We start from the raw sequence: 115,343 nt of genomic DNA, 5'->3' as shown, positions 1-115,343 counted from the left end.
GTCTTGGCACTTGTATCAGTAAAAAATATAAGGATGAAAAATTTCGGATTGAATAGGTGCTGCAGGCTTTATTGCGGTTCGTCACCTAAGAGCAATTAAGGAGACTGGTAACAACCTTTTGGCAGCATTAGATATGTTTGATAGCGTTGGCATCATGGATCGCTACTTCCCCAATGCCGACTTCTTTGTGGAGTTCGAGCGCTTCGACCGCCACTTCGATAAGCTGAAGCGCAACGGGCAAAAGATCGACTACGTAAGCATCTGTACACCCAATTACCTTCACGATTCGCACATCCGCTTTGCCCTTCGTCAGGGAGCCGATGCCATCTGCGAAAAGCCGCTGGTGCTTAATCCCTGGAACATCGATGCGCTTGGCGTTATCGAAAAGGAGACAGGGCATAAGATCAACAACATCCTTCAGCTGCGCCTTCATCCTACCATTATTGCGCTAAAGGAGGAGATTGAAAACGGTCCAAAGGATAAGATTTACGATATCGACCTTACCTACATCACCAGCCGTGGTAACTGGTACTACACCTCGTGGAAGGGCGATGTAAACAAGTCGGGCGGCATTGCCACCAACATCGGCGTACACTTCTACGATATGCTCACCTAGATTTTTGGTGAGGTGCAGCAGAATACCGTTCACGTGCTGGAGGCTAACAAGGCTGCTGGTTTCTTGCAGCTGAAGAACGCCCGCGTACGCTGGTTCCTCAGCATCGACTACAACGACATTCCTCAGGATGTTCGCGAGCGTGGGGCTCGTACCTTCCGCTCGATTACCGTTGAGGGGCGCGAGATTGAGTTTAGCGATGGCTTTACCGATTTGCACACCGCCAGCTACCGCCATATCCTAGAGGGGAAAGGCTTCGGGTTGGAGTGCGCCCGTCAATCCATCCAAACGGTGTACGACATTCGCAACTCAAAACCCATTGGTAAGGTAGGCGACTACCATCCTTTTGTGAAATAGGGAAGATCTGCGCTAGCGAATAGTGCAGATTTCTTTATTATATAAATCGAGCGGAGAAATAGCTGAGCAAGCTCACTTCTCCCTATTCCCTGCTCCCTACTCACTAACAGATGTACGAAGAACTAATAAATAAGAAGGCAACGCTGGGCGTAATCGGTTTGGGTTACGTGGGGTTGCCTATTGCGCTAGAATTTGCCCGTAAGCTTAAGGTTGTTGGTTTTGACATCAACGAGGCGCGTGTTGAGCTGATGCGTAAAGGCATCGACCCTAGCAAGGAGCTCGAGCACGAGGCTTTCGAGGATGCCGATATTCTTTTCACCTCGGATATTGAGGAGCTGAGAAAGGTCAGCTTCTTTATTGTTGCCGTGCCAACGCCTATCGACGACCACAACCTTCCCGACCTGAAGCCGCTTTTGGGGGCAACTCGTACCATCGGACAGGTATTGAAGAAGGGCGACTACGTGGTGTACGAGTCGACCGTATACCCCGGCTGCACCGAGGAGGATTGTATTCCTTTGCTCGAAGAGCTGTCGGGTCTGAAGTTCAACCAGGACTTTAAGGTGGGCTTCTCGCCCGAGCGTATCAACCCCGGCGACAAGGTGCATACGCTTACCAGCGTGGTGAAGATCACCTCGGGTGGTGATGCCGAGTCGGCCGAGGAGATCGCCAAGACCTACGAGATCGTCATTAAGCCGGGCGTGCACCGCGCGTCGTGCATCAAGGTGGCCGAGGCTGCCAAGATCATCGAGAACACCCAGCGCGACATCAACATCGCCTTTATGAACGAGCTCTCCATCATCTTCAGCCGTATGGGCATCAACACCTACGAGGTGCTGGAGGCCGCCGGTACGAAGTGGAACTTCCTGAAGTTCTTCCCCGGGCTGGTGGGCGGCCACTGCATCGGTGTAGACCCCTACTACCTATCGTACAAGGCCAAGGCGGTGGGCTACCACGCGCAGATCATCAACTCGGGCCGCTTCATCAACGACACGATGGGCGGGTACATCGCCAAGCAGGTGGTGAAGAAGGTGATTGCCGCCGACAAGGAGGTGAAGAAGGCCAAGATCCTGATCATGGGCGTTACCTTTAAGGAGGACGTGGCCGACATCCGCAACTCGAAGGTGGTGGACATCTACAACGAGCTCAAATCGTACGGCATCCACCAGATTGATGTGGTTGACCCCTACGCGTCGTCGGATGAGGTGCACCACGAGTACGGATTCCATCTTGCCGATGGTAAGGTAACGGATAGGTACGACGCCATCATCGTGGCCGTATCGCACCGCGACTACCTGACGTTGGACCGCGACTACTTCCGCTCGATCGCCAACGAGGGCTGCGTCTTTGTTGACGTGAAGGGCATCTTTCGCGAGATGAGGGAGACCTTTACCTACTGGAGCCTATAGCCTATAAGGTCTCATGATACTTCGGGCCAGCGTCTCCAAAGCGCTGGCCTTTTTGTTGAGCGCTACCAGTAGCGCTACGATCGAAATTGCATCGATGCCGACTGAATTTGCATCCCCATCGGCCGAATTTGTATCGACGCCGGCTGAATTTACATCCCCATCGACCAAATTTATATCGACGCCGATTGAATTTGCATCCCCATCGACCAAATTTGTATCGACGCCGATTGAATTTGCATCCCCATCGACCGAAATTGTATCGATGCCGACTGAATTTGCATCCCCATCGGCCGAATTTGTATCGACGCCGGCTGAATTTACATCCCCATCGACCAAATTTATATCGACGCCGGCTGAATTTGCATCCCCATCGACCGAAATTGTATCGATGCCGATTGAATTTACATCCCCATCGACCGAATTTATTCCGACTGAGACCATATGGTTTTATGGAGATTATTCCTTTCATAAGATAGCAGTTGCTTTTTTATGGTAGGGTGATGCATCCCGTAGTTGTACTATATGTGTTTAAATCATAAAAGGGATAGCGATATGCGAAAAAATCTATTTTTTTGTCTGATTGCTGGGGCTGTTGGCTTAGGGGGCCTCTCTTCTTGCTCGAATGAGGATGTCACCTCAACCAGCCGCTTTGAGGTTCGCCTAACCGATGCGCCTGCCGACTACGCCAAGGTGCTGGTCGATATTCAGGGGGTGGAGTACAACGTTAATGGCACGGATGCTGGATGGAAGACTCTTCCTTTAAAAAGAGCGGGTGTTTATAATCTTCTTGACTTTAGGAATGGCGCCGATACCATTCTGGCTGGCGAGGAAATTGCTGCCGGAAAGATCAGCCAGATTAGGCTGAAGCTGGGCGAGAATAACAGCATTGTTCTGAAGGATGGCAAAACCATTAGCATTAAGGTGCCAAGCGGATTCGAGTCGGGGCTTAAGCTAAACCTTCATGCCGAGTTTCAGGCGGGTGTAGCCTACGTGCTAACCGTCGATTTCGATGCGGCCAAGTCGGTTGTAGCGCAGGGTAACGGCAAGTACTCGTTGAAGCCTTGCCTTAGGACATACGAGAAGGCGGTTCGCGGAGCAGTTGCCGGAAAGGTTACTCCTGATACGCTTTCGACCACTGTGTACCTTCTTAAGCTGAACTCGGTTACCCAAAAGAACGATACCATTGCAGCATCCATTGTAAAAGCAGGTCGCTTCCTAATTGGTGGCGTTGCCGAGGGTGGCTACACGGTAAGCGTTGCCCCTGCGTACAAGTTTCAGCCCAAGGATTTGAATGCTAATGTAACAATTGGAAATATCTTCGATCTTGGCGTGGTTGCTTTCCAGTAGCCCATCAAGGATTAGCGAAAAGGAAAAGGGAGCGACTTTTGGTTGCTCCCTTTTTGTTTCAGCGGTTATAGAGGGTCTGAAATTTTGTATTTGTGGCCTTTGTGGTAATCTTTGAGCTACAACCCACCCCTTGCCCCTCCCAAGGAGAGGATTCACAGCGTTGATCGGGCAACCGTTGGAAACGGCGAACTTGGTGCTATCTATCCTTTGTGCTAAAGTATAGAATCTGTGAGGATCTGTTCGATCAGTATTATCAGCGTTCTGATGTCTTCGGCGTCAGCCCCATCTCCTTGCCCTTTTCGAGCATCAGCGCGAAGGCCTCCTCGTAGCTGTTGTGGATTACGCCATCGAGGATGGCATCCTTAAGGATCGTTTTTAGGTCGCCGACAGCCCTGCAGGGGGTAAGCCCGAAGGTCTCCATGATCATCTCGCCCGTAACTGGAGGCTGGAAGTTGCGGACGGCATCCTTCTCCTCGATCTCCTTGAGCTTCTGGCGTACCAGCTGGAAGTTCTTTAGGTGCTTTTCCACGATTTTGTCGTTGGCTGAGGTGATGTCGGCCTCGCAGAGCATCATTAGGTCGTCGATGTCGTCGCTGGCATCGAAGAGGAGGCGGCGCACGGCCGAGTCGGTAACGATCTCCTGCGAGAGCACGATGGGGCGCAGGTGCAGCAGCACCAGCTTCTGCACGTACTTCATCTTCTCGTTGAGCGGCATCTTCATTGCCTTAAAGATGCCGGGGATCATCTTAGCCCCAAGAAACTCGTGCCCGTGGAAGGTCCAACCCTGCTGCGGATTGTACGCCTTGGTGGCGGGTTTGGCGATATCGTGCAGCAGCGCCGCCCAGCGCAGCCACAGGTTGTCGGTGTTGCGGGCGATGTTGTCGAGCACCTTAAGCGTGTGGTAGAAGTTATCCTTGTGGGCGCGGTTGCCTACCGTTTCTACCCCCTTTAGCTTATGCAGCTGCGGGAAGATGAGCTCCAGCAGCCCCGTTTCGTCGAAAAGCAGGAAGCCGATGGATGGAATGGGGGAGAGCAGGATCTTGTTGAGCTCGTCGTTGATGCGCTCCTTCGATACGATGGCGATGCGCTCGCGGTTGCGGGCAATCGATGCGAGCGTTTCGGGTTCGATGGTGAAGCCCAGCTGCGCGGCAAAGCGGATGGCGCGAATCATGCGCAGCGGATCGTCCGAAAATGTTGTATCGGGATCGAGCGGCGTGCGGATGATGTAGTTCTCCAGGTCCTCTACGCCGTTGAACGGATCGACCAGTTCCCCGTAGTTATGCTTGTTAAGCCCCATTGCAAGGGCGTTGATGGTAAAGTCGCGGCGCTTCTGGTCGTCCTCAAGGGTGCCATCCTCAACGATTGGCTTGCGCGAGTCGATGCGGTAACTCTCCTTGCGGGCACCCACAAACTCGAGCTCCAGATCCTTGCACTTCACCATGGCGGTGCCAAAGTTCTTAAAGACGCTCACCTTTGCCCGTGGCCCTAGGCGCTCGGCCACCCGTTCGGCCAGCTCGATGCCGCTGCCAACTACCACAATGTCGATATCCTTCGACTCGCGGTGCAGCAGCTGGTCGCGGACAAAGCCGCCAATTACGTAGGCTTCTACCTGCTGTTCCTCTACAACTTCCGAAATAAGCTTAAAGATGGGGTGCTTGAAATATTTGCGCATTAGTCTGAAATCCTGTTTGTCGTTGCAAAAGTACGCCAATTGCAGCCTGTATCGAACAAAACTTTGGCGTAGATGTTTGATGGAAGAAGAGCCATCAAGGCTGCAAAGGTACTATTCTAAAGCATTTATTTATGGTGGAAGTTTTAACAACACAGTCTTTCAGGGAAAAGATTTTTGACTACGAAGCCGAACAAACCTGGAAATACAAGGGCAATAAGCCTGCCGTCATCGATTTTTACGCTACCTGGTGCGGGCCATGTAAGGCCGTGGCACCGGTGCTCGACGAGCTATCGAAGGATTACGAGGGGAAGATTGATTTCTACAAGGTGGATACCGATGTTGAGCAGGAGGTGTCGGCTGCCTTTGGCATTCGAAGCGTGCCCAGCTTGCTCTTTATACCCGCCGAGGGAGAGCCGCAAATGGCTGCCGGAGCGCTACCCAAGCATGCCTTTATCGATGCGTTTAAGGAGGTGCTGGGGGTGTAGTAGCTTTGTGGTGCATTTTTATAAAGAAGGGATATGCTCAGCCTATCCCTTCTTTATTTATTTTTGCGGGCTGTAACTTATTGCACTATCCGATCGTCATAGCGCACAAAATATGTACTAAAATGATTTCATCAAAGATTAAGGCCTTTACTAGCCGATACTGGATATTGCTGCTGCTGGTTTTGGTAAAGTTTGTTCTGCAATTTACGCTGGTCAACCAGGTTTACGAGCTGCACCGCGATGAGTTTCTGTACCTCGACCAGGCTAAGCACCTCGATTTTGGGTTTATCTGCGTTCCCCCGCTTACGTCGCTATTTTCTTCCATTATCTACCTGCTTGGCGGAGGACTGTTTTGGATTCGCTTTGTTCCAGCGCTCTTTGGTGCGCTAACCATTGTCTTTACCTGGCTCATTGTTGAGGCGATGGGCGGAAGCCTATGGTCGAGGGTGCTTGCGGCATGTGCCATCCTCTTCTCGGTTTTGGTACGGCTGAACATCCTGTTCCAGCCCAATGCCTTCGATATTCTGGCATGGACAATGGCCTTCTATTTTTTGATTAAGTACGTTCAAATCGATAAGGCGAAGTGGATTTATGGGCTGTCGGTGGTTGCTGCAATGGGAATCTATAATAAGTACACGCTGGTGTTTTTGCTCTTTGGGCTAGCCGTTGCCATTCTGCTAACCGAACAGCGAAGGCTGCTGGCTAAAGCTTCGGTGTGGAAGGCGATTGGACTACTGGTGATTCTTTTGCTCCCCAACATCCTTTGGCAGGTTGCCCATCACTTCCCTGCCGTAGAGCACATGAAGGCGCTGAAGGCTTCCCAACTCGACAATAACTCGTCCTTGAACTTCCTGAAGGAGCAGGCGATGTACCTGTCGGGATCGATGGCTTTGGCGGTAGCAGGGTTGATTGCCTTTGCCAACTTTAAGCCATTTAGGCCATATCGATTTGTTGGAATTAGCATTGTTGCGGTTATTACGCTCTACGCCTTTCTAAAAGCCAAAGGGTACTACGCCGTTGGATTGTATCCGGTGCTGTTGGCTTTCGGGAGCGTTTACCTTGAGCGCATCCTATCGCTAAAATGGAATAGGATTGTTACCCCTCTGCTGGCTGGCTGCAACCTTGCTGTCTTTATTTTAACCGCTGACTTTATCTATCCTATATCGACACCGCTAGCGATATCGCAAAATCCGGCAGCCTTCGAGAAGATGGGCATGCTCCGCTGGGAGGATGGCAAGAACCATGAGCTGCCCCAGGACTTTGCCGATATGGTTGGCTGGCACGAGATGGCCGATAAGTCGCTAAAGGCCTACCGGATGATACCGAAAGGGGAGAGGCGGAATACCCTTGTCTTTTGCGACAACTACGGGCAAACTGGCGCGCTAAACTACTACAACAGGGGCGCGATGCCAGCTGCCTACGCATTTAATGCCGACTATATCTACTGGCTTCCACGCCTTAAAGCTATTAAAAATGTTATAAAGGTGGGTAGTAAGCCAAGTAAAGATGCGGCTGCAATGTTCCGGGAGGTTAAACTTGTTGGTGTGGTTGATAGTAGGTTTGCGCGCGAGAAGGGAACCGGCATCTACCTGCTGACAGGTGCCAACGCTAGCTTTACCCCGATGTTTTATGCAATGGCGGATGAGCGTATCAATTCGTTGGATATTTTCTAGAAGGGGCGCAACATATTGTGCCCTTTTGGGTGGATAGTTTCCGTAGGGGCGCATCATTATGCGCCCTTTGGAATAGATGGTTAGTAGGGGCGCAACATTTTGCGCCCCTACGTTTAATATCTTAAATAGTAGGTAAACGAAGCCTCTACGCTGCGGTAGTGCGTTAACGGCTGGTTGTCCACCAGCCGCTTAAGGCCGTAGCAGCTGCTCAGGGCTAGCTGGTACTTCATGACGATGAAGCCCAGCTTTATGCTCAAGCCGTAGTCGTCGCGCTCGCGGTTGCTCAGCTTTAGCCTATCGCCGCCAACGTACCTGTCGAAGGAGTGGCTGTAGTAGGGGCCTACTCCCGTAAACACGCGGGCGGTTTTGTAGGGCGATATCACCATTAGATGAATGGGAATATGGAGGCTTGGCATGGAGATACGCCCCATCTCCGAGCGGCTGGTCTTGCTCTTGTACAGCACATCTGCCTGAATCGCCGTTTTCGATTGCAGCCGGAAGAGGAAGGATAGCCCGGCGCTGTAGGTGAATGAGGACTTGTTGTCGAGCGGCCCATCGGTTAGCATAAAGCGGTTGCTGCCAGCGCCGGCGGTAACGCCAATCGCCAGGCGAGGAATGGGGTTGGTGTAGCAGATGTTGGGCTGCTGGGCGAGGAAGAGGACGAGCGGCTTAAGGTTGTCCACCGCAAAGGCCATCCCGGGATAGTCGAGCGTGTTGGCATCGTCTGTAGGCTTGTGGTAGTTGGCCTTTAGTCCGGTGTTGACGTAGAAGTCGGCAATGTGTTTTTGGAGGAAGGGGCTGGTGTCGGTGTGGTGTATCATGTACGAGGGGTTTCGGCGAAGCTTTACCCCTAGGCTATCCGAGGAGGTGAATAGGGACTGGGGAATGGCGATCCCCTTAAGGGAGCCTATGCCCGATACCTCCACGCCCCGAATCAGGTTGGCATGGCCAATCATATCCACGCTAAGCATCGCCTTGATGCTCGTGATGGGAACGGGTGGGCTATTTACAAACTTGCTCGACCCGATAAGGCCCGCCTCCTCGGCGTCGAAGGCCACCACCAGGATCGACCGGCTTGGCCTGTTGCCGCCGGCAAGGATGATGCGGGCCAGCTCGATGATGCCCGATACGCCCGAGGCGTTGTCGTCGGCCCCGTTGTAGATCACCGTATCCTTGCCGACGCTGTAGCCGACGTGGTCGTAGTGAGCCCCAACAACAATGTACTCGTCCTTAAGCGCGGGGTCGCCTCCCTCGATCACCCCAACGATGTTGGTCACCTTTTGGTTGCCGTCGTACTGGTCGTGCCACTCCACGCTGTGGAGGTAGCTGCTGCCAATCGGCTTTAGCCCCACCCGCTTGTACTGCTCCACGATGTACCGCTGGGCCACCAGCAGCTCGTCGCTTTTGTAGGATCGGCCCCGTAGCGAGTCGGCGGCCAGGACTTCGACAACGCTCCGCAGGTTGGACACGGAGGCCTTTTGCTGCCCCCACGCAGGGACCGCGAGAAAAAGTAGGATAAGAATACGATAATTCATTGTTCGATTATTTGATGGTTAGCGTTGCAGCAATGCTGCCTATCTGATTTTGCTTGTCGTAGAGCTCATCCCCTAGCAGGGAGAAGATGGAGGATGGCTTATTTGGTGAAAATGGGGTAGCCGGATGATGCTCTTTTTTTACTCAAAGGATATTTAGGCGATGATTTGTTAACTAGGCTGTAAATGTAAGCATGTTGGGCAAACCTGCAACTCCTGCATCCGCTGTTTTTTGGTGGGTTGATCCACCTCCGTCGGTGGATTATGCCAGCGTCGTCGATAGGTTATGCTTGCGTCGTCGATAGGTTATGCTTGCGTCGTCGATAGGTTATGCTTGCGTCGTCGATAGGTTATGCTTGCGTCGTCGATAGGTTATGCTTGCGTCGTCGATAGGTTATGCTTGCGTCGTCGATAGGTTATGCTTGCGTCGTCGATAGGTTATGCTTGCGTCGTCGATAGGTTATGCTTGCGTCGTCGATAGGTTATGCCAGCGTCGTCGATAGGTTATGCTTGCGTCGTCGGTAGGTTAGGCTTGCGTCGTCGATAGGTTGGGCTACCGTCATCGGTAGGTTATGCTACCGTCGTCGATAGGTTATGCTTGCGTCGTCGATAGGTTATGCTACCGTCGTCGGTAGGTTGGGCTACCATCGTCGATAGGTTAGGCTTGCGTCGTCGGTAGGTTTGGCTATCATCGTCGATAGGTTATGCTACCATCATCGGTAGGTTCGCCTACCATCATCTATTGGGAAATCTGCATCATTAGGCATCCTATAAATCGTTCTGCGCCCGCTGAGCCTCAGCGCCTGGGCGTGTGATGCCGAAGAAATTTTCAAAAAAGGCTCACTTTCCCGTATTTTTTGCTCTATCTTTGGCGCGTCTATCGGGGGTGCCCTAATATTACGGGCTGAGATTATACCCTTTAACCTGATCCAGGTAGTGCTGGCGTAGGGAGTAAAGCGATTTCTTGTTAAAACATTTCCCCCTTTTAATTTTTGGTGTTGGCGCCTCACTAGCGCCCAATGTTTAATTATTAAAAGATTTAATCATGCGCAGGCTAAGCGTATTACTGATGATGCTCTTCGTTGTTAGCGCCCTCTTCACGTGGGCTAACGGCAGCGGAGGCAAAGCTATTTCTGGAACCGTACAGGGGGCCGATGGGGCTCCGCTTGTAGGTTCAACCATCACCCTTGTTGGATCGGGTAGGGGTGCTACCACCAACGACAGGGGCTTTTACCGGCTAACGAACGTGCGCGAGGGGGCGTACACCTTACGGGCAAGCTACATCGGGTACAAGACCAAGGAGGTGAAGGTTGACGTTAAGGGCAGCGTTACCCTAAACATCACCCTCGAAGCGCAAAGCGTGCTGGGCAGCGAGGTGGTGGTATCGGCCACCCGCGCCTCGAAGCGCACCCCCATGGCCTTTACCGATCTTAAGGCCTACGAGATCAAGCAGCATAATACCGGCGGCGATGTGGCGCAGATCTTCGAGTTAACGCCGTCGTTTGTGGCCACCACCGAGAGCGGTATCGGCATTGGCAACACCTCGTTCAGCATCCGCGGTACCGATGCCTCGCGCATCAACATCACCGTTGATGGCTTTCCGATTAACGACCCGGAATCGCAGCAGGTGTTCTTCGTGAACATGCCCGACATCACCTCGTCGGCCAGCAGCGTGCAGATCCAGCGCGGTGTGGGAACCTCTACCAACGGATCAGGCGCGTTTGGGGCTACCGTAAACTTCCAAACCGGGGCGCTGAGCAGCGAGCCCTACGCCGAAATTAGCAACTACCTAGGCTCGTACAACTCGTATAGGGGTAATGCTTTAGTCGGAACGGGTATTATCAACAACCGCTTCAGCTTCGACGCGCGCATCTCGCGCGCCAAGAGCGATGGCTACATGGATAGGGCAACCTCCGACCACAAGTCGGCGCAGGTGTCGGGTACCTACTACGGCGATAGAAGCACCCTGAAGGCAAGCGTAATTTACGGTGAGGAGCATACCGGCATCAGCTGGACTGGCGTGCCCAGCAGCGTTATCGACACCAACCGCACCTACAACCCCGAGGGCATCTACTACGACAGCAAGGGCGTTCGCCACATCTACGACAACCAAACCGACAACTACAAGCAGACGCACTACCTGGTAAGCTACGCCAATAAACTTACCGACAAGGCAACGCTGAACCTTGGCTTCTTCTTTACTCACGGCGAGGGCTACTACGACAACTATAAGGACGATGCCAAGTTCAAGAAGTACGGTCTGCCCAACGTTACCGTCGATAACGTTCTCTACAAGAAGAGCGACTTTATCGTTCAGAAGTGGCTGGATAACGACAACCTCGGATCGACCATCTCCCTGAACCTTGCGCCAACCGAGAACCTCGACATTACGGTTGGGGGGGCGGCAAGCCGCTTCACCAACGATCACTTTGGAAAGATTATGTGGGCGGAGCTAAACCACGGCATTCCGGCCGAGTACGAGTGGTACCGAAACAAGGCAACAAAGGATGATGCCAACCTATACGCCAAGGCCAGCTGGAAGCTAACCGATGCGCTAAGCGTATTTGGCGATCTCCAGTTCCGCTACGTTGGCTACCGCCTCAAGGGGCCTGATGACGACCTTGTTGATGTCACCCAGAACCACTACTTCAAGTTCTGGAACCCTAAGGCGGGGGCGTTCTACACCATCAACAAGGAGAATAGCGTGTTCGCTTCGGTTTCCATCGCCAACCGCGAGCCAACGCGAACCGACTACACCGATGGGCTGAAGCTGAACGGCAACCAAACCTCCGAGCGTATGGTAGACTACGAGGTAGGCTACAAGTATGCTGGCGATGTTGCCAGCCTAGGGGCAAACCTTTACTATATGGACTACAAGGATCAGCTGGTGCTTACCGGAAGGGTAAACAACGTGGGCGATGCTATCCGCGAAAACGTGAAGAGCAGCTATCGCGCAGGTATCGAGCTGATGGCTGGGGTGAAGATTGCGAATGCCCTAAAGTGGGAGGGGAATCTTACCCTTAGCCGCAACAAGATTAAGAACTTCGTCTACTCGGTGGAACTCTCCGATCTTGCTCCCAGTGGCGATTGGGATAACTACGAGATAAAGAGCACCAACTTGGGAACTACCAATATCTCCTTCTCACCAGATGTAATTGGGTCGAGCATGTTTACCTTCGAGCCTGCACGAAACTTCAAGCTAGGCTTAACCACCAAGTATGTGGGCAAGCAGTACTACGACAATACGTCGAGCAACCTTCGCAAGCTCGATGCGTATTGTGTGACTAACCTTTTGGGGGAGTATAGTTTTTCGATGCTGGGGCTTAAGAACATTACCCTTCAGCTTGGGGTAAACAACCTCTTCAGCAAAAAGTATATTGCAAAAGCATGGATATACCGTGCCGAGTTTAGAAATGCTCCAGACTATATTGAAGACGGCCTGTTCCCACAGGCAACCCGCAACTACTGGTGCCGTTTGGCGTTGAGGTTCTAAAAGTAGGGAATAGGGAGAAGGGAGCAGGAAATAGTCGCTGTTCCCAACTCTTTCTTGCAAAGCCTTTATTCGTCTTGAATCGTGTGTCGTGTGTCTAATATCTATTGTCTAATGTCTAATATCTAAAGGATATGCTTGCTTGGATAACCGCCAACTATGTAGAGATTATAGGAGCCACCTTAGGGCTGCTCTTTCTGTTTCTCGAAATAAAGGGAAACATGTGGCTGTGGCCTGTAGGGTTGCTCTCGTCGGCATTTTATGTGGCGATATTTTTCTCCGCCAAGTTCTATGCCGACATGGGCTTGCAGGTGTACTACGTGCTTATCAGCATCTACGGCTGGTATAGGTGGTGGTGCGGATCGGATGGCCGCGAGGAGAACGATCTGCCGATTATTTCCCTGAATGTACGTTTGGCCTTAGGGCTATCCTTGGTAACAACCATAATTTTCTTTGGCATAGCAGAAATCCTCAAGCGCTATACCGATTCGCCCGTGCCCTACTGGGATTCGTTTATCTCCTCGTTGAGCATTGTGGCTACCTGGATGCTGGCAAAAAAGATCATCGAGATGTGGTGGATTTGGGTAATTGCTAACTTTGTGTCGCTTTGCCTCTACTTTTGGAAGGGGCTTTACCCATCGGTGGTGCTCTTCTTTTTCTACACGGTGATGTCGTTTGCTGGCTACTATGCGTGGAGGAAGAAGCTCGCCGAGCAACAAGTTAAGTATGATAGAGCCTGATGTTACCGTTATCCTTGCCGATGGGCAGTTCCCTGCTCATCCCATTCCTTTGGCGATTCTGCGCGATGCCCCAATGGTTATCTGCTGCGATGGTGCTGCCCAAAAGCTCATCGGAAGCGGCATCCGCATGCCCGACTACGTGGTTGGCGATCTCGACTCGCTTAATGGGGAACTGCTCGATAGGCTAGGCGATAAGGTAATCCGAATAGAATCGCAGGACTCGAACGACCTGACCAAGGCTTTTGAGCTGGCGTTGTCGCTACGATCAGAAAAGGTGGTGATTCTTGGGGCAACGGGGCTGCGCGAGGATCATACCCTCGGGAATATCTCGCTGCTGGCTCGGTATGCCGAGCAGGCTGACGTACTCATGTACACCGATTATGGTCGGTTTATCGCCATCTCCGAAACAACAACCTTCCCAAGCCACCGGGGGCAGCAGGTCTCCATCTTTTCGCTTACCCCCAGCGCTCCGATAACCTACCAAGGGCTGAAGTGGGATATTGCGGATCGCCCATTACTGTCGTGGTGGGAGGGAACGCTAAACGAGGCGTTGGGAGACCAGTTCACCGTAAGGTTTGACGCGGGGAGGGTGCTTGTCTACCAGGTGTACGGGAATTCAACCAAGTAAGATTATCATAAACTAAAAAGGAGCGCTACCGGGGTAGTGCTCCTTTTTCTATAGAATAGCTTCTGCTTACCTTACGAGGCAGGCTTGTTGTAGCATAGTATCAGCTTCGAATGGCGGGCGTACTCAACGTAAACCTTATCGCCGGGGTTGAAGTGATTCCACAGATCAGCCTTTAGCAGGCGAAAGCTCATGGTGTTGAAAACTTTGGTGCCGTTGATTTCCACCACCAAATTCCGTTTCTTCCTAAGCGAAATCTTCTCCTTGATTATGGCGGTTCCAACAACCTTAACCCGTTCCTTAATATCCCTAAGAATTGCTACGAATTTGTAGGTGAAAAGAATCCCCCAGCCGATAAAGTTTAGCGGTAATCCTACCACAATTCCCCCAATCCCAAGTCCTAAAACAGAAAAAACGATAATCAGCAACGCAGTTGAGCCAGCATAAAACCAGTATCGCTTAGTCAAACCTTTAATGTAGCCACGGAGAATCTGTACCTCGCGCCCCGTTAGGCTGTCAAAGTTGTAGATAAGCATTTTGTACGTGTTTGTGATTGATATTCTAATTCCCTAAATCCAACGGTCGTAAATGTAGGTATTGCATTGTAATAATAAAAGGTAGCGGCGCTATTTTAACGGATGGGACATGCTTGCTTGTGCTGCACTTTTTTCGCTGAAACAGGGGCTTGCACCGGCTGAATCAGGAGAATGCCCGGCAGGGCTGCTTTTGGAATGTTGCCAAACGTTATAATTGTGGTAGAATTGTGGTAGGCTTCCGTAAATGTTAAACGAACTTAGTAGATTTGCCGGATAAATCATTACGAATAGGTTTCACAAAAAACCAAAGTCATGTCTGTAGAAAGCAACGTAAGGGTGGTTACCACCCATCGTCTCATGGAGATGAAGGCTAAAGGGGAGAAGATTGCAATGCTTACCGCATACGATTACTCGATGGCCCAGATCCTAGATGCCGCTGGCATCGATGTTATACTAGTTGGCGATTCCGCATCAAACGTAATGGCAGGGCACAAGTCTACCCTTCCCATCACGCTCGATCAAATGATATACCACGCACAGTCGGTAGTACGTGCCGTAAAGCGTGCCCTTGTTGTTGTCGACCTGCCCTTCGGAACCTACCAGGGTAACTCGAAGGAGGCGCTTGCCTCAGCTATCCGCATCATGAAGGAGAGCGAGGCGGATGCCGTTAAGATGGAGGGTGGCGTTGAGGTTATTGAGTCGGTGCAGCGCATCCTCTCGGCCGGCATTCCCGTAATGGGGCACCTGGGGCTTACCCCGCAGTCCATCCACAAGTTTGGCACCTACACCGTTCGCGCCAAGGAGAAGGAGGAGGCGGATAAGCTGATTCAGGATGCGCACCTGCTAGAGGTAGCCGGCTGCTTCTCCATCGTTTTAGAGAAGATTCCAGCAACCTTGGCTAAGCAGGTTGCCAGCGAGGTGAAGATTCCGATCATCGGCATTGGCGCTGGCAACGGCGTCGACGGGCAGGTGCTGGTTATCCACGACATGATGGGCATCACCCACGAGTTCTCGCCCCGCTTCCTGCGCCGCTACCTGAACCTCTTTGACGAGATGAAGGGCGCTACCCAGTCCTACATTAAGGATGTGAAGAGCCGCGATTTCCCCAACGATAATGAGCAGTACTAGCAGATGGCTTTCAAACCGGAGAATATTATTTACGAGGATAACCATATCCTTGTCTACAACAAGCAGGCGGGCGATATCGTTCAGGGCGATAAAACTGGCGACAAGCCGCTCTCGGAGGTGGTAAAGGACTACATTAAGGAGCGCGATGCCAAGCCCGGCAACGTATTCCTTGGCGTAACGCACCGCATCGACAGGCCTACCACAGGCGTTATCATATTTGCGAAGACCAGCAAGGCGCTGGAGCGCATGAACGAGCTCTTCCGCGATGGCGGGGTGGATAAAACCTACTGGGCCATCGTTAAGCAGGCGCCAAAAAAGGACGAGGACCTGCTTGTTCATCACCTCTCGCGCAACGAGAAGCAGAACAAGAGCTACGTTTTCGATGCGCCAAAGTCTACCACCAAGGAGGCCAAGCTGAGGTATAAGGTTATCAGCAAAAGCGACAACTACTCGCTGGTTGAGGTGGAGCTCCTCACGGGGCGGCACCACCAGATTCGCGCCCAGCTGGCCAGCATCGGCTCGCCCATAAAGGGCGATCTGAAGTACGGCTTCGCGCGCTCGAACCCCGATGGTGGAATTTGCCTGCATGCCCGCAAGGTGGAGTTCATCCATCCGGTAAAGAAGGAAAAGGTGACCATCGTAGCGCCTGTCCCCGACGACGCGCTGTGGCAGTACTTCGCAAAAGCAGCAGAAAAGGGCATCTAACCCAATAAAATCCCGGCAATAGCGATCTGTTGCCGGGATTTCCTTTTTGATATGGGAGAGATTGTTGGGCTGAAGCTCCGCTTCTTCTCCGCATTTTTCATTTGGGATCGCCAAGTGCAAATTTCCTCCAGGAGTTTTTCGTTTGGGAGCGCCAAATGCAATTTTCTTCCAAGAGTTTTTCATTTCGGAGTACCAAGTGCAAATTTCTTCTAGGCGTTTTTCATTTGGGAGTGTCAAATGCAAATTTCCTCTAGGAGTTTTTCACGCCAGAGCGCCGGGACACATTTTCCTCTCGGAATTTTTCACTCCAGCGTGGCGGGATGCAAAATTCTTCTCGGAATTTTCTACGCCGGCGTAGCGGAATGCAAAATTCCTGTCGGAATTTAACGCGCGGGCGTAGCTGGATGCAAAATTCCGACAGGAATTTAACACGCGGGCGTAGCGGCGTACGTTTTTCCGAACGGAAATTCCGGCTCGTCTTCGTCGCTCGAAGGGGGGCGCTGCTTCATGGCGGCTCCTTTTATAAATATCCAATAATTGCTCGTTCGGTTTTGTTTTTTTATAATTTTGGCCTGTTGAAGTTTCTGTTTGAAGCTTTGTAAACGTTGAAATCTATGAAACTGTTAGTAAAGAACATAAAAAAGCTGGTTCAGGTAGAGGACTTACCCAAAACGTGGGTGGCCGGTAGCGACATGAAGGAGCTACCCTCAATCGATGGCGCATACCTTTACATCTACGATGGCCTTTTTGCCGATTTCGGCCCGATGAGCAGCTGCCCCGACTATCCCGATGCCGAGGTGGTGGATGCCACCGGCTGCATGGTGTTCCCCTCGTTCTGCGACTCGCACACCCACCTGGTGTACGCCGGCAGCCGCGAGATAGAGTACATCGATAAGATTCGAGGCCTTTCCTACGAGGAGATTGCCAAGCGGGGAGGGGGAATCCTGAACTCGGCCGAGCGCCTCCGCGCTGCCACGGAGGACGAGCTCTTCGAGTCGGCCATGGAGCGCATCAACGAGATCATTGCCCTTGGTACGGGGGCCGTGGAGATAAAGAGCGGCTACGGGCTATCAACCGAGTCGGAGCTCAAGATGCTTCGCGTCGCCCGCCGCATTCGCTGCGAATCGCCCATCACCGTTAAGGCCACCTTCCTGGGGGCGCATGCCGTGCCTATGGAGTACCGTGGCCGCCAGTCGGAGTACGTCGAGCTGATCGTTAAGGAGATGATCCCGCAGGTTGCCGCCGAGAATCTGGCCGAGTACATCGATGTCTTTTGCGATAAGGGCTTCTTTACCATCGAGGAAACCGAGCGCATGCTCGAAGCCGCAGCCAAGTACGGCCTTCGCCCCAAAATACACGCCAACGAGCTGGCGCTATCGGGCGGCATCCAGCTCGGCGTTAAGCATTCGGCGCTATCGGTGGATCACCTCGAGTTTACCGGCGATGAGGAGATTGCCGCGCTGCTCGACTCAACCACCATGGCTACGCTGCTGCCTGGTGCCGCATTCTTCCTAGGCATGGATTACCCACCTGCCCGTAAGATGATCGACGCCGGATTGCCCGTTGCCCTAGCTTCCGACTACAATCCTGGCTCATCGCCATCGGGGGATATGAAATTTATCTTAAGTTTGGCTTGTGTAAAGATGAGGATGGTTCCCGAGGAGGCTATCAATGCGGCCACCATCAACTCGGCCTACGCCATGGGGCTGAGCGGCACGCATGGGTCGATTTCTAGAGGAAAGATTGCCAACTTCTTTATCACAAAACCAATTCCATCGTACGAGTATATGCCCTACGCGTATACCCAAAAGCTGGTCGACAAGGTATTTTTAAACGGTAAAAAGATATGATCATGAAGAGAGTTCTAGCGATTATTGCTGTAGCGGCATTGCTGATGCCCGCTTTAAACGTTGATGCGCAAGCTTCGAGCAAGAAGAAGAAGGCTACGTCGAAAACGACCAAAACCTCTACAAAGGCGACCTCTACAAAAAAATCCTCATTAGCGTCTGGCGTATCGTCGATTCTTTCGCTAACGAATACCGACTATTCGAACGGGCTAAAGGATGCGCTAAAGATTGCCGCCACAAAGTCGGCCGAGTCCGCCTCCATGCTCGACGGCTTCAACAAGAATATGGACATTCGCATCCCATTCCCCAAAGAAGCGATTGCGGTTAAGGACTATGCCGTTAAGCTAGGCCTTCAGTCTCAGGTTGATATTTTCGAGGAAAAACTCAACCGTGCTGCCGAAGAGGCTGCTAAGAAGGCTGCTCCAATTTTCTTGGCTGCGATAGTAAAAATGTCGTTTGCCGATGCCGCAAAGATTGCAACAGGCGATAAGAATGCGGCCACCGTATACCTGCGTAGCACCGCAGGCGTAGAGCTGGCCAACCAGTTTAAACCGGTTGTTGTAGATGCCTTGTCGCAGGTTGCCATCACCAAGTACTGGAAGCCGCTTGTCGACAAGTACAACAAGGTAGCCCCATTCCTAGCAAAGGAGCAGGTGCAAGCCGACTTGAATCAGTACGTAACCGATAAGGCTGTAGACGGACTCTTCGTTTTGGTAGAAAAGGAAGAAGCCAAGATCCGTCAGGAGCCCGCTAAGTATGGCTCCGATTTGGTGAAAAAGATCTTTGGAACAAAATAAACCTAATAGTACGTTGCTATGAACCTAAAGCTGATTGAATGTGTTCCCAACTTCTCTGAGGGGAACGATATGGGCATAATTAAGCAGATTACCGACGAAATTGAATCTGTTGACGGCGTTAAGCTGCTCGATGTTGACCCCGGAAAGGCAACCAACCGTACGGTGGTAACCTTCGTAGGTACGCCCGATGAGGTTTGCGAAGCAGCCTTCCGCGCTGCTAAAAAGGCAAAAGAGCTTATAGATATGAGCAAGCATCAAGGGGCTCACCCTCGTTTTGGTGCAACCGATGTGCTTCCGCTAATTCCAGTGGCCAACATCACCATGGACGAAACGGTAGAGTATGCCCGTAAGCTTGCCAAGCGCATGGGCGATGAACTTCAGTATCCAATCTATTGCTACGAAAGTGCCGCATTCGAGCCAAAGCGTAAAAACCTTGCCTTCTGCCGCAGCGGCGAGTACGAGGCACTTCCCGAAAAGATGACCAAGCCAGAGTGGAAGCCCGATTTTGGTCCAGCCACATTTGTTCCTCAAACAGGAGCAACTGCTGTTGGTGCGCGTAACTTCCTTATAGCTGTAAACTTCAATTTAAATACCACCTCTACGCGTCGTGCTAACGCCATTGCGTTCGATGTTCGCGAAAAAGGACGACCAGTTCGCGAGGGCAACCCTGTTACAGGAAAGAAGAAACTCGACGAAAACGGAAAGGAAATCTGGACCCCAGGAACCCTCATGGGAACTAAGGCCATTGGTTGGTTTATCGACGAGTACGGAATTGCTCAGGTATCGATGAACATTACAGATATTAACCAAACTCCGCTTCATGTCGCTTTCGAAGAGGTAAAGAAGAAAGCCGATGAAAGAGGTTTGCGTGTAACAGGTACCGAAATCGTTGGTCTTGTTCCTGCAAGCGTGATAATGGATGCTGGTAAGTACTTCCTTGCAAAGCAGCAGCGCTCTGCCGGTATTGCCGATGAGGAAATCATTAAGATTGCGGTAAAGTCGATGGGGCTAGATGAACTCTATCCTTTCGATCCTCAAAAGAAGATCATCGAGTTGATGATAAAGGATCAAAAAAAGCAGCTTGTTGATATGACCGTTACAGGTTTTGCCAACGAAACCGCATCAGAATCTCCAGCTCCTGGTGGTGGTTCAATTGCTGCCTATATGGGAGCCTTGGGTGCAGCGCTTGGCACCATGGTTGCCAACCTATCGGCTCACAAACCAGGTTGGGACGATCGCTGGAAAGAGTTTTCTGATGTTGCCGAAAAGGGCAAGATGTACATGGATCAGCTCCTGAAAATGGTTGACGAGGACACCAACGCCTTTAATCGCATTATGGATGCCCTTTCCCTTCCCAAAAAGACCGATGAGGAAAAGGCTGCTCGTAAAAAGGCAATCCAAGATGCAACTATATACGCAACGGAGGTTCCCTTAAAAACCATGGAGTTGTGTTGTAACTCAATGGAGGTAATGCTCGAGATGGCAGAAAAGGGCAATCCAAATTCGGTATCCGACGCAGGAGTTGGAGCAATTGCTGCTCGTGGAGGAGTTTATGGTGCTTACCTGAATGTTCGAATCAATGCAAAAGGCATAGAAGACGAAAAATATGCTAGTGACATAGTAAGCAATTCTAATTCTTTGTTAAAAAAAGCATTGGAGTTAGAGTCTAGAATACTAGATAAGGTGATGTTGATAATCGCAAAATAATCGATTTATTAAAGAATAACCCCTTTAAAAAGGAAGTGTCCAGTTGAGGATGCTTCCTTTTTTTATGGTTTGTGGCAATTGTTTCCTCTCGCTATCAAAAAAATGATGAATTAATAAAGAGGTGTAAGTTGAGATTGATAAAAAAAATTTCGATTAGTTGTAAAACTATAATTAAAAGTTTATATTGCGACTGTATAACCAATATTCTAATGTATGAAACGAATAAAGCTGCTACTATTGTCGGCTTTTGTTTGCTTTGGTATATCCAATGCATTTGCGCAAACAAAGGTATCAGGACAAGTAACAAGTTCTGAAGATGGTCAACCGATTCCTGGTGTGACTGTAATCGTTAAAGGTTTATCTGGAGTAGGTACTTCCACCAATATTGATGGAAAGTACACTCTTAACGTTCCTGCTACAGGCAAAGTTCTTGTGTTTAGTTACATTGGTTTCAAATCACAAGAAATAGCGCTTGAAGGTAAAACAACTGTCAATGTTGTCTTAATTTCTGAAACAAAGAAGATTGATGAGGTTGTTGTTACAGCACTTGGTATAACCCGATCTAAACAGGCATTAGGGTATGCTGTTTCTGATGTTAAGGGTGATGAATTAGCAAAAGCAAGAAGCCAGAATGTCCTAAGTTCTTTGTCTGGTCGTGTTTCAGGGGTGCAGATTACTGGAGCTTCAGGCCAGATGGGGGGAGGCTCGAGAATTCAAGTTCGTGGTGTAACATCGCTTACTCAAAACAACCAACCATTATTTGTTGTTGATGGAATTCCTCTTGACAACTCAGACTTTTCTTATGGAGCAACTGGTGGTGGTGGTTACGATTATGGTAACATGGGATCTGACCTTAATTCAGATGATATTGAATCTGTTTCTATTCTAAAAGGGGCATCTGCAACAGCTCTTTATGGCTCTCGTGCTGCTAATGGTGTAGTTATGGTTACTACTAAAAAGGCAAAAGCAGGGGCTCAAAATTGGGGTGTTGCTGTTAACTCTAGTATAACTTGGGATAAGGCTAGCATTCTTCCTGTTTACCAAAAAGAATATGGTGGTGGTGCTACTTTCTCTGATGCTCAGGGAGGAAAACAAGGTTTTTTAACCCAAGTTATTGATGGTAAAGAGTATAAGTTGGTTGCATATGCGACAGATGAAAGTTGGGGGCCAAAGTATGATCCAAATATTAAGGTTCTTAACTGGAATGCTTTTGATAAGTGGGATACTAAAAACTATCTTGTAGAAAAGTCTTGGGTTTATCCAAAGAACGATTACAAGTATTTTTTTAGAACAGGGGTGACATATACTAATAATGTCCAACTTACTGGTGCTACGGATAAAGGATCAACCAGAATATCATACACTAATATGAATGTTACTGGTATCTATCCTAATAGTGAGTTAAAGCGTAATACAATTAACTTTAATGGGAATTACAATTTCTCTAAATATTTAGAGGGATGGGCTACTGCTACATATGTTGTTAATACAGCAACAGGTCGTCCTGAAACCGGTTATGGAGAACGAAATCCAGTTCAGAAAATGTGGCAATGGATTCATACGTCGTTGGATTATAATGACTTAAGTGCATGGCGAAATCCTGATGGAACGCAAAGATCTTGGAATAGAAGTTCTTGGGATAATCCAGGTCCAGAATTTACCGATAACCCTTACTGGTCAAGGTATATGAACTATCAGAATGACCGTAGAGATCGTCTATTTGGAAATACTGGTTTAACACTTACTTTTACATCATGGCTAAAACTAACAGGTCGTCTAGGTGTCGATTTTTATACACTTAAGCAAGAAGAGCGTACAGCAATAGGATCACAATCTTTATCTTCTTACGATCTTTATGTCCGTTCTAACTATGATGTAAATGGAGAAGCATTCTTTAGCATTAACAAACGGTTTCTTGAGGATAAAATTGGTTTAAGTTCAATTTTAGGTTCATCTGTGAATGATCGTCAATTTGATATTACAGGTGGAACAACCGTTGGAGGGCTAGTTATTCCAGAAGTTTATAACTTAACCAATTCTGTTTCAAAGGCAACTTCGAGAGATACTAAGAGCCATAAGAGAATAAATAGTCTTTACTGTAATTTAACACTAGACTATAATCGGCTTGTTTATCTTGATTTAACTGCTAGAAACGACTGGTCTTCTACACTTCCAAGCGGGAATAACAGTTACTCCTATCCATCTGCAAACCTTAGTTTTGTGCTTAGCGAACTAGAGGCTGTTAAGTCTTTTGGTTTTATTGATTACGCAAAGTTGCGTGGGGGGTATGCTCAGGTTGGTAACGATACTGATCCTTACAACTTGTCAAACTATTTTACTGCAGAAACGCCGTTTGGTTCTGATGCTCGATATTCGTTGCCAACTCAACTTGCAAATGCAAAGTTGAAGCCTGAAGAAACAAAGTCTTGGGAAGTTGGCTTCGAGGCTAAATTTTTCAAGAGTAGAATAGGTGTAGATATTTCGTATTTTACAAAAGATACGAAAAATCAAATTGTTCCTATTCAAGTTTCCGGATCAACGGGTTGGGCTAGTTTATGGATCAACGCAGGTAAAATGGAGAATAAAGGTTGGGAATTTCAAGTAAATGGAACTCCGTTAAAGACTAGAAATTTCTCTTGGGATATTACTGTAAATCTATCAACTCTTGATAATAAGGTTGTTGATATTGCAGAAGGTCTAGATTATTTAAATCTAGGTAACGCTCCTTTTAAAGTTCAGGTTGGTGCTTTCAAAGGAATGTCTTATCCTGTAATATATGGTACCGATTTTGTATATGACAAGGATGGAAACAAGGTGTTAAGTACAAGTGGAAGATATTTGCCTTCTGCAGTTAAACCTTTGGCAAATGTTAATCCTGATTTTACAGGTGGTATTACTAATTCTTTCAACTACAAATTTAACAATGGAATTCAAATTGATGCAAATGTCCTTCTTGATATGCAGAAGGGAGGGCATATGTATTACACATCATATATGTGGGGAATGTATTCTGGTATTTTAGCAGAATCTGCCGCTATAAATGAAAATGGCTTTAATATCCGTGATGCTATTAATTACAAATATAGTGACGGTACAGAAGGTTCAACTTGGAAAACTGGAGCTAAAAGTATAGGTGGAGGTGTTGTTCTTGATGGTGTGTATGGTAAGTACAATGCACTTGATGGTACTGTTACTTATCTAAATGCAGATGGAACGACTTCTCAAGTTGCAATAGACAATACTAAAGCAATTGCAGGTTCTCGTTATAGTCGTGACCACTACTCGGGTCCTGATACTCAGAATATATTTAAAACGGATTACTTGAAGCTTCGCGAAATTCGTTTTGGTATAACAATTCCTAAGAAGTGGACTGGCCCAATTTCTGGATTGAGAGTCTCTTTCTTTGGACGAAATCTAAAAACTTGGTTTGCTGATCAACAACACTTCGATCCCGAATACCTTCAAATGGCTGGATCAAATGCGCAAGGTGTAGAAGGAGGTTATCTTCCATCTGTTGCAACATATGGTGTTGGTGTAAACTTTAACTTCTAATTTAAATTGAGAGAATATGAAACAGTTCATAAAATATAGTTTGATTCTAAGTTTTGGAGCACTTCTCTTAGGTGGATGTGATACAAACTTTGAAGGAATAAACACAAGCCCCAATAGGTCAGACGCATCCCCAACTCCATACATCTTTACCTATGCTACTCGTCAATTTGCATATAACTACTATAATGTTTGGTATACTGGACGTCAATCTGGAGTCGCATGTCAGCAATGGTGCCAGATTAACTATACTTCGGAGGATAGGTATCAGTTTCGAGATAATGTAATGAACGAATTTTTTCGTAACTCATACATTTGGATGTTAAACTTTGAGAAAATTAAAGAGTTAAATACCGATCCTGCTACTAAGGGTAACATGTCTGCTTATGGGGATAATAAAATGCAGATTGCAACATGCGATATTATGGAGACATGGATTTTCCAACTCCTTACGGATTCGTTTGGTGATATTCCTTATAGCCAAGCTTTTGATCCTGTAAAATATCCCAAACCAAAGTATGATAAGCAATCTGATATTTATAAGGGAATGGTTGCTAAATTAAAGCAAGCTGTTGCGGATCTTAAAACTTGCTCTAATGGTTGGACATCAGGGGATATAATCTATGGTGGCGATATTGACAAGTGGATTAAGTTTGCAAACTCTCTTCGTCTTCGTATTGCTCTTCGTGCTTCAAAAGTTGATAGAACCTATTTAACAGAAGCTAAAAGCGCAATTACTGATGGCGTATTTAAATCTAATGATGATAATGCCATATTTAATTTTATCGGTACTGGAGAGCCTAATGAGGCTCCAATCTATTTCGGGTTCTTTACCGATAATAGGAATGACTTTACTCTAACAAAGCAGTTTGTAAACTTGCTTAAAGGGATGGATGATAATGATAAAGGTTTTGTGAATCCATTCAACGGAATTATAGATCCTCGTTTGGCTATTTATAGAGGACCTACTATGGATAATAATACCATTGGGGTTCCTTATGGTATGGATGATACCGAAACAGCAGCATTCGTTTCTGCAAATGGCAATGTTATTAATTTAAAACCTGATGGTAAGAAACCGGCATTGTCTCCAGTTAACCTACAGCCAGAATTTGGTTCTGTCTTGCTAGATTATCCAACAGTTTGCTTTATGATTAGTGAAGTAGAAGATAATGATGCAGTTTGGTTCTTGGAGGGGGTTAAGGCATCCTTAGATAAGTGGGGAGTTAGTACTACAGATAAAAATGCATATGTTGCGGCAGTAACAGCAAAGTGGAATGTGGCAACAGTAGATAAGAAGAAGGAAATGCTTATTACATCTAAGTACATCCATTTATACACTCAAGCATACGAAGCGTGGGCAGAGTATCGTAGAACAGGATACCCTAAATCTCTTGTTAAACCTGGCGAAAAAACATATGGGGATATTACTTTCGAGCCTATTCCTGGTTTTGAGTCAGGTAATGACATTGTTGCTCGTTTTTCATATGCAATTTCTGAATATACCTTAAATAAGGAAAATGTCAAAGCGGCAGCTGCTTCTATGGGTAGTGATGCACTATCTGTAAGAGTTTGGTGGGCTGGCGGTGGTAAGCAGTAATGCTTAGTTTTATATAGCAGTTTGTTAAAAGAGGGGCTGGCCGTGAGGTTAGCCTCTCTAATTATTATAATAAAAAGCAAAGGCGATCAAATTGATCGCCTTTGCTTTTTTAGACTTGTAAAAACTAGAGAGCGGACCTTTTTTTTGCTTTTTAATTTACCTATCTAGATCTTCAAAGTCTAAAACAGGAACAAACAATTCGGTCATTTCTTTTAATTCGGTAAACGTGTCGTCTGGAAGAGTAGTGCTTATGTCTTTTTGATTTTGCTTGACATATTCTACTACAGAATTTAATGAGTTGGCAAATTTCTCAAGATCTTCTTTGAAAAGGTAGATGTGATGTTTTTCGTAGTTAAACTTTCCGTTTTTTTGAAGACTTCTTTTACTTTCTGTTATTGTTATGTATAGTTCTGATTGCCTTGTGGCTTTTACATCAAAGAAATAGGTGCGTTTACCAGCTCTAAAGGAATCGGTGTAAATTTCTTCTTGATTCCTTGGGAATTGTTTATTTTCTTGTAGGTCGTATTCAATCATAACTTTCTTTATTTTTTGTTTAATACACTGTAAAATTAACAAAATAATACATATTTAAGATAACTCGAAAGCTTTTTCGTGGCGCTATTTTGATCTTTGAGTTGATATTTTTGTGTTAATTCTTGTTTGCTTATTTTTTATAAAGAGGTTTGTTAAACCGTTGCCAAAACCATACCTTTGCGCGAGTTCAAATACAACGTTCTTTATTATTATGGTAAGCAGAAGACTACTTCGAATTAAGGTTCTAAAGGCTCTTTACGGTCATTTTAAGAGTGGTGACAAAACGATTAGCGGGTCGGAGAAAGAATTGTTCCTAAGCATTGAGAAAACCTACGACCTTTACCACTTCTTAATGCAGCTTTTGGTAGAGGTAGCTGATTTTGCACAAAACCGAATTGATACTGGCAAACAGAAATTTCGTCCAACGGCAGAAGAACGTAATCCTAATACTAAATTTGTAGATAACAAGGTTGTTGCAATTCTGCGTAACAACGAGCAGCTTAGTAAGCGACTCTATCAAAATAAGCTTTCCTGGGAGTGTTATCCAGAAATGATAAAGAAGATGTACAATAGCCTCGTTGCTAGTCCGTACTATGCTAACTATATGAAGGATGGGAATCGTTCCTTCGAACAGGATCGAGCGTTTGCTATAGATTTTTTTACAAGCGAGATTGAAGATTTTGAGGATCTGTACCAACTTCTGGAGGATCAGAGCATTTATTGGGTTGATGAGATTGAGTTTGTACTCGGAATGATCATTAAAACGCTTACTAAGTTTAAGGAGGATCAGGCTTCGTACAAAGGGTTGATGCCTTTATATAAGGATGAGTCTGATGTCGACTTTACTAAGCGGTTATTCCGAAAGGCTACGGTTAATCACGTTCAGTATCGCGAAATTGTTGATGAGTACACCAAGAACTGGGATGTAGATCGAATAGCTTACATGGATATCCTCATTCTAATTGAGGCAATTGCAGAGTTAGTTGAGTTTAAGGATATTCCTGTAAATATTACGATGAATGAATATATTGATTTAGCTAAGTATTACAGCACTTCTAATAGTAGCGTTTTTATTAATGGCGTGCTCGATAAACTCGTAAAAGACCTCATCGAGAAGAAGGTGATCGTGAAAGAGGGATTAGGGCTAATTGATCCATTAAGCATTATATCTGAAGAGTAGCATGCGAGCGTTGTGGCTTATTGTTCTTGGGATTGCTCTATTGAGCGGTTGTGGTGCAAATAACAAGGGCTCAAACAATCAGCAAGGCGGAAGGAAAACACCCCCAATAATGAAGTTTGTTGATGAAACTGCTGATTTTGGTACGGTGAAACAAGGTGAAAAGGTCGTCCTTTTTTATACCTTTGAAAACGCTGGAGGATCGGATTTGGTTATTTATGAGGCGCTGCCATCCTGCGGATGTACAACGCCAAAATATGACACAGCTCCAATCAAGCCAGGTGAAAAGCGAACGGTTGAGGTAACCTTTGACTCCGAGGGATGGAGTGGTACTCAGCAGAAATCGATCACATTTAAAACAAATGGGGTGCCTGACTATGCAACCGTAACGCTTACAGGAATTGTAGAATAACTTTAAATAAATAAGACTCAGAAATGACAAACTTTTCAGCTGTTCTTCTACAAGCTGCTAACCCCAATGGTGGTGGTGGTATAAGCATGCTTATTATGATGGTGCTTATCATTGTTGTGATGTACTTCTTTATGATTCGTCCACAACAGAAAAAGCAAAAGGAACTCGCAAAATTCCGCAGCAGCCTTCAAAAGGGTGATAAAATTGTTACTATTGGTGGCATCTACGGAAAGATTGTTGAAATTACCGATCAGTATGTTACTGTAGATGTAGGTGGAGATGTTCGCATGAAGATGGATAAATCCGCTATTCTTAAGGATATGAGCGACGCTCAGACTCGTTAATTGTAAACATATATAGAAAGGCTTTCGAAATTTCATTGTTTTGATGAAAAGGGAAAGCCTTTTTTATTGGTATACCCGCGTAGCTTGCAGAGGTGCTATAGGCATGAATAATACGTTGCCATACGGGTAGCATCCGACCGATAAATAACAGCTATATTCGGATGAAATCTAACTTATTTGATAGCTTTTCTGAGATAGTCCGACGAAAGCGCAAAATTCGAATTAACGGAAAGTTTGTGCTCTTCTGCTTTTTCCTTTTATTCTCGAGCATTATTTGGTATCTCAATAAGCTTGGTGGAGACTATCTGGTCGACCTTAAGGTGCCTGCTAAAATAATCTATACAGAAACGGATAAAATGCTTGTCGATGAAGGGGCTCCAGTTCTTAAAATCCAAGTAAAGACAAAGGGGTATACCATTCTACGATATAAGCTAGGGTCAATCCTTGCTTCTTTTAATGTTGATATATCATCTTATAGGCTACATCGCTATTATGGGCCTAAGGGGAACTTCTACATTCTGACCAGCTCCCTAAAATCGAATCTCTCGACCCAGTTGCCCAGCAATATGAAGATTGAGAATATCATTCCGGACACCCTCTTTTTTACCTTTTCAGCAGCCTATACTAAAAAAGTTCCTGTTGTTGCAAACACTAAGTTTACCTTCGATGAACAGTATATGCAAATCGGCAATGTTGGCGTTAAACCAGATAGCGTTCTGATTAGTGGTCCTGAAAGTGTTATAAGGAATAAGCGGTATGTTCGTACGGCGGTTATTCGGGGCGATGCGCTGAATGAACCGATGAATGGAGTTGCTGCGTTGCTGGAGGAGAAGAATGTTGTAACCGAGGTAAAGGAGGTGGCCTATACCGTTGATGTGGCAAAATTTACCGAACGCACCCTGAAGCTTCCAATTACCATCAGCAATTCAGATTCGGCTTCTGTCCTGTTAATCCCATCGCATGCGGAGGTGTCATTTAGAGTTGCTTTAAGGGATTACAGAAAGGTAAGGCCCTCTCTTTTTAGGTTAAGCTCCCGTTTCGATGAGAAATCGTCGTTCTCGAATCATATAAAGGTAAAGCTGGATACTTTCCCCTCGTTTGTGAGCCATATCAGAATTGAACCGGAATTTATTGAGGTATACAAGCAAAAACAATGATTACAGTAGGTTTAACAGGTGGAATAGGTTCTGGCAAATCGACAGCTTCTAAGCTTTTTGAGGTGCTTGGTGTACCCGTGTTTGAATCGGACAAGGAAGGGCGCTTGTTGCTGGAAACCCCTGAGGTTGTGAGGCAGGTAGCGCAACAGTTCGGAGAAGGTGTGCTAAGCGGTGAGGGACGAGTTGATCGAAGTAAGCTTGCAGCTATTGTTTTCGAAAGGCCCGATGAGCTAGCAAAGCTGAATCAGATTATCCATCCTGCTATTCGAGCCCGATTTGAGGATTGGAAGAGGCAGAAATCGGGCTATCACTATGTGATAAATGAGGCTGCAATTCTTTTTGAGAGCGGCTTAAGCCAGCAGGTAGACTATGCTATCAACATAAGTGCACCGGAGGACGTGCGAATTCAGCGCGTTGTTGGCCGAGATGGCGTTGGCGAAAAGGAGGTGAGAAATCGGATTAACAACCAAATGAGCGATGACGAGCGCGAGGCTCTCGCTGATTGGACTATCTATAACGATGGAGTTATGGCTATAATTCCACAGGTACTCAAAATTAATTACGAACTAACGAGATTGTAGGAGGTTGATATGCGTTACGGAAGATGGATTGCTGGAGGTTTAGGCTTCTGGCTGGGAGGCCCAATTGGTGCTATTGTTGGCTATGCCGTTGGAACTCTCATAGAAAAGGGTGATGTTATTGCGACGTCAAGAACTCAGAATCCGCAGGAAGGATTTAGGGTGTCGCTCATTGTGCTGGTTGCTGCGGTCATGAAGGCCGATGGAACCGTCAAGAAGTCGGAGCTCGATTACGTAAAGGACTTTTTTGTGAAAAATTTCGGCGTTGACGCCACGAAGGATGCGATGCTGCTCTTGCGCGATATCCTTCAAAAAGATATTCCGATTAACGATGTTGGCCGGCAGATCGGCGATAATCTCGACTACAATTCGCGCTTGCAGCTGCTTCATTTCCTTTATGGAATAGGCAAGGCGGATGGCGTTTTAGACGAGACCGAACTCATCGTTATTGAGCAGATTGCCTATGCGATGGGCATTTCTGGCGTGGATATGGCCTCGACGAAGGGCATGTACTACGAGGATATCAACTCTGCCTATGCGGTGCTGGAGATTCTGCCAACCGTGTCGGACGATGAGGTAAAGCGTGCGTATAGAGCTGCTGCAGTCAAGTACCATCCCGATAAGGTGGCACACCTAGGTGGCGATGTTCAGAAGTCGGCTACGGAGCGATTTAAGCAGGTGAATGAAGCATACGACAAGATAAAGAAAGCCAGAGGTATGGCATAATTTCTTATATTTGCACGAGTTCAGAAAACTAACAATAAGCAATATGGATTTAAGGAAGATTTTGGCTATAGCCGGATATCCAGGACTTTACCAGTATGTCGCTCAAGGTCGCAATGGAATCATCGTAGAGTCGCTCGAAGATAAAAAGCGTGCAAATATCCCTGCATCAGCAAAGGTGAGCGCTTTAGGCGAGATTGCTATTTATACCGATGATGAGGAGGTTGCTCTTCGTCAGGTTCTTCTTAACCTTAAGGAGAAGATGAGCGGCGGTCCTGCACTTGATACCAAGAAGGCCACCAACGATCAGCTTAAAAAGGCAATGGAGGAGGTTCTTCCAGCCTACGATCGCGAGCGTGTTTACGCATCTGACATGAAGAAGCTCTTTTCGTGGTACAACATTCTTCAGAAGAATGATATGTTGGAGTTTGATCCAGAAGAGGCTGAAGAATCAGCCGAAGAGGAAAAGTAGAACGGTACATACCGGAGTACGATAGAAAGAGGGCGCCAGGATTTTGGCGCCCTCTTTTTGTTGGGTGAGCGTTGCCCATCCTGCCTGCTCGATTGTAGCGGTCGCAATAAGTACAGGAGTACAAATGGGGGCATGGAAGTACTATTGTAAATGTACAAGAGCACTTTGGGGGCTATTGTAAGTGTACAACGGTACTTTTGGGGTGATGGAAGTACTATTGTAAGTGTACAAGAGTACTTTTGGGTAGGGGGAAGTACTATTGTAAGTGTACAAGAGTACTTTTGGGTAGGGGGAAGTACTATTGTAAGTGTACAAGAGTACTTTTGGGTGGGCGGAAGTACTATTGTAAATGTACAACGGTACTTTCGGGTCGACGGAAGTACTATTGTAATTGTACAACGGTGCAAATATTTTGCTTGGCGAGGTAATGCAAAAGGAGAGGGTGCCAGTAAGCTTACTGGCACCCTCTCCTTTTTATTTGAACCGCTACGGGGCGGCTGGTAATTCTTTTTGTAGGCGCAGGTTCTGCGTGAGAGTTAGCCTAGTGGATGCCTCTAAATATACGGCTCCACCTGATTCCTCCCAATAGGCCTTTTTGATTATCGACGGAGAACCAAATGAACGAGGCTTTCCCAACAACATGGTCTTCGGGAACAAATCCCCAGAAGCGCGAATCGGCAGAGTTGTGCCGGTTATCGCCCATCATAAAGTAGTAGTTCATCTTAAAGGTGTAGCTGTTGGCCAGCTTCCCGTTGATGTAGATGCCAGAGCCAGCCTTAACCTCCACCTTATTCTGCTCGTAAACGCCAATTACGCGCTCGTAAAGCGGCCAGTTCTGAGGGGTAAGCTTGATGGTTGCTCCCTTTTTAGGAACCCAAAGTGGGCCAAAGTTATCCTCCGTCCACCTAAAGCCTTTGTTGTGGGGAAATATGTCAATTTGAGCCTGATCGTAATCCGTGTTTAGATTCTCGCTTACAAATACTACATTCTCTACGCTCTTTATCTTGCTGATGTTCTCGTGCGTTGTGTTGATGTAGTAGGCCGATTGCTCCGGAATGATTTGGTAGTTTTCCTGGCTAATGCCGAGGTTCTCAAATACCGATGGATTTATAGGCGTGCCATTGGTTCGAACAATAAACGTGCTTTGCTGCCCTTTGAAAAGTTCGGAAGGCTTTCCGTTGATAAAGAGCTGGCCGTTCTTAACCTGGAGGTAGTCGCCGCCAACGGCTACACATCTCTTTATGTAGTTCTCCTTTTTGTCAACAGGGCGCACAATGATGTCGTTGTTGTTCCATACAAAGTCGCGGCCTTGCTCGCGGACAAGCCGGTAGTAGCTAACCTCCTGGTTTTGGAGCACCACCGTGTCACCTTCAGGGAAGTTGAATACGACAACATCGTTTCTCTTTACCTCTCCAAAACCCGCCAGGCGCTTGTAGGGCCACTGAATCCAGGTTAGGAAAGACTTGGTTTGGTTATTCGTAAATGGTAGCGAATGGTGAACAAACGGGAATGATATCGGAGTATTGGGAACTCTTGGCCCGTAGGCGGTTTTGCTCACAAAAAGGTAGTCGCCTACGAGCAATGTTTTCTCCATCGATGGCGATGGAATAACGTATGCTTCGATGAAGAAAATGCGGATTATTGATGCTGCAATCACCGCAAACACGATGGCGTCAACCCATTCTACAACTGCGCTTCTCTTGCCGCTTTGCTTGTAGTTTCTTGGCTTCCAAAAAGTCCAGTTCACCTTTTTAGTGATGTACATGTCGTAGATAACGGCAACGCCAATGATCAGCCAAGGGTTTCTTAGCCAAAGGATAAATAGGAGGTAGGCTATGGTGATATAGCCGAACTTAAACCATTTGTTCGAAAGAATTTCTTTTATCTTCTTCATATGGTAGGTGGTTTGTTTTTTCTAGTTATAGGGCCAGAAGATCGTTCATGGTAAATATACCGGTTTTCCCAGCAACAAATTCGGCGGCAAGTACGGCTCCAAGGGCTAACCCCTGGCGGCTCTTGGCCTCGTGGGTAATCGAAATCGAATCGACTGGATTGGTGTACGAAACGGTATGCGTTCCTGGTATTTCACCCTTGCGAATGGAGATGATGCCCAGCTTGCTCTTGTCGGTTATCGATTGGTTTACCCATTCCGTTTTGTCGGGGTAGCTTTTAAGGATATCCTCGGCAATGGTGATGGCTGTTCCGCTAGGCGAATCCAACTTTTGGTTGTGGTGCCATTCTTCAACTTCAACCGAGTAGTCGGTAAACTTTGCCATTACGGAGGCAAGGTACTGGTTAACCTTGAAAAAGATGTTCACCCCTAGGCTAAAGTTCGACGCGTAAAAAAGCGCACCGTTACGGCCCTTTACGTACTCTGTTACTTCCGCAAGGTGGTCGTGCCATCCTGTCGATCCGCAAACAACGGGTACGTTTGAATCTACACAGGCGCGGATGTTGGTAAGCGCCGAGTAGGGGGTGGTGAATTCAATTGCAACATCGGCCTGTTTAAACGAAGGAGAGGTAATATCTTCAGAATTATTTTGATCGATGATGATTGTGATGTTGTGTCCTCTCTCTATGGCAATTCTTTCGATTTCCTTGCCCATCTTTCCATACCCGACAAGTGCAATTTTCATGGCTTTATGGTTGATATGATGTTAACGCAAAGCGATTGTTTATTATTGCTCAAATATACTAAAGTAGTACTTAGCTTTTGGTATAAACGGCCTCGTGTTGATTCGTTTATTACGATAATTTTCATGGCATAAAAAGAAAAAGGAGGCTTGATGGCCTCCTTCCCCTATTTAGTTTTAACTCTACTTCAATGTTGCAACGATAGCATCGAAAGCAGTTGGGTGATTTAGAGCTAGGTCTGCTAAAACCTTACGGTTTAGAGCAACACCGCTCTTCTTAATCTTGCCCATGAATTCAGAGTAGCTGAATCCGTGCATGCGAGCTGCTGCGTTAATTCTCACGATCCAAAGTGCGCGGAAGCTGCGTTTTTTAGCCTTACGGTCGCGGTAAGCATAGGTTTGACCCTTTTCCCACGAGTTTTTCGCAACGGTCCAAACATTTTTTCTTGCACCAAATTGACCTTTGGTACGCTTTAAGATTTTCTTTCTTCTAGCTCTTGAAGCTACGGAATTGACTGATCTTGGCATAGTAGTAAATGTTTACGAATTGATAGCGGTCGACTCAACGACACTTTCGGTGCTAATTCATTCGATTTGTTAATAAAAAATCTTACAATTAAAGTACAAGCAGAAGCTTGATGTTGTTCATATCAGCTGGGTGAACCAAACCGATGTGTGTAAGATTGCGCTTACGCTTAGTGTCCTTCTTGGTAAGAATGTGACGTTTGAAAGCGTGCTTTCTTTTGATTTTTCCGGTGCCGGTGAGCTGAAATCTCTTCTTAGCACCAGCGTTTGTTTTCATCTTTGGCATGAGAACTAACTATTTAAGGGTTAAAACTAATTTACTTCTTCTTAGCAGCCTTAGGAGCGAGAAACATAATCATACGCTTACCTTCGAGTTTTGGCAGCTGCTCAACCTTGCCAATTTCTTCCAACTCTTGCGCAAAACGAAGGAGTAAGATTTCCCCCTGTTCCTTAAACAGGATGGAGCGTCCTTTGAAGAATACAAAAGCCTTAACCTTCGAACCTTCTTTTAGAAAGTTCTCGGCGTGCTTAAGCTTAAAGTTAAAGTCATGATCGTCGGTGTTTGGACCAAATCTTATTTCTTTAACAATAACCTTGGATGCTTTTGCCTTGATCTCCTTCTGCTTCTTCCTTTGTTGATACAAAAATTTTTGGTAGTCGATAATACGACAAACCGGTGGATCTGCATTAGGCGTAATCTCAACCAAATCTAGTTCTTGATCGTAAGCCAACTTGCGGGCATCGGCTATCGAGAAGATGCCTGGATTTTCAATGTTGTCGCCAACGAGACGAACCTGCCTTGCAGAAATTGCTTCGTTGATCTTGAAGCCCTCATCTTTATCTTTATTCTGTGGCTTATAAGGGCCTTTCCCGGATTTCTGTAGTGCGCTAATAGTTTAATCTCCTATTATTGGTTTTTATTTACTGGCAATTTGATTCTCAACCTCTGTTTTAATCAGCGATGCGAATTGTTCGATTGTCATAGAACCCTTATCGCCTTCGCCTTGCTTGCGGACAGCAACGCTTTGGGTTTCTGCTTCTTTTTCCCCAACTACCAAAAGATAAGGTATTTTCTTCAACTCGTTGTCGCGAATCTTCTTGCCAATCTTTTCGTTACGGTCGTCTAAAACGGCACGAATATCGGAATTATTCAGCAAATTTAAAACATTTTCTGCGTATTCGTTATACTTTTCGCTGATTGGAAGGACAACAACCTGCTCTGGGGTAAGCCACAGTGGGAATTTTCCGCTGGTATGCTCAAGCAATACTGCCACAAAACGTTCCATCGAACCAAATGGTGCTCGGTGAATCATAATTGGGCGGTGGCGCTTATCGTCGCTGCCGATATACTCAAGGTCAAAACGTTCAGGAAGGTTGTAGTCTACCTGAATGGTTCCTAGCTGCCACTTACGACCAATCGCATCCTTAACCATGAAGTCGAGTTTTGGACCGTAGAATGCAGCTTCACCATATTCGACTACGGTGTTAAGCCCTTTCTCAGCGGCTGCTTCGATAATGGCTTGCTCTGCCTTTTCCCAGTTCTCTTCCGTTCCGATATACTTCTCGCGGTTTACCTTGTCGCGAAGCGAGATCTGTGCGGTGTAATCTTTAAAGTCAAGAGTCTTGAAGATGTAAAGTACGATGTCGATAACCTTCATGAATTCATCCTTCAGCTGGTCGGGACGGCAGAAAAGGTGGGCGTCATCTTGGGTAAAGCCTCTCACTCTTGTCAACCCGTGAAGTTCGCCGCTTTGCTCGTAGCGGTAAACAGTTCCAAACTCAGCGAGGCGGAGAGGAAGATCCTTGTACGAACGTGGCTTAGCCTTATAAATTTCACAGTGGTGAGGGCAGTTCATTGGCTTAAGCAGGAATTCCTCAGTTTCGTCGGGAGTATGAATAGGTTGGAACGAGTCCTTGCCGTACTTAGCGTAGTGTCCCGAAGTTACATATAGATCCTTTTGTCCGATATGTGGGGTGATTACCTGCTGGTAGCCGTACTTCTTTTGTATTTTTTTAAGGAAGTCTTCAAGACGAGCGCGAAGTTCTGCTCCCTTAGGAAGCCATAAGGGTAGTCCTTGACCTACTCGTTGCGAGAAGGTGAATAACTCCAACTCTTTTCCGAGCTTACGGTGGTCGCGCTTCTTAGCTTCTTCGAGCATTACCAAATACTCATCAAGAAGTTTCTTTTGAGGGAAGGTGATGCCGTAGATACGGGTAAGCATCTTGTTCTTTTCATTCCCACGCCAGTAAGCACCTGCAATGCTGGTTAATTTTACTGCTTTAATAGATCCAGTGTCTGGAAGGTGTGGACCACGGCAAAGGTCTGTGAAGTTGCCTTGAGTGTAGAACGTGATTGTTCCATCGGTGAGATCCTGAATAAGCTCAACCTTGTAAGGGTCTCCCTTTTCTGTATATGTCTTTAGTGCCTCGTCTTTCGAAACTTCGGTGCGCACGAATGGCGATTTGGTTCTTGCCAACTCGAGCATTTTCTCCTCGATCTTCGCTAGTTCTGCCTCAACGATTTGATGCCCTTCTAGGTCGACATCGTAGTAGAAACCATTTTCGATGCTGGGCCCGATGGCTAACTTGATGCCTGGGTAAATGGCTTCGAGTGCTTCGGCCATAAGGTGTGCCGAAGAATGCCAAAAGGCATGCTTACCCTCTGCATCTTCCCACTTGTGAAGCTTCAATGTAGAGTCGGTCGTTATTGGGCGCGTCAAATCCCAAACTTGTCCATTAACGGTTGCCGCTAGTACATCTTGAGCCAAGCGTGGGCTGATTGATTTTGCTATATCCATGCTGGTACTTCCTGCCGGATACTCCTTGACACTATTGTCAGGAAAGGTAATTTTTATCATACACTTTTAACATTTACACTTTGAACTCGCAAATATATTGGAATTTTACCTTGTAGAAAGGAGAATGTGCGATTAATTGCGACATCGCCCTGTAATGGCATTCATAAATAGCCTTAAACAAGGCGGGCGTGAGTAGATCGTGATTTTATTCCCTGAAAGAGTATTGGTGCGCTAGCTTATTGCTTCCTGTTCGTTGTCTTTGGTTTCCTTTGCCGTCTTCTGCGATGTAGATATCCAGATGAAGTAGATGAGCATGGTGTAGAATAGAATGTTGGCAAGTTGCCCTACTATTACGGCCGTGCTATATAGCGCTACCACAAGAAATGATGCGGCGATTTTTGATGAAACCCATATCAGTTTCAGGTAGTCGAGAACCTCTTTGGTTGGCTTGTCGAGAAATGTTTTGGCGTAAAGAATGAGGATTAGAAGTAGTCCTAGCAGTTGTAACGAGATGCCATGTGGTCTGCTGTACCATTGGACGAAGTAGCCGATTATTGGCAGCAAAGCAAAAACTCCCATTATTCGTATCATCTTGCGATTGGTGACGAAGCTTCCGTTAATAACAATGAGGATTAGCCCTACGACTTGAGCGCACGACATTCCTATGTTGAATAGGGTATCTCCTATAGGGAGTAAAAGGAGGAGTTTTAGGATGGCTCCGCAAATGGCAAGGCTGAGAAAGCCTACTGCTGTATATAGTAGAAATTTTAGTCGCATTGTCGATCAGTAGTTTAATTCGGAACAGAATTCCCGTTTCTTTTGCTCCGTAAAGGATAGCTAAAAATGCGAATTAAAATTATTTTTACCAATTACTTTTGCTGTTGCGTTTGAGCAATGCATACAATTAGCACAATTAATATCGCGTGTAACTACTTATGAAGACAATTATCGACCTTTTTGAAGAAAGCGTAAAGAAATATCCAGATCTTCCATACCTGTGGGAAAAGACAAATGGAGCGTTTAAGCCTACCTCGTACTCGCAGACTAAGGAGCAGGTTCGAAGTTTTGCTGCTGGGCTTATGGCTATTGGAGTTGAAAAAGAGGATAAGGTTGCAATCCTTGCCGAAGGGTGCAATGCTTGGATGATATCGGAGCTCGGCATCTTTTATGCTGGAGCGGTAGATGTTCCTCTTTCAATTAAACTAGAGGAGTCTAGCGATTTGATGTTCCGGTTGGAGCATTCCGAGTCGAGGTTTATTGTAGTTTCAGGCAATCAACTTCCAAAAATCAGGAAGATTGTTGGAAGTCTTCCCAGCATTCGTAAGGTTATTGTTATTGACAAGGCTAGCAACCTCGCCGAAAACGAAATTCTTTGGGATGATGTAAAAAGAATGGGAGATGAGTTTCTGGGTGATGCCGCTAATCAGGAACACCTCAATGAGCGCATTGCATCGGTAAAGCCCGAGAGCTTCGCCAATATCACCTATACATCGGGAACTACGGCAGATCCTAAGGGGATTATCCTTACTCATGGCAACTACACCTCAAACGTAGAGCAGGCACTTTCGCTTATGGATATTCCTGTTGGCTACAAAACGCTGCTCATCCTTCCGCTTGATCATTGCTTTGCGCATGTGGCCGGAATGTACAGCTTTATGGCTTGCGGTGCCAGCATAGGCACCGTTCAGGTGGGGCGTACGCCAATGGAAACGCTCAAAAACATCCCAATAAACATAAAGGAATTTAAGCCAAACCTGCTGCTGAGCGTACCTGCGTTGGCCAAGAACTTCAAGAAAAATATTGAAAACGGTATAAGGGCAAAGGGAAAAGTAACAGAGACGCTCTTTAAGGTGGGGCTTATGGTGGCCTACGCCTACAATAAGGAGGGTTTTAATAAGGGGGCTGGTTTACGCTTCTTGCTTAAGCCGCTGGTTTCGCTCTTTGATAAGATCATCTTCTCGAAGCTACGCGAGGTTTTTGGCGGCGAACTCGACTTCTTTATTGGTGGTGGGGCGCTGCTTGATATTGAGTTGCAACGTTTCTACTACGCCATTGGCATTCCGATGTATCAGGGGTACGGGCTGTCGGAGGCAACGCCTATCATATCGTCGAATGCTGCAAAGAAGCATAAGCTGGGTTCTTCGGGATTTCTTGTAAAGCCAATGGAACTAAAAATTATGGACGACGGTGGAAACTCATTACCGGTTGGCGAAAAGGGAGAGATCGTTATAAGAGGTGGTAATGTGATGCATGGCTACTGGCGAAACGAGAAGGCTACTGCCGAAACCGTTATTGATGGTTGGCTGCATACTGGCGATATGGGCTACATGGATAAGGATGGATTCCTCTACGTTATGGGCCGCTTTAAGAGCTTGCTGATTGGGTCGGATGGCGAGAAGTACAGCCCCGAAGGAATAGAGGAGGCTTTGGTTGCCCACTGTAAGCTTGTCGATCAGGTGATCCTCTATAATTCTCAAAATGCCTATACCATTGCGCTGATTGTTTCAAACAAGGAGGCGATGAAGCGCTACGTGAACAGCCACCAGCATCATCATAAAGGATGGGATTCGGTAGATGGGAAGAAGCACGCCATTGAGGAACTGAACAAGGAGATTGCCCAATTCCGTAAGGGAGGGCACTTTGCCGGTATGTTCCCCGAGCGCTGGATTCCGGCTAGCTTCGCCATTCTTCCCGAAGCCTTTACCGAGCAAAATGGCATGATGAACAGCACCATGAAGATTGTTCGCGGAAAGGTGGAGGCTGCCTACAAGGATACCATCGAGAGCATGTACAAATCGAACGGAAAGTACATCTATAGCGATTACAACATAAAATCGTTGTCGTAAAACTGGATAAACAATGTCGTGCCGCGCTTCAACCGTGGTACGATATTGTCGATTTTAAATAACAAGAGCCGCGTTTTAAACGCGGCTCTACGTGTTCTATGGGGTTATTCCTCCTCTTCTTTCTCAATCAGCTTCTCCACCCTTTTGAGCACGGGCATGATGGCTTCGCGGGTGGTGTCGTTGGTGGAGAGCATGCGCTCCCTAAAGCGTTCCAGCTTACCTGCGAGCACCTCGTTGTCGGTGCTTTGCATTATCATCTCTAGCGCTTCGGCGAGGCTGGCGTGGATGGCGGCAATGTCTCCCTCATCGCTCATTGTTGCCTTAAGGTAGGCTATCTCGTGTGGGGCTTCGCTCGCTTCTATTCCAGCCTCGGTAAGAATAAGGCCGTACTTAAGCGCATAGGTCATGTCCTCTACCCATCGTTCGATGGAGGTTTGGCGCTCGATGTAGTGGTCGTACAGCTCGGCTTGGACCGTTACGTCAACGGAAAGATCGTCGAGGCGGGCAAAGAAGAAGGTTTGCGTGCGCAGCTGGAAGAAGAAGGGCTCGAGCTGCTCCTCGGTTAGCCCTCTTTCGAGGAATTGCTGCTCCAGCGTATCAACCTGCATATCGTACCTATCAACCAGTTCGGAATGTTTCATCATAAAGACAGAGTTATGCCACAAAGGTAGCGCTTTGAGACGGGTTTGCAATTGTTGGTTGCTTCTGATTCTTTGCTACGCTTTGTCGATCTTCGCTCTTCTTCGTTCGGGCAGTATAGCTTCGAGGAAGCCCCATCTTCTTCTTTCGGGTTTGAGCTCGGGTTCATCAGCCTCTAGCTCGCTCAGAAGTAGCTGCTCCTCGCGGCGCTTGAAGTAGGAGGCAATGGCTTCGGAGCTGTTGGTGTGGCGCTTCGAGGGCATAAGGGTGGCAAGGAAGCTGAGTACATCCTTTTGCATGGTGAGCAGGTGTCCTAGGTTGGCCGATTCGAAGGTGGCGGCTAGCTCCTTTGTGTTGTTGGTCTCTAGCGCCATAAAAGTGCTAAGCTTATCGATGCCTAGGTACTGCTTGTCGAGCTTCTGTAGGCCGGTTAGCTTGTCGAGCATGTCGCCTTCGGGCGTGGTGGAGTTGGTTATGAACAGGAAGGTTTTTATCAGGATGATGTTCTCTACCGGTTTGGCCACGAAGTACCCCAGCTTGATGTCGCTTACCACCACCTCGATAAGGAACTTGTGGGCGTTTACGGCATGGATTGTTGGGGTTTCGCGTAGTCCTTCGAAGCACATGCCCAGCGTTATGCCTACGGGGAGGATGTCGATGCGCTCGGCCAACCGCTTGATGGCGTGGCTTTGCAGGTATACGCCTATCGCGCGGGTGCCGGGAAGCCCGAACTTCTCGCGCGGAATGGTTAGCGCCGTTAGCTTACCCTCCTCGTTGGTTACCTCGAAGCGGAAGCAGGGGCGGCGGGTGCCCTCGATAAGCACCGGACGGCGCTTGATGGGGATCACCTCGTACGATATCTTAAACTTTCGGGTCAGCGAGTCGTTCAACGATTTTACCTTATCCCCCTTTTTTAGGTTTATGTCAATTTCTGTTCGGAATACGATGTTCTCCTTGTCGGGGATCGAAACCGTCCACCCGATGAGCTTGAGCCAAGTTTCAATTGTCTCCTCCACGTCGGACTGGCATCGATCTAAAAATTCTTTTACGGGTAGCAGCTTGGCCTCGATCTGCTCGTGGTTGGGCTCTTTCGTTTGTATTTTAAACCTGATGATGTTCCGAAACGACTCGAGCGTGAAGAGCACATCATCGGCCGTAATGGTTACCCCGTTGGTGTAGGTGTACTGCTGGCCGAGCATGTACGATCGGAGCAGCGCCTTGGATACCTCCTCGACCTCGATGGTGGGCTTTTGCCGGCCCTCCTGCTCGAAGATCAGTGCGGCGGTACGGGTCTTAAAGAACAGTATGTTGTCGATATCGTCGAAAAGGTGCATGTAGGGTTTGGCACCCAGCCGTTCGGTGAGGTCGTAGAATTTGCGGTAAAAGTTGGTTTTTATTGTTTGGTGCTCCTTCTTCTGGAGCAGCGCATTCTGCTTCTTCTGCCGCTCTCGCTTGGCCTTGGCTTTTCTATCTTTTGGCATATGCTTTTTGCTTATCGATTTCTGATTTCGTTGTTCCTACCGCAGCGCTATCTCGCCCTCTTCCACCTCCACCTGGCTTAGGCTAAGCTCGGTTGCTCTCCGCTCGATGTAGGAGGCTATGAGCGCCGAATTCTCGGTAAGGTTGATTTCGGGGATTAGCTTCGAGAGGGTAGAGAACACATCCTTGTCGATCAGCAGCAGCTCCTGGAGCCCAGCTTCCTGGAAGCTGGCGACCAGCTCGGGCGACTTGTTGACGTCGAGCGCCAGGTAGGTGCTGAGCTTATCGATCCCCAAAAACTGCTTGTCCATCTTTTTGAGCCCGGTAAGGGTGTCGAGCTTGTTCCCCTCGGGGGTCGACGAGCTGGTGACGAACAGGAAGGTTTTTATGAGCACCACGCCATCTATAATGCAGGCCACAAAGTAGCCCAGCTTAAGGTTGCAGACAACCACATCGATTAGGAAGCTGTTGCTACCCACCTTTCGCACGTTGGGTTTGGCCTTTAGCTCAAGGGTGCAAATGGCGAAGGCCATGCCGAAGAGGATTGTGTCGATCCGTTCGACGATCCGGTTTAACGCGTGGGTTTGGATGTACACCTCGAGCATCTCCTGCTCCGTGATGCCGAAGAGCCGGGCGGGCAGGGTGAGCCACAGGTTCTCCCTGTCATCGTTAAGGGGGAATCCGTACCGGAAGCCGATCCTTCGGCTGCCCTCCACCGTAAACGTTCGGCTAGGAACCGGGACAGCCTCGTAGCTGACGCAGTACTTGCTGGTCCACGATTCGTTTATGGTCTTATTCTTGTTCGAATTGCTCGACTCGACGTTAAGGCTGAAGACGTAGAGCACCTTGTCGGGTGTTGAGCTGATCCACCCGATCATCTGCTTGTGGTAGCTCAGGTCCGACTCGATCTCCTGAAGGCTGCTTTCCATGAACGCTACGAACGTATCGACCTTTTCGCGAAGCCGGGCGTAGAGTTCGGGGGCCTCCTCCATCTTCGTTAGCGAGGCCACGGCAATTTTTTCGAGGAGGTGCAGCACCTCGTGACCCGAAACTTTAGCTCCCGAGGGGTAGGTGAACTGCTTGTTGCGGATGGTGCTGGAGAAAATTCTTCGGGCAAATGATTCGAGGTCTTGGGGGAGTTTGCTTGCGCCCACGGGGCGGTATACGAACGAGGTTATGCGCATCTTGTAGCAGGTGAGCATCTCGTAAGGGTCGAAGCTGCTAATCCACTCCTCGAGGTCGAGCCGTTTCGCCAGCTCGGTGATATTGCTGTTGTACTCGTCGCGCCGCCGGTGGTACTCCTTCTGCTGGAGCAGCGCCTTCTGCTTCTTTTGCTGCTCCTTCTTGGCCTTGGCTTTTCGGTCTTTGGGCATAGGTCGGTTGGTTTTAGGTTTAGGTTGTGGGGTAGAAAAAGGCCGCCGAACGGGCGGCCTGATCCTTTGCGAGGTGTTACTTCTTGGGTTCCTCCTTCTTCTTCTCGTGGCGGATGCCGATGTCCACAATCTTGCGGGCCGAGCGGTAGGCGTTGTAGAACTCGGGTTCGCGGCGGCGGATGAGCTCCATCTGCAGGTCGATCTGGTCGATGAGCAGCTCCTTGGCCGCGCGGATCACCTCGTTCATCGACACTTTGGCCGCCGTGCGGGTCGACACCTCGCTGCGGGTGGTGGCCTGCACCCCCGAGAACTGCCCGATTAGGGACTCCATCTTGGCGATATCCGTGGCCGTAATCCCGTACTCCTCGAGCTTCTTGGCGTTGGCCTTGGCCATGTTCAGCACCGTCTTGCTGGTGGTAATCAAGTCGTCGTCCTTCATCTTGTCCAGCTGCGACTCCGACAGCTTTGCTGGCTGCGCCAGCGCCGCATCCTTCTCGTAGTTGGCCACCGAGAGCAGCGCTGCGCTGCAGAGGAAGGTCTCCTCTTCGAGGCAATCCCTGATCTCGTTTTTGGCGATGGCGGCGGCCGAGATGTTCTTATCCGCGCTCACGGCCGAATCGTCAATTTGGTTGACCAGCGCCATGTAGGCGGGTACCGACTTGGAGAGAACCACCGAGGTGGCCCACTTCGCCTTGTTCTGCTCGAGGATCAACCCCGTGGCCTTGAGCATTCGAACTGAGTTTGCTGTTTCCTTCTGCATTTTCTGATTGGATTTTAGTTAATGAAATAGCAGGTGCCCGAAGAAAGGAGGCTGCCTGCCGGTTAGCTGTTCGGTGTTGGAAATGCCTGCTGGTGCTGGCCTTGCTCCCGTTGCAATCGGGCTTGGCGGCTCCGCAATCGGCTTCGCCAGCCTCGCAATTGGTCTTGGCGCTGACGCAATGACATCTCCGGCTGACGCAATGGCATGTGGTGCACTCGCAATCGAGCTTGGTTGCTCCGCAATTGGCCTTGGTGCTGACGCAATGGCATTTCCGGCTGACGCAATGGCATGTGGCGCACTCGCAATCGGGTTCGCCCGCCTCGTAATCGACCTTGGCTGTTCCGCAATCGAGTTTGGCTGCTCCGCAATTGGCTTCGCCTGCTTCGCAATTGAGCTTGGCTGCTTCGCAATCGAGCTTATCGCAGACGCAATCGGTTCTGGCAGTATTGCAGCTGGGGATGGCGCTACCACAATCGGCCCTGCTGCTGGTGCATTGCGTGGGGTAGGGGCAGCGAGCGCCAATATAGGTGTTGTATTTGTGGCTTGTGCTGAAACGGACATGTTGGCTATACGTATATGGTAATGTGCCTCCTAAAGTAGGAAAAGATTTTTATCTGCCAATCGATAGGGGTAAAAAATATTAATGAACATGTACGTGTGCTAATGAATTGCTGATCGTAGGATCACCTCGCTTAAAAAAAACTTGCTAGCTTTGCGGGCAGCCCTAGCGCTGTAGGCCTTTGGAGAGGCTGGTTGGCACCTTGTCGCTTTGGGCTTTCTCCCTAGTTGGGTGGTGAAAGGGGGGGGCGGCAGAGGTATAGGCGAGTTAGGCAGCAATTAATATAAGAGAGGCAACCATGGAATCAAAGTACGCTCCTAGACAGATAACCGCTTGCGGGCACACCGTTCGGATTAACAACATTGAGATGTACTACGAGGAGTACGGTGTCGGAAATCCGTTAGTGCTCTTGCATGGTTTCGGTGGTTGTTCGCAAAACTGGCATCCTTTTACCTCCACGCTCTCCGAGCGCCATCGCCTGATTGTTGTAGATCTGCGTGGACATGGATACTCCACCAATCCCGAGAATAGGTTCACGCATCGGGACGCGGCTAGTGATGTGTTCCTGTTGCTCGAAAAGCTGGGGATAGATCGTTTCTCGGCGATGGGGATGAGCACTGGCGGTATGGCACTACTGCATATGGCAACGAGCCAACCCCAGCGCATCGAGTCAATGGTGCTAATCAGCGCAGCTTCCTATTTCCCCGATCAGGCAAGGGCCATTATGCGACGAGCTTCGTTTGGCACGATGCCCCAACAAGTGCAGGAAATGTATCGGGAATGCGCAAAACGTGGCGACGAACAGATTCGTCAGCTTATTGCGCAGTTCAATGCGCTACACGACAACTACGACGATATGAATTTCACGGCACAATGCTTGTCAACCATTACTGCACGTACCCTCGTTGTGCATGGCGATCGAGATAACTTTTTCCCCGTTGAGATTCCTGTAAGTATTTGCCGTTCTATACCAAATGCCGAGCTATGGATAATCCCTGGTGGCGACCACGTTCCCATTTATGATTCCACAGTTCCATTTACCTCTACAGCCCTGCGATTCCTTGATGAGCAGGGCCGCAAGTAGCGGTAAATGCTCGTTTCTGTAGGAATTATTGTTTAGGCTGTCTTCTTCCCCTCCGCCTTTCCCTTATAGCTAAACTTCATTGCTGGCAAAGCCCCTAGGCGCTAACTCGGGCATAAGTGGGTATCTTTAGCGCCGCCAAGAAAAGGGCTTGGCGCAACAATCAGCATCATGAGGAAACAATCGAAAGGAGCAACTTGTTTAGGAGCTGTAGCGCTTCTTCTAGGCGTACTTGCAGCCGGTAGCTCGCATGCATCGCGCCATGCGTTGGCGGGTCAGAGCGCCACTGAGCCCGTTAAGGGGCTGTACCTCTCGGGGTGGAGCGCCGGCAACCCCAGCGTGCTGCGCCACTTTGTAGAGCTGGCCAACCGCACCGAGATCAACGCCTACGTTATCGACGTAAAGGAGGACGACGGCCGCCTCAGCTACCCCTCGCAGGTGAAGGAGGTGAACAAAATCGGGAGCTGGGTGAAGAAGTACGACCCGGCCACCATCATCGCCGAGCTGCACCGGAACCACATACGGGCAATTGGCCGAATCGTCTGCTTCAAGGACCCCATCCTCCCCGTAAAAAGGCCCGACCTGGCCCTGAAGGATAGGAGCGGAAAGGTGTGGAAGGATAACGACGGCATGCCGTGGCTTAACCCCTACAACAAGGGGTGCTGGCGGTACCTGGTAAGCATCGCCAAGGAGGCGGTGGCGCTGGGCTTCGACGAGATTCAGTTCGACTACGTCCGCTTCACCCAAAACGGCGACCTCTCCACCGTCGACTTCGGCCGCTCGAAGCAGCCCCGCTACGCGGCGATCAATGGCTTTTTGGCCTACGCGCGCCAGCAGCTGCCCCATGTCGTTCTTTCGGCCGATGTGTTTGGCATCATCTGCGAGAGCGCCGGCGATACCGAGGGGATTGGCCAGTACCTGGAACTTGTCGGAAAGGATATGGACTTCCTATCGCCGATGATCTACCCCTCGCACTACGCCTGCGGGCAGGAGGTAAACGAGGTGGCCTTCCCCATACCCGACCTAGATCCCTATGGGGTGGTGTACAATGCGCTCTGCAAAACAAGGTCGAGGGTTGCCCCTGTGAAGGGCTACCGCGCCACCATCCGCCCCTACCTGCAGGATTTTACCGCCAGCTACCTGAAGCCGGGAACCTTCCAAACCTACGGTGCCGAGCAGGTACGGCAGCAGATAAAGGCCGTTTACGATGCCGGCTACCAGAGTTGGCTATTTTGGAATATCAACGGCGAGTACTCGGAGGCGGCATTCCTGCCCAAAGCTGCCGCAACGTTGAAATAAAATCAGGACACAAGTCTCAAGTATCAAGACGCAAGAAAGGCAACCACTGCTTACTGCAACGTGATTGCCTTTCTTGTGTCTTATATCTTGCGTCTTGATACTTTTTCAGGCCGCCTCACTTGTTCTTCACCATCTCACCTCTCTCAGGTTCTGCCGGCAGATGTTAGTTTGGGAGCTGGTATAAAATCTCGTCGAGTTTCTTTTGCTCGCTGGAGAAGGGGTACATGTCGTAGAGCAGGCGCACATTTTCGGGATCGATGGCCCTAGGAAGCAGGATATCCCGCACCTTATCGCGCTCGCTGCTAAAGTTGAACAGCTTTAGGATATCGTGAATCTGATCCATGTAGAAGCGGGTGCTGCGAGCCCTCCTGCTAATCTGCATAAGCTGGGTGTCAAACGGACTGGTTTGCTTAATGACTAGAAGGAAGCCGTCGAATTCTTGGTTGATCATAGTTCCCTCCTGAGGGTGGCGGCCGGTGTTTCTCGGATCGGGGGCGTTAGATCCGAGCATCTGCTTAATGTTGATGATGCTGGCCGAGATGGCGCTACGCTTGTAGGCAGGGAGGCTGTTGGCCTCTATCAATATCTTATCGAGCTCGCTCTGGATGCGCTCAATGTTGGTTTGGATCGATTGGGCATCGGCGATGTATGCCCCGCAAATTACAATAGCAACAAGTAGAAGTTTTTTCATGATAGTATGAATTTGGTTTCTTATGGCGGCGAAGTTAGCGATATTCTGGGCAGTTGTCGAATAGCAGGGGTGTACTTTTATTATCCTGAAAGGGGAGTAAAGCCTGTTTGGGGGCTGTTGCTCGATTCAACGATGCCGAGTAGGTGCAAATCATTCTAAAAAAAAATATTGGAGCTTGTACGTCTTTTTACCTCCCTTTGTCGTCTTTACATCGAATGCTTAAAAATGCAATAATGGATAAATCTCACGGCCGTGATCGATTGAAGGAACTTGAGCATGTAATAGCAGAGTATCAGGATCAGATATTCCGGTTTGCCTTTTTTCGAACAGGCTGCTTTGCCGATGCGCAGGATATAGTTCAGGATGTCTTTATCAAGTTATACCGCGATGTAGGTTGCCTACATGCCGTAAGCAACCTTAAGGGGTATCTGTTTCGGAGTATATCCAACGCCTGTGCCGACTACCAGCGTAGCTGGAGCCGGAAAAGGATCGAGCCGCTCGATCAGGCCGTAATTCCGCTAGAGATGCAGGAGGGGGCTGTTGCCAGCCACCTGCTGCTCGTCGAGGAGTACAACCGCATCGAGGGGCTCCTCGAAAGCCTACCTGCCGAGCAGGCCGAGGTAATCCGCCTAAAGGTGCTCGACAACCTCAGCTTTGTGGAGATTGCAGCGCTGTTCGAGATCCCTGTTACTACTGTGAAATCGAGGTTTAAGTACGGTATTGATAAACTTAAAACGAAAATCGAAAAAGCAAAGGAGGTACATCATGGATTGTAACGAGTTTAAACGCGAAATGACCAGTCTTTTTGATGCTGATGTAGATAAAGCGCTAGCTGCCGAGCTGAAAGAGCATCTGCTAACCTGTTCTGCTTGTTCTGCCGATTTTTACGAAATGGAAGAGGTTGTCGAATGCCTGAACCCGCGCTATCTGCCAAGTGCTCCTGTATTGCTTAAGCAGAATATCATTAATCACTTAAGTAAGGAGAAACAACCAATGAAAAACAAAACAACCAGAACCTTCCGGTTAAATTCCACCATTAAAAAGGTAGCGGCTATTGCAGCCGTCTTGGTGGCCGTAATAATTGCTATACCGCTGCTCCATAAAGGTAACGAAAGCCTAGTTGGCGAAGCCAAGGCTGGAAACTCCCTTCTCGAAAGCTCAATTAAGGCAACAGGGCTTATCAAAAATATGGTTATGAAGCTTAGGGTTCGCACGCTGCCCAACGATAACTTTGCCCTCGTTGGTACCGAGTACGACATGGTAGAGCACACCATCAGCAAGTCGTTCGAAAAGCCGGAAAAGTGGCGGATTGACAAGGGGGGGCGTGTAGTTGTATGCGATGGCAAGCAGCAGCTGATGTGGATACCTATGGCAAACGGTGTTTACAAGGGCAGCCTAGATGCTGGTTTCGTGGAGTGGTTTAGGATACTGCTCGATCCCGAATCGGTGCTGCGAAAGGAGCAAACCGGAATTACCGACAAGACCTCGGAGGTTCGCATGGCCGAAAAGGATGGCGAAATACACATGACCGTTACCTCGAAGGCGCAGGGCAACTTCATTAACGACTATAGTAAAAACCGATCGATTAACGAATCGGACAACCGCCGCGAGTACGTGTTCAGCAGCCAAACCAAGCTGATTAAAAGCCTGAAGATTTACGTTCTCGAAGGCAGTAAGGAGACGCTTATCCTCGAAACCGAAAGCATCGACTACAACGTACCTATAAGCCCATCAACATTTGCGTTGGCATTGCCCAAGGGGGCAGAGGTTACCGATCTTGCCGCAGTGCAGAACATCAAAAGCGAAACCTTTAGCACCATCAGCAGCAAGCGTGCCGCCGAAATCATCTTCGATTCAATGGCAAAGAATCGCTGGGATGCCGTTAAGGTACCATTTGCACAGTATAATTTTTTGCTAATGAAGCTGATTAAAAGAAAGTGTAGTGGCTTAAAGGTGGTAAAGATTGGAGAACCGTTTAAGTCGGGTTTATATCCTGGCGAGTATGTTCCCTGTGAGGTAGTTTTAAGAGATGGTTACACTAGAAAAATATGCCTCGCCCTACGAAACGACAACGAGAATAAGGTTTGGTTGGTGGATGGTGGGCTGTAGCCTTCGCTCAATGTAAACCTTCACTAAGATGAAAATACCGCCGAAGCTGCAGCTTCGGCGGTATTTTATTTGAATGTATGCTATATGTTCTCGTAGCGTATAGCCCCAGCGAGGCCGAGGCTATAGCGTAGCAGCTACTTCTCCACCTTCATAAACATTCCATGCTGAATGTTGCGACCTCGCTACGCTCAAGTAACCAAGGTTTCTAGCCTTCAACGGGGAGTTTTGGGTTCTGCACCATGCTCTTGCCTCCGCTCATATTCTGGCAATAGTGTGGAGGTGCAAGGGGTAGGTGAGAGGTTTTTAGGGAAAAATCAATTTTTGTTTTTACTAATTGAAAATTTTCCTAATTAATGCTTACTTTAGCTCTCCTCAAAAAGAGCAGCGTTGTGTGTGTAGCTGCGGAGAAATAAATGGGCTGAATTCTTTAGATTTTTTTCTTAATTATCAAATACTGCTTATGAAAAAATCGTTTTTCGTTTTTGCCATGCTCCTTGCAGGGCAGGCATTCTCACAAGGTGATATCAACTGGAAAACGCCAGTTGAAGGGAAATCAAAGTCAATCTACTTTCACCAGTTCACACAAACTCCAATTGTCGAAACTTCTTCGAGCTACTATGGAGTAAATCCGACTAGCAAGTCAGTAGTTTGGACTATCAAGAAATCGGAGAAGATGGCAGCTCTTCAGGCTGCAGGTACCGCAAGTGCGCTAACCGGCTCTTCCGATATGACCAAGGGATTGGACATGCAGGAGTACTTCGACATCCCCTACACCCAATTTGCTTCAATTAGCAACAACCTTATCGACGTATCGACCGGTAAGATTGTACTTGGTGAGGGCAACAACCCCTACAAGTCGTACCTCGCAGGCGATCTTATCCCCGAGCTAAACCTCCTACTGGTGAAGGTTAAGGATGAGGATGGCTCGCAGAAGGTTCATGCAATCGACATCGCCACCAGCCAGGTGGTATGGACCACAAAGCTGGCCGAGGCCAGCGCTGCCAAGGATGCCATGAAGTACCTGGCTAAGGCTCAAGGCTTGGACGCCTTCTCGGTTGACCTGTTTAAGCCTGCCGCAACCGCTTCTGGCGACATTATCTACAACAACAACGGCAAGCTCGCGTTGCTCAACGGAAAAACAGGCGCCATCGCTTGGGAAAACGACTGCAACCCAGGAACCTTCTTCCTAAACCAAAACCAAACGGTAATCCTTGTTGTCGACAAGCGCTCTACGGCATCCAACATGCTGTCGCTAAGTGGTACAAAACCATTTGGGAAAAAGGTAATTGCCGTTGATGCCGCTACCGGAAAGAACCTCTGGAGCCAACCCGTAATCCTCGATGGAACATATAAAATGTACAAGCTGTTCGACCAAAACCAGGTGATCCTTGCAAATAACGATGGGCTGAATATCTACGATATCGCCACCGGAGAAAAGGTTTGGAAGAAAGATTTCGACGCGCCTAGGCTTAAATCAATGGCATTCCTCCCCGAAGGGCTTGAAGTTCAGTTTGCCAACAAAATGATGGCTGTTGATCTAAAGACCGGCAAGAAGGCATGGAAGAAGTTCGTAGAGCTAGAGGATGTAGACGAGAAAGACGCTTGGGGTGCCTACGCTAAGCTGTTCAAAAATACTCGTGTCATGATCAGCAAAAGAGCCCTTAACGTTTACGATAAGGAATCTGGCGATAGAAAGTGGGGCATGCTCTTGGGCGAAGGCGACCGTCTAACCTTCGACGATGCTAACGGTAAGATCATTGTTATTGGCGAAAAACGCGTTCACATCCTCGATCCCGACAATCAGAAGAAGAGACCAAAGGCTGTTGACTTCAAAATCGAAAACCCCGAGGAGATTGCTGGCTGCGATTTTAGACACGATGGCTACTTTATATACGGACAAAAGGAGTATGCGCTTATCACAAAAGATGGGCAGCTGGTAGAGCATAAGGTTTACAAGCAGCTGGTAGGCGATAGATTGAAGAAGGCTGGACTTCTTACCGCAAGTATCGCTTCTGGATTGCTTAGCGCACGAGTTTCTAGCGTTAATAGCAAGGGCGAGACTACTAGCACATCAGGAGTATTTATGGATGCAGAGTCCGCACAACAAATGGGGGCTGCATCAGAAGCTCAGGAGCAAATGCGCCAAAGCGTTAAGGCAAACGACAAAAAACGCCGTGCTGTTCGTACCGATAACAACTACGCTTACTTCATGAAGGGCGATAGCTCTAATGGTACGGTAACCATTACCTTGGTAATCGTAGAGAAGAATACCGGAAAAGAGATCAAGAATGTTGACTTCAGCTCTAATAGAGATGTTGTTTACGAGATCGATTCTAGCAATGGCATGCTTTACTTCCTCGATAACGGAGAGTTCAATACCATGAATATCTAGTTGTAGAGCTACAAAATAGTAAAGGGGGAGGCTGATTTCAGCCCCCCTCTTTTTTTATCCCGATTGCAGGTGGACGATTAACTGTATGATAAAATCCCCACCATCAGCCGAAGCCTCCAGTGGGGATTGAAATTATAGTGTAGCAGTTTGTGTACTCTATCTCTTCTTCAGGCGATCGTTCAGCAGCGGAATAATCTTGCGGGCATCGCCAACGATACCCAAGTCGGCCACCTGGAAGATGGGCGCCCCCTTGTCCTTGTTCACCGCAACGATGAAGTCCGACTCCTCCATACCTGCTAGGTGCTGAATGGCACCCGAAATACCGAAGGCGAAGTACAGGTCGGGGCGAACGGTCTTCCCCGTCTGTCCAACCTGGCGCTCGTGACCAACGAATCCGGCATCAACCACCGCACGCGAGGCCGATACCTGAGCATGCATGGTGCTGGCAAGCCCCTTGAGCATCTCTATCCCTTCGGCATTGCTGGCAATACCGCGACCTCCCGATATCAGGATCTTTGCATCCGAGATATCCACCATATTCTTATCCTCCTTCACCGTCTTCACCAGTTTTACCCTAAACTTCTGTTTGTCGAAGCTCACCGTAACCTGTTCCACCACGCCTTGGCGGGTAGCATCCGCATCCATCGCCCTCATCACGCCGGGGCGCACGGTGCTCATCTGTGGGCGGTGCTCCTTGCACACGATGGTCGCCATCAGGTTGCCGCCAAAGGCAGGGCGGGTCATCATCAGCTCCTTCTCCTCCGAGATCTCCAAGCGGGTGCAGTCGGCGGTAAGACCTGTCGATAGGCGGGCCGATAGGCGAGGGCCAAGGTCGCGGCCAATGGTGGTGGCGCCAATCATAACGATGTCGGGCTTGCGCTCGTTTACTATTTGGCAGATGGCCTGGGCGTATGGCTCGGTGGTGTACTCGGCCAGTTCGGGCGCATCCATGCAGAGCACTACGTCGGCTCCGTAGGCAATCAGGCCTTTAGCCTTTTCGGCGATGTTGCTGCCCGGGAAGATGGCGTAAACCTTTTCGTTAAGCGCATCGGCAAGGTCGCGAGCTTTGCCCAGCAGCTCCAGCGATACGTGCTGCACCTTACCCTCTCTCTGTTCTACGAAGACGTAAACGCCCCTATACTGTGCTTTGTCCATTGCTAGCGGTTTAGATGATAAACTTTTCTTTTAATTTTCTGATGATGATGCCAACAGCCTCTTCAGCATCCACCTCGTACTGCTCGCCTGGAGCCTTAACGCCACGGGTAAACGCCTTGTGAACGCGGGTAGGAGAGCCCTTAAGGCCAAGCACACCCTCTTCCACGTCGATGTTGTCGGCGCCCCAAATCTCCACCTCGCGGTTGTAGGCTTCTACCACACCTCGTACGCTCATGTAGCGGGGCTGGTTGGCCGACGATAGTACGGTAACCACGCAAGGGCTCTCAACCTCGAGGATTTGGTAGCCCTCTTCGGTTGCCCTACGCATGGTAAAGGTCTTGTTCTCGTCAAAGCTAATCTGCTCGAGGTAGGTTACCTGAGGTAGGTCTAGGTGCTCGGCAATCTGTGGGCCAACCTGTGCGGTATCGCCATCGATAGCCTGGCGTCCGGTGATTAGCAGGTCGAACTCCAGCTTACGAAGTGCCCCTGCAAGCGCATGAGAGGTAGCAAGGGTATCGGCACCTGCAAACTTACGGTCGGTAAGCAGGATGGCACGGTCAGCTCCCATGGCAAATGCCTCACGCAGCACGGCATCGGCTTGTGGTGGTCCCATGGTGATAACCGTTACGTGTGCGCCATGCTTTTCCTTTAGCTCCAGCGCCATCTCCAGCCCGCTCTTATCGTCAGGGTTCATGATGCTGGCAACCCCATCGCGGATAAGCGTTCCCGTGGTTGGGTTTATCTTGATTTCGGTAGTATTGGGTACCTGCTTTATGCAAACTACAATTTTCATTGTCTTTCTTTTATTTTGTTTGATAATGTCAGCTCTGATGTTATGAGCAAATGATGTTTTGAAACTATTCCCCTCCTTTTTAAGGAGGGGTGCCCGAAGGGCGGGGTGGTTTTTCAAAAATAAGTGACAACCACCCTCGACTACGTCGCTTCTTCCTCTAGGACGGGAGAAGTTGCGCTGATTTTACTTTCTGCAAATCATTCGGGATTCGATTTTCAATGTTCAATGCTAATCGAGCTGACTCCATCACTAATTGTATTCTACTTAAATAGCGATGCTGCAATAACCATACGCTGTACCTCCGAGGTTCCCTCGTAGATCTCGGTAATCTTGGCATCGCGCATCATGCGCTCTACTGGATATTCGCGGGTGTAGCCGTATCCACCGTGGAACTGAACTGCCTTGTTGGTAACCTCCATTGCCGTTTCGGCAGCAAAAAGTTTAGCCATGGCTGCATCAACAGAGTAGGGCATGCCTGCATCCTTTTTGTAGGCTGCTTGACGTACCAGCAGGCGTGCGGCCTGAGTCTTTGTTTCAAGATCGGCCATTTGGAACTGGGTGTTCTGGAAGGCGGCAATCGACTTGCCAAACTGCTTGCGCTCCTTGGCGTACTTCACGGTTTCGTTGATGGCACCCTGAGCGATGCCTAGCGCTTGCGATGCGATACCGATACGGCCGCCGTCGAGGGTCTTCATGGCGATGCCAAAGCCTCCATGAAGCTTACCCAGCATGTTCTCCTTTGGAACAATGCAGTTCTCCATAATCAGCTCGCAGGTTGCCGAACCGCGGATACCCATTTTCTTCTCCTTCTTTCCAACCGAGAAACCAGGGAAACTCTTCTCTACAATAAATGCCGAAATCCCTTTTACCCCTTTCGTCTTATCGGTCATGGCAAAGATGATGTACACGTGGGCGTACTCGGCGTTGGTAATAAATATCTTGCTTCCGTTAAGAATGTAGCTGTCGCCATCTTCAACGGCGGTAGTTTGCTGCGACGAGGCGTCTGTTCCGGCATTAGGTTCGGTAAGGCCAAAGGCGCCGATCCACTCTCCCGAAGCAAGTTTTGGAAGATACTTGCGCTTTTGCTCTTCGGTGCCATGCTCCATAATTGGCGCAGCGCAAAGCGATGTGTGCGCCGATACAATTACCCCTGTGGTTGCACAGGCGGCCGAAAGTTCCTCAACCGCCATGCTGTAAAGCTGGTTGGTTCCACCGGCTCCGCCGTATTCAATAGGAACAGGAATTCCCATTATCCCAAGCTTCGCCATCTTTTTCACCGTTTCCAAGGGGAAAAACTCCTGCTCGTCAACTTCGGAGGCAAGGGGCTTCACCTCCTTTTCGGCAAATTCCCTAATCATCTGAAGAAAGAGGGATTCCGTTTTTGTTAAGCTAAAATCCATGCTGTTATTTCGTTTAAATCCAATCCATATCTATGTAAAAAATCCAAACCCTCTACTTAGAATATCGGATTTGGATTTATGGTACGTCCTTGATAAGATCTCTTTATTTCGATCTCAAAAGTATAAAAATGTTATTGAAATAACAGTGAATCGTGTAAAATTAAAGTTGAAAATTGAATAAATGCTTACAATGTGTTATATGGTCATGCCGCCATCTACGCTAAGTGTAGCTCCGTTGATATAGGCTGCTTCATCCGAAGCAAGGAATAGGTATGCTGCGGCAATCTCCTCTGGTTGTCCAAGCCTGCCAATAGGTACTTTGCTCTTCATGCCGTCGATTACATTTTCGGGCATTTTGGCTACCATTTCGGTGGCAATGAATCCTGGTGCAATTGCATTTACGGTGATGCCTTTTCTTCCAAGCTCGCGAGCCCAGGTCTTGGTCATGCCAATAAGTCCAGCCTTGGTTGCCACGTAGTTGGTTTGACCGAAGTTGCCGTATAGCGCTACCACCGACGACGCGTTAACGATACGTCCGTAGTTCTTTTCCACCATGTACTCCGATATAATTTTTGTACAGTAGAAAACGCCAGTAAGGTTAACGTCGATTACCTGTTGCCACAGTTCTGGAGTCATCTTTTTAAGTGTGCTGTCGCGGGTAATTCCTGCGTTGTTGATAAGGATATCAATCCTGCCGAACTTCTCGATTACCGCTTTGGTTGCAGCCTCTATCTCTTCGTACTTTGCGGTGTTAACCTTGGCGAAGGTTGCTTTTTTCCCTTCGCTGCAAAGCTGCTCGGCAAGAGCGGTGCCTCTAGCTTCGTCCAAGTCCCAAATAATGGCTGTAGCACCTTCGCCAGCAAAACGGGTTGCCGTTGCTGCGCCAATTCCTGCTGCGCCACCCGTGATGATGGCAACTTTATTCTCAAGTCTTTTCATCGCTTTTCTATTAGGTTAAACGAATTGCTTATCATGCTTTAGCTTGGCATTGCCGATGATGCAGGCCACACCCTGGCTGTTTTGCAGGGTGCAGCTTATAATTCCGACATGCTTTTCGGTGTTTACCTCTAGAACTTCGAAGCGGGCTTCGTAGGGTTCGTCCACAAAAATTGGCGCAAGAAACTTCATCTCCTGCGATAGGTAAATGGTGCCTTCGCCGGGGAAAAGGGTTCCAAAAACTTTGGAGAAAACGGCCCCAGAAAGAAAACCGTGCACAATTGGTCGCTTAAAAATAGTATTAGCAGCATAGGTTGCATCAAGGTGGATAGGGTTGCAGTCGCCGGTTATTTTGGCAAACTTAACAACATCCACCTGCTTAAATTCGACGCTATGCGTGTAAACATCTCCTTGCTTAATCATGGGTGTTTCCGATTTATGATGGGGATGTTATTCTACCTTCTTAAGGATTACAGCAGTTCCCATACCTCCACCGATGCAAAGCGATGCCAAGCCGTACTGCTTGTTGCTCTTCATCATTTCGTGAACAAGGCTAACGGTAATGCGGTTGCCCGATGCACCAATAGGGTGACCTAGCGCAATGGCTCCTCCGTTTACGTTGGTGTGCTGCTTAATCCAATCCTCGGTTACGGCATGGTCTGTAGAAAGCTGACGGATTACGCCAAGCGATTGTGCTGCGAATGCCTCGTTAAGCTCAAGGATGTCCATATCCTTAAGGTTCATGTTGGCCTTCTTAAGCGCCTTTGCAATGGCAGGCACAGGCCCCATTCCCATTATCGATGGCTCAACGCCGCCTTGTCCGGTGGCAACAATTTCTACAAGAGGGGTAAGGTTGTACTTGGCAACAGCCTCTTCCGATGCTAGAAGAACAAACGAAGCGCCATCGTTAATGCCTGATGCATTCCCTGCGGTAACGGTTCCATCCTTCTTGAAGGCTGGTTTAAGGTTGGCCAGCTTTTCGGGGCTAGTTGTGCGGTTTACGAACTCATCGGTATCGAAGGAGACCATCTCCTTACCAATTTTTACGGTGATAGGAACAATTTCATTCTTGAATCGTCCTTCGTCGATGGCAGTTGCTGCCTTTACCTGCGAGTTGTAGGAGAATTCGTCCTGTTCCTTACGTGTGATACCATACTTTTCGGCAACATTCTCAGCGGTGATGCCCATGTGGTAGCCTTCGAAGGCATCTGTGAGGCCATCGGTAACCATGTGGTCAATTGCCTTGAAATCGCCCATCTTATTTCCATTACGGAGGTTTCCGGGCAGCACGTATCCGGCGTTAGACATCGACTCAGTGCCTCCTGCCAATACTATTTCTGCTTCACCTGCTTTTATGTGGGTAGCACCATCTAGGACGGCCTTCATTCCGCTACCACAAATCATGTTTATTCCGTATGCGGGTACTTCAACAGGTATTCCGGCCTTAACGGCAGCCTGACGGGCAATGCCTTGCTTGTATCCAGCCATCAGAATGTTTCCAACGATTACCTCGTCGATGGTGGCGGGGTTTATCTTAGATTCGGTGATGATGTTCTTAATAACTTCTGCGGCCATATCAGCAGGCGATACGCTGCTGAGGCTTCCCAAAAACTTGCCGACAGCGGTGCGCTTGGCGGCAATAATGTAAACTTTACTCATAGGGTTAGCTTTGTATTGGTTTGATGTCTTTTGGAATAATCAGCGTTGCCTCGGTGGCTGCCTGTACCTCTTCAACCGTAAACTCGGGGTTGATCTCCTTGAGGACGATGCCTTCTGGGGTAATCTCCATAACGCCCATTTCGGTGATGATGATGTTTACCTGGCCAGCAGCGGTAAGTGGAAGGTTGCACTGCTTCATAATCTTATGCGCACCTTTAGCGGTGTGCTCCATGGTAAGGATCACCTTTTTTGCACCAATAAGCAGGTCCATGGCGCCACCCATTCCTGGGGTTTTCTTTCCGGGGATCATCCAGTTCGCAAGGTTTCCCTTCTCGTCAACCTGAAGGGCACCGAGGATGGTAACGTCAACGTGCCCACCACGGATAATGGCAAAGGAGGTGGCGCTGTCGAAGCTCGATGCTCCAGGTATTGCCGAGATGTAGCCTCCTCCGGCGTTAACCATTTCAAGGTTTTCTTCGCCGGGAGCAGGCTCGGGACCAATCCCTAGCAATCCGTTTTCTGACTGTAGAATCACCTTTACGTTGGCAGGTACGTAGTTGGGTACAAGCGTGGGAAGCCCAATTCCTAGGTTCACCACATCGCCATCATTAAGTTCGAGGGCTGCTCTACGAGCAATTACCTCTCTGATTTGGTCTTTATCCATTTAGGGTAGGTTTTTATTTCTTTGAATACAGACATTAGACGCTAGATTTTAGATGTTAGATAGAGTGGTGTTCTCGAAGTTGGTTGTGTAGGGACGGGTTGGCCGTTTCTACTTCCTATAACTTTGTCTAACTTCTGAAATAACTTCGTCTAGCTCCTATTTGTTTAATCTTCTATCTAACTCTTGAGCGGCAAACGAGGCCACATCGTCGGCGTAGGAGTTCATGCCGAAGCCGGCGTCGTAGCCCAGCTCTTTGGCCAGCTCGTGGGTGATGCGTGGTCCTCCGCAAGCGAGGATAACCTTGTCGCGAAGCCCTTCCGCCTCGAGCATCTCTACCAGCTCCACCATGTTCTTGATGTGGACGTCCTTTTGGGTGACGGTTTGCGATACCAGTAGCACGTCGGCCTTCATCTCGATAGCCTTGGCGATAAACTCGTCGTTGGGAACTTGGCTGCCCATGTTCAGCGCCTCGAACATCTCGTAGCGCTCCAATCCGTAGTGACCGGCATAGCCTTTCATGTTCATGATGGCGTCGATACCTACGGTGTGGGCGTCGGTGCCGGTGCTGGCGCCTACAATGACGATCTTGCGCCCGATGTGCTCCTTGATGAACTGGTCGGTTTCGTGCATGTCCATGGTGGTCGATTCCACCTTTGGAACGTATATGTTGGTGTAGTCTACGGTGTGGGTGCAGCTGGCGTAGCAGTTGAAGAAGGTGAAGCCTTCGGTTAGCTCCTTAAAGAAGACCACCTGGGGGTTCTCCAATCCCATCTTTTTCATCAGCTGCTTGGCGGCCTCAACGGCTTCGTCGCCTGCCGGAACGGGTAGGGTGAAGCTGAGCTGCATCTTACCGTCGTTCATCGTATCGCCGTAGGGCTTTATATTTTTTAGGTCGAGCGTTTTGTCAAATTCGCTTGCCTCCATCGAGTATAATCCTCCGCTCATGCTAGCTCCTGTTTTTCATTAGTTCAATAAATGGGTTGATGTAGTTGGTGCCCTTTTCGGCAACGCCGTTCAAGCCCTTTCCTCCGTTCTTTGGGCGCTTTACGTTGGCAAAGATTCCCTTCTCCAGCGCGGTAAACAGCCCTTCCTTATCCAACTTTTCGAGCAGCTCAACCGCTTCGGCGAGCACCTGCTGGGCACGCTTGCGGATGATGCCATCCTGCTTAAACTCCATCTCGTCGCCAATGCTCTTCATGTTGCTGAAGATGTACTTGGCGTTCTCGATGGCTAGGTAGCGGTCGGACATGAAGGGGGTGTGGATGGCCTCGGTAATCATCCCTAGCAGCTGAATGCCCTGGCCGGTCCAAATGGAGATCTGGTTGAAGAGCGCATCCTGAATCTGTCCCTTGAACACGTTTCCGGTCATGAACTTGGTAGGTGGCATGTACTTCAGCGGTGCCTTGGGGAATATCTCGCGGGTCATTTGGGCCTGTGCCAGCTCGTAGAGGAAGCCGTTCTCGAGGTCGGGGGTCATTTCGAAGGCGTGGCCTAGGCCCATCTGCTCCTCGGGTAGCCCGGCCAGTAGGGCCAGCTGCTCGTTAACGAGGTCGGAGGCTAGGACGGTGTGCGCCTCGTCGAAGGCGTCGGCGGTGGTGAGGTAGTTGTCCTCGCCGGTGTTGATGATCACCCCGGCAAAGCCGTTGATCACCCTGGAGAAGTACTGGTCGACCAGCGTGCGCTGCATGTTGATGTCGCGGAAGAGGATGCCGTAGAGGGCGTCGTTGAGCATCACATCGAGCCCTTCGATGGCGCCCATGGCGGCAATCTCGGGCATGCATAGGCCGGAGCAATAGTTGCACAGGCGGATGTAGCGGCCAACCTCCTCGCCAACCTTATCGAGCGCGGTACGCATGATGCGGAAGTTCTCCTGGGTGGCGAATGTGCCGCCAAAGCCCTCGGTGGTTGCCCCGTAGGGTACGTAGTCGAGCAGGCTTTGGCCCGTGGTACGGATTACGGCAATGATGTCGGCACCTTGACGGGCGGCGGCTTCGGCCTGCACCACATCCTCGTAGATGTTACCTGTGGCAACAATCACGTAGATGTAGGGCTTGCTACCCTCACCAATGGTGTTGAGGTAGTTTTCGCGGCGGGTACGGCGCGCTTTAATTCGGTTGATGGCAGCGTTGATATGGGGTTCAAGTGCCTTGTTGATTTCCGCTTTGGAGTGGATGGGCAGCGTGGTGATGTCGAGTTTGCTGGTGGCAATCTGCTCGGCAAGCTGCTGTGGGGTTAGCCCCGTTTCGGCGATGGCGTTGCCGATGAAGAACATTACGCCTTCGCTTAGCACGCCCTTCTCCTTTAGCTCGTCTACCACCACGTTGGGTAGCGGTACCTCGTTTTCGTCGACGTTGTCGATGCCGAGTAGGCGGCAAAGGGTTCGTTCAACGGCAACCGTGGTATAGTTTTCCACGAAAAGCTGCACGTCGTCGGCAATCTTCTTTGCCACACCCTTCGCGTAGCTAACGGTGTTGTAGTCGAGTCCTAGCTTACTATTTTGTATCATGTTGCTTTGTTTTCTTTTTCATCTCTAAATTTTCATTCGGCTTCGCCGATTGCCAACTTTCATGTTAAGATCGCCATCCTTCGCTTCAAGTTTGCCGATCTTCGCTTCAGGTTTGCCGTCCTTCACTTCAAGATCGCCGTCCTTCACTTCAAGTTTGGCAATCTTCACTTCAAGTTTGATGATCTTCACTTGAAGTTTGTCGATCTTCATTTCAAGTTTACCGATCTTCATTTGAAGTTTGGCGTTCTTTACCTCAAGTTTGGCGTTCTTCACTTGAAGTTTGCCGTCCTTCGCTTGAAGTTTGCCGATCTTCACTTGAAGTTTGCCGATCTTCACTTGAAGTTTGCCGTCCCTCACTTCAAGTTTGGCGATCTTCGCTTCAGGTTTACCGATCTTCACTTGAAGTTTGTCGATCTTCATGTTCAGATCGTCGTTCTTTACCTTCTAGCGATTGTCTGGCTCTATCTGGCTGCTCTCGTCCATCGCCTTTTGGGCCAATTCCAGCAGCTCGTCGTCGACGCCCAAAAGCGAGGCTATGCGCAGCGCCTCCTGCGGGACGTGGCCGCTGTCGTCGTCGACCAGCGAGTAGTCGATGAAGCTGCTGAGGTTATCGATGGTAACTGCCTCGGCGATGCCATCGATGAAGCCCCTCACGCGGAGCCTGTGGCAGCTGGTTTTTACCCCGCTGTAGTGGGTGGTGATGATTCCGCGGATGCCCATGCCGTTAAGCAGGTTGGCCGTAGCGCTCACTATCGCCTTCCCCTCGGTGGGGTTGGTGGTTCGGGCCAGCTCGTCGATGAGGACGAGCTGCTTCTTGTCCGATTTTGCTGCGGCCACAATGTGACCGATATTAAGGATCTCGGCGGCAAATGCCGAAAGCCCCTTCAGTTCCGACTGCTCGTCGCCGATGCAGGTCATGATGCGGTTTACCAGGCACACCGAAGCCGTTGCTGCGGGAACAAAGAAGCCGAGTTGGCACAGGTACTGGCACAGGGCAACGGTTTTCAGCATCACGGTTTTGCCGGCCATGTTGGCGCCGGTTATCAGGCAGATGCTGCGGTCGAGCGATATGTCAACGGGCTGGTAGCGCCTGCCCTGCTGCTCGAGCCGCTCCTTTAGCTGCGGGTTGAAGATGCCCTGGTAGGCGGTAACCCTATCCGATAGGGTAGGGCGTACCAGCATCATATCCTTTGCCTGGCGGGCTTTGGCGATGAGGATGTCGAGCTTTCCGGTGTGCTCCAGCGACTGCCTTAGCAGCGCCGCCATTGCACCTAGCTCGTTGGATAGCCGCTCGCGGATGGTGTCCTCTATGGCGTTGGCCTTTTCGAGCAGGTGGCTGATGTCGCCATCGTCGGGTTGCCTTTTTATTTCCTTACGGATTGCCGATAGCTCGGCAGAGTAGGCGTCGTAGATGTAGAACGATGGGATGCGGTTGCCGTCGGGGTCGAGCAGGGCGATGACGCCCTCAAGGTTGGAAAGATCGATGGGGGAGATGCCGCTGCTGATGGCTATCTGGCGGATCTCGGTGGCGACGATGGCGTAGTGCTTAACCTCGAATAGCTCGATGTCGTCGAGCACCTGTCCGCGCTCCATATTCTTTAGGGTTCCCTTGATATCCCTGATTTGGGCGAGCTTTACCCGTATCCGATCCGTAGCCGCAAGAGCAGCGCCGTTGCCCAGCAGGTCGAACACGTGCTGGAGGTTCGATTGCTCGCGCTCCACCTCCTCCTTTACGGTCATCAGCTCAGTGGCAAGCAGCATCCGCCGTCCAACGCTCGATTGGATATCGAGCCTGTCGACCATGTAGCGTAGCCCGCCAACTTCTTCTATGAAACTCTTTAGCTGCATCTCAAATCTGTCTTACATCGTATACAGGCACCTGTAGCGCCTGCTGCATCTCTTTCCTCAGCACCTCCGAGTCGAGCACGTAGCCCTCGGGCGAGGTGGGGTTAACGCAAACGGCAATTAGCCTGGTTTTCTGCAGCACCTTAATGGTTCCACCTTTTTTGACGAAGGCGTTGTAAACCTCGGGCGTTGCAAATATCCGGGTGAAATCGCGCGCTACCAGCGTTATATCTTTTGCGTTCTTCTGGCTTTTCAGATGGCTTAGCAGCTTATCGGTGATGGCGCCGTTAACCACTATCGTGGTGCCAAATCGGAGCAGCTCCTCTCTGGCCTTTTCGAGCATGTACACCGATGCAACCCCTAAGTCGTGGATGTCTCCACCGTTATCAATAGCCCAAATGCCTTTTTCGATTCCAACGAATTGCTCCTTTACCGCTGCATCCACCTCGTCAATGCCGATTAGGTCGAACAAGAACTTGGTTTTGCGCACCAGCTGCGGGATGTTGGCCGATACGGCTGCACCTGTGGCCAGTATCATGGCGTCGGTAACAGCAGGCGAGGCTAGGCTTATTCGCGAAAGCGCCCCATCGACAATGGTAAGGTCGATGCCGCTTTCCCTCATCTTACCGATCATCTGCTTTAGCCCAGCAGTTTCGGGTGCTCCCGATATCAGCACTTTGCCAGCGGTTACCGCTCTGGCCGTAACCAGCCGCCCTAGCGATGTTGCGCGCTGGCTCACATCGAGGATTTCCGATACCAGCTGCTTCTGCTTGTAGTGCTTCTCGGTGGTGACAAATACCATCCCCTCGTAAACGGTTACTTCGGGTTTTGGCGTTTGGCATACCTGGTCGCGGGTTTCCCCATCTATACCGATGGAGGTTAGCGCCACCTTTACGTTGCAATCTTTTAGCCTACTGAGGACATAGTTAAGGCACTCGGTTTTCCCCGTATTCTTCTCCAAACCTACAATGGAGAGGCTTCTGTGCTTAAGTATGTCCTCAATAAAAGGCATTTAGTTCAAGGCTTATTACTTGTTCTGATCTCTTAGCTTGTGGCGCTCCTTGCGGGCAAGGAAGCTGGGTTCGATGGAAAGCCTGTCGCCGCGTAGCAGCGAAGCAACGCCTTCTACCTCCTCGTGGGTAGCCTTCTTGCACTCGTCGCAGTGGCAAACATCCTCGTAGTTGGTTGGCTCAGAGTAGGTGGTAATCACCCCTTCGAAGTTGCGAAGAACCACCTTCGATGGTGCCTGCGATATTACGTACTGAGGCATAACTGGGGTTTTTCCGCCGCCGCCGGGTGCATCAACTACAAACGTAGGTACTGCAAATCCGGTGGTATGACCACGAAGACCTTCTATTATCTGAATGCCCTTTGATACGGGGGTGCGGAAGTGTTCCAATCCCATCGAAAGGTCGCATTGGTAGATGTAGTAGGGGCGAACGCGCATGCGAACAAGGTCGTGCACGAGCTTCTTCATCACGTGAACGCAGTCGTTTACGCCACGAAGCAGCACCGATTGGTTGCCGAGAGGGAATCCGTTATCTGCCAGCTTGCGGCAAGCCTCCTTCGACTCCTCGGTAATTTCGTTGGAGTGGTTGAAGTGGGTGTTCACCCAAATTGGGTGATATTTCTTGAGCATATTCACCAAGTTGTCGGTTATGCGCTGTGGAAGAACCACTGGGGTACGGGTTCCAATGCGGATAATTTCAACGTGAGGAATAGCGCGTAAACGCTTAACAATAGATTCGAGTTTCTCGTCACTTACCAGAAGGGCATCGCCACCTGATAGCACAACGTCGCGAACCTGTGGTGTCTTAGCAATGTACTCGATGGCTCTGTCGATGTTTTGCTCTGGTGTTGAGCTGTCGTTCTGACCTGCAAAGCGGCGGCGGGTACAGTGGCGGCAGTACATCGAGCACATGTCGGTGATAAGGAATAGCACACGGTCTGGGTAACGGTGGGTTAACCCAGGTACTGGCGAGTCCTCATCCTCGTGTAGAGGGTCGAGAAGGTCGGCGCTGGAGATATGCGTTTCCTCGATTCCTGGCACTGCCTGACGGCGGATAGGATCGTAAGGGTTGCTCCAATCGATGAGCGAGAGGTAGTAGGGCGTAATTGCCATTCTAAACTTCTCGAGCGATTTCTTAATTCCCTCTTCCTCTTCAGCCGAGAGTTTTACGTATTTCTTAAGTTCGTCTAGGGTTTCAATTCTGTTCCGAACCTGCCATTTCCAGTCGTTCCACTGCTCGTCGGTAACTCCAGGGAATAGCTCTATTCTTTTGTTGGTAGGCATTGTCTTAAACATATAGTTTGCTAAACAGTTCCTTTACAGTTTCAGATTCTCTGATGATATTGAGCGATAGCTCGGCGTGTCCCTTGGCATATCCATTCCCTACTATGAGGTTGATATCCTTTCCAACGCCTTCGGCACCAAGTGCAGCTTTCGAGAACGAGGTAGCCATCGAGAAGAAGTATACTAGCCCGTCATCTTTGGTAACTAGGATGGAGGTCATTTCGGTTGATGGCACATTCACGTTGTTAATGGTAACGTCGCAGCCTTCGCCGTTGGTTATCTCCATAACCTTATTGTATACCTCCATAACGTTGGTAGCGTCGGCAACAACTACGTGGGTGGCTAGATTTAAATCGCGAATGCGTTGCGCGTTCTCCTTCGAGTATTCCACAACGATTACCTTTCCGGTAGGACCTGCGTTCTTCATAGCTTGGTAGCTACAAAGCACTCCAGATTTACCGCCACCGCCGATGATGCAAACCGTGTCGCCAGCTTTAACAAGGCGTTCGGTTTGGGCAGGTGCTCCTGCTACGTCGAGTACGGCAAGTGCCAACTTTTCTGGTATGTCATTGGGAAGTACAGCGTATATTCCGCTTTCGAATAGTATGGCTTGAGCCTCTACATCAACCTGATCGTTGTCGAAGTTGATGTTCTTTATTCGGCTAATTTTTAGTGGGGTTAACGATAGCGATACCAATGTTGCTATCTTATCGCCAATCTTCAAGGATTTGTCCGGAAAGTTCGGGCCAATTTCTCTAACCTTACCAATGAGCATACCGCCAGAACCCGTTACCGGATTCTGCATCTTACCCCGCTCCTCAACGATGGAGAAAATCATCTCTTCCATCTTCTCAATATCGCCCTTGCAGGCCTTCTTTATTTGTGTAAAACTGGCAGAATCGATGTTTAATGTTGTTACATCAATCAGCAGCTCATTGTCATAGATGCTCATCGTGTTGTCAACCTTTAAGGCAGGTTGAGGTAGTGTGCCTTGGGGCTCAATTACCCGATGAGTTCCATATTTGCATCCCGTCTTCATTCCGTACAAATCCTCTACAAATTGGTTATATATAGTCGCAGTTTGTTTTCTTGCTATTAAGCGTACAAATCGGTAAATACCTTGCGTAGTTTTTCGCTTTCGCGTAGCAGCTGCAGGGTTATCTCTGCATGGCCGCGGGTATACCCGTTTCCAACAATCATCGTTACATCGCTTCCAACACCTTCAGCTCCAAGGGCTGCTTTGGTAAAGCTGGTAGCCATAGAGAAGAAGTAAACAACCCCTGTATCCTTAGTGCAAAGGATGCTGGTCATTTCGGTATCGGTGATGTTTACGTTGTTGATGGTTACGTCGCACATTTGGCCGTTGGTTAGCTCTTCAATCTTTTCGAGCACAGGCACAGGCTGTGTTGCATCTGCTGCAAAAACGTAATCGCAGAAGCCAAGCTCTTGAAGGCGCTTGGTGCTCTTTTCGCTGTGGCATAATCCAATTACCTTACCGGTAACGCCAGCACGCTTTTTAGCCTCGTAGCAGCAAAGCATTCCCGACTTTCCGCCTGCTCCAATGATAAGAACAGTGTCGCCAGGTTTTACCAGCTTAGCAGTTTGGGCAGGTGCTCCTGCAACATCTAGTGCTGATAGTGCAAGATTTTCAGGCATATCGGCAGGAATCTTTGCGTAAATTCCACTTTCGAAAAGGATAGCCTTTCCGTCGATATCCACCTGGTCGATGTCTTTGCGGATGTCCTTAATTTTGTCGATGCGGAGAGGTGTAAGCGATAGCGATACCAAGGTGGCAATCTTGTCGCCAACCTTAAGGTCGGTTTTGCCAGCAAGAGCATCGCCTATTTTTTCGACAACGCCTAAAAGCATACCGCCCGAACCAGTTACTGGGTTGCGGTGCTTGCCTTGCTTGGCAACGATGTCGAGCATAATTTCGGCAATCTTCTTTTCGTCGCCACCAGCCTGCTCCTCAATTTGGGTGAAGCTGGCAGAGTCGATATTCAGCGTTTTGACATCAATAAGGATTTCGTTGTCGTAAATCTCATCCATATTGTTGTCGATCTTGTTGGCAGGTTGAGGAAGAACACCTATGGGTTCAATCACTCTGTGTGTGCCGTACTTATTACCTTTTTTCATAGTGTACTCCGTTAAATTTACAGGTTAATGCTAGCTGCTATCAGCTTTTGGTTCTCAGGTCTACGTTTTAATATGTGGTTCAAAAAGGTCAGCAAAAAGTCTATATGTCTCAAAAAGTGTGGTCTTACATTTCTTTACTTGGTTAGTCCTAAGATTCGACGAGTTTCTGCGGGTGTAGCAATCTCGCGTCCTAACTCTTTGGCTAGGCGAACAACCTTCTCAACGAGCTCTCCGTTCGATTTTGTCAGTACACCCTTCGATATGTACACGTTATCTTCAAGCCCAACTCTTACATTACCGCCATCGACAATAGCAGCAGCTGCTAGCGAAAACTCGTAGCGTCCAACGCCAGCAACGGTATAGGTAGCATCGGCAGGTAGGCTTCCCCGTAGAAATACAAAGTCGCGCAGCTCGCCCGAGATGCCGCCGTTAACGCCCATCACAAGGTCGAAGTGCATTGGCGATTTGATGTACCCTTTCTTGCCCAGGCGAAGTGCCATGTCGATCATGCTTTTGTCGAACACCTCAAGCTCCGGCTTAATGCCTCTTTCGATCATCTTTTCTCCAAAGTACTTGATGGTGTTTTCTGTATTCATGAATACGTCATCGCCACCGAAGTTTAGGGTTCCGCAGTCGAGCGTTGCCATTTCTGGGTTTAGCTCGGTTGGCTGAAGGCGCTCGTCATCGGTCATGCCTACGGCACCACCCGTTGATGGCTGAATGATGACATCAGGGTACTTTGCCTTGATTGCCTCCATTACTACCCTAAAACGTTCCTTGTCTTGGGTAGGGGTACCGTCGTCGTACCTTACGTGCAGGTGGATAATGCTTGCGCCAGCCTCGTAGGCTAGTCCAGCTTCGCGTACAAACTCCTCGATGGTGTAGGGTACGGCGGGGTTCATCTCCTTGGTAACCTCGGCGCCCGAAATTGCTGCGGTAATAATTAGCTTTTCCATGGGATGCTTATTTTGCAATTCGTTGACAGTCTTTGGGGACAACGCAGGTTCCGCTAGCGCGGCATACTACAATAGGTTCTGCAAGAACATCGGCAGCCGATGCCGAGATGTCGGTGCGTGGGATGATAACCTTGCGCGCCTCGAAGGTCATCTTGCGCGAGGTGTTGCCTATTTGGGTGATCTCGCCTACCGCCTCGATGTAATCGCCAGCATATACTGGGGCAATGAATTCAACCATGTCGTAAGCCTTGAACAGCCCCTCGTCGCCATCGTTACGGATGAGCAGTTCGGTGGCTACATCGCCAAAAAGCTGAAGCATTTTGGCTCCATCAACTAAGTTCCCGCCGTAGTGGGCGTCGTGTGAGCTCATTCGAACTCGTATTATTGCCTTTTCCATTTTTGATAAGTATCAGGTATCACGATACAAGTATCATGATTGGTTTGTATCTTTTTTTTTAGATGTTAGCCTTTAGATTCTAGATGTTAGATGAGGATTTTTTCTAACGTCTTTAACTCCAAAAGCGTCTTATATTGCTATGTAATCAACAAAAATTGACGGAGTTCTTACATCTTCCGGCTTTAGGTCTCCTGTTTCAACCAATTCGGAGGTTTCGGCAATTACCATGTCGGCAGCCATAGCCATCAGCGGGTTGAAGTTTTGCATGGTGCCTCGGTACACTAGGTTGCCATCCCTGTCGCTAATGCTGGCTCCCAGAAGGGCAACGTCGGCTCTTAGCGGCTTTTCAAGAAGGTACTCTTTCCCGTCAACCTGCATAACCTGCTTGCCTTCGGCAACTACGGTTCCAATTCCGGTTGGGGTAAGGATTCCGCCCAGCCCAGCTCCGCCTGCACGAACGCGCTCGGCTAACGTTCCTTGTGGCGAAAACTCGATGTCGAGTTCACCAGCATTCATCTGGTCGATGGTGCAAGGGTTAGTCCCAATATGCGAAGTGATGACTTTCTTAACCTGGTGGTTTACTATTAGCTTGCCCAACCCTTTGTCGGGGAAAGCGGTGTCGTTGCAAATTATCGTAAGATCTTTTACACTCGATTCCAAGAGGGCGTCTATAATTCGGTTAGGTCCTCCTGTAGATAAAAATCCACCAACCATAACAGTCATTCCATCCTTAATTTTCGATGCGGCTTCGGCTATCGTAATGAGTTTCTCCATGTGCTTAGTGCTTGTTGACAAAATACATAAATGTGCAGTGTCGTGTAACGTTTGCATGGTAAATGCTTGCGTAAACATATAGTTTTATTTTGAAACTACATAGTAGGAATGGGGAAAAATATTACAAAAAAACGCCCGATATGGTGTTAATTGTAATTCATATTGCTATGTATGCTTAAAAATTGTAGCTAAATTGTGTATGTTAATTGCTGTTTTAAGCCGATGATGCTGGAAAACATTACAGCTACTAGGGTAGGACGGAGGGGGTGTTGGGTAAAAGTTCTTAAATGTTTATAGCTTTATTTGCTCGATGCGGCATGTGCTTCCACCAGCCATAACCAGGATGTTGCCATCTGGTTTACGGGTAAGTTCGACAACAATCTCCGAAGGCTTTTTCATGGTGTAGCCTTGCTCGAACGTTACCTTCGATGGTACCGCTACCATACCATACTTATATAGGTAGCCGGCAAGCGCCCCCGATGCCGATCCTGTAGCCGCCTCCTCGTCGATGCCGTAGAGCGGGGCTAGGTTGCGGCAGTGGGCAGCGTTCCCGTTTACGGTTTCTGATGTGAAGATATGGTATCCGATCGCGCCGTGCATTTTAGATATTGCGGCAACTTCCGCAAAATCTGGTTTTATGGCATTAATTGCCTCAAGCGATTTTACCGGTACCATGATATCCTTTAGTCCGGTGGATACTATCTGGATTGGCAGGTCTTCCATAAACTCATTGGGGGAGATGTTAAGCGACTTAGCTACTGTTGCCTTGTCAATTGTTTCATAAAAGATAGGGGGCCTTTGCTCCATGGTAACGGTGCGATCGCCGACTTCTACCCGAAGGATTCCTGCGTTAGTTTCCTGCGTGTACCACCCCTTCTTGATGATGTTGAGGTGGTGCATAAGGTAGAAGGTGGCAATGGTGGCATGCCCGCATAGGTCAACCTCTTGTACCGGCGTAAAGAAGCGAACCCTAAAGTTAGCCTTGTCCGATGGCGAAACAAATGCGGTTTCCGAAAGCCCAACCTTGGCAGCAATTTGCTGCATCTCTTCGTCCGAAAGGTTGTCGGCTACGAGAATAACTCCGGCAGGATTGCCTCCTTGGGAACTTTTACTGAAGGCATTTAGCGTGTATGCTTGCATGGAGGGACGAGATATTATATATTAGATTTTAGACACAAGACACAAGATTCAAGATGCAAGAGAAGTGGGCTAGTCAATCATTGTGGAAGCATCGTTTTCGCTTAGCTGTTCGATGCCTTTAAGCTTTTGCTGGATGGCACGGGTGCGAACGCCAACAAGCGAATCTAGCTCGTTTGATGCTTGGTTCAGCTTTACCTTCGTTTTCTCTAAAACATCGCCAAACTTGGTGAACTCAGTCTTTACGGCAGACAGCAGCTTCCAAACCTCGTTCGATCGCTTCTCGATAGCCAATGTCTTAAACCCAAGTTGAAAGCTGTTGAGCAATGCTGTAACGGTAGTCGGACCGGTAATTATCACCTTGTAGTCGCGATATGCTTGCTCTACAAGTGTGCTGTTGCGAACAACCTCGGCAAAAAGCCCCTCTACAGGGAGGAACATAATGGCAAAGTCTGCCGTGTATGGCGGGTTGATGTACTTTTCGGAAATTGTTTTGGCATTTACCATTATGCTTTTTGTTAGCAGGCGGTTGGACTCCTGAATTGCAGCAGCGCTTCCTGTTTCGTAGGCGGTAACAAGGTTGTGGTAAACATCCATGGGGAACTTAGAGTCGATGGGGAGCCAGAGCACCTCATCGTCCGACTTGCCTGGTAGCTTTATGGCAAACTCTACAGCCTCTTTGCTTCCTTCTTTTACCATAACATTTTGTCCAAATTGCGATGGGGTAAGTATCTGGTTGAGTATTACGCTTAGCTGTATCTCTCCAAAAATGCCTCTGGTCTTCACGTTGGTGAGAACCTTCTTTAAGTCGCCAACACCATTAGCAAGTTCATGCATTTCTCCAAGTCCTTTATGCACCAGTTCAAGCCTTTCGCTTACCATTTTAAATGATTGCCCAAGGCGTTCCTCTAGCGTTTTGTTTAGCTTCTCGTCAACGGTTTCGCGCATGCGCTCCAGCATAGTGTTATTGTCGAAGCGCATCTTTTCCATTCGCTCCTCGTTTGATCTTGCAATGTACTGCAGCTGCTGGTTGATGGCTGTTGTTAATGCACTAAACGAATGAGTTTGCTCCTTGCGCCCTTCGCTGGCAAGTCGGCTAAACTCTTCGCGGTTGCGGCGAAACTCTTCCCGCATCGATTCTTCCATTTTGTGAATCTCTTGCACCTGCTGGTTTTGGGAAAGGTGTAACTCTTTTAACCTCGATAGCAGGAAAAGAATAAGCGCAATTAGTGCGAGATTAGAGATTGTCAGTACTGTAAGTATGCTGTTCATATGCTTGGTTTATACTGTAAAGATAGAGTTTGTCGGATTAGGGAGTTGTAGATCCGTCGATTTTTTGGTTTGTTATGTACCGTAAAAAAACTTTCTCATGCAATGTTTTATGCTAGCTATACTAAAATGTGGAAATTGTAGCTGATTCGCCGTAAATTTCTTCAGAATAAAAAACACAAAGCTAATGAAGTTGAAACTATTGTCAGGAATTGGACTTATAGTCTTTTTAGGATGTTCCAAAGAAGATGTTAAAGTAGCACAACAAAAGGGGTTTGTTAAGATTTCGGCGCAGGTGGATGCCCGGGTTCGTCTTAAGGCAGCCCTTGCTGTAGATAATTACGATGTTAGCATCACGAGTAAGGCGGATGCGAAGTTTTCCTATGGCAAAAAGGTATCGGCTATAGGAGCGAATCCTGTTGAACTTGAAGTGGGAGAGTATACCATTAAAGTGAATTCTCCTTCTGTAGCACTCCCTGGTTTTAGTGTGCCGCTTTATGGCGCTTCTCAGGACTTTGCTATTACAGCAGGAACTACAAAGAACTTAAGTCTTGTTTGTAAGCAAACCAATGCAGGCATTAAGGTAGGCTATAGTGATGCTTTTAAGAAGTACTGTACGGATAAATCGCTGTCCTACTCCACATCTATTGAGCAAGCAGGTAGCAGTCTTACCTATGCAACCTCTGAAACACGTGTTGGTTACTTCAATTCAGGGACTGTAAATGTGACAGTAAATGTTGGAGATAAAAGTTCCTCATCAGCATTGACACTCGCGGCACAGGATTTGGTAAATCTTTCAATAGACATGACTTCCGAAGATCCATCTAAGGTTGTTCTGACCATTACAGGTGTAGATGATGTGAATACTCGGGATGAAAAGATTACGATTTCGCTAAAACCTAATGCTAGCACAGAGACGTTAAAGTTGAGCGAAGATTTTGCCTCGATAACTACAGGTGACAACATAAGTTCTAGTGGTTCAGCAGCTGTATGGGCGGGTGATGATATTTTTATATCAGCTACAAAAGCCTATAAAGCTGGTGGTGCCATAAAATTAGGGATTGATGGAACAGAGGGGAGCATTGTCTCTAAAACGTTAGATCTTTCTGCAAATAGTGGTAACGTTACTGTAAAAGTAAAGGTGAAAGGATGGGAAAAGGTTGAATCATCTCTGTTGATAATGGTTGATAAAATAGAAAAGGAGGTCCCTTACAATGCTATAATGTCTGGAGAGTTTGAAGAGGTAACAGCTAGTTTTCCCAAAGCAGGAACTTCCTCGTCTAAAATTACCATAAAATCCTCAAAGAAACGGTTGTTTATAGATGATGTTAAGGTTTATAATTAGGGGGAAGGGAGAGGTATATGGAGTCGTGAAAGCATGAAAAATTGAAAAATTGAAAAATTGTGAATAGGTAATAGAGGTATCTAAGGGCGCCGAAGGGGTGTGTAAGGCATCAGTTCGGCGTCCTTTTAGTGTATGGTAGATTTGTGAAAAATCCCGTGAAAATCTGTTGCATCCGTTAGATCAGTGTTCCGATTCGCTATCTTCGCAAGAATTTTACAAACTAAACTCAAAACAGCATGCGACGTTTTATTCTATCGCTAATCATCTTGGCCTCTGCTAGCGCTTATGGGCAAACCTACATTAAGCTGAATGCTCCTGCAGTATTAGTAAAGGCATTTAATCCATCCATTGAAACTCGACTCTCCAATAAGTGGACTTTCGAGTTTGATATGCTTATGACCTTTAGAAACGAGACAAACGATAAGGGGCCATTTCGTATCCTTATGCTTCAACCCGAAGGTCGATACTACTTTAATGAGATTAACAAGGGCTTTTTCGTAGGTATTAATACCGGCTACGCCATGTTTAGAATGACTAAACCTCATTGGCTTTTTAAGGAGGATTATAATTCTCTTCATGAGTATCAGATGGGCTGGTCGGTACAGGCTGGTGTCACATTAGGCTATGAATGGAAAATTAAGGATAGGTGGCTAATCGACGCATTTGTAGGAGGCGGTCGTCAGTGGTCTAATTATTACGGATTTAATTTTCAGACTGGTGAACAGTATGAAAAATTCAATGGAAGTGCTGAGTATATGCCCTATAAAGGCGGGATAAATATTGGTTATAGGCTAGGGAAGTAGAATCGTCGATTATTAGAACTTAGAATTGACAATTGTTGACCGCTTGCTGGTGAATATATTCAACCACTTTGTGGTTGTTTATATCCTCTTCCTGCTCCCCCGTGTTTCATTTGTGGCTATTCATCTTGAAGCCCTTATGGGCTTCTGGTAGCTGTGATGATGGCTATTGGTTCTATGCTTCGCTTTGATTAATGCCGCATAATGGCTGTTGAGGGGTAATTAGAAAGGTTTGAATTCGAATAGACGCGTATGTAAAGCGGGTGAATAATGCCCCAAAAAATTATAAACGTAAAGCGGTTGAATGGTGATCCAGAAGTAGGACTTACCACCCAAAACTGTAGAGTCATATTGGTTCTATAACGAATAGGGTGGGTAGTAGAACTGGGGGCTTGCTAATGAATACATTCAACCTTTTTGTGGTTATTTATATCCTCTTCTTGCTTCTCTGTATTTCACTCGGGTCTATTCATTTTTAAGTCCTTATGGGTTTCTGTTAGCCGTAATCAAACTATTTGCCATTATAAATTTGGATCATAGAGAATAGGGCCTTAATGTATTCCATGATCTTTTTGGTGTTGTATTTATTTACAATACAAGGTAATATATGCCTATAGTGCCTTGTAAAGACATTTTTCACAATTTTTTTTGGGGGATAGAACAGGACTCAACTAAAAGGTTCTATATTTACAGCCGCAAAAAAAAAACGAGGGATAAGTGGTGTAACTGGCAAAATTGACTCTTCATTTTTATTTGCTAAATGTCTATATGTCATCCATTAATGATTAAAGTTAATGTGGCTGACGAGGCTTTGCTGTACTTATACCTTACTAGCGATATAATACATTGATGATGATAGTACGAAGACTTTCCTCTCTTCTTCTGGCAACAATTGGACTTACGTTGCTCTCTTTATCTGCCAATTCGCAGAATATATCACCCGACATGGTTGAAAAGGCTCGTGCAGTTGGTGTTTCGCAACAGCAAATTGATGCTGCCATGAAGCAACAACAAGGTTCTACAGGTTCGTCGGTTCCTGTAACTAAGGCTGTTGCTCCTAGTTCTGTTGATAGGAATGTGAAGGCTGATAGTATTTATAGAACAAATGAGAAAATGTCATCTTTTGTTGATGATGCCTCCAAAAAGAAAATTGTGTTTGGTCGAGAGATCTTTTCCCAAAAGAATCTTACGTTTGCTCCAAACATGAATCTTGCTACGCCTAAGAATTACCGATTAGGTGCTGGTGATGAACTTATGATTAATATCTATGGTGCATCGGAAGATAATATTGCACAAAAGATAAGTGCCGACGGACGCGTAGTTATTCCTAATATTGGACCAGTATCCTTAGCTGGTTTGACCATCGAAGGAGCCGAGAGTAAGCTGCGCTTAACAATGTCTAGGATTTATTCGGGATTGAACGGTGGTGGTACTCACCTGACACTCTCGCTTCGCAATATTCGCAGTATTAAGGTGAATATGGTTGGCGAAGTGGTAGCACCTGGTACCTATACACTTCCTTCGTTGGCAACTCTGTTTAATGCGTTGTATGCTGCAGGAGGTGTTAACGATATAGGATCGTTGCGTAGCATTAAGGTGTACCGTGGTAGCCACATGGTTGGCGAACTCGATGTGTACGACTACCTGCTTAACGGAAAGTTTGGTTCTAATGTCCGCTTAGAGGACAATGATATGGTGGTTGTTTCGCCATACGATAAGCTGGTTACAATCGAAGGTAACGTTAAGCGTCCTCGTATCTTTGAAATGAAAAAGGGTGAAACGCTTGCCGATGCTATTCGATTTGCTGGTGATTTTAAGTCTTCGGCCTACTCTGAGAATATTACGTTAAAGCGAAGCAATGGCCGTCAATTTGAGGTGCATACTGTTGATAAGGCAGATTTTAAGAATTTTGTCATGCAGGATGGTGATGAGTTAACTGTTGGCGAGGTGGTAAAATCGTTTAGTAATAGGGTGGAGATACAAGGAGCCGTGCAACGCCCTGGTATGTTTGCCCTAACAGATAAACTCTCTACCGTAAAACAGCTTATTGATAAGGCTGAAGGTGTTCGTGGTGATGCATTTCTTACCCGTACTCAAATAACCCGTACGCTTCCTGACTCGTCGAAGCAGATGGTTGCGGTTGATTTATACGCTTTACTTAACAATAAAATAGGTGATGTGGCGCTCGAAAACAAGGATGTGCTCTACATTCCTTCGATATACGATCTGCAAAAGGAGTTTACTGTAACCATAAAGGGTGCTGTTGATAGCGCCGCTACCTATCCTTTCCGTAAGGATATGACGGTTGAAGACCTTATTGTTATGGCAGGTGGATTGAAGTACGAAGCTTCGCTACAGCAAATCGAGATTGCCCGCCGTATTAGAGATCCATATTCGCTAAAGCCTACCGATAAGGCTGCCGAGGTATTCTCCTTTAGCATAGACGATAAGTTATCGATATCGCCAGAGGCAAAACGCTTTGCTTTGGCACCTTACGATGAGGTTTACGTACGGGTTTCGCCAGGATATGAGAAGCAATGTAATGTTACCATAAGGGGTGAAGTTGTATTTAGGGGTGACTACGTGCTGTCGAATAAAAGTCAGCGACTTAGCGAAGTTATTACTAAGGCGGGAGGCTTAACTCCACAGGCGTACATAAAGGGTGCCCGACTACTAAGAAAAATGACCCACGATGATTCGGTAAGGGTGATTTCTCTGGTAAAGCTTGCTTCACGTAACTCTTCAAAGAAGGATACTATAGATATTAAGAAACTAGATATTGGCTCTGAATATTTTGTGGGTATCGATCTCGAAAAGGCCATGAGTAATGCAGGATCGGAATACGATGTGGTGCTTAAGGAGGACGATGTTATTGAGGTGCCTCAGTTTAGCAACACGGTTCGTATAAGTGGAGCGGTGCTATATCCAAATACTGTTACCTACCGAAAGAGTGTGAGCCTACGCGAATACGTTAGCATGGCTGGGGGGTACGACGATGGTGCCAAGAAGAGAAAAGCATTCGTTATATATATGAACGGTACCGCAGCTCGAAAGAAGTTCTGGAGTTCTCCACGAATTGAACCTGGTTGCGAAATTGTAGTACCTACCAAACCCGAACGTAAGGGGGCCACTGCTGGCGAAATATTAGGCTACAGCTCTTCGTTAGCCTCCATTGCGGCAATGATTGCTACGATTATTAGTGTGACTAAGTAGTTAGTAGTTAGTCGGGAATCGTTAGTCGTTAGTCGACTCTCGATTAGCAATCCTCGATTAATATCTGCCAATTCTCGATTCCCGACCACCGATAATATGACACATAAAGATTTAGATGTTTGGAAGTTATCAATGGGTTTGGTCGTAGATGTTTACCAATTAACGGATGGTCTGCCTAAATCCGAAACTTTTGGTTTGACATCGCAAGTACGTAGAGCCGTTGTGTCAGTTCCTTCTAATATAGCAGAAGGTGCTGCGAGGAAGAATTTAAAAGAATATATACAATTTCTTTATGTGGCTTTAGGTTCGATTTCAGAGGTAGATACTCAATTGAAATTAATATTAAGACTTGGTTTTGCAGAAATTTCTCCTGAACTCCTCGATAAAATAGAGCATGTAAAGAAAATGCTATTGAACCTAATTAAAGTGTTGAAAGAAAAAGATGTTAGACGTTAGTAGTTAGTTGGGAATAGTTAGTTGTTAGTCGACTACCGATTAACTATTAACAACTCGCGACTCTCAAATATAGATTAATGAAAATCCGATTCTCGGGCAAAGTAAACTCTGAGACACAAAGATACAGAAAGTCAAATAGAAGTTGTTTTTTCGACTAACGACTAAACTAAAGATATAAAGTCATAGAGGAACGTAGAGTTATTTAAAGTCGCATTTGCCGATTCCCGACTCCCTATTAACGATTAACGATACCAGAATACAAACAACAATGACCAATACTCCAAACAACCAACAACCCCAAATTGAAACCTCGCCGACCAAGAAATCCGGCGAAATAGAAATCGATCTTCTGGAACTTGCTCGTAATCTATGGGATAACCGTAAGTTTATTCTTAAGGTAACTTCAATATTTGCTGCAATAGGGCTTTTTGTGGCTATATTCTCGGCAAAGGAGTACACCAGTAGCGTTACTATGGTTCCTCAGTTAGGCGATGGTAAAAGCAAGGCTGGTGGCTTGGCTGGTTTGGCTGCAATGGCAGGGGTTAACCTTGGTGATATGGGTGGTGGCGATGTCCTATCTCCAACCATCTACCCCAAAATAATGGCCAGCGTGCCATTCCAAAAGGATTTAATGTACACCAAGGTAAAGTTCGACAACATACCACACGAAATTACCCTTTATGACTACTATACCAACGAAGACTACCAACCGTTTAACCTGTTTGTTTCGATAAAGAAGTACACGATTGGGTTGCCGGTGGTAATAATAAAAGCAGTGAAAGGAGAGATTAGTGAGAAGGGAGTAGGGAATAGGGTGTCGAAATATTTGAGACTTTCTCAAAAGGAAGACGCTATAGCAAAACTACTGTCTTCGAAGGTTTCGTTGGCAATAAACGAAAAAGAGGGAACGTTAAATCTTACAGCCAATATGCCAGAGGCATTGGCTTCCACTCAGGTGGTGGAGGCTGCACGTTTGCTGCTGCAAAAGTATATAACAGACTTTAAGGTGGATAAGGTAAAGCAAAACCTCGACTTTATACAGCAGCGCTACAACGAGGCTAAGGCTAGTTTCGAGCAAAAGCAGATGCAGCTGGCAGCATTTAAAGATGGGAACCGTAATGTTATATTGGCCTCTGCTCAAACAACAGGCGATCGTATTAATGCTGAATATACCCTTCTATATAGCGTTTACTCGGAGTTGGCTAAGCAACTGGAGCAGGCTAAAATTAAGGTAAAGGATGCTACCCCGGTGTTAACTGTGGTTGAACCTGCGGTTGTGCCGAACATAAAAAGTAAGCCTAATAGACCAATGATTCTTGTCGTTTATTCCTTTTTAGGATTCTTTTTTGGGGTGGTAGGTGTGTTTATAATTTCATTCTTGTATAAGGTTAACGGAGGGAAATTTGAAAAGTTAATGAGAAAAACTTTAAAACATTAGAGTATGGCAATTGCAATGTGCGACCTTAAGGGTCAGTATGATAAAATCAAAGATCAGATTGAATCTGAAATTAACAAGGTACTTACTTCTACATCCTATATTAATGGGGCTCAAGTTAAGAATTTTGAAACCTCTCTGAAAGAATATAGTGGAGCAAAGCATGTTATTGCATGTGCTAATGGAACTGATGCTCTACAAATAGCCCTTATGGCTCTTGATCTGCAACCTGGTGATGAGGTTATTGTTCCTGCATTCACTTATGTTGCTTCTGCCGAAGTTATTGGACTTTTGAAGTTAACTCCAGTTATGGTTGATATTGATTACTCTTCATTCAACGTGACTGTAAATAATATAGAAAAAGCGATAACTCCTCGAACTAAGGCTATTATTCCAGTACATCTATTTGGTCAATGCTGCGATATGGAGCCAATCATGGAGTTGGCAAAAAAGTATAATATTTATATAGTTGAAGATAATGCACAAGCAATAGGAGCGACCTATACGTTTACGAATGGTGAAAAAAAACAAACAGGTACAATAGGGGATATTGGATGTACTTCTTTCTTCCCTTCAAAAAATTTAGGATGTTATGGTGATGGTGGGGCATTAATGACCAATAACGATGAGTTAGCACAAAAGATTAGGATGATTGCCAACCATGGGCAAAAGATTAAGTATCACCATGAGGTTATTGGTTGTAATTCTCGTTTAGATACTATCCAGGCCGCAATCTTAAATGTGAAACTTAAGTATCTGAATGACTATTCAAATGCTCGATATAATGCTGCTCAGGTATATCATGAACTATTGAATGATGTTGATGGTATTACAATACCTGCTGAAATGCCATTCTCAACCCATGTTTACCATCAATATACCTTGAAGGTTAAAGATGGGAAGCGTGATATGCTTAAAAAGCATTTAGAAGAGTTAGGAATCCCCTCTATGATATATTATCCATTGCCATTACAAAAGCAAAATGCATTTAAGTCTATTACGATTCAAGGTGAAGATTTAGATGTTTCTGCACTATTGGCGGATAGCGTCCTTTCGTTACCAATTCACACAGAAATAATAAAGGAGGAGCAACTTATTGTTTCAAATGCTATAAAAGAATTTTTCAAGAAATAGTTATGGGATATTTTAAGCATGAAACCGCCATTGTTGATGAAGGCTGTGAAATTTGTGAAGGGACAAAAATTTGGCATTTTTCGCATATAATGTCTAACTGTTCAATTGGCAAAAACTGCAATATTGGGCAGAATGTTGTTGTGTCTCCTGATGTTATTTTAGGTGATAATTGCAAAGTTCAAAATAATGTATCAATCTATACGGGTGTGACTTGTGGTAACGATGTGTTCTTAGGACCATCGATGGTTTTTACCAATGTTACCAATCCAAGAAGCGCTGTAAATCGCAAAAGCGAATATAAAAGAACGCATGTTGGAAATGGTGCTACTATTGGTGCAAATGCTACCATTGTATGTGGGCACGATATAGGTGAGTATGCCTTTATAGGGGCAGGCTCAGTGGTAACTAAAACGGTTAAGCCTTATGCTTTAATGGTTGGTAACCCTGCTAAACAAATTGGTTGGATGAGTGAGTTCGGACAGCCGCTGCATTTTAATGATGAAGGTTTTGCTACCTGTTCTGAAAGCGGAGATAAGTATCAGCTAATAAATGAGAGTGTTTCTAAATTGTAAAAACAAATACGATGTATAAAAAACTTGTTGAAAAGAAAGCAAAGCTTTCACTTGTAGGTTTAGGTTACGTTGGTTTACCTATAGCCCTTGAGTTTGCAAAAAAGATTTCAGTAGTAGGATTTGATATCAAAGAGGATAGACTAGAAAAAATGCGTCAGGGGATTGATCCTTGTTCTGAGTTAGATTCTTCTGCTTTCGATAATACCGATATTGTTTTTACCTCTTCGATTGATACGCTTAGAGAAGCTTCTTTCCATATCGTTGCTGTTCCAACTCCAATTGATGAATTCAACCAACCCGATTTAAAACCTTTACTAAGTGCTTCGCGTACTGTTGGACAGGCTCTAAAGAAAGGTGATTATGTTGTATACGAATCTACTGTATATCCTGGGTGTACAGAGGAGGATTGTATTCCAATTCTTGAAGAGGTTTCTGGACTTAAGGCAGGGGTTGATTTTAAGGTGGGATATTCACCAGAGCGAATTAATCCGGGAGATAAAAATCATACCCTAACCAATACAACAAAAATAGTATCAGGTTGCGATTCTGAGGCTTTAGATACTATTGCAAAGGTTTATGAGTTGGTTATTCAACCGGGTGTGCATCGTGCTCCAAATATTAAGGTTGCCGAGGCTGCTAAGATTATAGAGAATACTCAGCGTGATGTAAACATTGCATTAATGAATGAGCTATCTATCATTTTTAGCCGTATTGGCATAAATACTTTTGACGTACTTGAGGCTGCTGGAACTAAATGGAATTTCTTAAAGTTCTATCCAGGATTAGTTGGTGGACACTGCATTGGGGTTGACCCATATTACCTAGTACATAAGGCAAAAGAGTTAAAGTATCACCCCCAGGTTATTAATGCTGGTCGTTTTATTAACGATTCCATGGGCGGTTATATTGCCAAGAAGTTGGTTAAGAAAATGATCTCACTTGGTAAAAATATATTAGGATCAAGAGTACTTGTAATGGGAGTTACCTTTAAGGAGGATGTTGCCGATATTCGTAACTCTAAGGTTGCTGACATCATTAATGAGCTTAAGGATTACGGTATCGATGTTGATGTAGTTGATCCACATGCCGATGCCGAAGAGGTGCGCCACGAGTATGGTTTTAATCTCATTGAAAAACCTATTGGTAATTACGATTCTGTTATTGTTGCCGTTTCGCATAAGGAGTACTATAACCTTGATGAAAAATTCTTTAAAACACTAACTCACGATAACGCAGTTTTAGTTGATGTAAAAGGAATTTATAGAGGTAAAATTCATAGTTTGAAGTATTGGAGTTTATAACTATTGTTTGATGAGGTTATCTGCGATTAGTCTGAAAAATTCATTTATATCGGATACATTAATAGTTGCATTTGGAACAACTGTTGCTCAGTTTATTCCAATGGTTTTTTATCCAGTTCTTTCAAGAATTTATAATCCTAGCGATTTTGGATTGTTGGCAACTATAATTTCATTATCAGTAGTTATAGGGGTTTTTGCAACTGGAAAATATGAAACAGTAATAATTATTGCAACTACCAATAAGAATGCAATTAACCTCATATCATTATCGATACTTTTTTCTAGTATAAGTTTGATTATATTTAGTCTTTTGATATTTATTTTTTCTAAAGAAATATCAAATGTATTTAACGAACCAAGATTAGAGCAATGGCTTTATTTAAGTCCTTTAATTGCATTGTTTATTTCGATTTATCAGTGTTATAATGAATGGAGTGTTCGTAATAAATATTATTTGAATCTTTCAAAAAATAAAATATCAAACACATTTGTTATTACGTTTAGTAAGCTGTTCATGGGCTGGTTGAAAAAAAATTCGATAGGATTAATTGTCGGAGAAGTCATAGGACGTTTTATTTCAGCTATATATTCGGTTTTTTTGTTTTTAAAGAAAGATAGAGCAATGCTAAAGCAACTTTCATTTTTACGAATGAAAGTTTTAGCAAAGAAATACTCACAATGTCCAAAATTTATCATACCTGCACAATTATTAAATACAATAGGAGGTGAATTGCCTGTGTTTATATTTGCCTATTATTTTAGTACAACTGAAATTGGCTATTATGGTATGGCATTACTTATTCTTTCGGTGCCTTCTTCAATTATTAGTTTAGCAATTAGGGATGTATTTAGGAAAAAAGCAAATGATGAATATGTTCAGAATGGCAATTGTAGATCAACATATGTTAAGGTTTTAGGGATTTTATTTCTTATTTCTTTATTTGGGTATTCACTTTTTTATATACTTGCGCCAAGTATCTTTGTGTTCGTATTGGGTGCAGGGTGGTCAACTGCTGGGATTTATGCGCGGTTATTAATTCCTATGGTCGCAATTAGTTTTGTCACAGAAGTTGGATCAAGCATGTTTATAATTGCAGAAAAAATGAAGGCTTTATTAATTTGGCAAATTCTTTATTTTTCAGTGACTGTAATTTCTCTTTTATGTGGAGTGTTGGTTTTTAAAAATATTCGTGCAACTTTGGTATGTTTTTCCATTGGTCGATCAATAGTTTATTTAGTAAGTTTTTTAATGTCTTATTATTTTGCAAAGGGAACAAGATATTGTGCATAAATTGATACTTCGTTTTAATATTGTAAATGTATTAGGTTTAATAGTTTTTAGAATATTATTAGATATTTGCTATATTATTGTGATAAATCCTTTTTATCAGTCTGTTAGAATGGTTAATCATGCAACTATTTCAACATATCTTATTTCTTGGTTTGTTTTCATTTTATTTATTCCTCTTATATTAGAGAATTATTCAAGAAAAACGCTTTCAGCTAATGTAGTTGTAATTTTTGCTTGTTTTTCTTTTATTCCGACAACGAGTTTAATGGCTTTTATACCCGTTGGCATAGAATTCAATATAATGATGATATTATATTGGTTGATAATATTTGGTGGAAATATAATAATTAAGCCATTTAAATTAGTAGATGTGAATTCTTATAAAACATCTAATCTGTTCTATTTGTTTCTGGTAATTTTAACAACAACAGTCTTATATGTGTCAGGTCGTTATACAGGTTTTCGCTTTCATTTTGGTCTATTTGATATATATGATTTACGTTTCGAAGAAAGAGGATTTAGTTTACCTTCGATAATTAGTTATTTGCATTCAGCAGCAAATGTTTTATTGCCAGTTATGCTTGTTTACTTCCTTTCTCAATTAAGGTATTTTATGGTTGGAATTTTATCAGTCGTAATACTTCTTAATTTTGGTATTGGTGGGCATAAATCTGTCTTATTTATGTTGTTTTTGTCGTTTTTAGGATATTGGTTTTATCGTTTTCAAAGAATATCATATTTTAGTTGGACTTTAGTTCTGATTTGTGTTTTTGCTTTAAGTGAATATTATTTATTTGATACATTTTTTGTATCTGCAATAATGGTGTTACGAGTCTTATTTATACCTGCGGAGTTGCACTTGTGTTATTACGATTTTTTTTCTAAAAATGAATTATTGTATTTTAAACAAGGTTTTTTTAAATGGCTAAATTTACCAACTCCCTATTCTGATAATATAGACTTTATTATTGGAGGTGTATATGGAGGCGATTATCAAATAAGAGCTAATAGTGGTTTGTTTTCTGATGCTTATCAGAACTTGGGAATGTTAGGTGTGGTTATTTTTCCATTTGTTGTGTTATTTATTTTAAGACTCTTGGATGCTAGTACTAAAGGTTTGGATGAGAAGTTATTGATAATTCCTATACTAACGACTAGTATGGCATTAATGTCAACTACCTTTTCAACGGCATTGTTGACTAATGGACTTTTTTTTATGATGATCATTTTGTTCTTTCTTCCAAGAAATCAGAAGAACGCAATTTAATTTTTTGTTTAATATGAAGACTATGAATAATATAAAGGTATGCCATTTTACTTGTGCACATGATGATAATGATGTAAGAATTTTTTCTAAGGAATGCAAATCATTGCACGAGGCAGGTTATGATGTTTATTTAGTTGCGCCAGGAAATAGAGAGATTAGGGTTGAAAATGGAATAAAAATTATTAATGTTAAAGTTAGCAGAAATCCATTAATGCGAGTTTTAAGTTCTTCTAGAAAAGTATATAAAAAAGCGTTAGAACTTAATGCGAATATTTATCATTTTCATGATATAGAACTATTTTGGTATGGGATTAAGCTGAAAAGAAAAGGTTATAAAGTGATTTTCGATAGCCATGAAGATTGGATAGGGTATATCAATGATATAAAATGGTTGCCATCAGTAGTCAAATATTTATTTGTAAAATACATTAAATATAAATATAAAATAAAACTTAATAAATTTGATGCGGTAATTACTGTATCACCTCACATTGTAGATAGTTTAAAGATAAATACACCAAATGTTTTTTTAGTAACAAATTATCCAACTATAAATAATGGAGACATGAATCAAGTGAATTATGCCAAATATTTAGATAGGGAAAAGATAATTTGTTATGCCGGCACTGTATATGAAAATAGTAATCAAGATAAAATACTTTATGCTATACAAAATATAGAAGAGATTAAATATTGGGTTGTTGGAGATATAAGCCAAGCTTATAAAGAACGAATAGTTGGACTAGATTTTAAAAATAAGATATTATTTATTGATCGTGTAAGTAAGCCTGAGTTAATAAATATTTATAACAAAGTAATTGTTGGTGTTGTACTTTTTGATTATTCAAAAAATTGTGGAGGGACAAAAGGTACAATGGGCAATAATAAGATATTTGAATACATGATGTCAGGATTACCCATTATTTGTACGGATTTTGAAGACTGGAAAGAACTGATTGTAGATAAGTATAATTGTGGTATATGTGTTGCTCCTGATAATATTATTGAATTAGAAAATGCTATTAATAAATTGATTCAGGATAAATCATTAGCTTACGAAATGGGACAAAATGGTCAACGTGCAGTATTGGAAGAGTTTAACTGGTCGACCCAAGAAAGAGTGCTGCTTAATATTTATGAGAAAATTTTAATAAACTAAGCAACTATGTTACGAAGAATATATGACGATTATTTTAAAAGTTCAAAAATTTTTGAGTACGATACTATTTTGCATTTTGCTAAAATTAATGACTATGAATTTCATACTGTAAATTCTTTTGCTAATTTGACACAAAATAGACGCATAGTTTTTAAAAAAAATATTCTTATACTTCGATGTGATGTTGATACAAAAGATATTTTTTGTTTAAAACAATTCTTAAATATCGAGAAAAAGTATGATGCACGATGTTCTTATTACTTTCGGTTAAATACATGTGACTATGATATTATGCAAGAAATTGAGCAAATGGGTGGAGAAGCTTCCTACCATTATGAAGAAATTGCCACGTTTGCATTTAAAAATCGAATCAAAGAAAAGGAGATAGTCCTTGCTGATTTAGAGCATATACGAGAAAACTTTAAAATTAACTATCTCAATATGAAAGCCAAATCTGGATTGCTGATGCGAACTGTTGCCTCTCATGGCGATTACGTAAATCGTAAGTTAAAGTTAACAAATATTCCAATTGTAAGTGAAACAGTGAGAACTGAACTAGGCATCATTCGGGAAGCATATGATGAAGAGCATATGAACTATCTAACATATCGACTTGCTGATCACAATTCAAGAAATTTTACCCAAGAGGCGATAGATGCATTAAGTAGAAGAGAATCTGTTGTTGAGTTACTTATACACCCGAGACAGTGGAAATCAGATTTTATTGCTAATACAAGGGAAAATATTAATAGGATATATAGAGGTTTACTTTACTAATATGGGACACTCTAAAATCATTGATTTGCCAAAAATAATAGATATCCGGGGGAATCTATCATTTATAGAACAGACAAGGCATATACCATTTGAAATAAAAAGAGCTTATTGGATATATGATGTTCCTGGAGGAGAAGTTAGAGGGAGTCATGCTTACAAGTTTAATGAAGAGTTTATAGTAGCGTTATCGGGAAGTTTTGACGTTGTTTTACATGATGGGGAAAATGAATATCGATATCATTTAAATAGATCCTATTATGGTTTATATATACCAAAAATGATGTGGAGACGAATTGAAAATTTTTCAACCAATTCTTTCTCTTTAATCCTTTCATCTACATCTTATAATAAAAGTGATTATATACGAGATTTTAATGCATTTAAAATGAATTTAAATGAGTAAAACATCTGCATTTGATTGTTCTATACTAGAATTCAGCAAGCATCATAGCGATAGTAAGGGTAATATTACTGTAGTAGAAAATTCGTATAGCATACCATTTGATATAAAGAGAGTTTACTATTTATACGATATTCCAGGTGGTGAATCTCGAGGAGCACATGCACATAAAGAGTTACAGCAGTTAATCGTTGCTGCAAGTGGTAGTTTTGATGTTATTCTTGATGACGGAAATATTCGACGTTCCTTTACATTAAATCGGCCCTATCAGGGTTTATTAATGGTTCCGGGAATATGGAGAGAACTTGTAAATTTTTCTTCGGGTTCTGTGTGTTTAGTAATGGCTTCGATGGAATATTTAGAAAGTGACTATATTAGAGATTACGATGAGTTCATCAAATTCAAAGCACTATGAAAAACAATAAAATACATCCTACGGCAATAGTCGGTTCTGATGTAATGTTAGGTAGTAATAATGAAATTGGTCCCTATACAATTATATCAGGGAAAACTATTATTGGAAATAATAATGTAATAGGATCTCATGTCATACTTGGATGTGATCCTACTGACACAAAATTTATTGCAAGAGATGAGTCAGCGCGATTGTTAATTGGTAATAATAATATAATTCGAGAGTTTTCTCTTGTCGAGTTACCTTGTTACGAAGAAAGTACAATTATCGGAAATGATGCATTTTTGATGCAAGGTGTTCATGTCTCTCATGATGTTCATGTAAAAGATAAGGCGGTTATTACTAATACATCTGTTATTGCCGGATTAGTTAAAATTCTTGATGGAGCTAATATTGCAATGGCATGTACAATCAATCAGTATACTGTAATTGGGCATTACTCTATTGCTGCAACGAATGCAGCTGTTATGAAAAATATTAAGCCATTTTCAAAATATATTCCAAATAAGCCTTTAAGTGTAAATAAATATGCTTTAAGTAAATTTGGTTTCAATCATTTGGAAGAAGAGATTAGTGATTATGTTTTACATGATATTCCAGTGAAAAATTGTGATTTAAAGAGAATCACTGATGAATTTGATTACTGGGTATTAAAATATGGACATGAAACATACAAATAACATGAAAGTGAAATTTTTAGATTTGCAAAAAATCAACCAGTTATATGCTGATAGTTTGAAAAAGGAAGTGAATGATGTTATCGATTCTGGTTGGTTTCTCAATGGAGGTTGTAATAAGAAATTTGAAGAAAATCTTTCTAATTATATAGGTGTTAAACATGTTATTCCTGTAGCAAATGGATTAGATGCTCTTCGTCTTATAATTAGATCGTATAAAGAACTTGGTTTTTTCAAAGAAGGGGACGAGTTAATTGTACCTGCTAATACATATATTGCATCTATTTTGGCCATTACAGATAATGGGCTAATACCAAAATTTGTAGATCCAGATCCCCAAACGTTTAATATTGATATTTCAAAGATTGAAAGTAGCATAACTGAAAGAACTAAAGGTATCTTAGTTGTCCACTTATATGGTAGAGTTTGTTGGAGTAAAACGTTAGAAAGTTTAGCTGAAAAATACAATCTGAAGATTATTGAAGATAACGCACAAGCTATAGGTGCAGAATGGAATTCTATTAAAAGTGGAAATCTAGGAGATGCGGCAGGTTTTAGTTTTTATCCAGGGAAAAATCTTGGTGCATTAGGAGATAGTGGCGCGGTAGTGACAAATGACGATAGCTTAGCGAAAGTTGTAAGGGCGATTGCCAATTACGGATCTTACGAAAAATACATAAATGAATTTCAAGGGTTGAACAGCCGAATGGATGAAGTGCAAGCTGCTTTTTTAAGTATTAAGTTGTTTGGTCTTGAAAATGATAATAGAAAAAGAAATGTAATTGCTAAAAAATATATTGAAAGCATTCATAACTCAAAAATAGTCTTGCCCGAATATCCAAATGAATTGGAGCATGTTTGGCATTTGTTTGTAATTAGAAGCAAAAATAGGGAAGATTTAGTTCAATATTTAAAAGAAAAAAGTATCGAAACTTTAATTCACTATCCTATACCACCTCATAAGCAACAATGTTATAACCAATATAGTAATTTAAATTTACCCATTACTATTGAATTATCTAATGAAGTATTGAGTATACCAATAAGTCCAGTATTGACAGATGAGGAGGTTGATTTTGTTATTGATACTTTAAATGCTTGGTAGTTATATGGGACGTAAGATTTGGCTTGTAAATCAATATGCAATGCCTCCTGAATTGGAGTCTAGATTAAGAACAATAAAATTTGCTCAATATTTAATGGAGGCAGGATACGATGTAACAATATTCGGTTCTAGTATTATGCATAATATGAATAAAAATTTAATTGAAGATAATAAACTTTATATTGAAAAAAAGTATGGTAATATAAATTTTATTCATATTAATACAACTTTGTACAAAAAAAATGGATTAAATCGAATATTAGGGTTATTTCAATTCCCTTTTCGTTTTATTAAGATCGCGAAAAAATTTGATAAACCAGATGTTATTATACAAACTGCAACAGTCCCTTTTGGAAATATTTTATATTTTTATACAAAAAAAAACAAGATAAAGTATATTGTAGAAGTACTAGATTTGTGGCCTCAAACATTTGTAGATTTAAAAATGTTTAGTAAATGGAATCCAATTGTACTAATCTCTTATTACTTAGAAAAATGGCTTTATAAAAGAGCTGATTGCTTAGTCTTTTCTATGGAAGGAGGAAAGCAATATATTAAGGATAAAAAATGGAGTATAGAATTAGGTGGTAAAATCGATTTAAGTAAAGTTCATTACATAAATAATGGTGTTGATCTCGACGATTTCAATCGATATAAGAATGAATTTGTTATAAAGGATGATGAACTTGAAGATGATAGCATTACGAAAGTCGTATATTTAGGTTCTATTAGGTTGGCTAATAATTTAAAAAGATTGATTGATGCTGCAGCATTGCTAAAAGGATATGATAACGTTAAATTTTTAATTTATGGAGATGGTGATGATCGTGATTTTTTAATAGAATATTGTGTTGAAAACGATATAACAAATGTTTCCTTTAAGGAAAAGTGGATTAAACCTCAATATGTTCCATATGTATTAACAAAGGCTTCCATAAATGTTTTAAATTATATGCCAGGCGATTTTGGTAAGTATGGAGGGAGTCAGAGTAAATTATTTCAATATTTAGCTGCAGGAAAACCAATTTGTTCTAATATTAATATGTCTTTTGACATTATAAATAAATATAATGTTGGTATTTCTAAAGAATTTAAATCTGATAAAGAATATGCAGATGCAATTCTTAGTCTTATAAAAATGGATAAGGTAGAATATAATTATATGTGTGATAGGGCTTTGATTGCTGCTAATGATTTTGATTATAAGTGTTTGACAAATAAAATGAAGACTTTAATTTAAATAGTTGATTATGAAGTTTGCAGAAAATATTTATCGCTCACCTTTTGGTAAGATTATGTCTTTGTTAGGACAATGTATAGCAAAGTTACAAAAACCATTTATGGTTTATGGATTTACTGATTTAGGAACTAATAAATTCAGAAAATTTACAAGGATAAGTAGCAATGTTACTATTATGAGCCCTGATAAACTTAGAATTGCAGATAATGTTTGGGTTTGGCATTATACTATTCTTGATGCGACAGAAGGGATAACTATTGATGAAGGAGCTCAAATTGGTGCTTGGGTAGGTATTTTTACTCATGGTAGTGAAAATTCAATACGATTATTGGGGAATGAATTTGTTAATATTCCAAATAAAGAAAGAAAAGGTTATACACGAGGATCAGTGTATATTGGCGCTTATAGTTTTATCGGAGCTAGGTCAATTGTATTACCTGGAGTAAAAATTGGGAAAGGATGTATTATCGCTGCAGGTTCTATTGTAAGTAAGGATGTTCCTGATTATTCGATTTATGTAGGACAAAATATTCTATCGCAAACAACAATTGATAAGGATGTCAAACATTTTAGATCGAATGATTATTCGGATACATATTATTGCAAAGAAGTTCTAGAACTAATACACGATAAACTAAAAGAAACAGGGGAGTTATAGTGTTTGGAAACGAAAATTGTTAAATGCAGAGAGTGCGATTGTGAAAAAATCGTAAATGTTCACTTAAAAGTTTTTAATGGTTTTTTTTTAACACTTTTAGGTAAACAGTTTCTTAGATCTTATTACAAAGCTGTTATTGCTCATTCTCTTGGAATAGTTTATTGTGCTGTAGATGAAGACAACAATTTTGTTGGTTTTGCTGTTGGGACGAAGAGTGCTAATGGGTTTCATAAGAAGTTGATGAAAAGAAATTTTTGTGCTTTTTTGTTACAAGGTGTGTGCATACTTTTTAAAAATCCATACTTTATTTTCCGATTAATTAAAAACCTAGATAAAAAATCTGATTATTCTGATGATGGAATGTATGCAGAACTATTATCTATTGGAGTACTACCTTCCTATGCTGGTGAAGGAATTGGGAAATTACTTATTAATGCCTTTGAGGGAGCAATTCGTAAGAATGGAATAGAGAGAGTTTCTCTTACTACAGATTATTATAATAATATTTCTGTAATAGAGTTTTATAAAAAGCGAGGATATGAAATTTTTTATGATTTCTATGCTTTCCCACAGAGAAGAATGTATCGGTTGATAAAAAGGTTAAATTAATTTCTATAAATTTGATTGATTGTTGTAGTTATGAAACTTGTAACAATAATAGGTGCTCGTCCTCAGTTTATCAAAGCCGCAGTTGTAAGTAGGGCTTTTCAAAAATCAAATCAGGTAGAGGAGGTTATAGTTCATACGGGGCAACATTTTGACACTAATATGTCGGATGTGTTTTTTGAGGAGATGAGCATACCAAAACCTAAATATAATCTGAATATTAATGGTCTTGGTCATGGTGCTATGACAGGTCAGATGCTCGAAAAAATAGAGGAGGTGTTGCTTGAAGAAAAACCAGATTGGGTTTTAGTATATGGCGATACTAATTCTACATTGGCAGGTGCAATTGCAGCAACTAAATTACATATAAAAGTTGCACATGTTGAGGCAGGTTTAAGATCTTTTAATATGAAAATGCCTGAAGAAGTTAATCGCATATTAACTGATAGAGTGAGTAATGTACTATTCTGTCCTACTGATCAGGCTGTAGATAACTTGTTGAAGGAAGGATATGCTAATATCGATGCTTATATTGTAAATATTGGTGATGTTATGCAGGATGCTGCAATGTTTTACTCTTCTAAGGCAAAAATAGGTAATCTTGAGATTCCTTCTGATTATATCCTTTGTACCATTCATAGAGCAGAGAATACAGATGATCCCCAAAGACTTAAAAGCATTATAGATGCTCTTAATAAGATATCTCAAAATACGGATATAGTTTTGCCACTTCACCCTCGAACTAGATTGAAGTTAGATGCGATAGGCTTTTCATTCGAAACCTCAAAAATTAAATTTATTGAGCCAGTAGGTTACCTTGAAATGGTTCATCTATTAAAAAATTGCAGTTTGGTAATGACCGATAGTGGTGGTTTGCAAAAAGAGGCATACTTTTTTAGCAAGTATTGCATAACTCTAAGGGATGAAACCGAATGGGTTGAATTGGTTAATAATGGATATAACTCTTTAGTAGGAAGTGATTATAATAAAATAATCAACGAAGTTGAGAGTCAGTTGAAATATGGTGATTTAGAAAAATCCGATTACCTGTACGGAAGAGGAGATGCTGGTGAAAAAATATTAGAAAAGTTGCTAGAATTTAATTCTTAGATAAGAGTTTAATACCAAAATACTTAAAATGAAGAATTTTGCACTAATTGGAGCAGCAGGTTTTATTGCACCTCGTCATTTAAAGGCAATGAAGGATACCGGGAATAATCTTATTGCTGCCTACGACGTATTTGATAGCGTGGGAATAATGGATAGCTTCTTTCCTGAATCGTCTTTTTTTACCGAATTTGAGCTATTCGATAGGCATCTCTCTAAAAATAAGGGGACAGATAAAGAGGTTGACTTTGTTTCGGTATGTACACCAAACTATTTGCACGACGCACATATTCGCTATGGCTTACGTTTAGGGGCTAATGTTATTTGCGAGAAGCCAATCGTACTAAACCCTTGGAATATTGATGCGCTAATGAATGTAGAAAAGGAAACTGGGCATAGGGTTTATAATGTGCTTCAGCTTCGTCTTCACAGTGCAATTAAAGCATTAAAAGAGCGTATTGATAGCGAAAAACGCGATACAAAGTACGATGTTGATCTTACCTACATTACCTCCAGAGGAAATTGGTATTATACCACATGGAAAGGAGATGTAAAGCGTAGTGGGGGGGTTGCTACCAATATTGGGGTTCACTTTTATGATATGCTTTCTTGGATATTCGGTAAAGTACAGCAAAATGTAGTTCATGTTAGCTCACATGATAGGGTGTCTGGATATCTTGAATTTGAAAAGGCCCGTGTAAGATACTTCTTAAGTATTAACTACGATACTTTACCAGAAGAAGTGAAGTTGGCAGGCAAAAGAACCTTTAGGTCTATGACCATAGAAGGTTCTGAGTTTGAATTTAGTGATGGATTTACAGAACTTCATACTGAAACCTATAAGGATATTCTTAGTGGTAATGGATTTGGGTTAAAAGAGGCAAGAACTGCAATAGAAATAGTCCATGATATTCGTCATGCTGAACCTCAGGGCTTAAAGGGGGATTATCATCCATTTGCTAAATTGGAATTAGCATCTCATCCTTTTGGTTGGTAAGAAAGTTATAAGAATTGAAAAACTTAATAAATAGAATAGCCCCTTTTATAAAGGGCGAAATAAGCATCAGTGAGATAGATAGAATTATCTATTCCACTGATGCTTCTGCTTATAGGGAAAAGCCTTTAGGTGTTGTATATCCAAAGGATGCTGAAGATTTATCTCAGATTATAAAATTTGCTGCTGAAAATAATTTATCATTAATACCCCGTGCTGCAGGCACCTCATTGGCGGGACAGGTTGTCGGGAATGGTATTATTGTCGATATTTCCAAGCATTTTACGTCAATATTGGAGATAAACAAAGATGAGCATTGGGTTCGGGTGCAACCAGGCGTTATTCTCGATGAGTTAAATCTTTCAGTAAAGGAAGAAGGCTTATTTTTTGGTCCTGAAACATCGACAGCCAATCGCTGTATGATTGGGGGGATGATCGGAAATAATTCTTGTGGTTCACATTCCATTGTATACGGTAGTACTCGCGACCATCTATTAGAGGTAAAAATGCTTTTAGCCGATGGTGCAGAGGTGCATTTTAAACCGATTTCGAAGACTGAATTTGACAAAAAGTTAGAATTAAAGGGGCTTGAAGGCGATATCTATCGAAAAGTATTTGCGATTTTATCGAGTGAGGAAAACCGAAAGGAGTTAAGGGAACAGTATCCGGAACCATCCTTAAAGCGTCGCAATTCAGGATATGCGCTTGATTTGTTAATGGATAACGAGATTTTTTGTGATAGCAGTGAAAAAATAAATATTTGTTCAATTATAGCAGGTTCTGAAGGCACTCTAGGCTTAATTACCGAGGCTAAGCTGAATCTAGTTCCTCTTCCTCCATCTGAAAAGGCTGTAATTTGTATTCATCTAGATAAGCTCGAAGAGGCTTTTCTTGCAAATCTTATAGCGCTAAAATATGGTCCAACAGCAGTAGAGCTAATGGACAAGAATATTCTCGATCTTACTAGGGATAATATTGAACAAAACCGCAATCGCTTCTTTATTGAAGGGGAACCTGCTGCAATACTAATAGTGGAGTTTGCGGAGTCTGCAAAAGATGATGTTGTAACAAAATATGAAGCTATTGTTGCAGAATTGAAGCAACATGGCTATGGTTATCATTTCCCAATAATTTGGGGAAATGATATCACCAGAGTTTGGAATTTACGTAAGGCAGGATTAGGCATTCTATCGAATATGAAGGGAGATGGAAAACCTGTTTCTGTAATAGAAGATACAGCAGTTGCTCCGGAAAGGCTTCCTGAATACATGGAAGACTTTAAAAAGGTGCTTGATAAATATGGTCTTGATTGTGTTTACCATGCTCATATAGGGAGTGGTGAATTGCATCTTCGTCCGATACTAAATTTAAAGGACCCTAAAGATGTGAAGTTATTTAGGGAGATCGCAACTGATGTTGCTCATTTGGTAAAGAAGCATCGTGGTTCATTAAGTGGAGAACATGGTGATGGTCGTCTTCGAGGCGAATTTATACCTATCATGGTTGGTGAGCGTTGCTACCAAATGATGAAAGAAATAAAAAAGACATTTGATTCTCAAAATATATTCAATCCTAATAAAATTGTAGATACACCCTCGATGAATACGCATCTTCGTTATCCTATTGGTGTTAAGGAGAAGGTGTTTGATACAATATTCGATTATTCTGATTCGGATGGTCTGCTCAGAGCCATAGAACGTTGTAATGGTTCTGGAGATTGTCGAAAGACAATACTTGCTGGAGGTACAATGTGCCCGAGTTATATGGCTACTAAGGATGAGGGTAAGACTACTCGGGCTCGTGCCAATATGCTTCGCGAAATTCTTACTCATAGTTCTAAACCCTTTGAGAGTAGAGAATTGTATGAGGTATTAGATTTATGTTTATCGTGCAAAGGCTGTAAGTCAGAATGTCCTTCAAATGTAGATATGGCAAAGCTTAAGGCTGAGTTCCTACAGCACTATTACGATGCCAATGGTATTCCTTTACGTTCTCGTTTGGTTGCCTATATTACCTATATATACAAGGTGGGTAGTATAGTTCCTAGCATTACCAATTTCGTTATGGGAACAAAGGCTATTGCAAAGCCAATACAACGCATGTTAGGTTTTAGTGATAAGCGTACCCTTCCTTTATTATATAAAACAACGTTAAGGAGTTGGTTTAGAAGTACCAATTTATCAAATCCAAACAAAAAGGGTAAGGTTATTTTCTTTAATGATGAATTTACTAACTACAATGATGTAGAAGTAGGAATTAAAGCTATCCTTTTATTGCAGCATTTAGAATATGAGGTGATAATACCTAACCATTATGAGAGTGGTCGTACCTTTATTTCAAAGGGACTTATACGAACTGCAAAGCTAATCGCTAATAGAAATATTGAATTGTTAAGTCCATTAGTTAATGAATGGACCCCTTTGGTTGGTATAGAACCATCGGCTTTACTTTCATTTAGAGATGAATATCCAGATTTGTCTTTACCCGAAAATAGAGAAAAATCAAAAAATCTTGCTCGTAACGCATTTCTGATTGATGAATTTCTAATGCATGAGATGCAGAAGGGAAACATTGTAAAAGAACAATTCACTGATGAGGCATATGAAATTCATTTCCATGGGCATTGTCAGCAAAAATCTATAGCAACAACTGTGGCCACTAAGTTTGTTCTTAGTTTTCCTGTAAATTACAAAGTTCAAGAATTGAAGACGGGATGCTGTGGTATGGCAGGTTCTTTTGGTTATGAAAAAGAGCACTATAACCTCTCTATGGCTATTGGGGAGTTGGTTCTTTTTCCTGCAGTTCGTAAAGCTGCTGCTAACGTAGTAATTGCAGCACCAGGCACAAGTTGTCGTCATCATATAAAGGATGGTACAGGTAGATCTGCTGTGCATCCAATAGAAGTATTATATGAAGCACTTAAAAAATAAAGATATATGAAAATTCCATTTTCACTTCCGGTCATCGATGATGATGTTGTAAAAGAGATGCAAGATACTTTAACCAATACAGGTTGGTTAACAACGGGGCCAAAAGCAAGGGCACTTGAGGAAGAAATTAAAAAGTTTTGTAATGCTAGCGAGGTGCTTTGCGTTAACTCTTGGACTTCTGGTGCAATGCTTATGCTCCGTTGGTTTGGGGTTGGCTATGGCGATGAAGTAATTATTCCAGCCTATACCTATAGTGCAACAGCTCTTTGTGCATTGAATATGGGGGCAACGCCTGTGATGGTTGATGTTAAGGACGATTTTACAATTGATGAATCGAAGTTAAAGTCTGCCATTACTTCTAAAACAAAGGCAATCCTCCCTGTTGATATTGGCGGTTGGCCTTGCGATTATATTGCAATAAAAAGAGTGCTAGAGGATAAAGAAATAAAATGCCTATTTGCACCTTCGAATCCTACTCAAGAAAAGTTGGGCAGAATACTTGTTATTTCGGATGCGGCTCACTCTTTAGGTGCAACCTTCGATGGTGTTGAAAGTGGGCTTCTTTCGGATGTAACTGTATTTTCTCTTCATTCTGTAAAGAATATTACAACAGGAGAGGGAGGAGCTATAGTCTTAAATCTTCCAAAACAATTCGATCAGGCTAACGAATTGACATATTTAAGGGCTCTTTCACTGAATGGTCAAAATAAAAGTGCATTCGAAAAGAATCAGCCTGGAGCATGGCGATATGATATTATTGATCAAGGATTAAAGGTTAATATGCCTGATCTTTGTGCTACGGTAGGTCTTTCGCAAATGAGAAGATATAGAAGCACTTTATTACCTGAACGAAAAGAGATTTTCAACTATTATGTTGAAAAATTATCCCAATACGATTGGGCTATTATCCCTCCGCATAAAGATAATATAAGGGAATCTTCTTATCATCTTTTTCTGCTAAGAGTAAAGAATTTTTCGGAGGAACAACGTGATAGAATGATACAAATCATTAGTGAAAGTGGTGTGGGTGTAAATGTTCACTACATCCCAATGGCTATGCTTACATTGTTCAAGTCAAGGGGATATGAGATAAGTAACTACCCTCAAACGTATGAGCTCTATAAGAATGAAATATCATTACCTATCTATAATGGTCTTACAAAAGAGCAATTAGATATAGTAATAGCAGCTGTTGTTGATGCGTATAATAAAGTAATCTAATAGCAATGATAAACGTTAGCAAGTTTATATCCGAAAACATCACGAAAAGAGATCGTAGTATGTTTTTGGCAGATCTTGAAAAAAATCACGATCTGCTTATAAATGAAATTAAGGATAAATCTGTATTGGTAATTGGTGGTGCTGGAACTATTGGATCATCATATATCCGTGCCTTACTAAAATATGAACCATCGAAACTTTATGTTTTTGATGTAAACGAGAACGGACTAACTGAGCTTACTCGCGATCTTCGCAGCACTTATGGCTTGAAGGTGCCTGATGACTATAAAACCTATCCAATTAACTTCTCAGATCCTATCTTTGAAAAGATATTCAGGAGGGAAGGACCATTTGATATTGTAGCCAATTTTGCTGCTCATAAGCATGTACGTAGTGAGAAGGATATTTATTCAGTTCAAGCGTTAATTGAGAATAATGTAATTAAGGCTCGGAGATTGCTTGATCTATTGGTGGAGTTTCCTCCAAAGCATTTCTTCTGTGTTTCTACTGATAAAGCAGCTAATCCTGTTAATATAATGGGTGGCAGTAAGAAAATTATGGAAGAGGTTATAATGGCTTACTCCATAAAATATCCTATTACAACTGCACGTTTTGCCAATGTCGCTTTTTCGAATGGTAGCCTACTAGCTGGGTTTATTGATAGGTTAATGAAATCTCAGCCCTTTTCTTCACCATCGGATGTTAAGCGCTACTTCGTTTCCCCCGAGGAATCGGGACAAATTTGTTTAATGGCATGTGTTTTGGGTAAGAGTGGAGATATTTTCTTCCCAAAGTTGACCAACGAGCAGATGATGACCTTTTCTAATATTGCTGATAAGTTTCTTGTTTCGCTAGGTTATGAACCTGATTACTGCAAATCGGAAGAAGAAGCACGCAAAAAGGCATTAGATTTAAATGGCAAGATAAAAAAATACCCGGTTTATTACTTTAAATCTGACACATCAGGCGAAAAGTCGTTTGAAGAATTTTTTACAGAAGAGGAGATTGTGGATAATTCATCATTCAAGGCTCTTGGTATAGTGAAGAATGCTCCAAAAAGGAATTTTGAGGCAATAGACTCTATTATAGACGGCTTAAATACGGTATTTACTAAACCTGATTTAAAAAAGGAGGATGTTGTGGCAGAAATGTCAAAATTCCTTCCAAATTTTCATCATATTGAAACGGGTAAAAACCTAGACCAAAAAATGTAAATTGTGATGATGTGTTGCAGAATTTTATAATTCACGCATCACGCATCACGCATCACGCATAATATATGTATCTATTACTTAAGCGCCTTATAGATTTTATAGTAACATTTGTTGCTTTACTAGTATTGTCACCTATTTTGATACCTATTTGTATTGTACTTTTACTTACAGGTGAGCATGAAGTGTTCTACCTTCAAAAAAGAGTGGGATATAAAAACAAGCGTTTTCAAATATGGAAGTTTGCAACCATGTTAAAGAATAGTCCAAATATGGGGACTGGGAGTCTAACATTACGTGGTGATTCTCGTGTTTTACCAATGGGTAAATTCCTTCGTAAAACGAAGATTAACGAATTACCTCAAATAGTAAATGTGCTTATTGGGAATATGTCCTTAGTTGGTCCTCGTCCTCAAATGGAGGTTGACTTTTATAGATATTCAGAGCATATTCAGGAGATAATATATAATGCAAAACCAGGAATAACAGGCATTGGTTCTATTGTTTTTCGAGACGAAGAGAAAATACTAAGCGAATCAATGATGGATGCAACAGAATGCTATATTAAGCAGATTGCACCATATAAAGGTAAGCTGGAAGAGTGGTATTTAGAGAATAGATCGCTATATGTTGATCTTGTATTGATATTCTTAACCGCGTGGGTAATTGTATTTCCCGAAAGTAATTTGCAGTATAAGTTGCTAAGTAATTTGCCGGATAAACCGAAGTTTTACTAAAAAAATTAAATATTATGGATATATTAATCACAGGTGCTGCTGGCTTTATCGGCGCTAATTTTGTAAAGTATATGCTTAAGAAGCATAACGATACAACCTTAATAATTCTAGATAAGCTTACCTATGCAGGAAATTTGGGAACCATAAAGGAGGAGTTAAAAGACCCTAGAGTGAAGTTTATTAAGGGAGATATTGGTAATGCAGAACTGGTAGGCCATTTGTTTGCAGAATACAATATCGACTATGTGGTGAACTTTGCAGCTGAGAGCCATGTGGATAGGAGTATTACCCATCCACAAATATTTTTGGAGACCAATATATTGGGAACTCAGAACTTGTTGGAGTGCGCTAAGCGAGCATGGGGTACTGGTAAAGATGCAAATGGCTATCCTACCTATAAAGTAGATAAAAAGTTTCTACAAGTTTCTACCGATGAGGTTTATGGTTCGTTGAGTAAGGATTATACCGAGCCACAGGCACTGGTAATAGAGGATGAAGCTGTAAAGGCAGTAGTAAAAGGTCGTGATAATCTTCAGACCTATGGTAAAAAGTTTTTTACAGAAACAACGCCACTAGATCCTCGATCTCCCTATTCAGCCTCAAAAACAAGCGCCGATCTATTTGTTATTGCTTATCACGAAACCTACAAGTTTCCTATTAATATCACCCGTTGTTCTAACAACTATGGTCCATACCATTTCCCCGAGAAGCTAATACCTCTTATAATTAAGAATATTCTGGAAGGAAAGAAACTCCCAGTTTATGGAAAGGGTGATAACGTAAGGGATTGGCTATATGTAGAGGATCATGCAAAGGCTATAGATAATGTTCTTTTCAAGGGTAAGGTAGGCGAGATTTACAACGTTGGGGGGTTTAACGAGGAGCAGAACATCAATATTGTAAAACTTACCATCGATACTATTGCTCGCTTAATGTGTGAGGAGCCAAAGTATCAAAGTGTGCTTAAAACCGATCTTAGCAATATTAGCTACGATTTGATTACCTACGTGTCCGATCGTTTAGGGCACGATATGCGCTATGCTATCGACCCAAGCAAGATTGCCCGCGAGTTGGGATGGTATCCAGAAACCCCATTTACAGTTGGTATAGAGAAGACAATTCGTTGGTACCTCGAAAATCAGGATTGGGTAGAAGAAGTTGCCAGCGGAGATTACCAGAAGTACTATGAGCAGATGTACGGTAGTAGATAGTATCAAGATTCACGATAACAAGTATCAAGACGAAGAACATGAAAAATGAAATGATGAAAAATTGGGACATATCGCAAGTCTCCCCTCATGGTTTTCGCGTTTCGCGTTACTGATCATGATTTTCGACTCACTGTTCACGCATCACGAAATATATCTCAGTGACCTCTGTGTTTTCTGAGTATCTGTGTTGAAAAATCTAACATCTAACGTCTCAAATCTAATATCTATTTTATAATGAAAGGCATCGTTTTAGCAGGTGGTAGTACCCCGCAACACAATCAATATACAAGCAGCTGTTGCCTATTTTCGACAAACCTATGGTTTATTATCCAATATCAACGCTGATGTTGGCTGGTATTAAGGATATACTTATTATTTCTACGCCACAGGATACTCCCCATTTTCATAATTTACTTGGAGATGGTAGCCGTTTTGGTGTGAATTTTCAGTATAAGGTTCAGCCATCGCCTGATGGTTTGGCGCAGGCTTTTATTCTCGGTGAAGAATTTATTGGTGATGATGATGTTTGTCTTGTTCTTGGCGATAATATCTTCTACGGCTATGGCTTAAGCGGTATGCTACAGCGCAGCGTAGAGGTGGTGGGGAAGGAGCGTAAGAACGTAGTATTTGTCTACTACGTAAATGACCCAGAGCGTTACGGTGTAGTTGATTTCGACAGCACAGGTAAGGTGCTTAGCCTAGAGGAAAAGCCTAAAGAGCCTAAGAGTAACTATGCGGTTGTTGGTCTTTACTTCTATACTAACGATGTAGTAGAGGTTACAAAAAACGTAAAGCCATCAGCCCGTGGCGAATTAGAAATAACCTCGGTTAACTAGGAATTTCTTAATAGAGAAGAACTCAATGTTGAGTTGATGGGCCGTGGTTTTGCCTGGTTGGATACAGGTACTCACGAGAGCATGCTCGCCGCTAGCCAGTTTATTCACACCATCGAAAGCCGACAAGGATTAAAGATTGCCTGCTTGGAAGAAATTGCCTTTAAAAAAGGATATATTACTGCAGATAAGGTTCGCGAACTAGCAGCACCTATGGCAAAGAACCAGTATGGACAGTATTTGCTGAAATTAGTGAACAGAAGTTAGTGGGAGGTAATCATTTAATAGCAGAGTCTGGATTTGTAAATGTCTTTACTATGAAGAATGCAATAGTGGTTTTCACTACCAATCTTAAGATATAGAATGGCCCGAAATAGGGATGTAGTTAAACCTTTCGGATAAGGATTTAATACAGCCTAAGATAGTTTGCGCACAGTGTTATTAGAACGCTGATATTATAGATTGCACAGATATTCACAGAATGAGCCGCAATGTTGCGGCTCATTCTGTATGCTGTATATCCACAAATACGCACAAATATTCACGAATGGTTGGTTGTAGGTGTTTAGTTATTTGTGAAAATTAGTGCCCTACTTAGAGGTCTTGGTGGATAAATGACCTGCGGATATTAACCACAATGTTCTCAAAGGACAACACAAAGAACGCTATTCTAAGAATCTGTGCCTATCCGTTAAATCAGTAAAACAGAGCCCCGTTTTTTCATTTTTCATTTATATGAGTAGTTTTGTCAGTTGATTAGTTTTATTACGTTTTAGTGAGCGAATTTTTTCCTCACAAAAAGTTTATTTGAAATATGAGTAAAGTTGCATTAATCACCGGAGTTACAGGTCAAGATGGTGCCTATCTATCGGAATACCTATTAAAGAAAGGATACGTTGTACATGGCATTAAGCGTAGATCGTCGTTGTTTAATACCGATAGAATCGACCATATCTACCAGGATCCACATGTGGAGAATCGTAACTTTATCCTACACTATGGCGATTTGACCGATAGCATGAACATTACCCGTATCATTCAAGAGGTTCAGCCCGATGAGATATACAACCTTGCAGCAATGAGCCACGTGCATGTTAGCTTCGAGACTCCCGAATATGTAGGTAATGCCGATGGCTTAGGAACGCTTCGTATTTTAGAGGCTGTTCGCCTACTTGGATTGGCAAAAAAAACAAGAATATACCAGGCTTCTACTTCTGAGCTGTACGGTTTAGTTCAGGCGGTGCCTCAAAGCGAGTCTACTCCATTTTACCCCCGTTCGCCTTATGCTGTTGCAAAGCTTTACGGCTACTGGATTACGGTAAACTACCGCGAGGCATACAAGATGCATGCAAGCAATGGTATTCTCTTTAACCACGAGTCGCCAATACGTGGTGAAACCTTTGTTACCCGTAAGGTAACCCGTGCCATGAGCCGTATTGCGCTGGGTATGCAGGATAATATGTTTATGGGTAACCTTAGCTCGCAGCGCGACTGGGGGCATGCAAAGGATTACATTCGAGCAATGTACCTGATACTACAACAGGATGAACCTAGCGATTACGTTATTGCTACTGGAATAACCACCTCCATTCGCGAATTTATTAAGCTGGCTGGGAATGAAGTTGGCTTAACCATCGATTTTCGTGGCGAAGGCGCTAACGAAACTGGACATGTTGTTGCCGTAGACGAGGCTCTGTTTGTTGAGCGTGTTGGTGAAAAGTACCTAGAGGCAATGAAGCAGCGTATTGCTAATCAGGAGCAGGTTGTAGGTGTCGATCCTCAATACTTCCGTCCAACCGAGGTTGATTTGCTTATTGGCGATCCTACTAAATCTAAGACAGTACTTGGCTGGGAGCCAAAGTATGACTTAAAGGGATTAGTGGAAGATATGATGCAGTCAGATATCAAGCTTTTCAAGAAGGATGACTACCTTAAGGAAGGTGGATATCAGGTGATGAGCTACTTTGAGTAATAGATCACTAATTACACTAATTAAGGTGAATTGCGCGAATTTCTAAAAGGTATGGCAGATGTACTATACAAGGAGGTAAGCTACAAGATTATCGGCGCATGTATGAAGGTGTATCGTACGCTTGGGGCTGGATTTCTTGAGGCTGTATATCAGGCTGCTTTGGTAGAGGAGTTTGCGGCTCAAAATATACTGTTTAGTTCACAGGTGAAGTTGCCTGTTTTCTATGAGGGTGAAGTACTTGAAAAATATCATGTTGCAGACTTTATTTGCTACGATAAAATTGTAGTAGAAATTAAGTCTGCAACTTTCATTTCCGATCCTCATGAAAAACAGCTAATCAACTATCTTAAAGCAACAGGAAAGGAACTTGGTATGCTTGTAAATTTTGGAGCGAAGTCCCTACAATACAAGAGAGCCGTTAATTCGAAATAATTTTGTGTAATTCGTCATAATTCGTGAAATCAAAAATATAATGAAAAAGGAATCTAAAATATACGTTGCTGGTCATAAGGGGCTTGTGGGGTCTGCTATTTGGAAGAACTTGCTGGCTAAAGGTTATACGAATCTTATTGGCCGCATCTCTTCGGAACTCGATTTGCGCGATCAGAAAGCGGTTGAGGAATTTTTTGCTACAGAGAAGCCCGAGTATGTGTTTCTTGCAGCGGCTAAGGTTGGTGGAATTATGGCAAATAGTATTTACCGTGCCGATTTTATCTACCAGAATCTGCAGATACAGAATAATATCATTCACAATGCGTACGTACATGGTGTGAAGAAACTGCTATTCCTTGGTAGCACCTGTATATACCCTCGCGATGCTCAGCAACCCATGAAGGAAGCCGAACTGCTGACATCACCATTGGAGTATACCAACGAACCCTATGCCATTGCAAAGATTGCAGGCATAAAGATGTGCGAGAGCTACAATCTGCAGTACGGAACCAACTATATAGCGGTAATGCCAACCAACCTATACGGTCCGAACGACAACTTCGATTTGGAGAAGTCGCACGTGCTGCCCGCTATGATTCGTAAAATGCACCTCGGTAAGTGTCTTTTCGATAACAACTGGGATGCATTGCGCGAAGACCTGAACAGACGTCCAGTTGAAGGTGTAAACGGTAGCTCTTCTGAGCAGGAAATCCTTACCATCCTAGATAAGTATGGGATTAAGCACTCGAATGGATGCACCGTAGAACTATGGGGAACTGGAGCTCCTTTGAGAGAGTTTCTTTGGAGTGAGGAGATGGCTGATGCTAGCGTTTTCTGTATGGAGAATGTCAATTTCGACGATTTAGTTCGTGAAATTCGCACTAGCTCGCCCAATTCGCAGGAAATACGAAACACGCACATCAACATAGGAACTGGGAAGGAGATTACAATTAAAAAATTGGCCTACCGCATAAGGGAGGTTGTGGGCTTTGGTGGTCAGATTGCCTTTAACTCCGATAAGCCCGATGGAACCATGCGTAAACTTACCGATCCATCTAAGCTGCATTCCTTGGGCTGGCATCACAAGATAGAGATTGAGGATGGCGTTAAGATGATGTACGATTGGTATATCTCTTAATCCGTAATTTGCCAGTAGATACTATACTATATGAGCGCCTTTGGTTTACATGGGCGCTTCTATTTTTGCTATCTTTGCTTCTCAGTTATTTTGTTATAAGTAAAAAATTATTGCTATGCAATTAACCGTATTCATAATGGCGGGAGGTTCGGGCGAGCGCTTTTGGCCGCTCTCGACTCGCGAAAAACCTAAGCAGCTTCTTAAGCTAGTAGACGAGAATCGCAGCCTTATTCGTATGACTGTCGATCGTATTCTTCCGATAGTTCCAGCCGAGCGTATTTTTATTGGCACCAATGCCATTCAAGCAAAAGGAATTGCCGAGGAGTTGCCTATGCTACCTACGGAGAATATCATTATTGAGCCCCTTTTTAAGGATACTGCCGCAGCAATCGGGTTTGGTTCTGTGGTAATTGGCGAGAAGTATCCCGATGCCACGATGGTGGTGCTGGCGTCCGATCATCTTATAAAGAATGAGGAGAATTTCTGTAAGCGTATTCTTACCGCTGCCGAGGTTGCTGAAGGGAAAGATGCAATTGTAACGCTGGGTATCAAGCCTAACAAGCCTGAAACGGGCTATGGATATCTTGAAACCGAGGAGTGCTATATAGGAGAGCCTACCCGTGTGGTTCGCTTCTGGGAAAAGCCTAACCTACATCGAGCCGAGGAGTATGTGGCATCGGGAAGATACCTGTGGAATAGCGGCATGTTCATCTTTGGTATAAACACCATGATGGGCGCATTCGAAAAGTACCTGCCCAAGCATGCTGCAACGTTGGAGAAGATAAGCAAACTGGGCGAAGCCAAGCGCGATCATACCAGTAAGGAGTTGAATGACCTCTTTGCTACCTTCGAAAAGATCTCCATCGACTTTGGTATTATGGAGAAGTTTGATAACACATTCGTAATTCCTGTAGACTTTGGATGGAACGATATTGGCAGCTACCCAGCTCTCGACGAAGTGTTCGAGAAGAATGATCAGGGGTCTGTTGTTCGGGGAAGTCGAGTAGTAGAGGTTAGCGCAGGCAATAACATTATCCTTGGTCAAGAAGGAAAGGTGATTGCCGCTCTAGGTGTTAAGGATTTGGTTATTGTTGATACTAAAGATCAGCTGCTTATTTGTAGTAAGGCTGATGCCCAAAACATAAAGAAAGTATTGGAGATTCTGAATAAGTAGAGAGAAGTGAGTCGGGGTTTGAAAACAGGGAACAAGTGAAGAGGGATCCGTCGGGTGAAATTTTTCATCTTTTCATCTTTCATGTTCTCATTATCCCAGTCTTGATTCTTTAAAGACATATAGACGAGCGCTGCTGACGTAATTTCGGTGGCGCTTCTTATTTGAATCTTACAGTACAATTCTCTTCAGGATGGTCTAAAAACTAACCAGGACAACCGCATTTAGGATTTCCTCTAAAACACGGATGCACAGAAACACAGAGTAGCACAGAGCAATATCAGGATATGCCATCTGATGCTTGTAGGTGGATGAAAAATCGCTGATATAGCAACGTTCCCTTGCCTGTTATCTAGGCAGAATAAGCCGTAAAACACGAATAGTAAAAGCCACAGAGTAAAGGATCAAAGCTAGAAAAGATTACACTCTGTGAACTCTGAGCCTCAGTGCCTCTGTGTTTTTGTTAGTTTTAAATGCGTTTGCCTTGAAAATCTAACGTCTAGAATCAAACCTCTAAACCAATTTTTCTACCTTTACCGATCGAATTTAAAACCTAGTACAATTGTCAAGTCGTAAATCGTGGGTTAAGGCTGCGCGTCTGCGGACACTACCCTTAGCCCTATCCAGCATTATCTTAGGGGGAGCATTGGCTGCATTCGAATTTCATGCAAGGTGGGATATTCTAGCGCTGTCGCTTGTTACTGCCCTCTTTTTACAGATACTATCGAACTTTGCCAACGATTACGGCGATTCGGAGAAGGGAACCGATAACCAGCATAGGGTAGGACCTAAGCGTACCATTCAAAGCGGAGAGATAACTCCAGCCCAAATGCGCAGGGCAATGGTTGTAATGGCGCTGTTGGCATTAGCATCTGGTTTGACGCTGGTGTTTGTGGGTACAATGGGCATTGCCATCTGGGGAATAGCTCTATTTATCGTATTAGGCTTGTGCTGCATTGCTGCAGCCGTAAAGTACACGGTTGGCGAAAAGGCATACGGCTATCGCGGATTGGGCGATCTCTTCGTATTTATATTTTTCGGGCTTACAGGAGTAGTTGGAACCTACTTCCTTAGCACCCAGCAGGTGTTTTTGGGAGCTTGGCTTTTAGGTTCGTCAGTTGGACTATTTAGCGTTGGGGTGCTAAACCTAAATAACATGCGCGATATAGCTAACGATCGTAACTCAGGAAAACTAACTCTACCTGTTCGGATGGGCTTTAAGAAGGCTAAGATTTATCATATTTGTCTTATAGGCGGAGGATTGCTCTTCGCTTTGGTACATACTATAGCTTACTACCAGTGCTGCTGGATGCTGCTTCCTTACCTTTCTATCGTTCTTTTTATTCGCGATCTTAAAGAGATAATACTGGTTAAGGATCCCGTATTGCTCGATCCCTACCTAAAGAAGCTGTCGCTATCGACACTTGCATTTGTGCTGCTGTATAGTGCAGGCTTATATTTGTCGATGATTTAACTGGTGAGCAGTTAGACGCAAGATGCAAGATTCAAGACACAAGATGTAGGATATGCCGGATTCGCAGTGTAAATCTTGACTCCTTCACTTTGTCTTACATCTGATATCTCAAATCTAATATCTAAAAAATGAACGCAACCGTAGTTCCATATACACTCCAGTTTGCACGTCCTGCAGGAACTTCGCGAGGGGTGTATAACATTCGTAAGTCGTGGTTTATTGTTTTGCGCGATGGCGATAGGGTAGGAGTCGGAGAGTGTGCTCCGCTGCCAAACCTCAGCTGCGACGATTTGCCCAACTACGAGGAGCTAATCGGCCATTTTTGCCGGATTGTCGAACGTGATGGCGGGATTGACTTGGAGGAGCTTCGGCAATATCCATCTATCCTTTTTGGTTTTGAAACAGCACTTCGCGACTTGCAATCTGCGAATCATATTTTTTGGGATACGCCTTTTGTGAGAGGCGAACAGGGAATAACCATCAATGGGCTTATCTGGATGGGTACGCACGAGTACATGCTTCAGCAGATCGGCGAGAAGGTGGAGAAGGGCTTTCGCTGCCTTAAGCTAAAGGTGGGGGCTATTGATTTCGACGAGGAGCTAGATCTGGTTAAGCGGATACGGCAGCGGTTTGCTCCTGGCGATTTGGAGATACGCCTAGATGCCAACGGTGGCTTTACGCCTGCAAATGCGCTTGCAAGATTGTCAGACTTTGCTAAGCACATCATTCATTCCATCGAACAGCCGATACGTGCAGGGCAGATTGCCGAAATGGCCTGTTTGGCAGGTAAGTCTCCCATCCCAATAGCCCTCGACGAGGAGCTTATTGGCGTAAATACCCCATCTCAGAAACAGCTGCTGCTCGACGAGGTTAATCCTCACTATATAATACTTAAGCCGAGCCTTCACGGAGGACTCATAGGCGCGCAGGAGTGGATCAATCTTGCATCAGAAAAAGGAATTGGGTGGTGGATAACCTCAGCGCTAGAGTCAAATGTTGGGCTAAATGCAATTGCCCAGTGGTGTGCATCGCTTGGGGTTGTTGTACCTCAAGGATTGGGCACGGGCATGCTTTTTACCAATAACATTGCTTCACCCTTATACATCAATGGGCAGAAGTTGATGTACCGAAATGGGGGAGAGTGGAAGTTGGATGGGATTGTGGAGTAGCGAGAAGGCTGCTCGTATTCTCAAGTCACATTTAGCATATCTCATCCTCACGTCTTAATCGCAAATCGAATACTATGAACCATACGTTAACGTTAAGCGGACAAGCATACAGCAGGGACGAACTTCTAGGAATGGCATTGGAGGGCGCAGAATCTCCCAAGGAATATCTTCGTCTCTTTTGGAACTTTATTGCCGATTGGCTGGATGGCAACGATTACGTAGAGGTTTCAACCTCTGGTTCTACAGGAAAGCCAAAAAGAATCCGGGTGCTAAAGCAGCACATGGTAAACAGCGCCCGCATGACCTGCGAGGCGTTAGATCTTCATGCCGGAGATAGTGCATTGCTTTGCCTATCGACGGGGTACATTGCAGGTAAAATGATGGTGGTGCGTGCCATGGTTGCTGGTCTCGATTTAACGGTGGTAGAGCCTAGCGGTACCCCCTGTATCGATAAGGATTATACCTTTTGCGCAATGGTTCCCATGCAGGTGTTCAACCTTGCATCGTCGGGGCAGCTCGTCTTTTCTCTTAACCGCATTAGCAAGCTTATTATTGGAAGTGGGGCTGTCTCGTCAACGCTAAAAAAAATGGTAGAGCCGCTTACCGTTACCTGCTACTCCACCTATGGAATGACCGAAACCGTATCGCACATTGCGCTGCACCGGCTAAATGGCAGTAGTAGGCAGCATGCCTACTATCCGATGCCTAACGTGGCTGTAAGCCTTAACGACAAAGGCTGTTTGGTGATTGATGCGCCTCTTGTTGCTAGCTCGAGGTTGGAAACGCACGACATCGCAGAGATTAACCCCGATGGCTCGTTTAGGATACTCGGTAGGCTCGATAACATCATTAATACAGGGGGCGTAAAGATATCGCCCGAGGTGGTGGAGGCCAAGCTAAGCGGTTGCTCGCATCTTCCCTTTGCCATTTCTTCTTTACCCGATCAGCGGTTGGGCGAAATGGTGGTGCTGGTGGTAGAGGGCGCCGAAGATTTCATCCTTAACTACAAGGATATCCTATTACCCTACGAAATGCCCAAGATGGTTGTTCATGTGGGCAAAATCCCGCTTACGCCTACGGGTAAGGTCGACAGGATTGCCCTTCGTAAGCTTATATCAGCACAAAAGATATAGGTACTTAGTAAAAAAAAATAGATATACAATACCTGCAATTGCTTGCAGAAAAGAAAAATGGGCGTACTTTTGTCCTCGGAGAGGTGGCAGAGTGGTCGATTGCGGCGGTCTTGAAAACCGTTGAGGGTCAAACCTCCGGGGGTTCGAATCCCTCCCTCTCCGCAGACCACAACATCAAAGTACAACAAAACCCTGTAAATCGAATGATTTACAGGGTTTTGTGTTTTAACCCCTTTCTAATATTTCACCCCAATTCCCAAATAAAAAGATACCAATTCGGTGAACTCCCCCTTTTCACACCCTAAACAGTTCACCGATCTGACCCTATGCTATTGTACTATTGCCGTTTATATCGTAAAATTTGGGCTGTTTTAGTTCGATTTATGGTCATTCACTACTATTTTTAGCTTGTCAAACAAAAACATGTAAGGATCATGACACAAAAACAGCCAATTGCCGTGCTCTTCTACATTCGTAAAGCCAAGAGCACCAAAAGTAGGATGGCGCCCATCTACATGCGCATCACCGTTAACGGCAAAAGAGCCGAGATCTCCCTTCAGCGTGACGTAGAGATTAGCAAGTGGAACTCTGCAGCCGGAATGGTAACCGGTAGCAGCGAAGCCGCTAAATCCCTCAACCAGTACATCACCTACTGGAAGCAGCGAACCTACGATGCGCAGGAGTCGCTCATCAAGGATGACAAGCTGACTACCGCAGCGGCCATCAAGCAGCTGCTAACGGGAGGTTCAGTGACTCAGAAAACGCTTATGGAGGTGTTCACCTTCCACAACGACAGGCTTAAGGAGCGCGTTGGGGTAGACCATGCCGCCGCCACCCTTACCCGCTACCAAACCACCAAGGACCACGTGCTCGAGTTCATGCAGGCCAAGTACGGCTCCAGCGACATCTACCTTTCCCACCTGGGCAAAGGGTTTGCCGCCGACTTCTACCACTACCTCATAACCGTTCGTAATTGCAACACCAACACCTCCGCCAAGTACGTCAAAAACCTCAAGCGAATCACCCGCTTTGCCCTCCTCAACGAGTGGATAGACCGAGATCCCTTCATGGGATTCTCCCCAGCGGTTAAGCCCGTTGAGCGCGGCTACCTTACCATGGAGGAGCTGGAGCTCATCGAGGACAAGAAGATGGTTTCCCCCAGGCTCGAGCAGGTGAAGGACCTCTTCATCTTTGCCTGCTACACCGGGCTAGCCTACATCGACGTAGCCAACCTCAAACCCGAAAACATCTCCAAGGGCATCAACGGCTCCCTCTGGATTAACACCCACCGCCAGAAGACCAACGTTCCCTCCAACATCCCGCTGCTCACAAAGGCAGCAGAAATTATAGAGAAATACCGCAACCATCCGCAGACGGTTACCTCCGGCAGGCTGCTGCCCGTGCTCAGCAACCAGAAGCTCAACGCCTACCTCAAGGAGATCGGCGACGTGTGCGGCATCACCAAAAAACTCACCTTTCACCTAGCCCGCCACACCTTCGCCACCACCATTACCCTAACCAACGGCGTGTCCATCGAGTCGGTCAGCGCCATGCTCGGCCACACCAACATCAAGACCACCCAAATCTACGCCAAGGTGGTGCAGAAAAAGGTGGCAGAGGACATGGAAATGCTGGCACGAAAGCTTAGCGCTCATGGCAGAAGCAACGTAGCCAAAAAGTCAAAGAATTAACCCTATAAGCCTTAGTCTAACCGAAATTGATACACTATGAATACCTTTCTTGACCAAAAATGTAAGGAGCTAAAAACGGAGATGAGCCGGGAGGATCTTCAGGATGGCATTGCGATGGAGGCCCATCAGCAAGCGCTAAGCTTTGCGGTGGGCATACTCTTAGAAGTTAACACCTACCTGCGCACCCATCCCTTTCCCAACACCGAATCCGAAATCGCCTTCTACAAGTATACCTGCCCGTACATGCTATCCGAGATCTTCTTTCACCAGCAGGTGCTCAACCACATCTCCCAAAAGCAGTACTGCGGCGACAGCTCCACCTATAAGGCGCACTGCAAGCGAACGCTCACTTCTATCAAGTCCTTTCTTAATACCCATAACGAGTTGCTCTGCTACAGGACATCGGGCCACACCAACCTCGATACGGTGTACTTTCTGAGCACCTCCAAGCAGCAGCCGAAGCTTTTCGAGGAGGCGCTCTTCTTTTTGGGTAGCGCATCCATCAACGGCAACTCGGTCATCGTTGGCAAGGGAATTGCCTTTGTTCGGGTTAAATTGCTGCTAAAACAGGAGCTCAGCAGGCTTGAAAATCCTAAAATTTATACCGATGTATTACCGAGTCGGCAATTTTCTGCGGAGCTGTCATGGACGAGCCCCAAGGTGAACCTGGTGGAGCTGGCCTACGCCCTCCATGCGGAAGGCTGCATAAACAAAGGTGGCTGCGATATTTCTCAAATAATGAGCGTTTTAGAGGCCGCCTTTAACGTCGATGTGGGGAACTACTACGATAGCTACTCCAGCATCAAGCAGCGGAGGAATCCGACGCAGTTCATCGGCCGCCTGCAGGAGAAGCTGAACCAAAAAGTTGAGGAAAGCCTAAGCGTGTAAAAATTATATTTTATAACGTATAGATATGCAGATAAATACAGAGTCTTAAGAAAAATATTTTTACCGACTAGGTAACACATCGGTAAAAAATTCATTTCACCCTTTTCAACTTTACCCCATAACCAAAACACTAAAAGTTATGGGACAGAACACTACTACACCTATTCAACCGTTACAGCGGCTCAGCCGCGATCAAATTGCCACCACCGGCGATCTTTTAGCCCTCAAAAATGAGCTAATCGAGGAGATTAAGGATCTACTAAAGGTTAGGCAAAATTCACCGCAAAAACCATGGCTAAAATCGGCGGACGTTCGCCGTATGCTCAGCATCTCCGACGGCACCCTGCAAACGCTCCGCATCAACGGTACCATTCCCTACACCAAGATCGGTGGCGCCATCTACTACGCCTACGAGGATATCGTGAAGCTCATGGAGGAGAACCGCATCCATAACCGCTAAGGCCATGCTCCAGAATCAGCTATTGGGATTTTTCGAGAGGTTTGATACCGATCTAAGGCTAACGCCCTTTCACATCAGCCTCTACCTGGCGCTGCTGCACCAGTGGCAGCGCTCCTCCTTTGCCGGGCAGCTCATCCTCAACAAAAAGGCCTTGCAGCAGCATAGCCGTATCGGTTCGCCCCATACGCTCTACCGCTGTCTGAAGGAGCTCTCCATGTGGGGGTACATCGCCTACTCAGCAAGCAAGAATCCAGCTTTAGGCTCCTCCATCACCATACATCGCTTAACGCCCAAGGCTAGCGGCAGTGGAGAACCTGCTGGCACCAATGCGGCTGAACGTAAATCCAGGATTCCTCCTGAGCAGGCCGCTGTTGCCGACTACTTCAGGGAGATGGGGTACCCTTCGCTTGAAGCGCAGAAGTTCTTTAACCACTTCCAGTCCAACGGCTGGAAGGTTGGAGGAAAAGCGCCCATGCGCGACTGGCAGGCAGCCGCCAGAAATTGGATGATCAACAGCCAAAGCTTTACAAAAACGCCAACGCAGCAGCCGCTAAACCTTTCCACGCCCAAGTCTTATGATGAACCCCTTTAGCAAGTCAGCTTTGCCTTATTCGACGTGGTGCAAAAATGCACTACGCTGGTGCAAAAATGCACCACGATCGATGCAGATATGCACCACGATTGGTGCAAAAATGCACCGACGTGATGCAGATATGCACCACGTTAAACGCTTGTAAAATGCAGATATATTGCAACATACAACAATGTGACGCATTTATGCACCAGCAAAACGCCACTATATATAATATATTATATAGTATATATATTATTATATATTATTTGTTTGTAGTGGTTTTGCTCGGTTCGTACACCTTTGTTTCAAACAATCCTGTTTCAACAAATCGATCTCTGTCATTACCAACTTTGGTATTTCCACTATTCCCTTCTCACCACTCCCTATTCCCAAGTTTTTCATTTTTCATTTCACAGCCATGAACCTCACTCAAACCTACCAATTCCTGGAGTCTCGTGGCAAGGCCACCCTCAACCCCAGCTTCAAAATCTACCAGGAGGATCACGAACTATTCCTAAAGCTGCTGGCCTACTTCACCAACAACCAGCAGGCTTGCCAGAAGTACACCATTTCGCCCCGTAAAGGGATAATGCTGTCCGGCCCTGTCGGATGTGGAAAAACAAGCCTTATGCGACTTTTCAACACGCTTTTGCTACCCCAGTACAAGTACCAGGTGAAGCCCTGTCGAGATATCAGCTTCGAGTTCAACCGCGATGGCTACTCAGTAATCCACAAGTACAGCACCAACTCCTATAACCGTGGCCAGCACAAGATCTACTGCTTCGACGACCTCGGTACCGAAAACCACCTCAAGTTCTACGGCGTGGAGTGCAACG

The 115,343-nt window shown here is 45.0% G+C and carries 103 protein-coding genes, 1 tRNA gene, 2 pseudogenes and 1 riboswitch (1 of these 107 cut by a window edge); of the genes and pseudogenes, 69 read left to right on the top strand and 37 right to left on the bottom strand.

Annotation, left to right across the window (positions count from 1 at the left end):
* Positions 1-33: 33 nt before the first annotated feature.
* A pseudogene (locus ACHZA1_RS02440) lies at positions 34-970 on the top strand (Gfo/Idh/MocA family oxidoreductase).
* Positions 971-1,080: 110 nt separating this feature from the next.
* Positions 1,081-2,376, top strand: a complete 1,296-nt coding sequence (locus ACHZA1_RS02435; RefSeq protein WP_320053649.1) for a nucleotide sugar dehydrogenase — start codon at positions 1,081-1,083, stop codon at positions 2,374-2,376.
* Here the strand turns inward: ACHZA1_RS02435 and ACHZA1_RS02430 are convergent.
* Positions 2,371-2,817 (bottom strand): hypothetical protein, encoded by a 447-nt coding sequence (locus tag ACHZA1_RS02430; RefSeq protein ID WP_320053648.1) that lies wholly within the window; start codon positions 2,815-2,817, stop codon positions 2,371-2,373. The genes ACHZA1_RS02435 and ACHZA1_RS02430 overlap by 6 nt on opposite strands.
* 111 nt (positions 2,818-2,928) lie before the next feature.
* On the opposite strand from ACHZA1_RS02430, the gene ACHZA1_RS02425 reads away from it, so the two are divergent.
* Positions 2,929-3,723 carry a DUF4382 domain-containing protein gene (locus ACHZA1_RS02425; protein ID WP_320053647.1) on the top strand — a complete coding sequence of 265 codons (795 nt, stop codon included), beginning with the start codon at positions 2,929-2,931 and terminating at the stop codon, positions 3,721-3,723.
* Between the two features lie 253 nt (positions 3,724-3,976).
* Here the strand turns inward: ACHZA1_RS02425 and ACHZA1_RS02420 are convergent, their stop codons facing one another.
* On the bottom strand, positions 3,977-5,395 hold the full coding sequence (locus ACHZA1_RS02420; RefSeq protein ID WP_320053646.1) for an HD domain-containing protein: 1,419 nt from the start codon (positions 5,393-5,395) through the stop codon (positions 3,977-3,979).
* A 131-nt stretch (positions 5,396-5,526) separates the two neighbouring features.
* Here ACHZA1_RS02420 and trxA point away from each other — a divergent pair, with 131 nt between their 5' ends.
* Both trxA and ACHZA1_RS02410 read left to right on the top strand, forming a co-directional pair.
* Positions 5,527-5,880, top strand: coding sequence for a thioredoxin (gene trxA, locus ACHZA1_RS02415; RefSeq protein WP_320053645.1), 354 nt, complete (start codon positions 5,527-5,529; stop codon positions 5,878-5,880).
* A 122-nt stretch (positions 5,881-6,002) separates the two neighbouring features.
* Positions 6,003-7,553 (top strand): glycosyltransferase family 39 protein, encoded by a 1,551-nt coding sequence (locus tag ACHZA1_RS02410; RefSeq protein ID WP_320053644.1) that lies wholly within the window; start codon positions 6,003-6,005, stop codon positions 7,551-7,553.
* A 113-nt stretch (positions 7,554-7,666) separates the two neighbouring features.
* Here ACHZA1_RS02410 and ACHZA1_RS02405 read toward each other — a convergent pair whose 3' ends face one another.
* Positions 7,667-9,088, bottom strand: coding sequence for a M28 family peptidase (locus tag ACHZA1_RS02405; RefSeq protein ID WP_320053643.1), 1,422 nt, complete (start codon positions 9,086-9,088; stop codon positions 7,667-7,669).
* 869 nt (positions 9,089-9,957) lie between these two features.
* Positions 9,958-10,054, top strand: a riboswitch (TPP riboswitch).
* Between the two features lie 76 nt (positions 10,055-10,130).
* On the opposite strand from ACHZA1_RS02405, the gene ACHZA1_RS02400 reads away from it, so the two are divergent.
* From ACHZA1_RS02400 to ACHZA1_RS02390, 3 genes are all read left to right on the top strand, one after another.
* The gene (locus ACHZA1_RS02400; protein WP_320053642.1) at positions 10,131-12,578 is read left to right on the top strand and encodes a TonB-dependent receptor; all 2,448 of its coding nucleotides are present in this window, start codon (positions 10,131-10,133) and stop codon (positions 12,576-12,578) included.
* A gap of 131 nt (positions 12,579-12,709) precedes the next feature.
* Positions 12,710-13,315, top strand: a complete 606-nt coding sequence (gene pnuC / locus ACHZA1_RS02395; protein WP_320053641.1) for a nicotinamide riboside transporter PnuC — start codon at positions 12,710-12,712, stop codon at positions 13,313-13,315.
* The gene (locus tag ACHZA1_RS02390; RefSeq protein WP_320053640.1) at positions 13,302-13,943 is read left to right on the top strand and encodes a thiamine diphosphokinase; all 642 of its coding nucleotides are present in this window, start codon (positions 13,302-13,304) and stop codon (positions 13,941-13,943) included. The genes pnuC and ACHZA1_RS02390 overlap by 14 nt, the downstream gene beginning before the upstream one ends.
* Before the next feature lie 71 nt (positions 13,944-14,014).
* Here the strand turns inward: ACHZA1_RS02390 and ACHZA1_RS02385 are convergent, their stop codons facing one another.
* On the bottom strand, positions 14,015-14,476 hold the full coding sequence (locus ACHZA1_RS02385) for a hypothetical protein (RefSeq protein ID WP_320053639.1): 462 nt from the start codon (positions 14,474-14,476) through the stop codon (positions 14,015-14,017).
* Positions 14,477-14,788: 312 nt separating this feature from the next.
* Between ACHZA1_RS02385 and panB the strand changes: the two genes are divergently transcribed.
* The 7 genes from panB (at position 14,789) to ACHZA1_RS02350 (ending at position 25,809) form a co-directional block, all read left to right on the top strand.
* On the top strand, positions 14,789-15,604 hold the full coding sequence (gene panB / locus ACHZA1_RS02380) for a 3-methyl-2-oxobutanoate hydroxymethyltransferase (protein ID WP_320053638.1): 816 nt from the start codon (positions 14,789-14,791) through the stop codon (positions 15,602-15,604).
* Positions 15,605-15,607: 3 nt separating this feature from the next.
* Positions 15,608-16,309: an RluA family pseudouridine synthase gene (locus tag ACHZA1_RS02375; protein WP_320053637.1), complete on the top strand. Its 702-nt coding sequence runs from the start codon at positions 15,608-15,610 to the stop codon at positions 16,307-16,309.
* A gap of 614 nt (positions 16,310-16,923) precedes the next feature.
* Positions 16,924-18,159: an imidazolonepropionase gene (hutI, locus tag ACHZA1_RS02370; protein ID WP_320053636.1), complete on the top strand. Its 1,236-nt coding sequence runs from the start codon at positions 16,924-16,926 to the stop codon at positions 18,157-18,159.
* 2 nt (positions 18,160-18,161) lie between these two features.
* Positions 18,162-18,953 (top strand): DUF4197 domain-containing protein, encoded by a 792-nt coding sequence (locus ACHZA1_RS02365; protein ID WP_320053635.1) that lies wholly within the window; start codon positions 18,162-18,164, stop codon positions 18,951-18,953.
* Between the two features lie 18 nt (positions 18,954-18,971).
* Positions 18,972-20,660 (top strand): glutamate formimidoyltransferase, encoded by a 1,689-nt coding sequence (ftcD, locus tag ACHZA1_RS02360; protein WP_320053634.1) that lies wholly within the window; start codon positions 18,972-18,974, stop codon positions 20,658-20,660.
* Positions 20,661-20,873: 213 nt separating this feature from the next.
* A complete protein-coding gene (locus ACHZA1_RS02355) occupies positions 20,874-24,212 on the top strand; it encodes a SusC/RagA family TonB-linked outer membrane protein (protein ID WP_320053633.1) in 3,339 nt (1,112 codons plus the stop codon).
* A gap of 16 nt (positions 24,213-24,228) precedes the next feature.
* Entirely contained in the window at positions 24,229-25,809 is a 1,581-nt protein-coding gene (locus tag ACHZA1_RS02350) for a SusD/RagB family nutrient-binding outer membrane lipoprotein (RefSeq protein ID WP_320053632.1), read from the top strand.
* A 156-nt stretch (positions 25,810-25,965) separates the two neighbouring features.
* Here ACHZA1_RS02350 and ACHZA1_RS02345 read toward each other — a convergent pair whose 3' ends face one another.
* Positions 25,966-26,343: a DUF3276 family protein gene (locus ACHZA1_RS02345; RefSeq protein WP_320053631.1), complete on the bottom strand. Its 378-nt coding sequence runs from the start codon at positions 26,341-26,343 to the stop codon at positions 25,966-25,968.
* Between the two features lie 211 nt (positions 26,344-26,554).
* Here ACHZA1_RS02345 and nusB point away from each other — a divergent pair, with 211 nt between their 5' ends.
* The 7 genes from nusB (at position 26,555) to ACHZA1_RS02310 (ending at position 31,206) form a co-directional block, all read left to right on the top strand.
* On the top strand, positions 26,555-27,523 hold the full coding sequence (gene nusB / locus ACHZA1_RS02340) for a transcription antitermination factor NusB (protein WP_320053630.1): 969 nt from the start codon (positions 26,555-26,557) through the stop codon (positions 27,521-27,523).
* A 109-nt stretch (positions 27,524-27,632) separates the two neighbouring features.
* A complete protein-coding gene (locus ACHZA1_RS02335; RefSeq protein ID WP_320053629.1) occupies positions 27,633-27,932 on the top strand; it encodes a DUF1573 domain-containing protein in 300 nt (99 codons plus the stop codon).
* 23 nt (positions 27,933-27,955) lie between these two features.
* Positions 27,956-28,276 (top strand): preprotein translocase subunit YajC, encoded by a 321-nt coding sequence (gene yajC, locus ACHZA1_RS02330; RefSeq protein ID WP_320053628.1) that lies wholly within the window; start codon positions 27,956-27,958, stop codon positions 28,274-28,276.
* Positions 28,277-28,437: 161 nt separating this feature from the next.
* Positions 28,438-29,433, top strand: a complete 996-nt coding sequence (locus ACHZA1_RS02325; RefSeq protein WP_320053627.1) for a hypothetical protein — start codon at positions 28,438-28,440, stop codon at positions 29,431-29,433.
* Positions 29,430-30,014 carry a dephospho-CoA kinase gene (coaE, locus tag ACHZA1_RS02320; protein ID WP_320053626.1) on the top strand — a complete coding sequence of 195 codons (585 nt, stop codon included), beginning with the start codon at positions 29,430-29,432 and terminating at the stop codon, positions 30,012-30,014. The genes ACHZA1_RS02325 and coaE overlap by 4 nt, the downstream gene beginning before the upstream one ends.
* 9 nt (positions 30,015-30,023) lie before the next feature.
* Positions 30,024-30,737 carry a TerB family tellurite resistance protein gene (locus ACHZA1_RS02315; protein WP_320053625.1) on the top strand — a complete coding sequence of 238 codons (714 nt, stop codon included), beginning with the start codon at positions 30,024-30,026 and terminating at the stop codon, positions 30,735-30,737.
* 43 nt (positions 30,738-30,780) lie between these two features.
* Positions 30,781-31,206: a DUF5606 domain-containing protein gene (locus ACHZA1_RS02310; RefSeq protein WP_320053624.1), complete on the top strand. Its 426-nt coding sequence runs from the start codon at positions 30,781-30,783 to the stop codon at positions 31,204-31,206.
* Positions 31,207-31,747: 541 nt separating this feature from the next.
* On the opposite strand, the gene lepB is transcribed toward ACHZA1_RS02310, so the two are convergent.
* The 7 genes from lepB to ACHZA1_RS02275 form a co-directional block, all read right to left on the bottom strand.
* Positions 31,748-33,100, bottom strand: coding sequence for a signal peptidase I (gene lepB / locus ACHZA1_RS02305; RefSeq protein ID WP_320053623.1), 1,353 nt, complete (start codon positions 33,098-33,100; stop codon positions 31,748-31,750).
* Between the two features lie 25 nt (positions 33,101-33,125).
* Positions 33,126-33,842, bottom strand: coding sequence for a 4-hydroxy-tetrahydrodipicolinate reductase (gene dapB / locus ACHZA1_RS02300; RefSeq protein ID WP_320053622.1), 717 nt, complete (start codon positions 33,840-33,842; stop codon positions 33,126-33,128).
* Between the two features lie 180 nt (positions 33,843-34,022).
* Positions 34,023-34,367 (bottom strand): 50S ribosomal protein L20, encoded by a 345-nt coding sequence (rplT, locus tag ACHZA1_RS02295; protein ID WP_131839385.1) that lies wholly within the window; start codon positions 34,365-34,367, stop codon positions 34,023-34,025.
* Between the two features lie 88 nt (positions 34,368-34,455).
* Positions 34,456-34,650, bottom strand: coding sequence for a 50S ribosomal protein L35 (rpmI, locus tag ACHZA1_RS02290; protein WP_131839384.1), 195 nt, complete (start codon positions 34,648-34,650; stop codon positions 34,456-34,458).
* Between the two features lie 31 nt (positions 34,651-34,681).
* Positions 34,682-35,185: a translation initiation factor IF-3 gene (gene infC / locus ACHZA1_RS02285; protein ID WP_394701087.1), complete on the bottom strand. Its 504-nt coding sequence runs from the start codon at positions 35,183-35,185 to the stop codon at positions 34,682-34,684.
* A gap of 96 nt (positions 35,186-35,281) precedes the next feature.
* The gene (gene thrS, locus ACHZA1_RS02280) at positions 35,282-37,222 is read right to left on the bottom strand and encodes a threonine--tRNA ligase (RefSeq protein ID WP_320053621.1); all 1,941 of its coding nucleotides are present in this window, start codon (positions 37,220-37,222) and stop codon (positions 35,282-35,284) included.
* 171 nt (positions 37,223-37,393) lie between these two features.
* Positions 37,394-37,939 (bottom strand): hypothetical protein, encoded by a 546-nt coding sequence (locus ACHZA1_RS02275; protein WP_320053620.1) that lies wholly within the window; start codon positions 37,937-37,939, stop codon positions 37,394-37,396.
* Positions 37,940-38,097: 158 nt separating this feature from the next.
* Here ACHZA1_RS02275 and ACHZA1_RS02270 point away from each other — a divergent pair, with 158 nt between their 5' ends.
* Positions 38,098-40,008, top strand: a complete 1,911-nt coding sequence (locus ACHZA1_RS02270) for an AMP-binding protein (protein ID WP_320053619.1) — start codon at positions 38,098-38,100, stop codon at positions 40,006-40,008.
* Between the two features lie 104 nt (positions 40,009-40,112).
* Here the strand turns inward: ACHZA1_RS02270 and ACHZA1_RS02265 are convergent, their stop codons facing one another.
* The 4 genes from ACHZA1_RS02265 to ACHZA1_RS02250 form a co-directional block, all read right to left on the bottom strand.
* Positions 40,113-40,652: a hypothetical protein gene (locus ACHZA1_RS02265; RefSeq protein ID WP_320053618.1), complete on the bottom strand. Its 540-nt coding sequence runs from the start codon at positions 40,650-40,652 to the stop codon at positions 40,113-40,115.
* 72 nt (positions 40,653-40,724) lie between these two features.
* The gene (locus tag ACHZA1_RS02260) at positions 40,725-42,128 is read right to left on the bottom strand and encodes a hypothetical protein (protein ID WP_320053617.1); all 1,404 of its coding nucleotides are present in this window, start codon (positions 42,126-42,128) and stop codon (positions 40,725-40,727) included.
* Between the two features lie 36 nt (positions 42,129-42,164).
* Positions 42,165-43,499 carry a hypothetical protein gene (locus ACHZA1_RS02255; RefSeq protein ID WP_320053616.1) on the bottom strand — a complete coding sequence of 445 codons (1,335 nt, stop codon included), beginning with the start codon at positions 43,497-43,499 and terminating at the stop codon, positions 42,165-42,167.
* Positions 43,500-43,575: 76 nt separating this feature from the next.
* Positions 43,576-44,259, bottom strand: coding sequence for a hypothetical protein (locus ACHZA1_RS02250; protein WP_320053615.1), 684 nt, complete (start codon positions 44,257-44,259; stop codon positions 43,576-43,578).
* Positions 44,260-45,116: 857 nt separating this feature from the next.
* Between ACHZA1_RS02250 and ACHZA1_RS02245 the strand changes: the two genes are divergently transcribed.
* Both ACHZA1_RS02245 and ACHZA1_RS02240 read left to right on the top strand, forming a co-directional pair.
* Positions 45,117-45,902, top strand: a complete 786-nt coding sequence (locus ACHZA1_RS02245) for an alpha/beta hydrolase (RefSeq protein ID WP_320053614.1) — start codon at positions 45,117-45,119, stop codon at positions 45,900-45,902.
* A 168-nt stretch (positions 45,903-46,070) separates the two neighbouring features.
* Positions 46,071-47,198, top strand: a complete 1,128-nt coding sequence (locus ACHZA1_RS02240) for a putative glycoside hydrolase (protein ID WP_320053613.1) — start codon at positions 46,071-46,073, stop codon at positions 47,196-47,198.
* Between the two features lie 163 nt (positions 47,199-47,361).
* On the opposite strand, the gene ACHZA1_RS02235 is transcribed toward ACHZA1_RS02240, so the two are convergent.
* Positions 47,362-47,889 (bottom strand): DUF4476 domain-containing protein, encoded by a 528-nt coding sequence (locus ACHZA1_RS02235; protein ID WP_320053612.1) that lies wholly within the window; start codon positions 47,887-47,889, stop codon positions 47,362-47,364.
* A gap of 233 nt (positions 47,890-48,122) precedes the next feature.
* Between ACHZA1_RS02235 and ACHZA1_RS02230 the strand changes: the two genes are divergently transcribed.
* The 3 genes from ACHZA1_RS02230 (at position 48,123) to ACHZA1_RS02220 (ending at position 52,390) form a co-directional block, all read left to right on the top strand.
* On the top strand, positions 48,123-48,665 hold the full coding sequence (locus tag ACHZA1_RS02230; RefSeq protein WP_320053611.1) for an RNA polymerase sigma factor: 543 nt from the start codon (positions 48,123-48,125) through the stop codon (positions 48,663-48,665).
* Entirely contained in the window at positions 48,655-49,998 is a 1,344-nt protein-coding gene (locus ACHZA1_RS02225) for a hypothetical protein (RefSeq protein ID WP_320053610.1), read from the top strand. The genes ACHZA1_RS02230 and ACHZA1_RS02225 overlap by 11 nt, the downstream gene beginning before the upstream one ends.
* Positions 49,999-50,458: 460 nt before the next feature.
* A complete protein-coding gene (locus ACHZA1_RS02220; protein WP_320053609.1) occupies positions 50,459-52,390 on the top strand; it encodes a PQQ-binding-like beta-propeller repeat protein in 1,932 nt (643 codons plus the stop codon).
* Between the two features lie 156 nt (positions 52,391-52,546).
* Here the strand turns inward: ACHZA1_RS02220 and ACHZA1_RS02215 are convergent, their stop codons facing one another.
* From ACHZA1_RS02215 to ACHZA1_RS02120, 20 genes are all read right to left on the bottom strand, one after another.
* The gene (locus tag ACHZA1_RS02215) at positions 52,547-53,545 is read right to left on the bottom strand and encodes an electron transfer flavoprotein subunit alpha/FixB family protein (RefSeq protein ID WP_320053608.1); all 999 of its coding nucleotides are present in this window, start codon (positions 53,543-53,545) and stop codon (positions 52,547-52,549) included.
* Positions 53,546-53,555: 10 nt separating this feature from the next.
* Positions 53,556-54,338, bottom strand: coding sequence for an electron transfer flavoprotein subunit beta/FixA family protein (locus tag ACHZA1_RS02210; RefSeq protein WP_320053607.1), 783 nt, complete (start codon positions 54,336-54,338; stop codon positions 53,556-53,558).
* Positions 54,339-54,598: 260 nt separating this feature from the next.
* Positions 54,599-55,738, bottom strand: coding sequence for an acyl-CoA dehydrogenase (locus ACHZA1_RS02205; RefSeq protein WP_320053606.1), 1,140 nt, complete (start codon positions 55,736-55,738; stop codon positions 54,599-54,601).
* A 195-nt stretch (positions 55,739-55,933) separates the two neighbouring features.
* Positions 55,934-56,677: a 3-oxoacyl-ACP reductase FabG gene (gene fabG / locus ACHZA1_RS02200; RefSeq protein ID WP_320053605.1), complete on the bottom strand. Its 744-nt coding sequence runs from the start codon at positions 56,675-56,677 to the stop codon at positions 55,934-55,936.
* Between the two features lie 15 nt (positions 56,678-56,692).
* Complete coding sequence (locus tag ACHZA1_RS02195) at positions 56,693-57,097, bottom strand: MaoC family dehydratase (RefSeq protein WP_320053604.1); 405 nt, start codon at positions 57,095-57,097, stop codon at positions 56,693-56,695.
* 27 nt (positions 57,098-57,124) lie between these two features.
* The gene (locus ACHZA1_RS02190) at positions 57,125-58,333 is read right to left on the bottom strand and encodes an acetyl-CoA C-acetyltransferase (protein WP_320053603.1); all 1,209 of its coding nucleotides are present in this window, start codon (positions 58,331-58,333) and stop codon (positions 57,125-57,127) included.
* A 4-nt stretch (positions 58,334-58,337) separates the two neighbouring features.
* Positions 58,338-58,997 (bottom strand): 3-oxoacid CoA-transferase subunit B, encoded by a 660-nt coding sequence (locus ACHZA1_RS02185; protein ID WP_320053602.1) that lies wholly within the window; start codon positions 58,995-58,997, stop codon positions 58,338-58,340.
* Positions 58,998-59,153: 156 nt separating this feature from the next.
* Positions 59,154-59,942 (bottom strand): OAM dimerization domain-containing protein, encoded by a 789-nt coding sequence (locus ACHZA1_RS02180; RefSeq protein ID WP_320053601.1) that lies wholly within the window; start codon positions 59,940-59,942, stop codon positions 59,154-59,156.
* Position 59,943: 1 nt separating this feature from the next.
* Positions 59,944-61,500 (bottom strand): lysine 5,6-aminomutase subunit alpha, encoded by a 1,557-nt coding sequence (locus ACHZA1_RS02175; RefSeq protein WP_320054939.1) that lies wholly within the window; start codon positions 61,498-61,500, stop codon positions 59,944-59,946.
* A gap of 27 nt (positions 61,501-61,527) precedes the next feature.
* On the bottom strand, positions 61,528-61,923 hold the full coding sequence (locus ACHZA1_RS02170) for a DUF4097 family beta strand repeat-containing protein (protein ID WP_320053600.1): 396 nt from the start codon (positions 61,921-61,923) through the stop codon (positions 61,528-61,530).
* 24 nt (positions 61,924-61,947) lie between these two features.
* Positions 61,948-63,351 (bottom strand): DNA mismatch repair protein MutS, encoded by a 1,404-nt coding sequence (locus ACHZA1_RS02165; protein WP_320053599.1) that lies wholly within the window; start codon positions 63,349-63,351, stop codon positions 61,948-61,950.
* A gap of 1 nt (position 63,352) precedes the next feature.
* Positions 63,353-64,360, bottom strand: a complete 1,008-nt coding sequence (locus ACHZA1_RS02160; RefSeq protein ID WP_320053598.1) for a hypothetical protein — start codon at positions 64,358-64,360, stop codon at positions 63,353-63,355.
* Between the two features lie 15 nt (positions 64,361-64,375).
* Entirely contained in the window at positions 64,376-65,641 is a 1,266-nt protein-coding gene (gene ablA, locus ACHZA1_RS02155) for a lysine 2,3-aminomutase (protein WP_320054938.1), read from the bottom strand.
* Positions 65,642-65,645: 4 nt separating this feature from the next.
* Positions 65,646-66,680 carry a zinc-binding dehydrogenase gene (locus ACHZA1_RS02150; RefSeq protein WP_320053597.1) on the bottom strand — a complete coding sequence of 345 codons (1,035 nt, stop codon included), beginning with the start codon at positions 66,678-66,680 and terminating at the stop codon, positions 65,646-65,648.
* Between the two features lie 56 nt (positions 66,681-66,736).
* Positions 66,737-67,777 carry a zinc-binding dehydrogenase gene (locus ACHZA1_RS02145; protein WP_320053596.1) on the bottom strand — a complete coding sequence of 347 codons (1,041 nt, stop codon included), beginning with the start codon at positions 67,775-67,777 and terminating at the stop codon, positions 66,737-66,739.
* Positions 67,778-67,911: 134 nt separating this feature from the next.
* Positions 67,912-68,733, bottom strand: coding sequence for a 3-keto-5-aminohexanoate cleavage protein (locus ACHZA1_RS02140; protein WP_320053595.1), 822 nt, complete (start codon positions 68,731-68,733; stop codon positions 67,912-67,914).
* 7 nt (positions 68,734-68,740) lie between these two features.
* Positions 68,741-69,130, bottom strand: a complete 390-nt coding sequence (locus tag ACHZA1_RS02135) for a hotdog domain-containing protein (protein ID WP_394701053.1) — start codon at positions 69,128-69,130, stop codon at positions 68,741-68,743.
* 129 nt (positions 69,131-69,259) lie between these two features.
* Entirely contained in the window at positions 69,260-69,904 is a 645-nt protein-coding gene (locus ACHZA1_RS02130) for a CoA transferase subunit A (RefSeq protein ID WP_320053593.1), read from the bottom strand.
* Between the two features lie 291 nt (positions 69,905-70,195).
* Positions 70,196-71,044, bottom strand: coding sequence for a PhzF family phenazine biosynthesis protein (locus ACHZA1_RS02125; RefSeq protein WP_320053592.1), 849 nt, complete (start codon positions 71,042-71,044; stop codon positions 70,196-70,198).
* Between the two features lie 69 nt (positions 71,045-71,113).
* The gene (locus ACHZA1_RS02120) at positions 71,114-72,313 is read right to left on the bottom strand and encodes a DNA recombination protein RmuC (RefSeq protein WP_320053591.1); all 1,200 of its coding nucleotides are present in this window, start codon (positions 72,311-72,313) and stop codon (positions 71,114-71,116) included.
* Positions 72,314-72,497: 184 nt separating this feature from the next.
* On the opposite strand from ACHZA1_RS02120, the gene ACHZA1_RS02115 reads away from it, so the two are divergent.
* From ACHZA1_RS02115 to ACHZA1_RS01915, 41 genes and pseudogenes are all read left to right on the top strand, one after another.
* Positions 72,498-73,655 carry a DUF4493 domain-containing protein gene (locus ACHZA1_RS02115; RefSeq protein ID WP_320053590.1) on the top strand — a complete coding sequence of 386 codons (1,158 nt, stop codon included), beginning with the start codon at positions 72,498-72,500 and terminating at the stop codon, positions 73,653-73,655.
* Positions 73,656-73,891: 236 nt separating this feature from the next.
* Positions 73,892-74,458: a DUF3575 domain-containing protein gene (locus tag ACHZA1_RS02110; protein ID WP_320053589.1), complete on the top strand. Its 567-nt coding sequence runs from the start codon at positions 73,892-73,894 to the stop codon at positions 74,456-74,458.
* Positions 74,459-74,483: 25 nt separating this feature from the next.
* Entirely contained in the window at positions 74,484-74,609 is a 126-nt protein-coding gene (locus tag ACHZA1_RS02105; protein WP_320053588.1) for a hypothetical protein, read from the top strand.
* A gap of 695 nt (positions 74,610-75,304) precedes the next feature.
* Positions 75,305-77,668 carry an SLBB domain-containing protein gene (locus tag ACHZA1_RS02100; RefSeq protein WP_320053587.1) on the top strand — a complete coding sequence of 788 codons (2,364 nt, stop codon included), beginning with the start codon at positions 75,305-75,307 and terminating at the stop codon, positions 77,666-77,668.
* 96 nt (positions 77,669-77,764) lie between these two features.
* Complete coding sequence (locus tag ACHZA1_RS02095) at positions 77,765-78,124, top strand: four helix bundle protein (protein ID WP_320053586.1); 360 nt, start codon at positions 77,765-77,767, stop codon at positions 78,122-78,124.
* A 268-nt stretch (positions 78,125-78,392) separates the two neighbouring features.
* Positions 78,393-79,562 carry a Wzz/FepE/Etk N-terminal domain-containing protein gene (locus tag ACHZA1_RS02090; RefSeq protein ID WP_320053585.1) on the top strand — a complete coding sequence of 390 codons (1,170 nt, stop codon included), beginning with the start codon at positions 78,393-78,395 and terminating at the stop codon, positions 79,560-79,562.
* 3 nt (positions 79,563-79,565) lie between these two features.
* Positions 79,566-80,693 carry a DegT/DnrJ/EryC1/StrS family aminotransferase gene (locus ACHZA1_RS02085; RefSeq protein WP_320053584.1) on the top strand — a complete coding sequence of 376 codons (1,128 nt, stop codon included), beginning with the start codon at positions 79,566-79,568 and terminating at the stop codon, positions 80,691-80,693.
* 2 nt (positions 80,694-80,695) lie between these two features.
* Complete coding sequence (locus ACHZA1_RS02080; RefSeq protein WP_320053583.1) at positions 80,696-81,265, top strand: DapH/DapD/GlmU-related protein; 570 nt, start codon at positions 80,696-80,698, stop codon at positions 81,263-81,265.
* 11 nt (positions 81,266-81,276) lie between these two features.
* Positions 81,277-82,566, top strand: coding sequence for a nucleotide sugar dehydrogenase (locus ACHZA1_RS02075; protein WP_320053582.1), 1,290 nt, complete (start codon positions 81,277-81,279; stop codon positions 82,564-82,566).
* A gap of 10 nt (positions 82,567-82,576) precedes the next feature.
* Positions 82,577-83,857: an oligosaccharide flippase family protein gene (locus tag ACHZA1_RS02070; protein WP_320053581.1), complete on the top strand. Its 1,281-nt coding sequence runs from the start codon at positions 82,577-82,579 to the stop codon at positions 83,855-83,857.
* On the top strand, positions 83,829-85,124 hold the full coding sequence (locus ACHZA1_RS02065) for an O-antigen polymerase (RefSeq protein ID WP_394701052.1): 1,296 nt from the start codon (positions 83,829-83,831) through the stop codon (positions 85,122-85,124). Before ACHZA1_RS02070 ends, ACHZA1_RS02065 begins: the two co-directional genes overlap by 29 nt.
* Positions 85,125-85,146: 22 nt before the next feature.
* A complete protein-coding gene (locus ACHZA1_RS02060) occupies positions 85,147-86,283 on the top strand; it encodes a glycosyltransferase (RefSeq protein ID WP_320053579.1) in 1,137 nt (378 codons plus the stop codon).
* A 6-nt stretch (positions 86,284-86,289) separates the two neighbouring features.
* A complete protein-coding gene (locus ACHZA1_RS02055) occupies positions 86,290-87,060 on the top strand; it encodes a hypothetical protein (protein WP_320053578.1) in 771 nt (256 codons plus the stop codon).
* Between the two features lies 1 nt (position 87,061).
* Positions 87,062-87,463, top strand: a complete 402-nt coding sequence (locus ACHZA1_RS02050; RefSeq protein ID WP_320053577.1) for an FdtA/QdtA family cupin domain-containing protein — start codon at positions 87,062-87,064, stop codon at positions 87,461-87,463.
* The gene (locus ACHZA1_RS02045; protein WP_320053576.1) at positions 87,456-87,875 is read left to right on the top strand and encodes an FdtA/QdtA family cupin domain-containing protein; all 420 of its coding nucleotides are present in this window, start codon (positions 87,456-87,458) and stop codon (positions 87,873-87,875) included. The genes ACHZA1_RS02050 and ACHZA1_RS02045 overlap by 8 nt, the downstream gene beginning before the upstream one ends.
* Positions 87,872-88,555 carry a hypothetical protein gene (locus tag ACHZA1_RS02040; protein WP_320053575.1) on the top strand — a complete coding sequence of 228 codons (684 nt, stop codon included), beginning with the start codon at positions 87,872-87,874 and terminating at the stop codon, positions 88,553-88,555. The genes ACHZA1_RS02045 and ACHZA1_RS02040 overlap by 4 nt, the downstream gene beginning before the upstream one ends.
* A gap of 1 nt (position 88,556) precedes the next feature.
* Complete coding sequence (locus tag ACHZA1_RS02035; RefSeq protein WP_320053574.1) at positions 88,557-89,657, top strand: DegT/DnrJ/EryC1/StrS family aminotransferase; 1,101 nt, start codon at positions 88,557-88,559, stop codon at positions 89,655-89,657.
* A gap of 4 nt (positions 89,658-89,661) precedes the next feature.
* Entirely contained in the window at positions 89,662-90,897 is a 1,236-nt protein-coding gene (locus ACHZA1_RS02030; RefSeq protein WP_320053573.1) for a glycosyltransferase family 4 protein, read from the top strand.
* A gap of 10 nt (positions 90,898-90,907) precedes the next feature.
* Complete coding sequence (locus ACHZA1_RS02025) at positions 90,908-91,555, top strand: acyltransferase (protein ID WP_320053572.1); 648 nt, start codon at positions 90,908-90,910, stop codon at positions 91,553-91,555.
* A gap of 3 nt (positions 91,556-91,558) precedes the next feature.
* On the top strand, positions 91,559-92,164 hold the full coding sequence (locus tag ACHZA1_RS02020) for a GNAT family N-acetyltransferase (RefSeq protein WP_320053571.1): 606 nt from the start codon (positions 91,559-91,561) through the stop codon (positions 92,162-92,164).
* A 30-nt stretch (positions 92,165-92,194) separates the two neighbouring features.
* Positions 92,195-93,271 (top strand): non-hydrolyzing UDP-N-acetylglucosamine 2-epimerase, encoded by a 1,077-nt coding sequence (gene wecB, locus ACHZA1_RS02015; protein ID WP_320053570.1) that lies wholly within the window; start codon positions 92,195-92,197, stop codon positions 93,269-93,271.
* Positions 93,272-93,299: 28 nt separating this feature from the next.
* A complete protein-coding gene (locus tag ACHZA1_RS02010; protein WP_320053569.1) occupies positions 93,300-94,265 on the top strand; it encodes a Gfo/Idh/MocA family oxidoreductase in 966 nt (321 codons plus the stop codon).
* A gap of 14 nt (positions 94,266-94,279) precedes the next feature.
* Positions 94,280-97,192, top strand: coding sequence for an FAD-linked oxidase C-terminal domain-containing protein (locus tag ACHZA1_RS02005; protein WP_320053568.1), 2,913 nt, complete (start codon positions 94,280-94,282; stop codon positions 97,190-97,192).
* A gap of 6 nt (positions 97,193-97,198) precedes the next feature.
* Complete coding sequence (locus tag ACHZA1_RS02000) at positions 97,199-98,413, top strand: DegT/DnrJ/EryC1/StrS family aminotransferase (protein ID WP_320053567.1); 1,215 nt, start codon at positions 97,199-97,201, stop codon at positions 98,411-98,413.
* A 5-nt stretch (positions 98,414-98,418) separates the two neighbouring features.
* Positions 98,419-99,627, top strand: a complete 1,209-nt coding sequence (locus ACHZA1_RS01995) for a polysaccharide biosynthesis protein (RefSeq protein WP_320053566.1) — start codon at positions 98,419-98,421, stop codon at positions 99,625-99,627.
* Positions 99,628-99,692: 65 nt separating this feature from the next.
* Entirely contained in the window at positions 99,693-100,361 is a 669-nt protein-coding gene (locus ACHZA1_RS01990) for a sugar transferase (protein ID WP_320053565.1), read from the top strand.
* Between the two features lie 11 nt (positions 100,362-100,372).
* The gene (locus ACHZA1_RS01985) at positions 100,373-101,572 is read left to right on the top strand and encodes a dTDP-glucose 4,6-dehydratase (protein WP_320054937.1); all 1,200 of its coding nucleotides are present in this window, start codon (positions 100,373-100,375) and stop codon (positions 101,570-101,572) included.
* 234 nt (positions 101,573-101,806) lie between these two features.
* Positions 101,807-102,672, top strand: a pseudogene (rfbA, locus tag ACHZA1_RS01980) (glucose-1-phosphate thymidylyltransferase RfbA).
* Positions 102,673-103,219: 547 nt separating this feature from the next.
* On the top strand, positions 103,220-104,377 hold the full coding sequence (gmd, locus tag ACHZA1_RS01975; RefSeq protein WP_320053564.1) for a GDP-mannose 4,6-dehydratase: 1,158 nt from the start codon (positions 103,220-103,222) through the stop codon (positions 104,375-104,377).
* A gap of 51 nt (positions 104,378-104,428) precedes the next feature.
* Positions 104,429-104,809, top strand: a complete 381-nt coding sequence (locus ACHZA1_RS01970; RefSeq protein WP_320053563.1) for a GxxExxY protein — start codon at positions 104,429-104,431, stop codon at positions 104,807-104,809.
* Positions 104,810-104,849: 40 nt separating this feature from the next.
* On the top strand, positions 104,850-105,947 hold the full coding sequence (locus tag ACHZA1_RS01965; protein WP_320053562.1) for a GDP-L-fucose synthase: 1,098 nt from the start codon (positions 104,850-104,852) through the stop codon (positions 105,945-105,947).
* A gap of 115 nt (positions 105,948-106,062) precedes the next feature.
* The gene (locus ACHZA1_RS01960; RefSeq protein ID WP_320053561.1) at positions 106,063-107,121 is read left to right on the top strand and encodes a sugar phosphate nucleotidyltransferase; all 1,059 of its coding nucleotides are present in this window, start codon (positions 106,063-106,065) and stop codon (positions 107,119-107,121) included.
* Between the two features lie 559 nt (positions 107,122-107,680).
* The gene (gene menA, locus ACHZA1_RS01955; RefSeq protein WP_320053560.1) at positions 107,681-108,592 is read left to right on the top strand and encodes a 1,4-dihydroxy-2-naphthoate octaprenyltransferase; all 912 of its coding nucleotides are present in this window, start codon (positions 107,681-107,683) and stop codon (positions 108,590-108,592) included.
* 128 nt (positions 108,593-108,720) lie between these two features.
* Positions 108,721-109,761: an o-succinylbenzoate synthase gene (gene menC, locus ACHZA1_RS01950; RefSeq protein ID WP_320053559.1), complete on the top strand. Its 1,041-nt coding sequence runs from the start codon at positions 108,721-108,723 to the stop codon at positions 109,759-109,761.
* A gap of 74 nt (positions 109,762-109,835) precedes the next feature.
* Positions 109,836-110,894, top strand: coding sequence for an AMP-binding protein (locus tag ACHZA1_RS01945; protein ID WP_320053558.1), 1,059 nt, complete (start codon positions 109,836-109,838; stop codon positions 110,892-110,894).
* 77 nt (positions 110,895-110,971) lie between these two features.
* Positions 110,972-111,056, top strand: a tRNA-Ser gene (locus ACHZA1_RS01940).
* Between the two features lie 272 nt (positions 111,057-111,328).
* On the top strand, positions 111,329-112,585 hold the full coding sequence (locus ACHZA1_RS01935) for a site-specific integrase (RefSeq protein WP_320053557.1): 1,257 nt from the start codon (positions 111,329-111,331) through the stop codon (positions 112,583-112,585).
* Positions 112,586-112,621: 36 nt separating this feature from the next.
* Positions 112,622-113,473: an RteC domain-containing protein gene (locus ACHZA1_RS01930; RefSeq protein ID WP_320053556.1), complete on the top strand. Its 852-nt coding sequence runs from the start codon at positions 112,622-112,624 to the stop codon at positions 113,471-113,473.
* A 139-nt stretch (positions 113,474-113,612) separates the two neighbouring features.
* Entirely contained in the window at positions 113,613-113,933 is a 321-nt protein-coding gene (locus tag ACHZA1_RS01925) for a helix-turn-helix domain-containing protein (RefSeq protein ID WP_320053555.1), read from the top strand.
* 4 nt (positions 113,934-113,937) lie between these two features.
* A complete protein-coding gene (locus ACHZA1_RS01920) occupies positions 113,938-114,525 on the top strand; it encodes a hypothetical protein (RefSeq protein ID WP_320053554.1) in 588 nt (195 codons plus the stop codon).
* Positions 114,526-114,925: 400 nt separating this feature from the next.
* A protein-coding gene (locus ACHZA1_RS01915; RefSeq protein WP_320053553.1) for a hypothetical protein crosses the window boundary here: on the top strand, positions 114,926-115,343 show its 5' portion. The gene runs 185 nt beyond the window's last position; only the first 418 of its 603 coding nucleotides appear in the window; it begins with the start codon at positions 114,926-114,928; its stop codon lies beyond the right edge, outside the window.

The sequence above is a fragment of the uncultured Acetobacteroides sp. genome (genome assembly GCF_963667355.2).
Lineage (GTDB): Bacteria > Bacteroidota > Bacteroidia > Bacteroidales > ZOR0009 > Acetobacteroides.
Note: the sequence above shows the minus strand (reverse complement) of the source record. Positions and strands in the feature narration are given on the sequence as shown.

What these genes read in the sequence shown, in the direction of transcription:
- ACHZA1_RS01925 (WP_320053555.1), top strand. Translation starts at nt 113,613, where the DNA reads ATGGGACAGAACACTACTACACCTATTCAACCGTTACAGCGGCTCAGC.
- ACHZA1_RS02180 (WP_320053601.1), bottom strand. Translation starts at nt 59,942, where the DNA reads ATGAGCGGAGGATTATACTCGATGGAGGCAAGCGAATTTGACAAAACG.
- ACHZA1_RS02335 (WP_320053629.1), top strand. Translation starts at nt 27,633, where the DNA reads ATGAAGTTTGTTGATGAAACTGCTGATTTTGGTACGGTGAAACAAGGT.
- ACHZA1_RS02425 (WP_320053647.1), top strand. Translation starts at nt 2,929, where the DNA reads ATGCGAAAAAATCTATTTTTTTGTCTGATTGCTGGGGCTGTTGGCTTA.
- ACHZA1_RS02410 (WP_320053644.1), top strand. Translation starts at nt 6,003, where the DNA reads ATGATTTCATCAAAGATTAAGGCCTTTACTAGCCGATACTGGATATTG.
- ACHZA1_RS02205 (WP_320053606.1), bottom strand. Translation starts at nt 55,738, where the DNA reads ATGGATTTTAGCTTAACAAAAACGGAATCCCTCTTTCTTCAGATGATT.
- ACHZA1_RS02385 (WP_320053639.1), bottom strand. Translation starts at nt 14,476, where the DNA reads ATGCTTATCTACAACTTTGACAGCCTAACGGGGCGCGAGGTACAGATT.
- ACHZA1_RS02150 (WP_320053597.1), bottom strand. Translation starts at nt 66,680, where the DNA reads ATGAAGACGGGATGCAAATATGGAACTCATCGGGTAATTGAGCCCCAA.
- ACHZA1_RS02275 (WP_320053620.1), bottom strand. Translation starts at nt 37,939, where the DNA reads ATGCGACTAAAATTTCTACTATATACAGCAGTAGGCTTTCTCAGCCTT.
- ACHZA1_RS02110 (WP_320053589.1), top strand. Translation starts at nt 73,892, where the DNA reads ATGCGACGTTTTATTCTATCGCTAATCATCTTGGCCTCTGCTAGCGCT.
- ACHZA1_RS02010 (WP_320053569.1), top strand. Translation starts at nt 93,300, where the DNA reads ATGAAGAATTTTGCACTAATTGGAGCAGCAGGTTTTATTGCACCTCGT.
- ACHZA1_RS02240 (WP_320053613.1), top strand. Translation starts at nt 46,071, where the DNA reads ATGAGGAAACAATCGAAAGGAGCAACTTGTTTAGGAGCTGTAGCGCTT.
- ACHZA1_RS01965 (WP_320053562.1), top strand. Translation starts at nt 104,850, where the DNA reads ATGAAAAAGGAATCTAAAATATACGTTGCTGGTCATAAGGGGCTTGTG.
- ACHZA1_RS02055 (WP_320053578.1), top strand. Translation starts at nt 86,290, where the DNA reads ATGTTACGAAGAATATATGACGATTATTTTAAAAGTTCAAAAATTTTT.
- ACHZA1_RS02195 (WP_320053604.1), bottom strand. Translation starts at nt 57,097, where the DNA reads ATGATTAAGCAAGGAGATGTTTACACGCATAGCGTCGAATTTAAGCAG.
- ACHZA1_RS02040 (WP_320053575.1), top strand. Translation starts at nt 87,872, where the DNA reads ATGAAAAACAATAAAATACATCCTACGGCAATAGTCGGTTCTGATGTA.
- ACHZA1_RS02050 (WP_320053577.1), top strand. Translation starts at nt 87,062, where the DNA reads ATGGGACACTCTAAAATCATTGATTTGCCAAAAATAATAGATATCCGG.
- ACHZA1_RS02060 (WP_320053579.1), top strand. Translation starts at nt 85,147, where the DNA reads ATGAATAATATAAAGGTATGCCATTTTACTTGTGCACATGATGATAAT.
- ftcD (WP_320053634.1), top strand. Translation starts at nt 18,972, where the DNA reads ATGAACCTAAAGCTGATTGAATGTGTTCCCAACTTCTCTGAGGGGAAC.
- ACHZA1_RS02090 (WP_320053585.1), top strand. Translation starts at nt 78,393, where the DNA reads ATGACCAATACTCCAAACAACCAACAACCCCAAATTGAAACCTCGCCG.
- ACHZA1_RS02215 (WP_320053608.1), bottom strand. Translation starts at nt 53,545, where the DNA reads ATGGACAAAGCACAGTATAGGGGCGTTTACGTCTTCGTAGAACAGAGA.
- coaE (WP_320053626.1), top strand. Translation starts at nt 29,430, where the DNA reads ATGATTACAGTAGGTTTAACAGGTGGAATAGGTTCTGGCAAATCGACA.
- ACHZA1_RS01945 (WP_320053558.1), top strand. Translation starts at nt 109,836, where the DNA reads ATGAACCATACGTTAACGTTAAGCGGACAAGCATACAGCAGGGACGAA.
- ACHZA1_RS02230 (WP_320053611.1), top strand. Translation starts at nt 48,123, where the DNA reads ATGGATAAATCTCACGGCCGTGATCGATTGAAGGAACTTGAGCATGTA.
- ACHZA1_RS02145 (WP_320053596.1), bottom strand. Translation starts at nt 67,777, where the DNA reads ATGAAAAAAGGTAATAAGTACGGCACACACAGAGTGATTGAACCCATA.
- trxA (WP_320053645.1), top strand. Translation starts at nt 5,527, where the DNA reads ATGGTGGAAGTTTTAACAACACAGTCTTTCAGGGAAAAGATTTTTGAC.
- ACHZA1_RS01960 (WP_320053561.1), top strand. Translation starts at nt 106,063, where the DNA reads ATGCAATTAACCGTATTCATAATGGCGGGAGGTTCGGGCGAGCGCTTT.
- ACHZA1_RS02390 (WP_320053640.1), top strand. Translation starts at nt 13,302, where the DNA reads ATGATAGAGCCTGATGTTACCGTTATCCTTGCCGATGGGCAGTTCCCT.
- ACHZA1_RS02355 (WP_320053633.1), top strand. Translation starts at nt 20,874, where the DNA reads ATGAAACGAATAAAGCTGCTACTATTGTCGGCTTTTGTTTGCTTTGGT.
- ACHZA1_RS02115 (WP_320053590.1), top strand. Translation starts at nt 72,498, where the DNA reads ATGAAGTTGAAACTATTGTCAGGAATTGGACTTATAGTCTTTTTAGGA.
- ACHZA1_RS01970 (WP_320053563.1), top strand. Translation starts at nt 104,429, where the DNA reads ATGGCAGATGTACTATACAAGGAGGTAAGCTACAAGATTATCGGCGCA.
- ACHZA1_RS02190 (WP_320053603.1), bottom strand. Translation starts at nt 58,333, where the DNA reads ATGAGTAAAGTTTACATTATTGCCGCCAAGCGCACCGCTGTCGGCAAG.
- ACHZA1_RS02000 (WP_320053567.1), top strand. Translation starts at nt 97,199, where the DNA reads ATGAAAATTCCATTTTCACTTCCGGTCATCGATGATGATGTTGTAAAA.
- ACHZA1_RS01930 (WP_320053556.1), top strand. Translation starts at nt 112,622, where the DNA reads ATGAATACCTTTCTTGACCAAAAATGTAAGGAGCTAAAAACGGAGATG.
- ACHZA1_RS02420 (WP_320053646.1), bottom strand. Translation starts at nt 5,395, where the DNA reads ATGCGCAAATATTTCAAGCACCCCATCTTTAAGCTTATTTCGGAAGTT.
- ACHZA1_RS02095 (WP_320053586.1), top strand. Translation starts at nt 77,765, where the DNA reads ATGACACATAAAGATTTAGATGTTTGGAAGTTATCAATGGGTTTGGTC.
- yajC (WP_320053628.1), top strand. Translation starts at nt 27,956, where the DNA reads ATGACAAACTTTTCAGCTGTTCTTCTACAAGCTGCTAACCCCAATGGT.
- ACHZA1_RS02165 (WP_320053599.1), bottom strand. Translation starts at nt 63,351, where the DNA reads ATGCAGCTAAAGAGTTTCATAGAAGAAGTTGGCGGGCTACGCTACATG.
- ACHZA1_RS02045 (WP_320053576.1), top strand. Translation starts at nt 87,456, where the DNA reads ATGAGTAAAACATCTGCATTTGATTGTTCTATACTAGAATTCAGCAAG.
- ACHZA1_RS02325 (WP_320053627.1), top strand. Translation starts at nt 28,438, where the DNA reads ATGAAATCTAACTTATTTGATAGCTTTTCTGAGATAGTCCGACGAAAG.
- ACHZA1_RS02345 (WP_320053631.1), bottom strand. Translation starts at nt 26,343, where the DNA reads ATGATTGAATACGACCTACAAGAAAATAAACAATTCCCAAGGAATCAA.
- panB (WP_320053638.1), top strand. Translation starts at nt 14,789, where the DNA reads ATGTCTGTAGAAAGCAACGTAAGGGTGGTTACCACCCATCGTCTCATG.
- ACHZA1_RS02250 (WP_320053615.1), bottom strand. Translation starts at nt 44,259, where the DNA reads ATGCAGAAGGAAACAGCAAACTCAGTTCGAATGCTCAAGGCCACGGGG.
- ACHZA1_RS02435 (WP_320053649.1), top strand. Translation starts at nt 1,081, where the DNA reads ATGTACGAAGAACTAATAAATAAGAAGGCAACGCTGGGCGTAATCGGT.
- pnuC (WP_320053641.1), top strand. Translation starts at nt 12,710, where the DNA reads ATGCTTGCTTGGATAACCGCCAACTATGTAGAGATTATAGGAGCCACC.
- ACHZA1_RS02315 (WP_320053625.1), top strand. Translation starts at nt 30,024, where the DNA reads ATGCGTTACGGAAGATGGATTGCTGGAGGTTTAGGCTTCTGGCTGGGA.
- ACHZA1_RS02085 (WP_320053584.1), top strand. Translation starts at nt 79,566, where the DNA reads ATGGCAATTGCAATGTGCGACCTTAAGGGTCAGTATGATAAAATCAAA.
- ACHZA1_RS02170 (WP_320053600.1), bottom strand. Translation starts at nt 61,923, where the DNA reads ATGAAGATCGACAAACTTCAAGTGAAGATCGGTAAACCTGAAGCGAAG.
- ACHZA1_RS02035 (WP_320053574.1), top strand. Translation starts at nt 88,557, where the DNA reads ATGAAAGTGAAATTTTTAGATTTGCAAAAAATCAACCAGTTATATGCT.
- ACHZA1_RS02135 (WP_394701053.1), bottom strand. Translation starts at nt 69,130, where the DNA reads ATGGAAAAGGCAATAATACGAGTTCGAATGAGCTCACACGACGCCCAC.
- ACHZA1_RS02130 (WP_320053593.1), bottom strand. Translation starts at nt 69,904, where the DNA reads ATGGAGAAACTCATTACGATAGCCGAAGCCGCATCGAAAATTAAGGAT.
- ACHZA1_RS02070 (WP_320053581.1), top strand. Translation starts at nt 82,577, where the DNA reads ATGAGGTTATCTGCGATTAGTCTGAAAAATTCATTTATATCGGATACA.
- ACHZA1_RS02265 (WP_320053618.1), bottom strand. Translation starts at nt 40,652, where the DNA reads ATGATGAAACATTCCGAACTGGTTGATAGGTACGATATGCAGGTTGAT.
- ACHZA1_RS01990 (WP_320053565.1), top strand. Translation starts at nt 99,693, where the DNA reads ATGTATCTATTACTTAAGCGCCTTATAGATTTTATAGTAACATTTGTT.
- ACHZA1_RS02310 (WP_320053624.1), top strand. Translation starts at nt 30,781, where the DNA reads ATGGATTTAAGGAAGATTTTGGCTATAGCCGGATATCCAGGACTTTAC.
- ACHZA1_RS02025 (WP_320053572.1), top strand. Translation starts at nt 90,908, where the DNA reads ATGAAGTTTGCAGAAAATATTTATCGCTCACCTTTTGGTAAGATTATG.
- wecB (WP_320053570.1), top strand. Translation starts at nt 92,195, where the DNA reads ATGAAACTTGTAACAATAATAGGTGCTCGTCCTCAGTTTATCAAAGCC.
- ACHZA1_RS02075 (WP_320053582.1), top strand. Translation starts at nt 81,277, where the DNA reads ATGTATAAAAAACTTGTTGAAAAGAAAGCAAAGCTTTCACTTGTAGGT.
- rpmI (WP_131839384.1), bottom strand. Translation starts at nt 34,650, where the DNA reads ATGCCAAAGATGAAAACAAACGCTGGTGCTAAGAAGAGATTTCAGCTC.
- ACHZA1_RS01935 (WP_320053557.1), top strand. Translation starts at nt 111,329, where the DNA reads ATGACACAAAAACAGCCAATTGCCGTGCTCTTCTACATTCGTAAAGCC.
- ACHZA1_RS02365 (WP_320053635.1), top strand. Translation starts at nt 18,162, where the DNA reads ATGAAGAGAGTTCTAGCGATTATTGCTGTAGCGGCATTGCTGATGCCC.
- ACHZA1_RS02375 (WP_320053637.1), top strand. Translation starts at nt 15,608, where the DNA reads ATGGCTTTCAAACCGGAGAATATTATTTACGAGGATAACCATATCCTT.
- ACHZA1_RS02350 (WP_320053632.1), top strand. Translation starts at nt 24,229, where the DNA reads ATGAAACAGTTCATAAAATATAGTTTGATTCTAAGTTTTGGAGCACTT.
- ACHZA1_RS02225 (WP_320053610.1), top strand. Translation starts at nt 48,655, where the DNA reads ATGGATTGTAACGAGTTTAAACGCGAAATGACCAGTCTTTTTGATGCT.
- ACHZA1_RS02400 (WP_320053642.1), top strand. Translation starts at nt 10,131, where the DNA reads ATGCGCAGGCTAAGCGTATTACTGATGATGCTCTTCGTTGTTAGCGCC.
- ACHZA1_RS02080 (WP_320053583.1), top strand. Translation starts at nt 80,696, where the DNA reads ATGGGATATTTTAAGCATGAAACCGCCATTGTTGATGAAGGCTGTGAA.
- ACHZA1_RS02405 (WP_320053643.1), bottom strand. Translation starts at nt 9,088, where the DNA reads ATGAATTATCGTATTCTTATCCTACTTTTTCTCGCGGTCCCTGCGTGG.
- ACHZA1_RS02140 (WP_320053595.1), bottom strand. Translation starts at nt 68,733, where the DNA reads ATGGAAAAGCTAATTATTACCGCAGCAATTTCGGGCGCCGAGGTTACC.
- ACHZA1_RS02030 (WP_320053573.1), top strand. Translation starts at nt 89,662, where the DNA reads ATGGGACGTAAGATTTGGCTTGTAAATCAATATGCAATGCCTCCTGAA.
- ACHZA1_RS02220 (WP_320053609.1), top strand. Translation starts at nt 50,459, where the DNA reads ATGAAAAAATCGTTTTTCGTTTTTGCCATGCTCCTTGCAGGGCAGGCA.
- ACHZA1_RS02120 (WP_320053591.1), bottom strand. Translation starts at nt 72,313, where the DNA reads ATGAACAGCATACTTACAGTACTGACAATCTCTAATCTCGCACTAATT.
- ablA (WP_320054938.1), bottom strand. Translation starts at nt 65,641, where the DNA reads ATGCCTACCAACAAAAGAATAGAGCTATTCCCTGGAGTTACCGACGAG.
- ACHZA1_RS02235 (WP_320053612.1), bottom strand. Translation starts at nt 47,889, where the DNA reads ATGAAAAAACTTCTACTTGTTGCTATTGTAATTTGCGGGGCATACATC.
- ACHZA1_RS02245 (WP_320053614.1), top strand. Translation starts at nt 45,117, where the DNA reads ATGGAATCAAAGTACGCTCCTAGACAGATAACCGCTTGCGGGCACACC.
- fabG (WP_320053605.1), bottom strand. Translation starts at nt 56,677, where the DNA reads ATGAAAAGACTTGAGAATAAAGTTGCCATCATCACGGGTGGCGCAGCA.
- ACHZA1_RS02255 (WP_320053616.1), bottom strand. Translation starts at nt 43,499, where the DNA reads ATGCCCAAAGACCGAAAAGCCAAGGCCAAGAAGGAGCAGCAAAAGAAG.
- ACHZA1_RS02185 (WP_320053602.1), bottom strand. Translation starts at nt 58,997, where the DNA reads ATGGATAAAGACCAAATCAGAGAGGTAATTGCTCGTAGAGCAGCCCTC.
- gmd (WP_320053564.1), top strand. Translation starts at nt 103,220, where the DNA reads ATGAGTAAAGTTGCATTAATCACCGGAGTTACAGGTCAAGATGGTGCC.
- ACHZA1_RS02160 (WP_320053598.1), bottom strand. Translation starts at nt 64,360, where the DNA reads ATGCCTTTTATTGAGGACATACTTAAGCACAGAAGCCTCTCCATTGTA.
- ACHZA1_RS02210 (WP_320053607.1), bottom strand. Translation starts at nt 54,338, where the DNA reads ATGAAAATTGTAGTTTGCATAAAGCAGGTACCCAATACTACCGAAATC.
- ACHZA1_RS02100 (WP_320053587.1), top strand. Translation starts at nt 75,305, where the DNA reads ATGATGATAGTACGAAGACTTTCCTCTCTTCTTCTGGCAACAATTGGA.
- ACHZA1_RS02125 (WP_320053592.1), bottom strand. Translation starts at nt 71,044, where the DNA reads ATGCAAGCATACACGCTAAATGCCTTCAGTAAAAGTTCCCAAGGAGGC.
- rplT (WP_131839385.1), bottom strand. Translation starts at nt 34,367, where the DNA reads ATGCCAAGATCAGTCAATTCCGTAGCTTCAAGAGCTAGAAGAAAGAAA.
- dapB (WP_320053622.1), bottom strand. Translation starts at nt 33,842, where the DNA reads ATGAAAATTGCACTTGTCGGGTATGGAAAGATGGGCAAGGAAATCGAA.
- ACHZA1_RS02430 (WP_320053648.1), bottom strand. Translation starts at nt 2,817, where the DNA reads ATGGTCTCAGTCGGAATAAATTCGGTCGATGGGGATGTAAATTCAATC.
- ACHZA1_RS02260 (WP_320053617.1), bottom strand. Translation starts at nt 42,128, where the DNA reads ATGCCAAAAGATAGAAAAGCCAAGGCCAAGCGAGAGCGGCAGAAGAAG.
- nusB (WP_320053630.1), top strand. Translation starts at nt 26,555, where the DNA reads ATGGTAAGCAGAAGACTACTTCGAATTAAGGTTCTAAAGGCTCTTTAC.
- lepB (WP_320053623.1), bottom strand. Translation starts at nt 33,100, where the DNA reads ATGAAGAAGATAAAAGAAATTCTTTCGAACAAATGGTTTAAGTTCGGC.
- menC (WP_320053559.1), top strand. Translation starts at nt 108,721, where the DNA reads ATGAACGCAACCGTAGTTCCATATACACTCCAGTTTGCACGTCCTGCA.
- hutI (WP_320053636.1), top strand. Translation starts at nt 16,924, where the DNA reads ATGAAACTGTTAGTAAAGAACATAAAAAAGCTGGTTCAGGTAGAGGAC.
- ACHZA1_RS01995 (WP_320053566.1), top strand. Translation starts at nt 98,419, where the DNA reads ATGATAAACGTTAGCAAGTTTATATCCGAAAACATCACGAAAAGAGAT.
- ACHZA1_RS02270 (WP_320053619.1), top strand. Translation starts at nt 38,098, where the DNA reads ATGAAGACAATTATCGACCTTTTTGAAGAAAGCGTAAAGAAATATCCA.
- thrS (WP_320053621.1), bottom strand. Translation starts at nt 37,222, where the DNA reads ATGATAAAAATTACCTTTCCTGACAATAGTGTCAAGGAGTATCCGGCA.
- ACHZA1_RS01920 (WP_320053554.1), top strand. Translation starts at nt 113,938, where the DNA reads ATGCTCCAGAATCAGCTATTGGGATTTTTCGAGAGGTTTGATACCGAT.